This window comes from Actinoplanes campanulatus, from assembly GCF_014647795.1.
Taxonomy (GTDB): Bacteria; Actinomycetota; Actinomycetes; order Mycobacteriales; family Micromonosporaceae; genus Actinoplanes; species Actinoplanes campanulatus.
Genome location: NZ_BMPW01000013.1, coordinates 1 through 115343 on the forward strand (window position 1 = coordinate 1; position 115343 = coordinate 115343).

A 115343-nucleotide genomic window follows, 5' to 3' on the forward strand; every position below is an offset into this window, starting at 1 on the left:
CCGCCGGACTCAACGTGATAGAAAGGCCCACCCCATCCGGGGTGGGCCTTTCTTTTTTGTCCTGTGAATACCGCCGGCCCGCGTGGTCCAGCCCGGTTCGGCCGCGCCGCCCAGCCGGATCGTGTCACCTGCCGTGGTGCGACCGTCGCGTACCAGGCCGGCATCAGCGCCCTCTGGAGGACCAAGACCGTGGAGGGCATCGGGTTCAACAGCAGCTACGGCGAGGTGCTGGAGGCGTACCCTGACTTCGCGATGGTTTTTGGTGGAAATGCGGAGTTCGCGTATGGCGAAGTCGATGTGCCTGGAAACAGGGACGCCACCTACGACATCCGGGTGCAGCAGGGCCTGGTGGACCGCATCGACCTGGACATGAGAGGCGAAGCCTGCTACAAGGTGGCGGCGCTGTGGGCGTACCCCGAAAAAGGTCCTTCTTGACAGGAGCCTGCTTTTTTCGGCATAGAGGGGGTACGCAAGCCGACCATGAAGGAGGGGCGATGCGGATCAGTGACATTCTCCGGGTGAAGGGTGGACAGGTCGTCACGGTGAATCCGGATGCTACGACCGAACGGCTGTTGGGCGTTCTGGCGGAGCACCGGATCGGGGCGGCGGTGGTGTCGCGAGATGGTGTGGTGGTCGACGGCATCGTCAGTGAGCGGGACGTGGTGCGGGCCCTCGCGGCTCGTGGGGCGACCGTGCTGACGGAGCCGGTGAGTGCGATCGCGACCACACAGGTGCGGACGGTGACGCCGGACTCGCGGTTGGAGGACGTCGAGCGGTTGATGACCGAGCGGCGGTTCCGGCATGTTCCGGTGGTGGTGGACGGGGTGCTGCGCGGGGTGGTCAGCATCGGGGACGTGGTCAAGAACCGGATAGACGAGTTGGAGACCGAGCGGAGTGAGCTGGCCGGGTACATCACCGGCGAGCGGTAGACGCGAAGACGCCACCGCCCGAACGTGGGCGGTGGCGTCTTTTCGCTCAGCGGTGCAGCAGCGAGGCTAACCGGCCCCGGGCGCCGGCCGCCTTCGCGGCACGGCGCCGGTGCAGGAAGACGGCGGCCGCCGCCGCGCCGGCCAGCGCCAGAACGGTGGCCGTCGTCGACTTCGGATTCCGGCGGGCCACCTGGCCGGCGGCGGTCGCCTTGGTCCGGGCCGTGGTGACGGCCTGACGGGTGCGGGAGGGGGAGTCGGCTGAGCCGTTCCCGGAGATGGAGTCGACGCTCTCGGGCGCGTCACCGTACGTGATCTGGTTCGTGGTCATCGCTCACCTCTCTTTGGACATATGCCCGATGGAGATTCGCCTCGGCTCGGCTTCTGGATGGGTTTGCCCCGTCGAAACCGGAAACCAACATGGGTTCACGCTCCAGGACCGACGCTAATCGGACAGTACGTCCGGCGTTGTCCGAGAACCGACACAACCGGGGGTCAGCTGCGAGCGTCGGCAGGCTCCTCCGGTTCCGTGGTGGAGTCAGTGGAGTCGGCGTCGTCGGGAGAGCCGGCGTCGTCGGAGGAGTCGGCTGCCGTCGACGAGGCGTAGACGGTGGCGGTGTTGGCGGAGCCGTAGATCACCGGGACCGCGACGGTGGTGGTCCGGGCGAAGTACTCGGCCATCGCCTCGGCGTCCTCGTCGTCCTCCTCGACGGCCTCCACGTACGCATGCTGGGTCACCCCCGGCGGCGCCACGTCGTCGGCGTCCGAGACCAGCCGGTCGCGGGTCAGCGGCTCGTGGTGCGGCGCGATCCCGGTCGGCTGGGTACGCGCGTGCGGCACCAGGGCGCCGGCGCTCTTCGGCACGTTGACCAGCACCGGGCTGACGTTGTCGTGCACCACCTCGGCCAGTTCGTCCAGGGCCCGGCGGACCGACTCCCGGCTGGTCCGGGCGAAGTCGCCGACCAGCAGGATGTGGTCGCTGAGCGCGGCCAGGGCGATCGCGTCGGAGGCGCTGAGCACCGCCGTCGAGTCGAGGACGATCACGTCGGCGTGCTTCTGGACGGCGTGCAGCACCCGGGCCAGCTGCCCACTGTCGAGCAGGTCGACGTGATCGCCCTCCTCACGCCGGCCGGCCGGGATGACGTGCAGGCCGGGCACGGCCGTCTCCTCGAGGACCTCCTCGACTCCCGCCTCGCCGTCGAGCAGGGTGGTGAGGCCGTACTCTCCGGAGATCCCGAAGACGTGGTGCAGCTGCGGGTGGCGCAGGTCGGCGTCGACCAGGATCACCGAGCGCCCGGCCTGGGCCAGGGTGACGGCCAGGTTGGCGGCCGTGGTGGTCCGGCCCTGCCGGTCGCCGGGGCTGGTCACCAGGACGGTGGTGGCGACGGTCGGCAGCAGGGACGCCCGTAGTGACGGCTGCAGGCGGGTGCGCAGGTAGCGGTACGACTCGGCGGCCGGCGAGGTGGGGTCGCGCAGCACCACCGGGGCGCCGAGCGTGGTGCCGGCCGGGCGCTTGTAGCGGGGCACGGTGGCCAGCACCGGCACGCCGGTCAGCCGCTCGTAGTCCTCGCGGCCGCGGATCAGGCCACGGGTGCGGGCGCGCAGCAGCGCGGTGCCGGCGCCGAGCAGCAGACCGGCCGCGAGACCGGCGGCCAGGTCGGGGCCGAGCGGGCGGGTTACCGGGTCGTCCGGGAGGCTGGGCTCGCTGAGCACTGTCACGCGGGTCGGGCCGGTGGCGCGGTAACTCACGTACGCCTCGACGAGGGCCCGAGCGCGGATCCGGGCGCTGAAGCGGTTGTCCGCGGTGTAGACGAGGCGGAGGACGTTCGCGTCCGGGGTGACCTCGATGGTGAGGTCCTCCAGGAAGGACCTCTTGTCGGCGCCGACCCGGCCCGCGGCCGGGAGCACGACCGCGTCGGAGAGCGCGACCGCACGCTCCGTGCCGATATCCGGGATCACCGGCGTGAGGATGGGCGCGGTGGTCGGTGCGGCGCTCGGGCCCGCGGTCGCCGGGGCCGCGGCGGTGAGGCAGGCCTCGACCAGGACCGTCGCCTCGGACTCGTAGCCGGATGGCGCCGACTGGTTCAGACCGTAGGCGGCAGCGAGTGCTGCCGTCGTCACCACCAGTGTCCATGGACCGTATCGGCGCAATAGTCGCGCGGATCGTCCGTAGGTCGTCATCGCGGCAGTCCCTCCCCGTTTCTCGGATCTCAAGCCGGAGATTCTTCCACCGATCGATCACTTTCCGCCTCGATCATTCCGGCGATTTCCGTCTCGTTGTTACGGCCGGTGAGCGCTGTCCGGCTGGGGATATGGCGAGAATCTCGTCGTCATTCAATCGGGGAAGCGGCGGCCCGTTGCCCGGTATGAGCATTCCGTTTCGCCCGGTGTCGTATGGGATTAAGAGACTGCTCGCCCCCATTTGCCCGTCGTGTCATCCGCTGATCCGCACGCCCGCACCCGCCATTAACGCGGCGCCCGGATGGTACGCAGCCACGACCGCCGGATTCTCCAAGGTGGTCGCGTCCGGCACGGCGACCGCCCGGTACGAGGACGCGCACGCCATCCACGTGGTGGCCCGCGGCCTGAAACCGGGGACCGTCCACTACTACCGGTTCCGGGCGCGCGGGCACATCTCGCAGGTGGGCCGGACCCGGACCGCCCCCGCGAGCGGCACGTTCGGGCCGGACCTGCGGATCGCGGTGGCGTCCTGCGCCAACTACGAGTCGGGGTACTACACGGCGTACCGGCGGATGGCCGAGGACCGGCCCGACCTGGTGCTGTTCCTGGGCGACTACATCTACGAGGAGAGCCGGTCGCCGGGGCGGGTGCGGACGCACGCCGGCGGGGAGACGGTGACGCTGGCCGACTACCGGCGGCGGTACGCCCAGTACCGGACCGACCCGGATCTGCGGGCCGCCCACGCCGCCGCGCCGTGGATCGTGGTGCCGGACGACCACGAGGTGGAGAACAACTACGCGAAGCTGACGCGCGCCAACAACCGGCCGGTGCTCAGCGCGTCGCGGTGGCGGGCCCGGCAGGCGGCCGCGTACCGGGCGTTCTACGAGAACATGCCGCTGCGGTCGGCGACCTTCCAGCGGCGGGTGCACTGGGGGCGGCTGGCCACCTTCCATATGCTCGACACCCGGCGGTTCCGCGACGACCAGGCCTGCGGGGACTACTGGAAGGTGTGCGGCGCGGCGGAGCTGCCCGGCCGTACGATCACCGGCGCCGCCCAGGAGAAGTGGCTGCTCGACGGGCTCGCCCGGCATTACGGCACCTGGGACGTGCTCGGGCAGCAGGTGTTCTTCGCCCAGTTCGCCGACCGAGCTGATCTGTACGTCGATCAGCTCGAACGGGGACGGCACGCCGCTCACCGAGATCCCGTTCGCCCGCGTGAACCCGCATCTGCGGTACTTCTCCGAGCGGCGCGGCTACACGCTCGTGACGCTCGGCCGGGACCGGGCACGGGCGGACTTCCGTACCCTCCCGGTGGTGACCCGGCGGGGAGCGCGCGTCGCCACGCATGCCTCCTTCGTCACCGAGGCGGGGCGCCCGGGTCTGCACCGGCTGTGACGGGGGCGCGGGCGGCACGGGTGAGGAACCGCAGGAGGGGGCGCAGTTCCGCGGGGACCGTGGGCTCGGCCACGGTCGCGCGCCAGTGCCGCCCGCCGCATTCGACGGCCAGCTGGTAACGGGTCAGGTCGGCCCGGCAGGCCGCGCCGATCTCCGCGCCCACCCGGGTCAGGTCCAGGTCCTGGACGAGGCGGCGCAGCTCGCGGGCCTGGTCGAGGGGGAGGGTCGCGGAGTCGAGCACGACGCGCAGTGAGCGGTCCGTGAATCCGCCGGTCCGGCGCAGCTCGGCTCGTATATGGGAGGTCACGTCTGAAGAGCGTGGCATCGACCCGACACGACGGCTGTCAGATCAAGGGCACAGGGGTGTGTCGAATCTTCATCAGTCCTCCGGGCGGCCCAGCCGCCAGTAGCCCATGAACGCGACGGCGCGCCGGTCCACCCCGCACTCCGACACGAGGTGCCGGCGCAACGTCTTGATCACCGCGGCCTCGCCGGCCAGCCAGGCGTAGAAGCCGTCCGGCGTGGCCGTGGACTCCTCCGGCACCTCCCACAGCACGTCGTGGTCCACGTCCACGTCCTCCAGCTCGGCCGGGGCGGCCGGGGCCACGCAGTCGGCGAGCAGCCGGGCGGCGGCCGCGCGGACCGCCGGGATCAGCCTCACCCCGTGCGCCTCGCCGTCGCGGGGCAGCCAGGTCACCGTGAACCCGGCCGGCGCGTCGACCGCCAGGTGGTCGCCGGTCGACGGCACCTCCAGCAGCGCCTCACCGACCGTGTCGGACGGCAGGGTGGACAGGATCGAGCAGATCGCCGGGGTCGCGGTCTCGTCGCCGACCAGCAGGATCCGCCGGGTGGCGGCCGGCGGGTGGAAGTCGATGCCGCCGGCCTCGCCCGGGAAATCGGCGTTCGGGCCCATGATCACCATGGTCGAGCCGGGGACCGCGTCGACCGCCCAGCGGGAGGCCGGGCCGTTCACCCCGTGCAGCACCATGTCGACGTCGATCTCGCGCTCGGCGGCGCGGACGGCGCGGACCGTGTACGTCCGGATCGGGTTGCGCCGCTCCTCCGGCAGGTCGCGCCACCGCGTGTACCAGTCGAGCCCGGTCGGCAGGTGCTCGTGGCCACTTCCCGGCAGCGGCACGATCAGCTTGATCCGCTGATCCCGGCCGTTGTCGGCGAACCGGTCCAGGTCGTCGCCGGTGAACGTCACCCGCACGAAGTTCGGGCTCAGCCGGGTCAGCCGGGCGACCCGGGCCGCGAAGAACCGGAACGGGAGCGCCTCGGTGGGCACGACGGTCTGGGTCACGGAAGCCTCCCGCGTCTCTAAGGTAACCCTAACCTAACTGCTGGCTCCGGAGATCGCATCACCGGCCCACCCGCTCCCGTTCCGCAACGCCGGTTGTCCGTCGATCCGGCCGTCCGCCGCCGATCGGACTGGCACCCGCGAGAAGGAGGAGACATGCCACAGCCCACGACCACGGAACTCACGTTCAGCGACGCAGGCATGCCGTGGGCCGTCGAGGACTGGTCCGCCGCCCTCCATCCGCCCACCGTCCTCATCGCCGACGACGACGAGACCATCCGCGACCTGATCGCCGTCAAGCTGCGAGCCGCCGGGTACCACACCCTGGAGGCCGGCGACGGCCGCACCGCGATGGCCCTCGCCGTCAACGAACGACCACACCTGGTCCTGCTCGACATCTCCATGCCGGGGCTGGACGGGCTCGGCTTCTGCTACGAGCTGCACTCGTCGCCGCAGACCGCGGACATCCCGGTGATCATCGTCAGCAGCCGCGGCACGCCGGCCGACGTCGACCTCGGGCACATCGTCGGCGCGGAGGACTACGTGGTCAAACCCTTCTCCCCGGCCGAGCTCCTGCGCCGGGTCCAGCGCCTGCTTCCCCTCGACGGCTGAAAAACCCCTATTTCGTACGCCTACCCGTTCCGCCGTGGGCGACCCGCGAGGCGGGTGGGTGGTGCGGACCGTGCCGCGCCCGCCGGGCGTGAGTGGGTGGCCGGGCTCGCGAGGCGGGGTGGGTGGTCGCGGAGCGTGCCGCGGCCGCCGGGCGTGCTGACCGCGGCCCGGCTTCGCCGGAAGCGGTTGTCAGCGGGCGGCGTGTACGAGCGCGATGCTGCACCTGGCACGTTGCAGCAGGTGCCGGCCCACCGACGGGCGCAGCGCCAGCCGCAGGACCCGGCGGACCCGGGCCCCGGCCACCACCAGCTGTGCGCCGGCGGCCGCCCCGGCCAGCACCTCGCCCGGGGCGCCGACCAGGATCTCGGTGCTCACCGGCACGCCCGGGAAGCGGCGCCGCCAGCAGTCCACCACCGCCTGCAACCGGCGGCGCTCGGTGGCCACTGCGCACAGGTTGGCGTCGGAGAGCAGGTCACGGCCGGCCGGCACCGGCCAGCCGTGCACCGCGCGCACTCCGACGCCCCGGACCGCGGCCTGCTCGAAGGCGAACCCGAGGACCAGGCCGGCGGAGGGGGAGTCGTCCACCCCGGCCACCACCGGGTCGGTCTCCCGGGGCTCACCCCGGACCACCACGACCGGGCACCGGGCGTGCGTGCCGACCGAGGCGCTGGTGGAGCCGAGCAGCGCCCGGACGGCCGAGTGGCGGGGCCCGCCGACCACCACGAGGGCGGCCTCGGCGCTGCGCTGCGCCAGGGCCACCGCCGCGGTGCCGTGCTCGACCCGGGTGCGCAGCCGGACGCCGGGATGGGTGACGGCGGCGGCCTCGATCGCCCGGGCCAGCATCTCGCCGACCGCGTCGTCGGTGTCGGCGTCGGGGTAGACGGTGGCGGCCGGCATCATCGCGGCGGCGGGGACGTAGCTGGGCCACTCGTAGGCGTACAGCAGCTCCACCGTGGCATCGGTGCGCTCGGCCTCGTCCAGCGCCCAGCGGGCGGCCTTGCGCGCGTCGCACGACCCGTCATAGCCCACGACGATCCTCTGAGTGGCCACGGCGCCGCCTCCCTGTGCTTCCTCCCCTGATCGTGGTGGGTCCGGTTCAGTTCTTCAAGACCGTGAGCACGGCTTCGGCCACACCGGTCGACGAGGCCGGGTTCTGGCCGGTGACCAGGCGGCCGTCGGTGACGACGTGCGGCTGCCAGTCGGCGGCGCCGGAGTGGTTCGCGCCGAGCTCCTCGAGGCGGCTCTGCAGCGGGAACGGGACCACCTCGGTGAGGCCCACCGCGATCTCCTCGGCGTCGGTGAACGCCGCGATGTTCTTCCCGGCGACCAGCGGGGTACCGTCGGAGAGGGTGAGGCCGACCAGGGCGGCCGGGCCGTGGCAGACGGCGGCCACCACGCCGCCGCGCTCGTACAGGTCACGGGCGAAGGTGTTCAGATGCGGGTCCCCGGGAAAGTCCCACATGGCGCCGTGCCCGCCGGCGAACAGGACGGCGTCGTAGCCGGCCGGGTCGACGTCGGCGAACCTCGGGGTGTCCGTCAGGTCGACCCGCTCGGTGAAGTCGCGCTGCACCGGGTCGGACAGGTCGGCGCCGTCGACCGGCGGTTCGCCGCCGGCCACCGAGGCGAACTCGACGGTGTACCCGGCCTCGGTGAAGACCCGCCACGGGTGTGCGGCCTCGGGCAGGTAGTAGCCGGTGGAGCGGAGCCCGCCCAGGTCGCCGTGACTGGTCAGGCCGATCAGGATCTTGTTCGTTGCGGTCATGTCCCACACCATGCCTCGGTACAGCCATCGGAAACCAAGAGAATCAGTTTTGGCAGCCATAGGAATACTGATGGCATGCTGGATCTGCTGCACACGTTCCTGGCGGTCTACCGGGCGGGCACACTGACCCGGGCCGCCGAGAGTCTCGGGCTGTCCCAGCCGACCGTGACGGCGCAGCTGCGCGGCCTGGAGTCGCGGATCGGGCAGCCGCTGTTCGTGCGCGGGGCCCGCGGGGTCACCCCGACCGCCGCCGCCGACGACCTGGCCCGCCGGCTCGACGGGCCGATGGACGCGCTCGCCGGAGTGGTCGGCGGGCTGCTCGGCACGCCCGGTCCGGCCGGGCGGACCCTGCACCTGGGCGGGCCGGCCGAGCTGATGACGGCCCGGGTGCTGCCGTCGCTGGCCGGCACGGTCGAGGCCGGGGTGAGCATCCGGGTCCGGCTCGGGCTGGCCGACGATCTGCTGGCCGAGCTGTCCGACGGGCGGCTCGACCTGGTGGTCAGCGCGGTCCGCCCGCGCCGTGCCGGCATCCACGCCGAGCCCCTGTACGACGAGGAGTTCACGCTGGTCGCGGCGCCGCTGTTCCTGAGCGCCCGGGACCGCGCCGACGTGCACGAGCTGCCCCTGCTGGCCTACGCCGAGGAGCTGCCGATCGTGCGTCGCTGGTGGCGGCACGTCCTCGGTGGGCCACCGCCCCGGCGGGCGGTCCTGGTCGTTCCGGATCTGCGGGCGCTGCGCGCGGCCGCGGTCGCCGGGATCGGCGCCACCGTGCTGCCCCGCTACCTGGTGGCCGACGACCTCACCGACGGCACGCTGACCGAGATCCTGCCCACCGACGACCCGCCGATCAACACGCTCTATCTGGCCACCCGTGCGGCGACCCGGGACGAGCCGCACATCGCCCGGGCCCGGGTGGCGCTGCTCAGCCAGGCCCGTCTCTGGTGACCTTTCCGTCGCTGGTGAGGGTGGCCTTCCCGCCGCTGGTCACGATGCCGGTGATCCAGGGTTCGACGATCTCGCCGAGCAGGGCGGCCAGCGCGGCGGCGGCGCCGGGGGAGAGCGGTGCGAACGCCCCCGAGTTGACGGCCTGAACCGCGGTGGCGGCCCGGCCGGCCAGTTCGTGACCGGCCGGGGTGGGGCAGAGCCAGACCCGCCGCCGGTCGGTCTCGTCGCGTTCGCGCTCGATCAGCCCGGCCGACTCGAGACGGTCGGCGAGCGGGGTGATCGAGGACTGCTGCACGTGGAGCATGCGGGCCAGCGCCCGGCCGGTCATGCCCTCGTGCTGCCCGAGCACGTAGAGGGCGAGCAGATCCAGGGAGGGCATCTCGAACTCGTCGGCCACATCGTCCACGGCGCTCTGCACGAGGCGGCCGGCTTGGAGGACCAGATAGCCGAGTTCGCGCCTCACCACCGTTCAAAGTTACCGGGATCACGCTTCCGAGGTGCGGGAACGGAAACGTGGAGTTGATCTAAGGGGGTTAGAGTCCTGGCGCTGGGTCTGGGTTAGTGAGTGTTTATCAGCTTAAGCCAGGCTAGGCGGAGTACGCCCCGAGTACCCCGATTCGAGGAGAAAAAGAACCATGGCTGTCAAGGCCGAGTACCTGTGGGTCGACGGAACCCAGCCCACCGCCAAGCTGCGTTCCAAGACCAAGATCCTGGCCGACGGCGAGAAGCCCGGCATCTGGGGCTTCGACGGCTCGAGCACCAACCAGGCGCCCGGCGACAAGTCCGACTGTGTCCTCCAGCCGGTCTTCGTCTGCCCGGACCCGCTCCGTGGCGGCGACAACATCATCGTGCTGTGCGAGGTCGAGCTGATCAGCGGCGCCCCGCACCCCACCAACACCCGCGCCCCGCTGCGCGCGATCGCCGAGAAGTACGCCGACCAGGAGGCGATCTTCGGCATCGAGCAGGAGTACACCTTCTTCAAGGACGGCCGCCCGCTCGGCTTCCCGGTCGGCGGCGGCTACCCGGCCCCGCAGGGCGGCTACTACTGCGGCGTCGGCGCGGACGAGGTCTTCGGCCGTGAGATCGTCGAGGAGCACATGGACGCGGTGCTCGCCGCGGGCCTGCACCTGTCCGGCATCAACGCCGAGGTCATGCCGGGTCAGTGGGAGTTCCAGATCGGCCCGGTCGCCGCCCCGCTGGTCGCCGACGAGCTGTGGGTCGCCCGCTGGCTGCTCTACCGCATCGCCGAGAAGCACGGCGTCTCCGCCACCCTCGACCCGAAGCCGGTCAAGGGCGACTGGAACGGCGCCGGCGCGCACACCAACTTCTCCACCAAGGCCATGCGCGAGGGCTACGACGCGATCATCGCGGGCGCCGAGGCGCTGGGTAAGAAGCGCCAGGAGCACGTGGACGGCTACGGCGCCGGCATCGACCAGCGCCTCACCGGCCTGCACGAGACCGCCCCGTGGACCGAGTACAGCTACGGCGTCTCCGACCGCGGCGCGTCGGTGCGTATCCCGTGGCAGGTCGAGCGGGACGGCAAGGGCTACATCGAGGACCGTCGCCCGAACGCGAACGTGGACCCGTACGTGGTCACCCGTCTGCTGATCGACACGATCTGCTCCGAGCTGGCCTGATCGTCGCCGAAAGGCCACCGTGCGTATTCTTCGCGCGGTGGCCTTCGACGTTCTGCCCGGTGATTCCGCGTCGCCGGTGATCCTGCACGTGCCCCATTCCTCCCGGAATATCGTTGAATCCGGGTTGTATCCGGACATTGTCGCTGAGGAATTGGACCACCTCACCGACGCGTACACCGATCTGATCGCGCTCGGCGCCGCCGAAACCGCGGCCCGGCGGCCGTGGATCTTCATGAACCGGCTGTCCCGCCTGGTCGTCGACCCCGAGCGGTTCACCGACGACGAGATGGTCCGGGCCGGCATGGGGCCGGTCTACACCCACGGCCACGCCGGCCGGCGGTTGCGCGACGACGACCCCTCGCGCGACGCGAAACTTCTCCACGAGCACTTCCATCCGTACGCCGAAGCGATGACCGGCCTCGTCGACGGCCGCCTGGCCGCGACCGGGCGTGCGGTGATCCTCGACGTGCACTCCTATCCGACGGCGCCGCTGCCGTACGAGCTGCACGCCGACGGCCCGCGCCCACCGGTCTGCCTGGGCACCCACCCGCTGCACACCCCGGACCGGCTGCTGGCCGAGGCCCGGGCGGCGTTCGGCGACACCGGCCTGAACAGCCCGTTCGCCGGTTGCTACGTCCCGCTCAAGCACTACGACCGCGACCCGGCCGTCTCCGCGCTGATGGTGGAGATCCGCCGCGACCAGTACATGACCGAACCGGGCGGCCCGCCGACCGCCGGGATCGACCGTCTGGCCCGGGCGCTGGCGATCCTCGTCGATACGGTTCCGGCGCTCCGGTGACCCGCCCGGGTGGCAGCGTTCCGGCTGATGGAGTGACATGATGGCCCGGTGGTGAACTTCGAGGCGAGGACATCCGCCGGCGACGGCCGCGCCGTCGTGGCTCTCGCCGGGGAGTGCGACCTGGCGACCCGCGAGCAACTGACCGCCGTCCTGCTCGACGCGGTGAACCAGGCCCGGCTCGTGTTCGTCGACATGGCCGGGCTCACCTTCATCGACTCCAGCGGCGTGCACAGCCTGGTCACCGCGCATCACGCCGCGAAGCAGACCGGCGGGCGGGTCTACGTGCTCAACGCCACCGGCCCGGTCGCCGCAGTCCTCGAGCTCACCGGCCTCGACACCCTGCTGCGCGCTCCGGTCGAAGAGCGCCGTCATGTCTGAGACCGTCGATGGGATGTCGTACCACGTACCCGACGATCTGCGGGCCGTCCGCGCCTTCGTCACCGAGCGGGCGCTGGCGCTCGGCCTGCCTGAGGCCCGGCTCGACGTGCTCACCCTCGCGGTCAGCGAGCTGACCACCAACACGTTGCAGCACACCAGCGGCGGCGGGCACATCCGGGTCTGGGTGGAGGGCGGCCGCCTGGTGTGCGACGTCGTCGACCAGGGCTCCGGCCGGCCGTTCGGGCGGGCCATGCCGTCGGCCGAGGCGGTCCGGGGGCGCGGGCTGGCGATCGTCGAGCGGGTCTGCGACGCCGTCTACACGACCGCGGTTCCGGGCGGCACCCTCGTACGCATCTGCCTGGATCTCTAGTTTTTCTGTTATCGCCCGGTGGCGGAGGCATCTACGCCGGTGGACACCTGTCCATCCCCCGCATCCCCAGGCGAAAGGCAACCCCATGTCCTCACCCCGACCCCGGCGGCGACGCCGGGGGCTGATCGCGGCCGGCGTCCTCGCGGTCGCCGTCCCGGCGGGCCTCGTGACCGTCTCCATGATCCCCGCGGCCGCGGCGACGACCCCGGTCGCCGGCGGCGTCTACACGCTGGCCTCCGGATCCAGCGGCAAGTGCGTCGACGTGGCCGGCGCGTCCACCGCCAGCAGCGCGCTGCTCGTCCAGCTGGCCTGCAACGCGGCCGCCACCAACCAGCAGTGGACCGCCAGGCAGCAGAACAGCGGGCAGTTCCAGCTGGTCAACGGCAACAGCACCCGGTGCATCGACGTGCCCAGCTCGACGACCGTGTCCGGCACCCAGCTACAGCAGTACAGCTGCGGTGACGCCACCAAGAACAACCAGCTGTGGACGTTCACGGCGTCGACCGCGGCGTCCGGCAAGTTCCTGGTCAAGAGCGTCGCCAGCGGGCTGTGCATCAGCAACAAGGACGGCTCCACCGCCGGCAACAACCCGATCGTGCAGGAGACCTGCTCGGACGTGGCCCGCATGCAGTGGTCGTTCAACCACGTCTCCGGTCCGACCGCTTCGCCGACCACGCCCACCGAGTCCGGCCGGCAGATGGAGGACCTCGACCGGGGCCTGATCAGCGTCCGCTCCGGCACCGGCAACCTGGTGTCCTGGCGGCTGCTCGGTACCGAGCCGGCGACCACCGGGTTCAACGTCTACCGGTCCGGTACCAGGATCACCGCGACGCCGATCACCAACTCGACGAACTACCTGGACGCGGGCGCGGCGGCGAACGCCTCGTACACGGTCCGGGCCGTCGTCAACGGCGCCGAGCAGGGTGACTCGCCCGCGTCGCTGACCTTCGGCAGCGGCTACCTGGACGTGCGGCTCCAGGTCCCGGCCGGCGGGACCACCCCGGACGGCGTCGCCTACACCTACTCGGCCAACGACGCCTCGGTCGGTGACGCGGACGGCGACGGCGACTACGAGATCTTCGTGAAGTGGGATCCGTCCAACTCGAAGGACAACTCGCAGTCCGGGTACACCGGCAACGTGTACGTGGACGCCTACACCCTCCAGGGCACCCGGCTGTGGCGCATCGACCTGGGCCGCAACATCCGGGCCGGCGCGCACTACACCCAGTTCCAGGTGTACGACTACGACGGCGACGGCAAGGCCGAGATCGCCATGAAGACCGCCGACGGCACCGTCTCCGGCACCGGCGTCACCATCGGCTCGGCCGGCGCCGACTACCGCAACTCGTCCGGCTACATCCTGTCCGGGCCGGAGTACCTGACCATGTTCAGCGGGCAGACCGGCGCCGCGCTGTCCACCGTCAACTACACCCCGGCCCGCGGCACCGTCTCGTCATGGGGCGACTCGTACGGCAACCGGGTCGACCGGTTCCTGGCCGGCACCGCCTACCTCGACGGCGCCCGCCCGTCGCTGATCATGGCGCGTGGCTACTACACCCGGGCCGTCATCGCCGCCTGGGACTTCCGCAACGGCGCCCTCACCAGCCGCTGGACCTACGACTCCGGGACCAGCAACACCGGGGCGTACGGGCAGGGCAACCACCAGCTGTCCATCGCCGACACCGACGCCGACGGCAAGGACGAGATCATCTACGGCGCCGCGGCGATCAACGACAACGGCGCCCTGATGTGGCGCAGCGGCCTCGGCCACGGCGACGCCCTGCACGTCGGCGACCTGATCCCGTCCCGGGCCGGCATCGAGGTGTACCGGCCGTCCGAGTCCACCTCCCAGCCGACCGACGCCATGCTCGACGGGCGCACCGGCGCGGTCATCTGGTCGCACGCCTCCTGCGGCTGCGACAACGGCCGGGCCGTGGCCGGTGACGTCTACGCCGGCAGCGCGGGCGCCGAGGCCTGGTCGTCGTCGGTGTCCGGGCTGACCAGCGCCGCCGGCGCCAACATCGGCCGCAAGCCGTCGTCGACGAACTTCCTGGCCTGGTGGGACGCCGACCCGGTCCGCGAGCTGGTCGACGCCACCCGGGTCGACAAGTACGGCACGGGCGCCGACACCCGCCTGCTCACCGCCTCCGGCGTCGCCTCCAACAACAGCACCAAGCAGACCCCGGCGATCTCCGGCGACATCCTCGGCGACTGGCGCGAGGAGATCGTCTGGCGGCTCTCCGACTCGTCGGCGCTGCGCATCTACAGCACCCCGGTCGTCACCGACCGCCGGATCCACACGCTGGCCCACGACTCGCAGTACCGGGTCGCGCTGGCCTGGCAGAACACCGCCTACAACCAGCCGCCGCACCCGGGTTTCTTCCTCGGCGACGGCATGACCACCCCGGCCCAGCCGAACATCTACGTTCGCTGAGCCCTCGCCCCGGCGCCGCGACGCGGCGCCGGGGCACCCCGGTCCATCATGGGCGGGTGGACCTTCTGTTCGACGTCGCGCCGGCGCCGGGTCGCCCGCCGCTGCGGTTCGAGGTGGCCGGCACCCGGCTCCTGGTGATGCGGCAGGGCGACCGGCCGGTGGTTCTGGGCCGCGTCGACGACGGCCACTATGGCGTCGACTACGCGCGTACCGGGGCCTACCGTTCGCCGGTCCCGCCTCTGCGGGCCGCCCACGCGGCCGGCGTCGCCGCCGACAGGGACGAGACGTGGTGGGCACGCTGGGCGCATCACTTCCGGTCAGAGCTCTCCGGATCGGCGTACGGGCCACTGCACGGCGGTCGATGGCTGCTGAGTTCCCGCGTGCCCCGCCTGCGGACGCGGTGGCGGTGGGAGCTGTGCGCGGCGGACGAGGGCTACGTCGACTACGAGGGCGACTGGCCGGTGCTGCCGCTGCGCACGCCGGCCGGCCCCGGGGACGGCCGGGTCAAGGCCTACCGGAAGCAGGTCCGGGACGGCAGCCTGCCCCCGGTGCTGATCTGGTGGGTCAGCTGCCTGTGCGGCTACGTGGTGCTGGACGGGCACGACCGGCTGGCCGCCGCTCTCGCCGAGGACCGCGAACCGCCGTGGCTCGAGCTCACCCGCGTGGACCCGGTCGAGGCCGCCGCGCTCACCCGCATGGTCGTCGACCGCTACCTGGAGCGCGAGGCGATCATCCGGCGTCATCCGGGGACCGCGCCAGCGCTGACCCTTCTCGGACAACAGTTCGGGGCGGACCTTCGCGAAGCCGAGCACGGCGAAGCCCGTACCGTCGCATGGCCTTCGGCGGGAGGAACCGCGGCCTGGACGCGCGCGGCCGAGGAGTGCGCGCCCGGCTGGCTCGCGTCCCTCGGCTAGAGATCGAGGTCGGCGTTTCGCCGGACCACTGAGAAGCTTGTTAAAAATTCGGAAACATTGACGACATCCACTGTACGCATTTACCGTTCTAGGCCAGAGAGCGCTCTCACGGGCGGGCTGCCAAGGGTCGGATGCAGTGGAGGCGTGATGGGATCTGTCAGCGGCCGGGCCCTCGCACTGACCGCCGTCGCGGCCGTCGTGGCCGGATTCGGGGCGGTGGCGGTCAGCGGGACGGCGGACGCGGCCACGGTCGGCGCGGGCAGTTACACCGAGACCCTGCCGGCCGGCGCGAGTCTGCCCACCGGCTGCGGAGACCTGGCCACGAACCCCCGCCAGTTCATGACCGCCGGCGCACCGGCCGGCCCGGTCCCGACCAACGACTGGTGGTCGTCGCTGGTCTACAAGAAGTTCGACTGCGCCTACAGCGAGAACCTGCACGCGCATCCGACGAGCTACGACACCACCGCGGGCGGGCTGGGCTTCTCCTACAACACCACGCCGCAGATCAGTGGCTCGTCCACCGGCGTCGGCGAGTACCACTACATCTACCAGGAGGACTTCACCGCCGGGGTGGCCGGGCTGAACGCCCCGCGGACCCTGGTCGACTCCTGGACCGACTGGACCGTCACGCCGTACTGGAGTGACGGCACCCGGACCATGAAGGCGACCATCGGCCACGGCCTGCCGTTCGCCTACTTCCAGATCACCGGCGGCAACGCCCAGATCACCGCGAAGAGCACCCCGGCAGTCTGGTCCAACAGCGGTTCGCGGATCGGCTACTCGGTCGCCGGCAAGGACTACGTCGCGTACGCGCCGACCGGGGCCACCTGGTCGGTCAGCGGCACCGTCATCACCTCCACCCTGGCCGGCAGGGGCTACTTCTCCATCGCGGTGCTGCCGACCACGCCGGCCACCAGCACCACGGACAAGATCGCCCTGGCCGGCAGCTTCGGCACGTACGCGCACGACCACGTCACCGGCACACAGGTCTCGTACGCCTACCACCAGGCCACCAGCCGGGTCACCACCACGTACGCGTACACCACCACCGCGCGGGAGGGTTCCGGCGCCGGGACCGTCGTCGGCCTCTACCCGCACCAGTGGCGGGCGCTGACCGGCGCGACACCCGCCACGCAGACCTACGTCACCGCCCGCGGCGCCATGAAGCTGCTCGTCGGCGCCTCGTCGTACACCACCTCGGCGGTCTACCACGGAGTGCTGCCCGAGGTGCCCGCGGTCGCCGACAGCGGCGGGGCCGACCTGAGCACCCTCAACGCCTACCTCGACCAGGTCAAGGACAACCCGGTCAACGTGACGAGGAACGACACCTACTGGACCGGCAAGGCGCTCGGCATCGGCGCCCGGATCGCGGAGATCGCCGACCAGCTCGGCCGCACCGACGTACGGGACACCGCGCTGGCGGCGATCCGGAGCAGGCTGACCGACTGGTTCACCGCCACGGCGGGCAAGACGGAGAGGCTGTTCTACTACGACCGCAACTGGGGCACGCTGATCGGCTACCCCGCCTCGTACGGCTCCGACGCGGAACTCAACGACCACCACTTCCACTACGGCTACTACATCGCCGCCGCCGCGACGCTGGCCAAGTTCGACCCGTCCTGGGCGGCGGGCTCCGGCTACGGCGGCATGGTGGACCTGCTGATCCGCGACGCCAACAACTACGACCGTGGCGACAACCGGTTCCCGTACCTCCGGGACTTCGACATCTATGCCGGGCACGACTGGGCGGCCGGGCACGGCGCGTTCTTCGCCGGCAACAACCAGGAGTCGTCGTCGGAGGGGATGAACTTCGCCAACGCGCTGATCCAGTGGGGGCAGGCGACCGGCGACACCGCGATCCGCGACGCCGGCATCTTCATCTGGACGACGCAGTCGGCCGCGATCAACGAGTACTGGTTCGACACCCGCGACGAGAACTTCCCGTCGGCGTTCGGCCACGGCACGGTCGGCATGGTCTGGGGCGACGGCGGGGCGTACGCCACCTGGTTCGCCTCGGCGCCCGAGCAGATCCACGGCATCAACCTGCTGCCGGTCACCGGCGGGCACTTCTACCTGGGTGACGACCCGGCGTACGTCCGGCGCAACTACACCGAGATGGTCACCAATGCCGGGCACGAACCGGCGCTCTGGCAGGACATCGCCTGGCAGTACCTGGCACTCGGCGACGGCGACGCGGCGCTGGCCAAGTTCCGGGCCGGCAGCGGCTACACCCCCGAGGAGGGCGAGACCAGGGCGCACACGTTCCACTGGATCCGCAACCTCGCCGCCCTCGGCACGACCGATCTCACCGTCACCGCCGACCACCCGCTCTACCGGGTGTTCAGCAGAAACGGCGCCCGGACGTACGTCGCGTCCAACATCACCGGCGCGCCGCTCACGGTGACCTTCTCGGACGGCAAGGTGCTGGCGGTGCCGGCCGGGCAGACGGTCGCCGGCGGCGCGGTGAACTGGTCCGGCGGCAACGCGACCGGCGGCGGCATCAACCCGACTCCCACCCCTACGAACCCCTCCAGCCCGACGCCGACCCCGACCACTCCCAGCCCGGTCCGGTACCTCCAGGCCGGTGGCGTGCTGGCGGACGCCGCAGGCACAGCCGGCACCGCGACCGTGGCCAGGGCGTCGGGCGCGAACGACAACCAGCCGCACTCGCCGATCACGTTCACCGCGACCGGGCTGACCATGGCGTACCGTTCCGGCGCCAGCACCGCGTTCGGCATCTCGGTGGACGCGGGCGCCTCGGTCGGCAACGCCACCCAGGTCCGTGTCTCGTACGACCTGACCGGCAACGGCACCTTCGACCGGGTCGAGACGTTCCGCTACTTCGCCACCGACCCGGTCACCGGGTGGGAGCGGTACACCGGCGCCGTCGGACAGGTCACCACCACGGGGACCTTCGGCGACCTGGCGAACGGCACGGTCAAGGTGGAGATCTGGAGCGCCATCGGCTCCGCGGCGAGCACGGTCTCGCTGGGCGAACTCTCCACGGTGACCCTGCCGTACCAGTGAGCCGACGACCTGGCAGCCTCAGGCCGACATCGGGACGGACGGAGCTGCCAGGTCCCGCATGGATTCGTCGAAGACGGCGAACTGTCCCTTGCCACGGTTCTTGGCCGCGTACATGGCCAGGTCGGCCTGGCGCAGGATGTCCGTGGGGTCCCGGTCCGTGGCCGCGACAGCGATCCCCACGCTGCCGCGGGTGAAGACCTGGTGACCGCCGGCGTCGACCGGTTCGGCGAGCGCCCCGATGATCCGCCGCGCGAGACGGATCGCGGTGTCCACCCCACCGTCCTCGATCAGGATCGCGAATTCGTCCCCGCCGAGACGTGCCGGAGTGTCGCCGTCCCGCAGGGATCCGCGCAGCCGCCGGGCCACCTCCACGAGCAGCGCATCGCCTGCCGCGTGGCCGAGGCTGTCGTTGACCCGTTTGAAGTCGTCGAGATCGATGAACATGACCGCCGGATCCCCGCCCGACCGCAGGGCCAGGTCCACCCGATCGGCGAACAGCGAACGGTTGGGCAGGCCGGTGAGCGAGTCGTGCTCCGCCTGATGGCGGATCGCCTCGGCGTTCTGGTTGGCCAGCACCAACGCCGCGCGCTCCTGCCGCAGCAGTTCGGCGGTGGCGGCGTCGGCGGCGCGGTGCGCCCGCTCGAATCGGCGCAACAGGGCGCCGATCATCAAGGCGGTGAGCGCCATCGTGCAGATCAGAAGGTAGTCGGCCGTGGTGGACGCTCGCCGGCTGCTCGCGAGCGCGGCTTCCGACAACGCGGTGATCCGGGCGTTGAGCTGCTCGAACTTCGGGTCGGTCTCCCGCCATTCGAGCTGCGCGGCGGCGGCACTGTCGTCGATGACCAGCAGGGCCAGCTGCTTGTCGAGTAGGACGTGGTACTCGTCCACCAACCGGCTCAGTTCGAGACTGGTCGCGCCGGGCAGGGCGACCGCGAGTCGCGCCAGGATCGCCCGCTCGCTGCCCCGGATGCCGCCCACCTCCCGGGCCACCTGGACCGGGGCGTTGCCCGCGGCCAGCGTCTTCCACTGCAGGGAACTCTCCTCGTTGAGGAGGAGACCGAGGCTGTGCAGTTGCGCCGCGACCTGGCTCTCGGTCACGCCGCGCCGGTGGGAGACGATGTTGAGGTACGTGACCAGCGCGAGGGCGATCACGACCGCCACCAGCACCTTCCCCCACCGATGGTGCCGCCACCAGGCCCGGAGACCGCGCATCACGGGGCCCGCACGATGGCGGTACGGACGTTGTCGTCGGCCGACAGCAGCAACCGGCGAAGATCGTCCGCGGGCATCGGCTTCCCCGTCGCCATCACGAACTCCCACAGGCTGCTGATATCCCTGGTCAGGGCTGCCTCGATGTCGCCCCACGCCGCGACCGCGGGGTACTGCCTGCCGAAGGTCTGCGCCTGAGCGAAGGCCCGGTAGACGGGATCGGTGTCCAGCGCGGCGGCCCGTACCGTCTCCAGCCTGGCCGGCCAGATTCCCGCCGCCCGCACCGCGTACCGATCCTGGCTCTCCGCCCCGGTGAGGAACCGCACCCATTCCAGTGCCGCGGGGTGGTGCGCCGACCGGGCGAAGATCGCCAGGTCACTTCCGCCGAGGAAGGTGTACCTCCCCTGAGGGCCGGCCGGGAGCGGCGCGGTCGACCAGCCGGAGCGCAGGCCGGCCCGGTCCGTGCCGGTGCGGAACCGGGACACCGCATCCGGGCCCTGCATCAGGACCGCGGTCTCCCCGTCCGCGAACGAGGCCATGGCGGCGTCGGAGTCCTTCGCCAGCAGGTCCCGCTTGTTGTAGTTGGCCATCAGGCGCTGGTAGTAGTCGACCCCCGCGATCGCCTCCGGGGTGGAGAGCGTCGGTGCGGTGCCGTCGGCGGACAGCAGATCTCCACCGGCGCCCCAGATGAACGGGGTCACGTTGTGCACGACGTTCCAGTCGTTCTTGCCCGGCTGCCCGAGCGGTGCGACCTTGCCCTCACGCTTGATCGCGGCGAGAGTCCGCTCCAGCGAGTTCCAGTCGGCGAACGCCTTCGCCGGATCCAGCCCCAGCCGGCGCAGCACGTCGGTGCGGTAGAACAGCGCCCGGACGTCGACGAACCACGGCACGGCGGTCACCGCGTCGGTACCGGCCGGCTTCGTCGACGTCCAGCTCGCCGGCACGAAGGCCGCCTGCCCGCCCAAGGAGTCGATCTCGGCCTCGCTGTACGGTTGCAGCGCCCCGGACTTGGTCAGGTCACCCACCCAGGTCGTGCCCAGCTGTGCGACGTCGGGTGCGTCGCCTCCGCCCACGGCGGTGCTGATCATGGTCAACGCGGCGGCCCAGTCCAGCATCCGCAGCTGCACCGTGATGTTGGGGTGCAGCCGGTGGAAGGCCTCCGTCTCGGCCTTCATCGACTGCTCAGCGTTCAACCCGTTCGGCATGAACCAGAATTTGATCGTCACCGGCGGTTCCGAGGCGGCGTACGAGAGTGGCGCCGCGGCCGGCGTGCTCTCCTTCGTGCACGCTGTGGTCCCCACCAGCGACAGCGGCAACACCAGGAGGGCAGCCGACACCGATCGCAGGCGACGGGTCAAGCCTTTGGACGCGTTCAAACGACACCGCCGAAACCTTGGACGACTGAGCGCCCGCACCATCGGCGATCACGTACCCGGCTTTAGACCGGTTCTCCACCGTTCTCGGTCAGCTCAGCACGCGGACGGCGAGGGTGCAGGTGTCGTCGTCCGGGCTCGGGGCGTAGAGCAGCCGGTGGAGGCGGGGCAGCGGCGCCGAGCCCGGGTCGGCGGAGACGGCCGACAGATGGCCGCGGACCTCCGCGGAACGGCCGTCGACGCCCAGGTCACGGCGCTCCACCAGGCCGTCGGTGAAGAACACGACCAGGTCGCCCGGCTCCAGCTCGGCGCTCACCTCCGGGAAGCTCGTCTCCGGCTCGGCGCCCAGCAGCAGACCCGGCGGACGGTCCAGCTCATGGCTCGCGCCGGCCCGGCCGAGCAGGGGCGACAGGTGACCGGCCCGCGCCCACGGCAGCGAGCGGGTCCGCGGGTCGTAGATCGCCACCAGCGCGGTGCCGGTGATGCCGAGCTGAGCGCACAGCCGGTTCATGTGCCGGAGCAGCTCGCCGGGCGCGTGGATGCCGATCGACAACCACGCCACCAGGGCGAACCGCAGATGCGCCATCCCGCTGGCCGCCTCCAGACCGTGCCCGGCCACGTCGCCGATGGCCAGCGCCACCCGGCCGTCCTCCAGGTTCTGTGCGTGGTACCAGTCGCCGCCCACCTGGACTGCGCTCTCGGCCGGCAGATAGCTGACCATCGCCTCCAGCCCGGCCAGCGTGAACGGCGCCGCCGGCACCGGCTGGATCATGTTCTGCAACTGGCCGGCCAGACGGTGCTCGGCCAGCGCGGTCATCTCCCGGGTCCGCAGCTTGTCGCTGAGCCGCTCGATCTCGGTCCGCGAGTCGACCCGCGCCGTCACGTCCTGCACCACGGCGTAGATCTTCACCGGCGCCCCGGCCGCGTCCCGGGACACGTCGGACAGGATCCGCAGATGCTTGGCCTGCTCGCCGATCAGGAACCGGACGGTCACGTCGGAGGTGGCGCCGCTGTCCAGCGTCTGCCACGCGGTCTCGGCGATGCCGCGGTCCTCCGGCAGCATGGCCCGCGCCTGATCGGTACGCGACAGCGGCCCGTCCGCCGGGTCCCGGCCGAAGATCCGGTACATCCCCGGGGACCAGTCGCTGCGGCCGGTGACCAGGTCGTACTCCGCCCAGCCGAGACTGCCCAGCACCTCGGTGTGCTCCAGCCGGCGCTGGTACTCGTCGACCCGCTGCCACCAGATCAGCAGCCCGCCCAGCACCCGGTAGACGCTGATCTCGAAGCGGGACTCGGCCACCGCGCCGGTGCGCGTCTCCTCGTGCCGGAACTCGTCCATCCGCCCCGGGACGCCGGTCTCCAGCACCTCGGTGTACAAATTCCACAACGGACCGCCGACCAGTGCCGGGTACAGCTCGCCGAGCAGACTGTCGACCCGCTGGGTGCCCCGGCCGAAGATGTCCCGGGTCCGGTCGCTGGTCGCCGCGATCCGGAAATCCCGCAGCTCACCGGAGGACCCGCGAACGGGCACGACCCAGGTGCAGCCCACCGGAATCGCGGCGAGCAGCTCCCGCACCACGGACTCGTCCGCCATCCGAGCAGCCTATCGGATGACCTGACCCCTTCTCTTGTACGCCGTTCCCCGCCCCCGGCAACGGCGGCCGCTCCGCGGCACTCCGCGAGCACCTGCCACGCAAGCCTGTGCCGCGCCCGCCGGGCTCAGCTCGGTGGTCCAGCTGGCCTTGAGACAGCTCTGGGAGCCGGCCGGACCGGTGGACCGTGCGGCGCCGGCCGCCCGGTCAGGTCAGCCGGGGTGAGGGGGACGGTGCGCTCACGCCCGGCGGGCGCTGCACGGCCTGGACGGCGCAGTGGGCTCGCGCGGAGCGGGCGGGACTTTGCGTCACGCGTACGATGAATGGGTCTTGATCTTGTGTAGGTAGACCGCGTTGCTGGGCGTCGCGCGAAGCTGTTTGAGCAGCTGGGCCATGTTTTCGCGGCCGGACAGGGCGCGGCGCAGGTGGGCGGTGGCGGCGAGTTCGTCCGGGTGCAGGAACAGCTCGTCGTGGCGGGTGCCGGAGGCGGGGACGTCCACGGCCGGGAAGACGCGGGCCTCGGCGAGTGAGCGGTCCAGCTTGAGTTCGGCGTTGCCGGTACTCTTGAACTCCTCGAAGATCACGCCGTCCATGGCCGAGCCGTTCTCCACCAGGGCGGTCGCGATGATCGTGACCGAGCCGCCGCCCTCGAAGGCGCGCGCCGCACCCAGCAGGCGTTTCGGCGGATGCAGGGCGGAGGTGTCCAGGCCGCCGGTGAGAGTGCGGCCGCGGGCCGGCGCCAGCAGGTTGTGGGCGCGCGCCAGGCGGGTGATCGAGTCGAGGAGCAGGACGACGTCCTCACCCTGTTCGGCCAGGCGTTTGGCGCGTTCGGCGGCGAGTTCGGCGATGCGGGCGTGCTCGTGCGGCGGGCGGTCGAAGGTCGCGGCGATCACCTCGCCCTTCACCGTGCGGCGCATGTCGGTCACCTCCTCGGGGCGCTCGTCGATGAGCAGGACCATGAGGTGGCATTCGGGATGGTTGCGGGTGATCGCCTTGGCCGTCTCGTGCAGGATCGTGGTCTTGCCGGCCATCGGCGGAGCGACGATCAGGGCGCGTTGTCCCTTGCCGATCGGCATGAACAGGTCGATGACGCGGGTGGTCAGCAGATGCGGTTCGGTCTCCAGGCGCAGCCGCTCGTGCGGGTGCAGCGATACCCGTTGGTAGAAGTCGGGGCGGGGGCCGGGCGGGCGGCCGTTGACCGTGGTGAGCTGGAGTTTCGCGGGCCGGCCGAGGGCCTGGCCGGTGATGTGGTCGCCGCGGCGCAGGTGCAGGCGGCGCATCTCGGACGTGGCGATCGGCAGGTCGGTGGGGGACGGCGCGTAGCCGTCGGTACGGATCCAGGGGCGGTCGTCGACGAGGTCGACGAGACCGTCCACGGGGACGGGACTGGTCATGGTGGTGACTCGTTTCGAGAGAGCGCGCCGACGGCGCGGAAAGCCGGTGAACGGCTCGGGGAGATGGATCAGCGGGGGCGATGAGAACGCCTGCATCCGGGATCCGGTTGGGGCTACCGTAGCACCGCCGGGCCCGCCGGGCCATGATGGCAGCGGACGAGTCGGCGGAGGGGAGACGGGGCATGCCACTGTTGCGGCGGGTCATCGGGGCGGTGCTGCGGCGCATCCGGCTGGGTCAGGGCCGGACGTTGCGGGAGGTGGCCGGGGCGGCCGGGGTGTCGCTGCCGTACCTCTCCGAAGTGGAGCGCGGCACCAAGGAGGCGTCGTCGGAGGTGCTCGCGGCGATCTGCCGGGCGCTCGGCCTGCCGATGCCGGATCTGCTCGACGAGGTGCGCCGGGAGATGCTGCGTGAGGCGGCACCGGCTTCGCAGATGGTCACCCGGCTGGCGGTGAACCGGGGCGGCGGTGGGCCGCGGTGTTCGGTGGGACGGTGGATGCGCTGCGCCTCGGTGGCGCAGCCGGTCAGGCTGTGACCACGACCGGGGTGCCCGGGTCCAGCTGAGCGAGCAGTTTGCGCTGGACCGCGGCCGGCGTGCGGACGCAGCCGTTGGAGACGTCCTTGCCGAAGACCGAGCTGTTCGCCCACGCGTGGATGCCGGTGTGCGCCTTCTGCAGACTGGCCGCCATCTTCGCCGGCTCCTCCGGGACCGAGCCGAGCACCAGCGCGTCCAGCCCGGCGTAGACGCTGCCGGACGTGCCGGTGCGGCCCATCACGAAGGTGCGGCCGAGCGGTGTGGGGGTGGCGTCGGTGCCGATCGCCACGGTCCAGTGGGCCCGCTCGGCGCCCTCGCGCAGCCAGGTGAGGCGGCGGTCGCCGAGGTCGACGACGAGCTGGTCGCGCAGCGGCTCGGGCTGCCAGCCGGCCGCCGGCACCCAGCCGACGGTGCGGTTGGCGGCCGGGACCAGCACGGCGGCCCAGCCGTTCTGCCGGGCGACGATCGGGGCGACGACCGGCAGGCCGCTGATCCGGGGCGGCAGCCAGGCGCGGGGGCGGCCGCCGGGGGCGTCGTACAGCGCCATCCTGGTTTGCGGGCGCAGCGCCTCGGTGAGGGCGGTCACCGACTCCGGGTCGGGGTCGGTGGGCAGGCCGCGCGGGCCGTCCGCGTAGGCGATCACCGGCAGGCCGTCCGGCGGCTCGGGGGCGGCCGGCACGGTCGGCGTGGTGGCGCTCGGCACGGTGGCGGCCGATGGCGGGGCGCTGAACGTGGCACGGTCCGGCTCGTTTCCGCGGGCCAGCCCGACCGCCACGACCAGCGCGACGATCAGGGTGGCCGCCGTCAGCAGCAGGAGGTTGACGCGGGTCCGGCTGATCGGCATCCGCCCAGGGTAGCGGTGTCCCGTTAGAGGTAATTACCGCCCTATCCGCCCGCGACCGGCAGTGTGACCGTGACGACCAGGCCACCGCCGTCGCGCGGTCGGGCGGCGACCGTGCCGCCGTGCGCGTGCGCGACCGACCGGACGATCGACAGGCCCAGCCCGGAGCCCTTGGCCGAGGTGATGCGGTCCCCGTCGAGGCGGCGGAACGGCTCGAACAGGGTCGGCAGGTCGTACGGCGGCACGACCGGCCCACTGTTGCCGACCGTGATCGACGGGCCGGGGCCGCTCTCCACCCGCACCCATCCGCCGGGGCCGGTGTTGTGCCGGATGCCGTTCTCGACCAGGTTGCGGGTCATCTGTTCGAGCAGCAGTCCGTCCCCGACGGCCGGGGCCGGCCCGGCCACCACGGTGACCTTGACGTCGGCGGTGGCGGCCTCGGCGGCGGTCTGCTCGGCCACGTGCACGACCACGTCGGCCAGGTCGACCGGGGAGTGGTCGGCGAGCTCCTGTTCGGACCGGGCGAGCAGCAGCAGCCCCTCGATCAGCCGCTCGTGCCGGGAGTTGATCTTCAGTAGGTCCTCGCCGAGGCGCAGCACGTCGGGCGAGGCGGTCCGGCGGTGCATGGCCAGCTCGACCAGGGCCCGGTTCAGGGTGAGCGGGGTCCGCAGCTCGTGCGACGCGTTCGCCACGAACCGCCGCTGGGTGTCGAAGGTGTGCTCCAGCCGCTCCACCATGCTGTCGAAGGTGTCGGCCAGCTCCTTCACCTCGTCGTCCGGGCCGTGCAGGTCGATTCGCTGGTGCAGGCCGCGCTCGCTGGCCGGGGCGGCGGCGATCCGGCGGGCCGTCGCGGTGACCCGGTGCAGCGGGCTCAGCATCCGGCCGGTGAGCGCCCATGCCGACGCGAACGCGACCACCGCGACCACGACGAACGCCACCACCTCCATCTGGAGCAGCGAGCGGCTCACCTCGGCGGCCTGCGCCTCCATGAACCGGTCGGCGGCCTCACCGGTGAGGACGACGTCGTTGACGTGCAGGATCCTCTTCAGCTCCCGGTCGCCGCTCGGCGGCATCAGCGAGAGCGGCAGCTTCTGGCGGAACAGCACGTAGGTGATGCCGAGCAGCACCAACCCGGCGATCATGAAGAAGCCGAAGTAGACCAGGGTGAGCCTGAGCCGCAGGGTCGGTCTCATGGGATCCGGTACCCGACGCCGGGCAGGGTCTCGATCACTTGCGGGTCGCCCAGTTTGCGGCGCAGCTTGAGGATGGCGAGCCGGACCGCGCCGGTGAACGGGTCGGCGTTCTCGTCCCAGGCCTTTTCCAGCAGATGCTCGGCGGAGACCACCGCCCCGTCCGCGCGCAGCAGCTCGAACAGCACGGCGAACTCCTTCTTCGACAGCGAGACGTACCGGCCGTCCCGGGTGACCTCGCGGCGGGCCGGGTCCAGGGTGATGCCGGCCCGCCGCAGCACCGGTGGGCTGCCCGGCCGGGTGCGGCGGCCCAGCGCGAGCACCCGGGCGGCCAGCTCCGGCATGGCGAACGGCTTGGTCAGGTAGTCGTCGGCGCCCAGCGACAGCCCGCCCACCCGGTCGGTGACCTCGGCGGCCGCGGTCAGCATCAGGATCCGGGGCTCGGCGCCGGCCGACACCATCCGGCGGCACACCTCGTCGCCGTGCACCCGGGGCAGGTCGCGGTCCAGGATCACCACGTCGTAGTCGTTGACGTCGACGCGTTCCAGGGCGGCCGCGCCGTCGCCGGCCACGTCGACCGCGTGGGTCTCCTCCCGCAGCCACTCGGCGATCGCGTCCGCCAGCAACTGCTCGTCCTCCACCACCAGGATCCGCATGCGCCCGATGCTGCCACCCGCCGCGTTTCCGCGCTGTTGGCATTTCGGCAAACGCTCCGGAAACGGCCCGCCGCGTTGCATCGGGACCCGAGTTCCCGTTCGAAGGAGAAGAGATCATGCGGTTGGCAATCGTGGGTGTGGCGTTCGCCCTGGTGCTCGGTGGCTGCGCCGGCGGAGAGAAGCCGTCGACGGCGCCCTCTCTCGACCCGGACGCCCGCAATCTGAAGTTCGCCGAGTGTCTGCGGGAGCAGGGCCTGGACGTGCCCGACCCGGAGCCGGGCAAGGGCATGATGCTCAAGTTCGGGCCGGACAGCGACCAGCAGAAGGTGCAGGCCGCCATGGAGGCCTGCCGGGAATGGGCGCCGTCCGGGGTGACCGGCGGCGGTGCGGCCGACCCGAAGCGCGACGAGCTGATGCGCAAGCAGGCGCAGTGCATGCGCGACAACGGGGTCGAGGCGTTCCCCGACCCGGAGAACGGCCAGATCCGCATCGACGCCAGCGCCGGCGAGGACCCCGACTTCAAGGCCGCCGAGAAGGCGTGCGCGTCGATCATGCAGGGCAGCCGATGAGCGGGCGCATCCTCAAGGTCGTCGCCGGGGTGGTGGTGATCGCCTCGGCGGGGACGGCCGCGGTGCTGGTGGCCCGCCCCGAGGCGGGCGCCGGTTCCGGCACCGGGGACCGGCTTCCGCCGGCCGGCGCCACGGTCAGCCGGCAGACGTTGCGCGAGTCGGTGGAGGCCGACGGGGAGTTGGGGTACGGGCCGGCGCGCACCGCCGCGGCCCGGCGGAACGGGACCGTCACCTGGCTGCCGGACAGCGGCGCGACAGTGACCCGCGGGAAGCCGCTCTACCGCATCGACGACGATCCGGCCGTGCTGATGTACGGCACGACTCCCGCGTACCGGTCGTTGTCCCCCGGCGCGGAGGGCCGGGACGTCGCCCAGCTGGAACGCAACCTGGCCGCTCTCGGCTACGACGGCTTCACCGCCGATGACGAGTACACGGGCTCGACGGCCGGCGCGGTCGAACAGTGGCAGAAGGACAACGGCCTGCCGGAGACCGGGGTGGTCGCGCTCGGCCAGGTGGTCTTCGCCTCCGGCGCGGTCCGGGTGGATTCCCTGATCGCCGAGGTGGACCAGGCCGTCGGGCCGGGCCGGGACCTGCTCACCTGGACCCGCACCGGCAAGGTGATCACGGTACGCCTGGACGTGTCCGACGCCGGCGTGGCGAAGGTGGGCGCGGCCGCCGAGGTCACCCTGCCCGGTGGCAGGACCACGGCCGGGAGGGTCATCGAGACGGCCACCGTCATCGAGCCCGCCGAGAAGGCCGGCGACGACCCCACCACCGAGGCCGAGGTGCAGGTGACCCTCACCGACGCCGGGGTGGCCGAGGGGCTCGGGTCGGCGGCCGTGGACGTCACGTTCACCGCCGCCGAGCGCAGGGACGTGCTGACCGTGCCGGTGGCGGCGCTGCTCGCGGCGCCGGGCGGCGGCTTCCTGGTCGAGGTGGTCGACGGCGCCGCGGTACGCCGGGTGCCGGTGCGGACCGGTCTGTTCGCCGACGGCCGGGTCGAGGTCACCGGGGACGGGCTGGCCGAGGGCATGACCGTGGGGGTGCCCGGATGATCGAGCTGATCGAGGTGTCCAAGACCTACCCGGGCGGGGTGACCGCGCTGGACCGGGTGACCGCCCGCGTCGAGCCGGGTGAGCTGGTGGCCGTGGTCGGCCCGTCCGGCTCCGGCAAGTCCACCGTGCTCCACCTGATCGGCACCCTGGACCGGCCCACCTCCGGCACGGTCCGCATCGACGGCCACGACGTGGCGGGACTGTCCGACCGGCGGCTGTCGGCGCTGCGGGCCACCCGCATCGGCTTCGTCTTCCAGCAGTTCCACCTGGCGGCCGGGACCAGCGCGCTGGACAACGTCGCGGACGGTCTGCTCTACCAGGGGATCCGGCGCGCGGAACGGCGGCGCCGGGCGGCCGAGGCCCTGGACCGGGTCGGCCTCGGCCATCGGCTGCGCCACGATCCGCACGAACTGTCCGGCGGGGAGAGACAGCGGGTGGCGATCGCCCGCGCGGTCGTCGGCCGGCCGCCGCTGCTGCTGGCCGACGAGCCGACCGGGGCGCTCGACTCCCGCTCCGGGGAGGGCGTCATGGAGCTGCTCACCGAACTGAACGAGGCCGGCACCACGGTCGTGATCATCACGCACGACCGTGAGATCGCCGGATCGCTGCCCCGCCAGATCCGGATGCGTGACGGCCGGGTCCTCGCCGAGCGGGTGGCGGCGTGAGGCCGGCCCGGATGCCGTTCGCCGACGTGGTCCGGGTCGGCGGGGTGGGCCTGCGGACCCGGCCGATGCGGGCGTTCCTGTCCGCGCTGGGCATCGCCATCGGCATCGCCGCGATGGTCGCCGTGGTCGGGATCTCCTCGTCGTCCGGCGCCGAGCTCGACCGCACCCTGTCCGCGCTCGGCACCAACCTGCTGACCGTCCAGCCCGGCAACACCATCCTCGGCGAGGAGGCGGAACTGCCGCTGGAGGCGGAGCCGATGATCGAGCGGGTGGACGGGGTGGAGCGGTCGTCCGCCATCGGGCGGGTCGACGGCGCCAAGGTGTACCGGTCGGCGGAGATCCCGGAGGCGCAGACCAACGGCCTGGTGGCGTACGCGGCCCGGGAGAGCCTGCCCGGCACGGTCGGCGCGACTCTGCACGACGGGGTCTGGCTGAACGCGGCGACCGGCGGCTACCCGGCCGTCGTGCTCGGCGCGGACGCGGCCCGGCGGCTCGGCATCGGCGCGGCCGGCCCGGACACCCAGATCCTCGTCGGTGGCGTCCGGTGCACCGTGATCGGCATCCTGGATCCGGTGCCGCTCGCCGCCGAACTGGACAGCGCCGCCCTGCTCGGCTGGCCGGCCGCGATCCGGTGGCTGGACTTCGACGAGCACGCCACCACGGTGTACACCCAGTCGGTGGAGAGCCGCCTGGAAGCGGTGCGCGAACTGCTCCCGGCGACCGCGAACCCGGCCGCCCCCAACGAGGTGAGCGTGTCCCGGCCGTCCGACGCGCTGGCCGCCAAGCAGGCCACCAACCAGGCGTTCGCCGGGCTGCTGCTCGGCGTCGGGGCGGTGGCGCTGCTGGTCGGCGGGGTCGGGGTGGCCAACACGATGGTCATCTCGGTGCTGGAGCGGCGCCCGGAGATCGGCCTGCGGCGGGCGCTGGGCGCCACCCGGGGGCAGGTGCGGGTCCAGTTCCTGGCCGAGTCGCTGCTGCTGTCGGCGCTCGGCGGGGCGGGTGGCGTGCTGTTGGGGGTCACCGTGACTGTCGGTTACGCGGCGTACGAGCAGTGGCCCTGGGTGATTCCCGAGTGGGCGCTCGCCGGAGGACTGGCCGCCACGCTCGTCATCGGCGGGGTGGCAGGGCTCTACCCGGCGGTACGCGCCGCCCGGCTCTCCCCGACGGCGGCCCTCCAATCGCCTTAAACCTTACCGCCATCTGGAGATATAGAAGAACATGTCTGCTAAACGGAGCTAATCTTGGCGGTATCCGATGTGATCCTTGGCGCAGGCGGTGGCGCGCATGTCCGAGCGAAGATCTGTGGTGCGTCAGCGCCAGCTGGAGCCCACGCTCTGTCACTTGATTCGAGCGATGACGGTGTCGCACGCCCGGGTTCGTCGTCTCGCCGCGCTACGGATCGCCATCTCGGTCACGCTCGCCGCGCTCGGGCTCTGCACGGTCTTCGCCGGTTCGCTGAACTCGACGCCGTTCATCCGCTCGCTGAGCATCACGGTGACGGTGGCCGGGGCGTTCTGGGCGCTGATCTACTCGTTCGGGCTGTCGTCCTGGGCGCAGCAGGAACTGCGCCGCGCCGCACTGCTTCAGGAAGCCTTCGAGGTGCGGCTGTTCCATCTGCGGTGGAACAACGTGCTGGCCGGCGACGAGGTGCCGGCCGAGGACGTGCACAAGTTGAGCAGCCGGTTCCGTGGTTCGGAGACCTCGCTGCGGGCGTCGTACGCGATGCCGAACCTGCCGTCCCCGTTCGACGTGCTGACCCGCCAGCAGCTCAACCTCGCCTGGGGCGGCCGGGTCCGCCGCCGGTACGCCAAGGGCGTCCTGGTCGGGCTGCTCTTCTGGGCCGCGGTGGGTCTGCTCTCGGCGATGATCCGCGGCTCGACGATCACCGACTTCGTGGTTCAGTGGTGCGTCCCGTCGCTCGGCATGCTGATGCTCGGCTGGGACACGTTCCGCGAGCAGCGCGGCATCTACGAGGAGCGGCGCCGGGTGGCCCGCTGGTCCCGGTCCCGCTGCCTGCAGAGCGCGGCGGTCGCCCAGGACCCGGCGATGACCCAGGATCTGTGGCTGCTGGCCCGGCAGGTGCAGGACCAGCTCTTCCTGGCCCGGCGGCGGGCGCCCCGCGTGCCGTCGTGGTTCTTCCACCGCTACTTCGTCCAGGACAGCAGCGACTTCACGGCCGGTCTGGCCGAGACCCGCCGCGATCTGATGAACGCCGGCCTGCGCCGCTCGTGATCACCTGCCCCCGAGGCGGGCGGCGAGGCCGTCGACGAACATCAGCAGGGCGAACTCGAAGCTGTCCCGGTCGACCGCGTCGGCGTGCTCGCGCAGCCGGTGGGCGTCGCCGAGGGACGGGTAACGGTCCAGGTAGACCTGCACGTCGTCGACGAACCCGCGGGAGAAGGAGCCCATCGCCGCGCCGACGACCAGGTATTTCGTGGAGGCGCCGATCATGGTGGCCTCCCGGGGCGGCCAGCCGGCGGCGACCAGGCCGCCGTGGATGGCGTCGGCGCGGCGCAGTGAGGCGTCACGCTGGCCGGGGCCGCGGGCCAGGAACGGGACGATGTTGGGGTGCTCGGCGAGCGCCGCCCGGTAGGAGCGGGCCCAGGTGAGCAGGCCCTCCCGCCAGCCGTGGGTGAAGGCGCTGACGTCCACCTTCTCGATGATCTCGTTGGCCACGTCGTCGAGAAGCTGCTCCTTGGTGGGGTAGTGGAAGTACAGCGCGGGGGCGCTCACCCCGAGGGCGGCTGCCAGCTTGCGCATGCTCAGCCCGTCCAGCCCGTCTCGGTCGATGATCTCCAAAGCGGAGGCGCGGATGCCGGCCTGGCTCAGCAGCGGCGTCGTCGGCCGGGGCATGCGGTCCTCCCGAGGGGCTTGGTTCAACTAACGGTGTTAAGTTAGCATGGCCCGAGAAACCTGACAGTGTTCAGTAAATCCAGGGAGTCGCCGTGGATCTCAGCCTGACGGCGGAGCAGCAGCAGTTCCGTGACCTCGCCCGCGAGTGGGTCGACCGGGAGGTCGTGCCGCACGCGGCAGAGTGGGACCGCGCCGAGCAGGTCGACACGAAGATCGTCGGCAAACTCGCCGACCTGGGCTTTCTCGGCCTCGGGATCGACGAGGAGCTGGGCGGCTCGGGTGGGGACTTCCTCACCTACGCCCTCATGATGGAGGAGCTCGGGCGCGGCGACACCTCGGTGCGCGGCATCGTCTCGGTGTCGCTCGGGCTGGTCGCCAAGAGCATCCAGGCGTACGGCGTGGAAGCGCAGAAAACACGCTGGCTGCCGGCCCTGTGCTCGGGGGAGATGCTCGGCTGCTTCGGCCTCACCGAGCCGGGCACCGGCTCGGACGCCGGCTCGCTGATCACCAGGGCGGTCCGCGACGGCGACGACTGGGTGCTCTCCGGCGAGAAGATCTTCATCACCAACGGCACCTGGGCCGGAGTCGCGTTGATCTTCGCGCGCACCGGGGGGCCGGGCCCGAAGGGCATCACGGCCTTCCTGGTGCCGACGGATGAGGACGGATTCGTCCGGAGTGAGATCAAGGGCAAGCTCGGCCTGCGCGGCCAAGCGACCGCGTCGATCAGCCTCGACGGGGTCAGAGTGGGTGACGACGCCCGTCTCGGCGCCGAGGGCGACGGCTTCAAGATCGCGATGGCCGCCCTGGACAAGGGCCGGATCGCGGTGGCCTCGGGCTCGGTCGGCCTGGCCCGCGGCTGTCTCGAGGCTTCGATCGCGTACGCGAAGGACCGCACCCAGTTCGGCAAACCGATCGCCGGCTACCAGCTGGTCCAGGAGATGATCGCCGACATGGCGGTCGAGACCGACGCCGCCCGCCTGCTCGTCTGGCGCGCCGCCGACCTGGTCGACCGGGGGCTGCCGTTCCGGACCGAGGCGTCGATGGCGAAGCTGTTCGCCACCGAGAGCGCCGTCAAGGCCGCCAACCAGGCCATCCAGATCTTCGGAGGGTATGGCTACGTCGACGAGTTCCCGGTCGGCAAGGCCATGCGGGACGCCCGCGTCACCACCCTCTACGAGGGCACCAGCCAGATCCAGAAACTGCTCATCGGCCGTGCGCTGACCGGGATCAGCGCGTTCTGAGACAGGGGAATCGCCATATGAGTCGGGTAGCCATCGTCACCGGCGCCGCGCGCGGCATCGGCGCGGCCACCGCCATCCAGTTCGCCCGCGAGGGCTCCGCCGTCGCGGTGCTCGACCTCGACGAGCAGGCCTGCGCCGAGACCGTCGAGCGGATCCGCTCGTCCGGCGGCACCGCCGTCGCGTTCGGCTGCGACGTCTCCGACGAGGCCCAGGTGGACGCCGTGATCAACAAGGTCGCCGGCGAGCTGGGAGGGGTTGACGTGCTGGTCAACAATGCCGGAGTGCTCCGCGACAACCTGCTGCACAAGATGTCCGCGTCGGACTGGGACATCGTGATGAACGTGCACCTGCGCGGCGCGTTCCTGTGCAGCCGGGCGGCGCAGCGGCACATGGTCCCGAAGCGGTCCGGCAAGATCGTCAACACATCGAGCGTGTCCGCGCTCGGCAACCGGGGCCAGGCCAACTACTCGGCCGCGAAGGCCGGCATCCAGGGCCTCACCCGGACGCTGGCCATGGAGCTCGGCCCGTTCAACATCAACGTCAACGCGGTGGCGCCCGGTTTCATCGTCACCGAGATGACCGACGCCACGGCCGCTCGGGTAGGCGTCTCGGCTGCCGAAATGCGGGCGAAGGCCGCGGAGATCACGCCGCTGCGCCGGGTGGGGCGCCCGGAGGACGTGGCACGGGTGGTCGCGTTCCTGGCCAGTGACGCGGCATCCTTTGTCACCGGCCAGACGATTTACGTCGACGGCGGACGCCGTCTCTAGCAAGAAGGATCATCAATGCGTCGAACCGTCTTCAACGAGGACCACGAAGCGTTCCGGCAGACCCTGCGCGACTTCATCGAGACCGAGGTCGTGCCCCGTTACGACCAGTGGTTCGTCGACGGTCAGGTGCCGCGGGACTTCTACAAGCAGCTGGCCGAGCTCGGCCTGTTCGGCATCGAGGTGCCGGAGGAGTACGGCGGCGCCGGTATCGACAGCTTCAAGTTCGCCGCGGTCCAGACCGAGGAGACCATGCGGGCCGGGGTCTCGTTCGGTGCGGCCGGCGCACACGTCGCGCTGGGTCTGCCGTACCTGCTGGAGCTCGGCACCGAGGAGCAGAAGCGGCGCTGGCTGCCCGACTTCGTCTCCGGCGACACGATGTACGCGCTGGCCATGACCGAGCCGGGCACCGGCAGCGACCTGGCCGGCATGAGCACCACGGCTCGTCTCTCCGATGATGGATCTCACTATGTCCTCAACGGCGCGAAGACCTTCATCACCGGCGGTGTGCTCGCCGACCGGGTGATCGTCTGCGCCCGGACCTCCCCGCCCAAGCCGGACGACCGCCGCTACGGCATCACCCTGCTGAACGTCGACACCACACTGCCCGGCTACTCGGTCGGCCGCAAGCTCGACAAGCTGGGCCTGCGTACCTCCGACACCGGCGAGCTGGCGTTCGCCGACGTGAAGGTGCCGGTGGAGGACCGGCTCGGCGAGGAGGACAAGGGCTTCTACTACCTCGGCATGAACCTGCCGAAGGAGCGCCTCAGCATCGCCTACGGGGCGTACGCGCAGGCCGCGGCCGCGGTCCGGTTCGCCACCCAGTACGTGCGGGACCGCAAGGTGTTCGGGCAGGCGGTCGCCAGCTTCCAGAACACCAAGTTCGAGCTGGCCGCCTGCCAGGCCGAGGTGGACGCCGCGCAGGCCGTCGCCGACCGCGCCCTGGAGGCCCTCGACGCGGGCGAGCTGACCGCGGCCGAGGCGGCGTCGGCGAAGCTGTTCTGCACCGAGGTGGCGCACCGGGTCATCGACCGGTGTCTCCAGCTGCACGGCGGCTACGGCTTCATCAACGAATACCCGATCGCCCGCCTCTACGCCGACAACCGGGTCAACCGGATCTACGGTGGCACGTCCGAGGTGATGAAGATGATCATCGCCAAGGACATGGGCCTGTAGGAACCGGCCGTGGCGGTCACCGCTGTCTCAACGGCGAGACAGCGGTGACCGCTTAGGGTGGGCGGCATGCTCGTGCTCTCCGCCGCCGACGTGCACGCCCTGCTCACCCCCGCGGCCTGCCGGGAACTGATGCGCGAGGCACTCGTCGCGCTCGCCGGCGGTCAGGTGTTCCTGCCGTTGCGCACGGTGGTCCGCCCGCCCGCACTGGACGGGCTCATCGCCCTGATGACCACCCACCTGCACGGGCCGCGCCCGGCGTTCGGCATGAAGTCGGTCTGCGTCTTCCCCGGCAATCCGCGCGCCGGCAAGGACGCCCACCAGGGTGTGGTCACCCTCTTCGACCCGGACAGCGGCGAACCGCTCGCCGTCGTCAACGCCTCGGCCGTCACCGAGATCCGCACCGCCGCGGTGTCCGCCCTCGCCACCGACGTGCTGGCCGGACCGGACGCCCGGGTCCTCACCGTCTTCGGGACCGGCGTCCAGGCGCGCGCCCACCTGCACGCCCTCCGGCCGCTGCGTCCGTTCACCGAGATCCGCATCGTCGGCCGCACCCCGGCGGCCGCGGAACGCCTCGCCGCGGCGGAGCCCGGCGCCGTGCCGTTCACCGATCCCGCCGCCGCGGCCGCCGGCGCCGACGTCATCGTCACCGCCACCACGTCGGCCGATCCGGTGCTGTTCGCCGAGTGGGTGTCGCCGGGCGCGCACGTCAACGCGGTCGGCTCGTCGATCCCCACCGCCGCCGAGCTCGACCCGCACCTGCTCGCCGCCGCCACCCTCGTCGTCGACCGCCGGGAGTCGCTGCTCAACGAGTCGGGCGACTACCTGCGGGCGGCCGCGGCCGGGCTGATCGATCCCGGTCACGTGCACGGCGAACTCGGCGAGATCCTCACCGGCCGGGTCCCCGGCCGCACGCGCCCCGGTGAGATCACCGTCTTCAAGTCGCTGGGCCTGGCCATCGAGGACGTCATCGTGGCCCGCCACCTCTACGAACAGGCCCTCACCACCGGCCGCGGCCACCACGCCCCGTTCTGAACACCGGCGCTGCCGAGCGGCCTCGGCTTCGGATGCGCTCGCGGGGCATAGGCTGCCTGGCATGGCTCTTCTGCACAAGGCGACGATCGTTCCGTCCAAACTCGAACTCCTCGCCCGCTGGCTGCCCGGCCGGTCCTGGGGCGGTGACGGGGCGGTGACGCGGGTCGCGGCGGCCCGGTTCGACGACCCGGCCGGGCAGGTCGGCATCGAGACCATGATCATCCGGGCCGGGGAGGGTGGACTGCTGCACGTTCCGCTCACCTATCGGGGCGCGCCGCTGGCCGGAGCCGAGGCGTTCCTGATCGGCACCACCGAGCACTCGGTGCTCGGCACCCGCTGGGTCTACGACGCGGTCGGTGACCCGGTCTACGTGGCCCAGCTCGCCGAGACGATCCGGGCGGCCGGCCGGGAGGCGCCCGAGGAGGTGGAGAGCGACGGCGTGCGGGTCGCCCGCGAACCCGATCTGGCGCTGCGCGGCTCGGGCGCCGAACCGCCGGCCTTCGGCGACGTCGTCGAGGTGACCGGCGACGACCCGGTGGCCGTCCGGTCGTCGACGCACGAGCTCACCGTGGCCCGGCGGCTCGGCGCGAGCCTGCCCGGCGCCACCCTGACCGGCGCCTGGGACGGTGACGGCGCCCCCGCGGTGCTCGCCGCGCTGACCACCAGATGATCGACGATCAGATCCGGCTGCGTGGGCTCGGTGAGCGGTTCGCCGCCGGCTTTCCGGATCTTTCCGGGGTACGCGCGGTGCTGCTCACCGGCTCGGTGGCGCGCGGGCTGGCGGATCGCTGGTCGGACGTCGAGCTGATGGTGTTCTGGGACGGCGAACCCGCCGACGAGTCCCGGCGGGCGGCGGTCGCGGCCGCCGGGGGAGAGCTGACCGCCTTCCACGGCTACGACCCGGACAACGACGAGTGGTCCGAGGACGTGCTGTTCGACGGGGTGGAGGTCCAGGTCAGTCACCGTACGGTGGCCGGCGCCGAGGGCTGGGTCGCCGACGTGACCCAGCGGTTCGACCCGGACCTGACGAAACAGGACCTGATCGCCCTGATCCGGTACGGCGTGGCCCTGCACGACAGTGGTGTGGTCGCGGGCTGGCGGTCGCGTACCGAGGTGTACCCGGATGCGCTCGGGCTCGCCATGGTGCGTGCCCACCTGGAGTTCCGGTCCGCCTGGCAGCGCCGCAAGCTGCTGGCCCGCGGCGACGTGCTGCCGCTGGCCCAGGACCGGCTGGACACCGTCCGCAACGTGCTGCTGGTGCTGCTCGGGCTGAACCGGGTGTGGTTCCCGCACCTCGGCTTCAAGTGGGTGCGGGATCTCGCCGAGGGGCTGCCGCTGGCTCCGGCCGCCCTGCCGGCCCGGCTCGAGGCGGTGCTGACCGCCACCCCGGCCAGCGCGGTCCCGGCCGCCGACGCGCTGATCATGGAGACCCTGGAACTGGTCGCGAAGCACCTGCCCACGGCCGGCGCCGAGGAGGAGATCACCCACCAACTGACCCCTCGCCCGGGACCGGGCTAGCCACCCAAGGCCTGCTCAACCTTGCGGGCGGCGATCAGGATGGGATCCCAGACCGGGGCGAAAGGCGGGGCGTAGCCGAGGTCGAGGGAGGTCATCTCGGTGACGGTCATCCGATTCCAGACGGCGACCGCGAAGGCGTCGATGCGTTTGGCGGCCTCGGTCCGGCCGACGATCTGGGCGCCGAGGAGCATGCCGGTGCCGCGTTCGGCGAGCACCTTGACGGTCATCGGCACGGCGCCGGGGAAGTAGCCGGCCCGGTTGGTGGACTCGATGGTGGCGGTGACGTAGCTGTACCCGGCGGCGTCGGCCTCCCGCGACGACAGGCCGGTCCGCGCCACCTCGAGGTCGCAGATCTTGGTGATCGCGGTGCCGACGACGCCGGGGAACGTCGCGTAGCCGCCGCCGATGTTGATGCCGGCCACCCGGCCCTGCTTGTTGGCGTGCGTGCCGAGCGGCACGTGCGCGGGCCGGCCGCTGACCCGGTGCAGGACCTGGGTGCAGTCGCCGGCCGCCCAGATCCCGTCGGTGACCTGTTGCCGCAGGTCGGTGACGAGACCGCCGGTAGGGCCGAGGGGAAGGCCGGCGGCATCGGCGAGGGCGGTGTTCGGGCGCACGCCGAGGCCGAGGACGACCACGTCGGCGGGGATGGTCCCGGCGTCGGTGACCACGGCCCGGACCCGGTCGCCGTCGGTCTCCAGCGCGCTCACCGTCACCCCGGTACGCAGGTCGATGCCGAGCCCGCGCACCGCCTCGGCGACCAGCGCGCCCATGTCCGGGTCGACCGTGGACATCGGCTGCGGCGCCTTCTCCACCAGGGTCACGGTGAGCCCGCGGCGGACCAGGGCCTCGGCCATCTCGACGCCGATGTAGCCGCCGCCGACGACGACCGCTGTCGAAAGGCCGGGCGCCAGCCAGTCCCTCAGGGCGGCGCCGTCACCGAGCGTCTGCACGCCGAAGACGCCCCCGGCCGGGGTCTCGGCCCACGGTGGACGGACCGGGGTGGCGCCGGCAGCATAGACGAGCTGGTCGAACCCCTCCTCGAAGGTGCGGGAGCCGGCGCGCCCGGTGACGGTGCGTCTGTCCAGGTCGATGTCGGTGACCTCGTGCCCGGTGCGGACCTCGATCCGGTCCTGGCGGAACCTCTCGGGATCGCGGGCGATCAGCGCTTCCGGGCCGTCCACGAGGCCGCCGACCCAGTACGGGATCCCGCACGCCGAATACGATGTGTAGTCACCGCGCTCGAAGGCGAGGATCTCCAGGTCGTCCGGCCCGCGGCGGCGCCGGGCCTGGGACGCGGCGGACATGCCGGCCGCGTCGCCGCCGATGACGATGAGTCGCACGACACCCATTCTGCCTCGTGTCACCGGCCGATTTCCGCTGAAGCCGCGGGCGGCGGTTGCCCGCCACATCAGCCGGGATCTATGGTGACCTCACCGTACCCCGGAAACACCGTCGCATTCATCCGACCGCCCGTCGAAGCGCTTCGACCGATTCCTGAGAAATCGGATATCGCCGTGGACGGGTTATCAGCCGTGCCTTTTAAAAGGAGACCGCCATGCGTTTCCGACGCGGCCTTACCGCGCTCGCCGCCGCTCTGCTGGTCGTGCCACTGGCGCCGGGAGCGGCGCACGCCGACCCCGCCTATCCGTTCCGTGACCCCACTCTGCCGCTCGCCACCCGCGTCGACGACCTGGTCGGCCGGCTCACCCTGGACGAGAAGATCTCCCTGCTCCACCAGTACCAACCGGCCATCCCACGTCTCGGCATCGGACTGTTCAAGACCGGCACCGAGGCCCTGCACGGGGTCGCCTGGTCCAACGACCACCGCAACAACTCCGCCAAGATCGACGCTACGGCCACCGTGTTCCCGCAGGCCGTGGGCCTGGCCAGCACGTGGGACCCGGCGCTGATCACCCGCGTCGGCGCAGCGGTCGGCGACGAGCTGCGCGGCTTCCACGCGCAGGACCCGGTGGTCTGGGGCCTGAACGCCTGGGCGCCGGTGGTCAACCTGCTGCGCGACCCCCGCTGGGGCCGCAACGAGGAGGGCTACTCCGAGGACCCGCTGCTGTCCGGCGTGATCGCCACCGCGTACGGCGAGGGCCTCCAGGGCGACGACCCGGACCACCTCAAGGTCGCGCCCACGCTGAAGCACTACGCCGCCTACAACAACGAGACGCTGCGCGACCGCACCTCGTCGAACGTGCCGCAGCGGGTGCTCAACGAGTACGACCGGAAACCCTTCGAGATCGCGCTGCGCAACGGGGCCGCGACCGGGGCGATGGCCTCCTACAACCTGATCAACGGCCGGCCGGCGACCGTCGACCCGGACCTCGGCACACTGCTGCGTGACTGGAGTGACCAGCGGCTGTTCAACGTCAGCGACGCGTGGGCGCCGACCAACCTGACCGGTTCGCAGGCCTACTTCGTGACCCAGGCCGAGGCGAACGCGGCCACCGTGAAGGCCGGGCTGGACAGCTTCACGGTCAACGACGCGAACGGGTCGCCCACGGTCACCGCGATCAAGGAGGCGCTCGCCCAGGGCCTGCTCGCCGAGTCCGACATCGACGCCTCGGCCGGCAACGCGCTGAGCATCCGCTTCCGGCTCGGCGAGTTCGACCCGGACGGCGGGCCCTACGCCGGCATCACGCCGTCCGTGATCGACAGCCCGGCGCATCGCGCGCTCGCCCGGGAGACCGCCGGCGAGGCGTCGGTGCTGCTCAAGAACAGCGGCATCCTGCCGCTCAAGGCGGGCGGCTCGGTCGCGGTGGTCGGTCCGACGGCCGACAAACTTTACAGCGACTGGTACGGGGGACAGCTCCCGTACCGGGTCAGCGTCCTGGACGGCGTCACCGAACGCGCCTCGTCGGTGGCCACCAGCACCGGCAGCGACCGGATCGCCCTCAAGGACACCGCCACCGGCCGGTACGTCGCCGCGCTGGACGGCGCAGTGATCGGCACGTCGGCCGAGGCCGGCCCGGCCGCCCAGTTCGACAGCGTGGACTGGGGCGACGGGGTGTCCACCCTGCGCAACGTTGCCAACGGCAAGCTGGTCACCTACGCGTGGGGCCCGTTCGTGGCGAACTCCGACGAGCCCAACGGCTGGTTCGTGCAGCAACAGTTCAAGATCGAAGACCAGGGTGACGGTATGGTCGTGCTGCGCTACGCGGGCTACGAGACCCAGGAGCCGTGGTTCCCGGAGACCGACTACGTGACCGTGGGCGCGGACGGCAACCTGACCCTGGGCGCCGCCTCCGCCGCCACCAGGTTCACCAGGGAGCTGCTGGTCGACGGGGTGGCCGAGGCCGCCGCGCAGGCGAAGAAGGCGCAGACCGCGGTGGTCGTGGTCGGCACCGACCCGTTCGTGGCCGGCCGTGAGGCGCACGACCGGGTCTCCACCGACCTGGGCGCCCGCCAGGAGGCCCTGATCAAGGCGGTCCGGGCGGCCAACCCGCGGACCGTCGTGGTGCTCCAGAGCAGCTACCCGCAGACGGTCACCTGGGCGCAGCAGCACGTGCCCGGGATCCTGTGGACCACGCACGCCGGGGCGGAGACCGGGCACGCGGTCGCCGACGTGCTCTACGGCGACGTCAACCCGTCCGGCAAGCTCACCCAGACCTGGTACTCGTCGACCTCGCAGTTGCCGGACGACCTGCTCCAGTACGACATCATCGCCACCGAGCAGACCTACCTGTACAGCGACACGAAGCCGCTCTACGCGTTCGGCCATGGGTTGTCCTACACGACTTTCCGGTACGGGGTGCCGGTGGTGAAGAACGGCAAGGTCAGCCTGACCGTCACCAACGCCGGCAAGCGGGCCGGTGACGAGGTGGTCCAGCTCTACACCCACCAGCGCACCTCGCGGGACGAGACCGCGAACAAGCAGCTCCGCGGCTTCCGCAAGGTCTCGCTCGCGGCGGGGCAGTCGACGACCGTCACGTTCGACCTGAAGCCGTCCGACCTGGCCCGCTGGGACCAGACCCGGCAGCGCTGGGTGGTCGAGACCTCGGTGCACGACGTGCTGCTCGGCTCCTCGTCGAGCGACATCCGGCAGCGCGCCACGCTCGCCGTCAAGGGCGAGACCGTTCCGGCCCGCGATCTCTCCGTTCCGACCAGGGCGGAGACCTTCGACGCGTACGCCGGGATCAGGCTCCTCGACGAGAGCAAGGCGAGCGGAACGGTGGTCGGGGCCTCGGCGGCTGGCGGCTGGATCGCGTTCGAGGACGCCGCGCTGCGCGGTGGAACCACCTTCACCGCCCGCGCCTCCGGGGCCGGGACGATCGAGGTACGCCTCGGCTCGCCCACCGGCCGCCTGCTCGGCGCCGCGACGCTGGCCGACTCCGGCGGCGTCTACACGTACGCGACCGTGACGGCCACGCTGACCCGTTTCTCCGGCCGGCAGGACGTCTATCTGGTGCCCGGTCCCGGACTGCGGCTGGCGACGTTCAGCATCGACTGACGGCAGGCGGGGGTGTACCCGTCCGGGTGCGCCCCCGCTGGTCTCCTAGGATCGACGGAAGGGGAAGGCCGTGGCGACTTGGGGAGGCGCAATGCCGACGATCAACGACGTCGCCAAGGCGGCCGGGGTCTCGCCCAGCACGGTGTCGTACGTGCTGAGTGGCCGCCGCCCGATCTCGGCCGAGACCCGCGCCCGCGTGCAGGCCGCGATCGCCGAGCTCGGCTTCCACCCGCACGCCGGGGCCCGCGCTCTGGCCAGCAGCAAGACCAACGTGATCGCCCTGGTGGCGCCCCTGCGTGTGGACGTGAACGTGCCGGTCATCATGCAGTTCGCCACCGCCGTGGTGACGGCCGCCCGCTCGTACAATCACGACGTTCTGCTGCTGACCAAGGACGAGGGCACGGCCGGGGTGGAACGCGTCGCGCACAGCACCATGGTCGACGCGTTGATACTGATGGACCTGGAACGGGACGACCTGCGTATCCCGGCGCTACGTAGGCTCAAGCAGCCGTCGGTGCTGATCGGTCTGCCCGCCGACCACACCGGCATCGCCTGCGTCGACCTCGACTTCGGCGCCGCGGCCCGGGCGGCCCTGGACCATCTGGCCGGGCACGGCCACCGCAGGATCGGCCTGGTCGGCCCGTCCCCGGCGGTGTACAAGCGGCAGACGACGTACGCCGACCGCTTCCTGACCGGCTTCCTGGAGGCCTCGGTCGACCTGGGCCTGCAGACCGTGACCCACCCGTGCGAGCCGGGCGCCGAGGGCGTCCGCTCCTGCATGGCCGACCTGGACGCCGAACTGGCCGGGCTGACCGCGCTGGTGGTGCACAACGAGGAGGCGCTGCGGCCGCTGCTCGACCTGCTGCACGCCACCGGCCGCCGGGTCCCGGAGGACGTCTCCATCGTGGCGATCTGCCCGCGGGACGTGGCGACGGCGATGCCGGTCAACCTGACATCGATCGACATCCCGGCCCACGACGTCGGCACGCTCGCCGTGGAGACCGTGATGCGGCTGCTGGACGGTCGTCGCGTGGAGTACACCCGCCTGCTCGAACCGAGCCTGGTCGAGCGGGACAGCTGCCGCGAAATCTCCGCGTCACACCGTTGACATGAATGGCGCTCGTTCCCTAGCGTCTGCTCAGAGCCCATCGTCGAAGCGCTTCGACGAAATTTCGCTTCCCTGATCAGTCCCCCTGGGAGGACGGCTATGTTCCGATCACGATCCGGTCTTGCGGCCGGTGCATTGTTGCTGGCAGCGTCCCTCGGCCTCGCCGCGTGCGGTGGCGACGACGGCGGTTCGGAGGAGGGCGCCGACGCGAAGGTCCTCACCCTCTGGCACTACGAGGCGCCGGACAGCGCCATGGGCGTCGCCTGGAACAAGGCGATCGAGCTGTTCAAATCGAGCCATCCGGGCGTCGAGGTGAAGTTCGAGGAGAAGGGCTTCGAGCAGATCCAGCAGAACGCCCAGATGATCCTCAACTCCGACAGCGCGCCCGACGTCATGGAGTACAACAAGGGCAACGCGACCGCCGGCCTGCTCTCCAAGCAGGGCCTGCTCACCGACATCTCGGACGAGTTCACCAAGCGCGGCTGGGACTCCAAGCTGAGTGCCAGCCTCCAGACCACGGCGAAGTACGACGAAGACGGCATCATGGGCAGCGGCAAGGTCTTCGGTGTGCCCAACTACGGCGAGTTCGTCACCGTCTACTACAACAAGAAGATGTTCGACCAGTACAAACTGGCCGTTCCCACCACCCTGGACGAGTTCACCAAGGTCATGGACACGTTCCTGGCGAACAAGGTGACCCCGCTGGCCGTCGGTGGCGCCGAGTACCCGGCCCAGCAGATCTTCTACGAGCTCGCGCTGGCGAAGTCCGACCGGGCCTTCGTGGACGACTACCAGCTCTACAAGAACAAGGTCGACTTCAAGGGCCCGCAGCTCACCTACGGCGCGCAGACCTTCACCGACTGGGTGTCCAAGGGCTACATCGGCAAGGACTCGGCCGGCATCAAGGCCGAGGACATGAGCGTCTCCTTCACGCAGGGAAAGTTCCCGATCCTGATCTCCGGCTCCTGGTGGTACGGCCGGTTCGCCAGCAACATCAAGGACTTCGAGTGGGGCACCTTCCTCTTCCCGGGTAACACCCTGCACCCGGGCTCCAGCGGCAACCTGTGGGTGGTGCCGGAGAAGAGCAAGGCCAAGGCGCTCGCGTACGACTTCATCGACATCACCATGTCGCCCGAGGTCCAGGCGCTGCTCGGCAACAGCGGCGGTGTCCCGGTCGCGGCCGACCCGGCGCAGATCACCGACCCGAAGAACAAGGAGCTCGTCGAGACCTTCAACAAGATCTCGACCAGCGACGGGCTCGCCTTCTACCCGGACTGGCCGGCCCCCGGCTACTACGACGTGCTGGTCGCCGGTGTGCAGGGCCTGATCAACGGCTCGAAGACCCCGGACGCCTTCCTCGACGAGATCGCCAAGCCGTACCACGAGAACCTCGCCGACCTCGGCAAGTGACCTTGCGTCAAGGCGCGGCGTGGGCGGCCGACACCGCCCGCGCCGCGGAAAGGGGGCCCGGCATGGCCGGTAGCGTTACCAAGAGCCGCGGATACGCGGTCTACCTGATTCCCGGTGTGCTGGCCTCGCTGGGCGTGATCGTCGTGCCGCTGGTGATGACGGTCTACTACAGCTTCACGAAATGGACCGGCGTCGGCGACCCCCGGTGGGTCGGCCTCGAGAACTACAGCCGGCTCGTCGAGGACACCCTGTTCTGGCAGTCGTTCGGCAACATCGCCCTGCTCGTGATCGCGATGGCGGTGGTGCCGACGCTGCTCGGGCTGGTGCTGGCCGCGGTGCTGTTCGACTACGTCGCCAAGCACTTCGGCGACCGGTGGGCCGGTCTGTTCCGGTCCGGCTACTACCTGCCGCAGGTGCTGCCGGTCGCGGTCACCGGCATCGTCTGGACCTGGATCCTGCATCCCGGCTACGGCGCGCTCAACCAGATCCTCGACGCGGTGGGCCTGGAGGGCCTGGCGAAGAACTGGCTCGGCGACGAGGACTACGCGCTCTACAGCGTGATGGCGGTGATGATCTGGTTCCAGCTCGGCTACCCGATCGTCATGTTCATGTCCGGGCTCTCCCGGATCGACCCGTCGCTCTACGAGGCAGCGGACCTGGACGGCGCGACCTGGTGGCAGCGGTTCCGCAAGATCACGGTGCACATGATCCGGCCCGAGTTGTACGTCGTGCTGGTGACCACCACGATCGCGGCTCTCAAGATCTTCGCGCAGGTGTTCGTGCTCACCAAGGGCGGTCCGGCCAACAGCACCATGGTGCCGTCGTACTTCGCCTACGAGAACTACTTCGAGAAGGCCCGGGTCGGCTACGGCTCGGCGATCTCCACGGTCCTGACCGTGCTGATCGTGATCCTCGCCTTCCTGTTCCTGCGACTCCAGCACCGGTCGGAGGAGCTGCGATGACCCTTGCCACGGCGAAAGCTCCCACCCGTACCCCCGAGGTCGGAAGCTCTGAAGCTCTTGAACACCGCAACCCGGTTCGATTCTTCGTCCTGGCCGCGCTGCTGGTGCTGCTCCTTCTGATGGTCGGGCCGATGCTCGCGGTCGCGGTCAACGCGTTCAAGAGCCCGGCCGACTACGCCGCCAACGGTCCGCTGTCCATCCCGGCGGACGTCTACTGGGACGGCATCGTCGACTTCTGGAACCGGGTGGACTTCGGCCGGAAGCTCTGGAACAGCTTCGTCACGGCGCTGGCCGTGTCGGTGTTCGGCGTCGTCCTGTCGATCCTCAACGCGTACGCGCTGGGCATCGGCCGGGTGCGGGGCCGGGTCTGGTTCCTGGTGTTCTTCCTGGTCGCCAACCTGCTGCCGCAGGAGGTGCTCGTCTACCCGCTGTACCACATCGCCAAGGAGGCCGACCTCTACGACAGCCTGATCGCGATCGTCATCATCTTCACGGTCATCCAGAGCGCCTTCGGCACCTACCTGCTCACCTCGGTCTACGCCGAGTTCCCCCGGGAACTGCTGGACGCCGCCGCCGTCGACGGCGCCGGGAAGTGGCGGACCCTGTGGCGGGTGGTGGTCCCGGTCAGCGGGCCGACCCTCGCGGTCCTGTTCACCTTCTTCTTCATCTGGACCTGGAACGAGTTCTTCCTGCCGCTGATCTTCCTGGTGTCCAACGACAACCAGACCGTTCCGGTGGCCCTCGGCGTCCTCCAGGGTGACCGCATGATGGACGCCACCACGACGAGCGCCTCGGCCCTGATCGGCATCCTCCCGGCGATCCTCTTCTTCCTGATCTTCCAGCGGACCCTCACGCGCGGCATCGCCGCCGGCGCCATCAAGTAAAGGATCTTCATGAAGTTCACCGATGGCTATTGGCGCAAGCGTGGCGGGCTGACCGTCCTGCACCCGGCCCATCTCCAGGACACGGCGACCGCGCCGGACTCGCTGACCGTCTGGGCGGCGACCCGGCCGATCCATCACCGCGGTGACACGCTGAACTCCGCCCTCATCACCGTCAACTGCACCGCGCCCGCCCCCGACGTCATCCGGGTGACGGTGTCGCACTTCGCGGGAGAGCGTTCCCGAACCCCAAATTTCACTATTGATGAGGTGGCGGGGGATGTGTCGGTGGATCGGCTGTCGCTCACCTCGGGCGCGCTGACCGCACGGTTCTCCGACGGCGACAACTGGGGACTCGACTTCCTGGCCGACGGGCGGCGGCTCACCGGCAGCGGCTGGAAGGGCATGGGCGTCGTCTCCGGCCCCGACGGCGACTACATCCACGAGCAGCTGGACCTCGGTGTGGGGCACGTCGTCTACGGCCTCGGCGAGCGGTTCGGGCCGTTGATCAAGAACGGCCAGACCGTCGACATCTGGCAGGAGGACGGCGGCACCAGCAGCGAGCAGGCGTACAAGAACGTCCCGTTCTACCTCACCAACGGCGGGTACGGCGTCCTCGTCGACCACCCCGGCAAGGTGTCCTTCGAGGTCGCCTCCGAGATGGTCACCCGCACCCAGTTCAGCGTCGCCGGGCAGAGCCTGTCCTACCTGGTCATCTACGGCCCCACCCCGGCCGACATCATCCGCAAGTACACGGCGCTGACCGGCCGGCCCGCGCTGCCGCCGGCCTGGTCCTTCGGCCTCTGGCTGACCACCTCGTTCACCACCGACTACGACGAGGAGACGGTCAACAAGTTCGTCGGCGGGATGGCCGACCGGGACCTGCCGCTGTCGGTCTTCCACTTCGACTGCTTCTGGATGCGCGAGTTCAACTGGTGCGACTTCGAGTGGGACCCGCGGGTCTTCCCCGACCCGCCGGGCATGCTCAAGCGCCTCGCCGACCGGGGCCTCAAGACCTGCCTGTGGATCAACCCGTACATCGCCCAGCGGTCGCCGCTGTTCGCCGAGGGCGCCTCTCGCGGATACCTGGTGCGCCGGCCGAACGGTGACGTCTTCCAGTGCGACCTGTGGCAGGCCGGGATGGGCCTGGTCGACTTCACCAAACCCGAGGCCCGCGAGTGGTACGCCGGGAAGCTGCGCGGCCTCGTCGAGATGGGCGTGGACGCCTTCAAGTCGGACTTCGGCGAGCGGGTGCCCACCGACGTGGTGTGGCACGACGGGTCCGACCCGGAGCGGATGCACAACTACTACACGCAGCTCTACAACGAGGTCGTCTTCGAGGTGCTGCGCTCGGCTCGCGGAGAGGGCGAGGCGGTGCTGTTCGCCCGCTCGGCCACCGTCGGCGGGCAGCAGTTCCCGGTCCACTGGGGTGGCGACAACTCCAGCACGTACGAGTCGATGGCGGAGAGCCTGCGCGGCGGCCTGTCGCTCATGTCGTCCGGCTTCGGGTTCTGGAGCCACGACATCGGCGGCTTCGAGGGCATGCCGGACCCGGCCGTGTTCAAGCGGTGGGTCGCGTTCGGTCTGCTGTCGTCGCACAGCCGGCTCCACGGCAGCTCCTCCTACCGGGTGCCGTGGCTCTTCGACGAGGAATCGGTGGACGTGCTGCGGCACTTCACCCACCTCAAGTACCGGCTCATGCCGTACATCTACGGCGCCGCCCGGGAAGCGCACCTGACCGGCCTGCCGGTGATGCGCCCGATGCCTGTCGCGTTCCCCGCCGACCCGGCCGCCACCTACCTGGACCGGCAGTACATGCTGGGCGCGGACCTGCTGGTCGCGCCGGTCTTCTCGGCCGGGGGAGAGGTGTCCTACTACGTCCCCGAGGGCAGGTGGACCCGCTACGTCCCGTCGACCGGCAACGCCGACGTGGTCGAGGGCCCCCGCTGGGTGCGCGAGATCCACGGTTTCGACAGCGCGCCGCTGCTGGTCCGCCCGGGCGCGGTCATCCCGGTTGGCGCCCGCAGGGACCGCCCCGACTACGACTACCGCGACGGCGTGACGCTGCGGCTCTTCGAGCCGGCCGAGGGCCGCACCGCGGTGGTGGTCCCCGGCCCGGCCGGCGCCGACACGGTCTTCACGGTCTCCCGGTCCGGCCCGGAGATCGTCGTGGGGCGGATGGGCGACGCCCTCCCCTGGCAGGTCCAGCTCGGCGACCAGGTCACCTCCCTGGCCGCCGACGAGGACAGCTGCACCCTCACCCTGGGCTGACAGCGCGTCCCCATGACCGGCGCCGCCCACCGGCGGCGCCGGTCATCAGCCCTTCGGCGCCAACGGCGCGAGCCGTTCTACGAGATCAGGACGCTGCCTGGCGACCTTGCGGGTGAGGCTTCCGAACTCCTCGCGGGAACCGGGCATCGCATCGGGTGGGATCGGGAACCCGAGTTCGTGGAGGCGGACCAGCAGGTCGGCGAGTAAAGCGGCATCAAGCCCGGTCACATCGAACGCGAAGGCCCTGGGCATCAACCGAACCAGCCGATCGTCGGTCTCGGGGCCCCGGCCGAGGAACCTCAGCACACAGCGCAGGAATCTCTGAATGATCTCGGTATTCCAGAAGACCGGACTCGACTGCTCCAGATCGGACTGCCCCAAGCCTGAGCTCAGCTGTTCCAGGATCGTGGTGGCCTCGGCCGGACGGATCGCGAGGTCCGTGGTCAAGCGGTCCAGGATCGCTTCCGTGCAGTGGAGTTGGATCGTCTCCGCCCACTCGGGTGCGGCGCACGTCGCGATCTGGACGCACCGCTGGTAAGCCGTGGGTGAGGGCGCGAACCACAACTCCAGAATCGCGTGCACCGGCGCCTCGAAATCAGACCCGGGTAGCCCGACGAATCTGTTGAGGTGCCAGTCGGAGGAACCAGGTCTGAGCGCATCGAGGAGGTGTTCGGTCATGTCGCCCGCCGGCAGGCAGACGAAATTGGTGGTGCGACGGCGTTCCTCCTCCTCGGCGAAGAAGCCGGTGCGCAGCCAGGCCGGGCGGTCGGTGTCGGACGCGAGCGGCCCGAGGCTCCACGACAGGTTGACGGACGACGGTGACCACACGCCGATGTAGAGGCCGATGCGGATGTCCCGTCCGCCGGCGGTGGTGATCCGCTCCACGGCGAGACGCTCGATGAAGCCGCGGAAACTTCCGCCGGCCAGCTGCGACTGCCACAGCAGGGCCTGGCTGCTCCAGTCACCGACGATGTCCGGGCGGCCCGGGAACAGGTCGCTCGCGTGGACCCGGTCGCTCACGCACACCAGGAGAAGCAGCAGGTTGGCGCTGTAGGTGGCATACCGCGACGGCTCGCCGTGGCCGGACGGCTGATATCCGGCGTAGCGCTGACCCGCCGGGCTGTGTGGCAGGGCCTCGAACAGCCGGAGCAGGAGTGCCTTCAGCGATTCCCGGACAGCGTGCGTCTCCACCCACGCTGTCTCGATCAGGAAGTCGATGACGGTCGACCGGCGGCTCAGCGGCTGATGGGAGAGCAGGGCCCGCAGCAGATCGTCGTGGACCGGCGCCGGCCCGAACGGCGAGGTCGACGCCGACGCCTGCGCCGCGACGTCGAGCAGCACCTGCCAGGTCAGCCGGGCCACGAAGAACTCGGTGAAGGTGGCGTGCAGGAACTCATACGTCTCGACGGCGTCGAGAGTGGCCCCGGCGCGTGCCCGATGGACGAAGAAGAACCGCCCGAGCGTCAGCTCGGCCGGGCGCAGCGCGGCTCGCAGACCGCCCGGCGCCTGCTGGACCGGGCCGAGTAGACCGGCCAGATCCGCCTCCAGATCGGCCTCGCTCACCCACAGCGCCGACCGGTTGAACATCGCGAAGGCCACCACAGCGAGCCGCCGCAACTCCTCCTCGACGGCGGCCGCGAGATCCCGGGCGGGCAGACCGGGCCGCTGTTTCACCACCTCGCGGGTGGCGAAACTGCGCAACAGCCGCTCGTAGAGCTGATCCTGCCGGAGGCTCGCGCCGACCCGCTGCAACGCGTTGCCGTCGGCGTCGTAGAGGGCCAGCATGAGCAGAAGCAACGGCTGCTCGGCGAGATGCCGGTGGGTCAGCACGCTGTCGGTGGCCAGTGGCGCGAGCCGGCGGGCGGCGAAACCGGCGGCGTTCGCCCGGTTCCAGACGGCCAGCCAGGTGGCGATCTGCTGCTCGTCGAACGGTTCCAAGCGGATCGTCAGGGTCCCGGCCGGGGTCCGTGCCCGGTTCGCCACCGCGATCCGGCTGGTCACCACGACCGCGACCGGGCGGCCCTGGGCGGCCTCACGGCGCTGGAAGGCGGCGACCCGCTCCAGGTAGTCGGTCTGGCTCACACCGGTGGCCTGCAACAACTCGTCGAAACCGTCGAGCAGGACGACGGGCAGCGCGTCGCCGGCCGACCGGACCAGGTCCGGCCAGTCGAGCCGTTCGCCGGTGGCGGCGCGAATCGCGTACTCCACCTGGTCTTGAATCTGATCGAGCGACGGGGTTTCCCGCAGCACGACCCGGACCGGCAGGAACTCGGTGGCGGGCAGGCCGGCCGACAGCACCCGGGTGAAGACCGACTTGCCCGAACCGGGTTGACCCAGCACCAGCAGCGGGGCCCGGACGGCTCGCGGCGAGGTCAGGTGCCCGATCAGGAAGTCGCGCAGATCGTCCCGCACCGGTAACCGTGACCACCAGTCGTCGTCGCTGACCGGAGCGGGCCCGGCCTCGCCGGGCACCCGGAACCGTGGTGGCAGATAGGCCTCGCCGAGGGTGGGTACGGTGATGCCGTCCGGCAGGTCGCCGGTGTCGACCACCGGCCGGTCCAGGTCGTCGCGGTAGGCGGCGGCCAGCCCGGCCCGGCGCTGGTCCGGCGCTTGCCCGGTGTGGATGGCCAGCAGGACCGGGGAGATCTCGGCCAGCGCGGCCCGGACGGCGCGCTGCTCCTGCCGGTCCGCCCAGTAGGCCACCTCGGGGAAGTCGGTGCTGAGCCGTAGCAGCGCTTCGTCGTAACGCGCGATCGACGAGTGGGCGACCGAGGTGAGCGCGTCGGCGATCCGGGCGCGGTCGGGTGCGGTCAGGTCCTCCACGACCGCGAGACCGTCGAGGAAACGGGCCAAGCCGTCCGCCAGATCGTGGTAGAAGCCCCGCAGGGACCGGCGGAAGTCGCTCAGGGAACGCTCCGGGCCCGGCAGCAGACGGCCGGCGGTCATGATCTGGGTGACGAAATCGGCGTGCACCGGGCCGCCGGCACCCAGCGCGATCTGCTCGCCGCGGGTCAGTTCGGCGGGCAGCCGCACCTCGCGTAACCCCTCGAAGAAGGCGGCGACCACGATGACGGTGTGGGCGGCCTCGATCCGCTCGGTGCGGCCGTAGCGGGACAGCCCGGAACGGTGTTCGGACAGGTCGCGGACCAGCCGATGGCTGAGGCGGACCAGATCCGCTTTCGCGTCGAACCAGCCGAGCACCTCGCTGACCAGCGGCGCTGTGCCCAGCATGAGCCAGCTCGCCGTCTTCTCCAGGAGAGCGACGACCTTGCTCTCCTGATCGCCGAGAAGCCGGGCGGCGTCGGCGTAACTGAGCGACCTGGCCATCGATCCATCATGGACGCTCGGCGGTCCGGAGGCGTCCTCCCATGGGCGGAGACAGGGATGGACGCTGGTGCGGTCTCAGGAGGCGAAGCGGCGGGCGATGTCGCGGTGGGCGGCGGCCGCGGTGGCGGCGTCCCGGTCGCTGAACGGTGAGCCGGGGCCGGCACCCATGGTCTCGACCTGGTCGGCGAACCGGCGGTGCCGCTCGCCCGCGTGCTCCCGGCAGGGCAGGCAGGTGACGCTCTCCGGCAGGGTGGACGTCATCGCGTACGGCACCCGGCGGCCGCACGCCGTCGGGACCTCGGCCGGCAGCTCGGCGGCGAGGCCGAACGTGGCGGCCAGCATGTTCCGCTCCGCGGCGCGGGACCGCAGCGCGCCCGCCTCGACGTGGATGTGCGGATCGTCCGACGGATTCGCCATGGCCCCACTGTGCCACGCACCGGCGGAATCGTCCGGCACGGGTGATGCCGGCGGGTCCGCGGCCGGGAAGCCTGGAGATGTGAGCCTGTCCCACCAGGCCGCCGCTGCGGACCGCCGGATCCTGGCAGAAGTTTCCCCAAGGGCCCGTGGCGCCGGCCATCTGCCGCTTAACGTGAGCTTCATGTTCCGGCCACGGCATACCGGTGGTCGGCGGGGGTAACGTCCCGATCGGGAGGGTCTTAAGGCCCGTGTCCGTTATCCGGGCCGCCGATACGTTGATCGTGACCAGTCAGGAACTCGAAAAACTCTGTCGAGAGGAATGATCGTGACCGCCGTTTCGGATCACCGGGCCGCCACGTTCGACCAGCAGGAGCTCGTGCAAAAGCTCGCGGCTCCGAACGACGCCGAGATCGCCAGCCTGGACGCCTGGTGGCGGGCGAACAACTACCTGACAGTCGGGCAGATCTATCTCCAGGGCAACCCGCTGCTGCGGGAGAAGCTCACGTCGGAACACATCAAGCCCCGCCTGCTCGGGCACTGGGGGACCAGCCCCGGCCTGTCGCTCATCTACGCCCACGTCTCCCGGCTCATCAAGCAGACCAGGCAGCAGGCCATCTACCTGGCCGGGCCCGGCCACGGCGGCCCGGCCCTGGTGGCCGCCGGCTACCTGGAGGGCACCTACTCCGAGGTCTACCCGAAGGTCGGCCTCGACGAGGGCGGCATGCTGCAGCTGTTCCGCCAGTTCTCCTCCCCGGGCGGCATCCCGAGCCACGTCTCGGTGACCACGCCGGGCTCCATCCACGAGGGCGGCGAGCTGGGCTATGTCCTGGTCCACGCGTTCGGCGCGGTGATGGACAACCCGGACCTGCTGGCCATCGCGGTGGTCGGCGACGGTGAGGCGGAGACCGGCCCGCTCGAGGGCTCCTGGAAGGGCGTCTCCTTCCTGAACCCGGCCCACGACGGCGCGGTCCTGCCGATCCTGCACCTCAACGGCGCGAAGATCGCCGGACCGACGGTGCTGGCCCGCAAGGACCCGGCCGAGGTGCGCAAGCTGTTCGAGGGCCACGGCTACGACGTCCTCGAGGTGGAGGGCGACGACCTGCCCGGCATGCACCACCGGTTCGCGGCGGTCCTGGCCGAGGCGTGGGGCAAGATCAGGAGCATCCAGACCGCGGCGCGCGGCGGTCAGTGGGACGGCACGCGGCCGCACTGGCCTCTCATCGTCATGCGTACGCCGAAGGGCTGGACCGGTCCGGAGAAGATCGACGGCATCAAGGTGACCGGCACGTGGCGCTCGCACCAGGTTCCGCTCTCCGGCGTCAAGGGCAACGACGAGCACCTGGCCGAGCTGGAGAAGTGGCTGCGGTCGTACAAGCCGGAGGAGCTCTTCGACGCCACCGGCGCGCCGGTCGCCCAGATCATGGACCTGAACCCGCCCGGTGAGCTGCGGATGAGCGCCACCCCGCACGCCAACGGCGGCCTGCTCACCAGAGATCTCGACATACCGGACTTCCGGGACTACGGGATCGACGTGAAGCGGCCGGCCCAGGGCCGCGCCGAGTCGACCCGCAAGCTGGGTGAGCTGATGCGTGACATCTACACCCGCAACCCGGACCGGTTCCGGCTGTTCTGCCCGGACGAGACGAACAGCAACCGGCTGGGCGCGGTGTTCGAGGTGTCCGACCGCGGCTTCATGGAGTCGGTCAACGACGAGGACGTCAAGATCAGCAACACCGGCCGGGTGATGGAGGTGCTGTCCGAGCACAACTGCCACGGCTGGCTGGAGGGCTACAACCTCACCGGGCGGCACGGCATGTTCGCCACCTACGAGGCGTTCGCCATGGTCAGCGCGTCGCAGACGGTCCAGCACGGCAAGTGGCTCCAGGAGGCGGCGCACCTGCCGTGGCGGGCCAAGGTGCCGAGCCTGAACATCCTGCTCACCTCGACGGCGTGGCGCAACGACCACAACGGCTTCTCGCACCAGGGGCCCGGCCTGATCCAGGTGGTGCTCCAGCAGCGCGGCGACGTGGCCCGGGTGTACCTCCCGCCGGACGCGAACACCCTGCTCTCGGTGGCCGACCACTGCTTCCGCTCCCGGTCGTACGTGAACCTGATCGTCATCGACAAGCAGCCGCAGCTCCAGTGGCTGACCATGGACCAGGCGATCGAGCACTGCACCAGGGGCGCCGGCATCTGGGAGTGGGCCGGCAACGACGACGGCGAGCGTGACCCGGACATCGTCCTGGCCTGCGCCGGCGACGTGGTGACCATGGAGACCGTGGCGGCGGCGCAGATCCTCAACGAGAAGCTGCCGCAGATGAAGGTCCGGGTCGTCAACGTGGTCAACCTGATGACGCTGCCGCGGCCCAAGGACCACCCGCACGGCATGCCCGAGACCATGTTCCGTGAGCTGTTCACCGACCACGTGGACGTGGTGTTCGCCTTCCACGGTTACCCGGGCGCCATCCACCAGCTGGTGCACGGCCGGCCGGACGCCGACCGGTTCCGGGTGCGCGGCTTCATCGAGGAGGGCACCACCACCACGCCGTTCGACATGACGGTCCGTAACCGGGCGTCGCGCTACCACCTGGTGATGGACGCGATCAACAACGCGAAGCGGCTCCCGGGCGGCGCCAGCGAGCTGAAGGCCTGGTGCCAGTCGCAGCTGGCCAAGCACGAGCAGTACGTGGTGGAGCACCTGGAGGACATGCCCGAGGTCCGGGACTGGTCGCTGGGCGACTGGGCGGAGCACTGATCTTGATCGTGCGATATCCCACTGGGTATTGCACGTAGATGAGCGGTACGGCGCGCGAATCTCCACATTCGCGCGCCGTTCGCGTATCGGAGTTCGCGAATCGGTCAGCAGGCCGAAAAGATTTCTTCCGAAACTACGGCGGAGACTTGTCTCACCCTTTCAATCATCGGCGTGGAGAGCGAAAGTGAGGGAAGCACACACCCGTCGCTCGACGATGAGGAAGGGGACCCCCGTATGACCGCAACCCTGAACCCCTGGCCGACGACCCGGCAGGGATCCACTGACCACCCGGTGCAGACGCTGCAATACCTGCTGCTCGCCCATGGTCACACGGTCACCGTCGATGGCGTTTTCGGCTCCGAGACCGGCGACGCGGTGCGCGCCGTCCAGCGCGCCAAGAACCTGCCCGACGACGGCGTGGTCGACGCGGCCACCTGGCGGGCACTGCTCGTCGCCGTGCGTCCCGGGATGCGGGGCAGCGCGGTCCGCGGCCTCCAGGAGGAGTTCGCCCTCGACGGCGCCGACGGCATCTACGGCCCCAAGACCGAGGCGGCGATCCGCGACCTCCAGGCCGGCATCCGCGACGGGGGCGTAGCGGTCGAGGTGGACGGGGTGGTCGGCCCGCAGACCTGGCAGGCGCTGGTCAGCGGCCTGCGCGAGGCGGCTCCGCTGAGCAAGGCGGCCTAAGAGTCAGCGCCGGATCGTCGCGGGGTCGAAACCGAACGGGAGCTCCAGCCGGTGCGCGGCCATCAGGTCGCGGTCGGCGAGCAGCTCCCCGGTGGGCGCGTCCGCGACGATCCGGCCGCCGTCCAGGATCACCGCGCGCGGGCAGAGCTCCAGCGCGTAGGGCAGGTCGTGGGTGACCATCAGGATCGTCACCGGCAGCGTGTTCAGGATCTCGGCCAGTTCCCGGCGGCTGGCCGGATCGAGGTTCGACGACGGCTCGTCGAGCACCAGGATCTCCGGCCGCATCGCCAGCACGGTCGCCACCGCGACCCGGCGGCGCTGCCCGAACGACAGGTGATGCGGGATCTGGTCGCGGTGCTCCAGCATCCCGACCGCCTCCAGCGCCTCGGTGACACGCTGGTCGAGCTCGTCTCCCCGTACCCCCAGATTTGCCGGTCCGAAAGCCACGTCCTCCGCGACCGTCGGCATGAAGAGCTGGTCGTCGGGGTCCTGGAAGACGACGCCGACCCGGCGGCGGATCTCGGTGATCGCCTTGCGATCGCCCGGCGTGACCGGCAACCCGGAGACCTCCACCCGGCCCGCGCCGCCGTGCAGGATGCCGTTGAGATGCAGCACCAGCGTGGTCTTGCCGGCGCCGTTCGGCCCGAGCAGCGCCACCCGCTCGCCCGGGGCCAGGGTCAGGTCGATCCCGCGCAGCGCCTCCCGCCCGTCGGGGTAGGCGAAGGTGAGGCCGGTGATCTGGAGCGCCGCGGTCATGACGTCATGCTAAGAGGGCCGTCACGGCGATCCCGGCGGAGGCCACCGGCAGTGCGGCGGACAGCACCCACTCAGCCGCCGGCGCCGGCGCGCCCACCGTGACCGGCATCCGGCCGGCGTAACCACGCGACAGCATGGCCAGGTAGACCCGCTCGCCGCGCTCGTAGGAGCGCAGGAACAGCGCCCCGATGCCGACCGCGAACGCCTTCACCTGCCAGAGGAACCGCGGATCGTAGCCACGGGCCAGCCGGGCGATCCGCATCCGGCGGGCGTCGTCGGCCAGGACGTCCAGGTAGCGCACCATGAACGTCATGATCTGGGTGATCACGTCCGGGCAGCGCAGCCGGTCCAGCCCGATGATCAGGTCACGGGTGGTGGTGGTCGCGGCGAGCAGCAGCGACGCCAGCACACCGAGGGTGCCCTTGGCGACGATGTTCCACGCCCCGTAGAGGCCCTCGACCGACAGCGACATGCCCAGCCACTCCACCCGCTCGCCGTGCCCGGCGAACGGCAGAACCACGGCGAGCAGCACGAACGGCAGCTCGATGGTGGCCCGCTTGAGCAGCCAGCCGGCCGGCACCCGGGCGAGCGCGGCGACGATCGCGATCAGGACGGCGTACCCGGCGAAGGCGGCGAACTCCTCGCGCGGCGTGACCACCACGATCACGGTGAAGAGCAGCACCGCCACGATCTTCACCTCGGGGGAGAGCCGGTGGATCGGGCTCTCCCGGTCGAGGTGCAGCGAGTTGTTCAAGAAGACGCCCTGTCCCGTCGCCGCAGCAGCCAGAACAGGCCGCCGCCGATCGCGAAGGTGATCAGCACCCCGGCCACCCCGGACAGGCCGGTGGCCAGGAACTCGTTGTCGATGCCGGCGATCGCGTAGTCGGCCAGCGGGCTGTCGCCGAGCTGGTGCTCGCCCTCCCGCTGGGCCATGCAGGCGCCGCCGGTGATCTCGTCGTCGGCGTTGAACGTGCAGCCCTCCCGGGCCGCGTAGTCCAGGCCGTCCGGGCTGCCGGAGGCGAAGTTGGACACCACTCCGGCCAGCAGCAGGGCCACCAGCAGACCGGCGATCAGGAACGCCTTCTTCCTCATGCGATCACCGCCTTCGCCAGGACCGGCCGGCGGAAGTGGCGCAGCGCGTAGACCAGGTCGGGGCGGACCCGGGCCACCGTGACGACGGTGACCGCGGCGATCAGGCCCTCACCGATGCCGATCAGGGTGTGCACCCCGGCCATGGTGGCGGCGATCGCGCCGATCGACAGCTCGGTGGTGCCACCCAGCGCGTACTCCACCACGAAGCCCATCGACGCCAGCACCACACCGGCGACCGAAGCGATGAGGGCGGTGGCGCCGAGCCCCGCCGGGTTCCTCGGGAGCACCCGCAACAGGGCGGCGACCAGCACGTACGCCACCGCCGCCCCGATCAGGGCCATGTTCGTGATGTTCAGCCCGAGCGCGGTCAGACCGCCGTCGGCGAACAGCAGGCACTGCACGATCAGCACGGTGGCGACGCAGAGCGCCCCCACGTACGGCCCGACGAGCATCACCGCGAGGGTGCCGCCCAGCAGGTGGCCGGAGACCCCGGGCAGGACCTGGAAGTTGAGCATCTGGACGGCGAAGATGAACGCGGCCACCAGGCCGGCCATCGGCGCGAGACGGTCGTCGAGGTCGAGCTTGGCGCGCCACACGCAGAACGCGAGGCCCACCGCCGCCACTATCAGAAAGATCGCGGAGACGGGACCGTCGACGATCCCGTTCGCGATGTGCATCGCCTGCGTGTCCATGGCGCCAGCATATGAGGACAACATGGTTGTTGCATATCCTTGGCAACTGGCGCAGTGATGATCTTCACCCGGTCAGGACGTCGGCGACCTCCCGGCGCGGTGTCGGGTGGCCCTGATGGCCGTACCCGATCCGGAGCGCGATCTGCGGGAACCCGGTGCGGCCCAGTGAACGCCGCAGTTGGTCACGGGCCGCCGGCACCTCGATCGGCTGGGAGATCAGCGAGCTCGCCAGCCCGGCGTCGGTCACCGTCAGCAGGATGTGCTGGAGCGCCTGGCCCGCCATCAGCTGGTCCAGCTTGCGGTCGCCGCCGGTGCCCAGAATGCCGACCAGCGGCTCCGGCTCGTAGTCGCGGCCCGGCGCCCGGCGCCGTCCGCCGAAGTTGCGCTGCGGCAGCAGGTCCTGCGCCTCACCCACGGTCGCCGCCGCGCCCACCGGGATGCCGTCGTACGCCGACTCGGTGTCCACCCAGGTGATCATCTCGGCCTGGTAGTGGGAGTCGCGCCGGAGCACCCGGTCGGCGCTGTGCGCGATCTCCGAGAACCCGGTCAGCGCCGTCATCCCGACCAGCAGGTCCAGCCAGGCGCCCTCGACCCGGGCCGCCTCGATCAGCCGGATCCGCACGTCGGCCGGCACCGGATCGGGCCAGAACGGGTCACGGTTGCTGTGCCGGCGGTCGATCGCGGCGTACAGATCCCGCTCGAGGTAGGTGGGCGGCCGGCTCCGGCCGGGCGCGAGGCGGGCGATCACCTCCGGCCGCGCGCTGTCCGGAAGCAGCATCACGTCGGCCGGGGTGCCACCCCAGGCCAGCGCGAGGCGGGCGTTGAAGGTGGCCGCGCCCAGGGCGAGCCGCATGGCCCAGCCGCCGCCGTCGGCCACGGACAACTGCCGTCCGGGGTCGGCGAGCACCTCGATCGCGCCGTCATGCAGGCGGAACGCCCACGGCTGGCTGTTGTACATGGACGGAGCCTGAATGCCGGCCGCGGCGGCGCGCCGCAGGTCGGACTCGTCGTAGCGGGTCACAGCGTTCTCCTTCACTGTCCCCTCCCACGTTGCCGTTCGGGAGCACCGCCGGTTAAGGGCCGAAGGTCCCGGTCACCCGCCGATCGGGACCCGCCAGGTCACCAGAGTTCCCGACCCGTCCGGGCGGGGGCCGATCTCGAACGAGCCACCGAGGTCACTGGCCCGCTCACCCATGTTCAGCACACCGCCCCGGGCCATGGCCGGCTCGATGCCGGCCCCGTCGTCCTCCACCATCAGTGTCAGCTCCCGATCGGCGGCGCGCACCGAAACCCGGACACTGCTCGCCTGCGCGTGCCGGGCCACGTTCGACAGGGCCTCCCGGAGCACGGCCATCAGCTCCGGCACGATGTCGTCCGGCACCGCGCTCTCCACCGGCCCGGACGTCTCCAGCGTGGGCCGGAACCCGAGCGTGTCCAGGGCCGCGTCGACGGTGTCCCGCAGCTCGGTCCGCAGGGTCGCCCCGACCGGCGCCCGCAGCTCGAAGATCGACCGCCGGATGTCGCGGATCGTGGCGTCCAGGTCGTCGACGGCCGCGTTGATCCGCTTCACCACCTCCGGCTTCACCCCGGCCGGGGCGACCGCGCCCTGCAACTGCATGCCGGTCGCGAACAGCCGCTGGATCACCACGTCGTGCAGGTCCCGGGCGATCCGCTCCCGGTCCTCCAGCACCGCCAGCAACTCCCGCTCCTCCTGGGCGCGGGCCCGCTCCAGCGCCAGCGCCGCCTGCCCGGCGAACGACGACAGCAGGGCCGCGTCGTCGGTGCTGGCCGGGTGGCTGACGATCAGCACACCCTGCGGCGAGTCGGTGCCCGCCAGCGGGGCGAGCAGCGCCGGCCCCTCCGGCACCGGGCCGGGCCACTCGGCGGCCGCCCGCAGATCCTCCACCAGCCGGTACGTCTCCTCCGGGCCGAACGCCGGCAGCACCTTGCCGACCATCTGCGCGCACGACGGGTCGGTGCCCTCCACCACCTCGATGCGGTAGCGGTCGCTGTCGCCCTCGTACAGCAGCACCAGCACCAGCTCGGCGTCGGCCACCTCACGGGCCCGGCGGGCGATCAGCCGCAGCGCCTCGGTCCGCCGGACCGTGCCGAGCAGCACGCTGGTGATCTCGGCGGCCGCGGCCAGCCACCGCTGACGGCGCTGGGCCAGCTCGTACAGCCGGGCGTTGTCGATCGCCACCCCGGCCGCGGCGGCCAGCGCCACCACGATCTCCTCGTCGTCGTCGGTGAACTGGTCGCTGCCCCGCTTCTCGGCCAGGTACAGGTTGCCGAAGATCTGATCGCGGGTGCGGACCGGGACGCCCAGGAAGCTGTGCATCGGCGGGTGGTGGGGCGGGAATCCGTACGAATTAGGGTGTCTGGTGATGTCCGGCAGCCGCACCGGCTGCGGATCGGTGATCAGCAGACCGAGGACGCCACGGCCGTGCGGCAGGTCGCCGATCTTCGCGTGCGCCGCCGGGTCGATGCCGAACGTGACGAAGTCGGAGAGACTGCGCCGGTCCGGGCCGACCACACCGAGAGCGCCGTACCTCGCGTCGGCCAGCGCGCACGCCGCCTCCACGATCCGTTGCAACGTGCTGTTCAGATCCAGGTCGGTGCCGATGCCGACGACCGCGTCGAGCAGCGCGCGCAGCCGCTCCCGGCTGGCCACGATCTCACCGACCCGGTCCAGCGTCTCCTGCAACAATTCGTCCAGCCGGACCCGGGAGAGCGGGCTCAGCCCCAGCGACGGAGTAGATCCTTCAGCCACGCTCAAAGGCTATCCGCCACGGCAAAAGCACGGCGCGGGACCTAAGGCCCTTGGTGCCGGGCCGGGCGGGCGGTAGGAAGGAGACATGATCCGAGTCTTTCTCCTCGACGACCACGAGGTCGTCCGCCGTGGCCTCGTCGACCTGCTCCAGGCGGGCGGGGACATCGAGGTGGTCGGCGAGTCCGGGTCCGCCCAGGAGGCGGCCCGGCGCATCCCCGCCCTGCGTCCCGACGTCGCGGTGCTCGACGCCCGTCTGCCCGACGGCAACGGCATCGACGTCTGCCGTGACGTGCGCGCCGTCGACTCGTCGATCAAAGGCCTGATCCTCACCTCCTACGAGGACGACGAGGCCCTCTTCGCCGCGATCATGGCGGGCGCCTCCGGCTACGTGCTCAAGCAGATCCGCGGCACCGACCTGGTCGACGCGGTCCGCCGGGTCGCCGCCGGCCAGTCGCTGCTCGACCCGGCGGTCACCCAGCGGGTGCTGGAGCGCATCCGCAACGGCGTCGAGCAGCCACGCGAGCTGGCCTCGCTCACCGACCAGGAGCGGCGCATCCTCGAGTTCGTCGCCGAGGGCCTGACCAACCGGGAGATCGCCGGCCGGATGTTCCTGGCCGAGAAGACGGTCAAGAACTACGTCTCCAGCCTGCTCGCGAAGCTGGGTCTGGAGCGGCGCACACAGGCCGCGGTCCTGGCCACCAAGCTGCTCGGCGAGCATCCCTCGCACCACTGACCTCAGCACCCCGCACATCCACGGCCCGGGCGTTTCCGTCCGGGCCGTTTCTTTTGCTTTTGTACGACAGAGCACGCGGCCGTCTGCCGGGTCCGGCCCGCGACGCACCGCCGGGCGTTGCTGCCGGGCTGAGCCTGACCGGGCGGCTGGCGCCGCACGGACCACCGATCTTCGCCCGGCGGGCGCGGCAAAGGCTTGAGTCGCAGGGGCTCGCGTGGAGCTGGCGGAACTGCCCTGAAAGGACGGGGCGTGCGCTTCCGTACGATAAAGGCGGTTTGGGGTTAATAGACCGTCAGGCCGTGGGCGCGGAACCGGGCGCGGACCCGGTCGACCAGCGCGGGGGTGGGCGCGTCGGTGCCGGCCAGCGGAAACGGCTGGTTGAGGGCGGCGTACTTGGCGGCGCCGAGGCGGTGGAACGGCAGGACCTCGACGCGTTCCACGGTGCTGATCGAGGCGGCGATGGCGGCTACCGCGTCGATGTTCTCGACCGTGTCGGTGAGCCCCGGGACCAGGACGAAACGGACCCAGATCGGGATGCCGCGGTCGGCCAGGCGGTGCGCGAAGCTCACCGTCGGTTCGAGGGATCCGGTACGTGTGACGCGGTGGTACGTCTCCTCGTCGCCGGCCTTGATGTCGAGCAGCACCAGGTCGGTGACCTCGAGCAACTCGTCGGACGCCTTGGCGCCCAGGTAGCCGCTGGTGTCGAGGGCGGTGTGCAGTCCCCGCTCCCGGCACCGGGTGAAGATCTCGCGGACGAAGTCGGGTTGTTGCAGGGCCTCACCACCACTGAGGGTGACGCCGCCGTGCGCGACCTTGATGAAGCGCTCGTAGCGCTGGATCTCGGTCATCAGCTCGTCGGCGTCCATGATCTGCCCGCTGCGCCGGAACCACGTGTCGGGGCTGTGGCAGTACTGACAGCGCAGCGGGCAGCCGGCCAGGAACGCGACGAATCGCGTTCCCGGCCCGTCGACGCCCGTGGAGACGTCGAACGAGTGCACACTCCCGGTGACGGTCACAGCGCGCCGTGGAAGGTGCGCGAGATGACGTCGCGCTGCTGCTCCTTGGTGAGCCGGACGAAGTTCACCGCGTAGCCGGAGACCCGGATGGTGAGCTGCGGGTACTTCTCCGGGTGCGCCATCGCGTCCTCCAGGGTGGCCCGGTCGAGAACGTTGACGTTCATGTGGAAGCCGTGACCGTCGGTGTAGCCGTCGAGCACGCCGACCAGGTTGCCGATCTGCTCGTCGCGGGTGCGGCCGAGACCGTCCGGCGTCGAGGTGATGGTCAGCGAGATGCCGTCGCGGGCGCTGCGGTACGGCAGCTTCGACACCGACAGGGCCGCCGCGACCAGGCCGTGCTTGTCCCGGCCGTTCATCGGGTTGGCGCCGGGCGCGAACGGCTCGCCGAGCCGCCGGCCGTCCGGGGTGTTGCCGGTGTGCTTGCCGTAGACGACGTTCGAGGTGATGGTCAGCACCGACATGGTGGGCTCGGCGCCGCGGTACATCGGCTGCCGCCGGATCTTCTCCATGAACCGGTTGACCAGGTCCACCGCGATCTCGTCGACCCGGTCGTCGTTGTTGCCGAAGGTCGGGTAGTCGCCGTCCACCGCGTAGTCGACCACCAGTCCGGTCTCGTCGAGGACCGGCTTGACCTGGGCGTACTTGATCGCGGAGAGGCTGTCGACGGCGACCGAGAGGCCGGCGATGCCGGTGGCCAGGAAACGGTGCACCGGGTAGTCGTGCAGGGCCATCTCGATGCGCTCATATGCATACTTGTCATGCATGTAGTGGATGACATTGAGTGCATCAACATAGACCTCGGCAACCCAGTCGAGCGTCCTGTCGTACGCCTCGAACACCTCGTCGTAGTCGAGCACCTCCTCGTTCAACGGCTTGGACGCGGGCGCCACCTGCACGCCGCTGATCTCGTCGCGGCCACCGTTGATCGCGTAGAGCAGGGCCTTCGCCACGTTCGCCCGGGCGCCGAAGAACTGCATGTCCTTGCCGACCCGCATCCCGGACACGCAGCAGGCGATCGCCGCGTCGTCGCTCAGGTACGGCCGCAGCAGGTCGTCGTTCTCGTACTGGATGCTGCTGGTGTCGATGCTGACCTGGGAGCAGAACCGCTTGAAGCCCTCGGGCAGCCGCGGCGACCACAGCACGGTCATGTTCGGCTCGGGCGCCGGGCCCAGGTTGTAGAGCGTCTGCAGGTAGCGGAAGCTGGTCCGGGTCACCAGCGGCCGGTCGTCGGAGCCGATGCCACCGATCGACTCGGTCACCCAGGTGGGGTCGCCGGAGAACAGCTCGTCGTACTCGGGGGTGCGCAGGAACCGGACGATGCGCAGCTTGATGACGAAGTCGTCGACCAGCTCCTGGGCCTGCTCCTCGGTGAGGACGCCCTCGGCGATGTCGCGTTCCAGGTAGACGTCCAGGAACGAGGAGGTCCGGCCGAGCGACATGGCCGCGCCGTTCTGCTCCTTGGTGGCCGCCAGGTAGGCGAAGTACAGCCACTGGACCGCCTCACGGCCGGTGGTGGCCGGGCCGGACAGGTCGTAGCCGTAGCCCGCGGCCATCGTCTTGAGCTCCTGGAGCGCGCGGATCTGCTCGGACAGCTCCTCCCGGTCGCGGATCACGTCGGCCACCGACAGGCGGGCGTTCAGCGCCGTCTTGACCTGCTTGCGCTCCTCGATGAGGAAATCCACGCCGTAGAGGGCCACGCGGCGGTAGTCGCCGATGATCCGGCCGCGGCCGTACGCGTCGGGCAGGCCGGTGATGATGTGCGAGCGGCGGGCGGCGAGCACGTCGGCCGGGTAGGCGTCGAACACACCGGCGTTGTGGGTCTTGCGATAGTCGGTGAAGATCTTGCGCACACCGGGGTCGAGCTCCCGCCCGTACGCCTTCAGGCCGCCCTCGACCATCCGCAGGCCGCCGGCCGGCATGATGGCGCGGCGCAGCGGGGCGTCGGTCTGGAGGCCGACGATCAGCTCGCTCTCCCGGTCGATGTAGCCGGGCCCGTGCGCGGTGATCGACGACGGGGTGGACGTGTCGGCGTCGTAGATGCCGTTGGCCCGCTCCTCGACGAACATCGCGGACAGCCGGTCCCAGACACGGGTGGTCCGCGCGGTCGGCCCGGCGAGAAACGCGGCGTCGCCCTCGTAGGGCCGCACGTTGTCGTGGATGAAGCCGGCGACGTCGATCCCGGTGCGCCACGACGTCCCGGCGAAGCCGCGCCACGCGTCCATGTTTCCTGCCTGCATGACCCCTCCTAGTGGTTCCCTCCCAGCGTCTCGTCGGGCCGTCCCGGGCGGGCAGGGCCAATGGTCCCGGGACGGCGGGGCAGGCGGACCGTGGCGACCGTTCCGCCGCCCTCGTGCTCGTCGAGCGTGATGCTGCCGCCGTGCAGTTCGACGATGGCCCGGCTCAGCGCCAGCCCCAGGCCTGCGCCCGGGATGTCGCTGTGCCGGGCGTTGGAGGCGCGGTAGAGGCGGGCGAAGAGGCGGTCGCGCTCACCGGCCGGGATGCCGATGCCGCTGTCGGTCACGGTCAGCACGGCGGCGTCCTCGTCGGTGGTGAGGGAGACCTGGATCATGCCGCCCTCGGGGCTGTGCTTGACCGCGTTGCCGATCAGGTTCTCGGCCACCTGGCGCAGCCGGTCGCGGTCGCCGGGGACGGTCAGCCGCTCCGGCAGGTCGGTCCGCACCGAGAAGCCCGCGGCCGCGGCCGCCACCACCGATGCCAGGTCCACCTCGGCGGTGAGAAGCTCGGCCTGCCCGGTCTCCAGGGCGGACAGGTCGAGCAGCCGTTCGACGAGCGAGCGCAGCCGGGCGTTGTTGCGCTCGATCACCGTCAGCAGCTCGCGGATCTCGCCGACGGTCGTCTGGTCGGGCTCCTCGGCGATCAGGTCGGTGTAGGTGCCGATCGAGGTGAGCGGGGTGCGCAGCTCGTGGCCGACCAGGGCGATGTACTCGCCGACGCTGGCCGCGAGCTGGTGGGACAGCTCCTCGGAGCGGCGGCGCTCCAGGTAGGCGCCGACGTGCCCGGCGATGCCGGTGAGCAGGAGCGTCAGGGCCGGGTCGGGATCCTGGTGCTCGTGGATGAAGCAGCTGAACACGCCGACCACCTTCTCGGCGCTGCGCACCGGCACGGCCAGCGCCGCCCGGTAGTGCCCGGCCTCGGCGGGTCGGATCAGCACCGGAATGTCGGGCGCCCGCAGGTCAGGCACCCAGATCGGCTCGCCGCGCTCCCAGCAGGAGCCGGCCAGGCCCTCCCCGCGGTCCAGCGCGGGTGGCAGTTCGATCGGTGGTGAGCCGGGCGCGAGGTGGGTGGCGGCCGGGCGCAGCCGGTCGGTGACCGGGTCGACCAGCCACAGCCGCAGGTACGGCCAGCCCAGCCCGTCCGCCATGGCGCGCAGCACCTGGGCGCCGGCGCTGGCCGTGTCGGTGGCGTGCACCAGGACCTTGAGGACCTCGCTCTTGCAGCGCTCGTACTGGTGCTGGTGGTGTTCGGCGGTGACGTCGTGGACGGCGGCGACCGCTCCGAGGACCTGACCGGCGGCGTCGCGGACCGGGCGGGCGTTGACGGCGAACCAGCGGGGCCGGTCCTGCCGGTCGTGGGCGAGGATCACGTCGTGCTGGACCTCCTCGCCGCGCAGCGCCCGGTACAGCGCCACGTCGTCGGGGTCCAGCGGGCTGCCGTCGTCGCGGCGCAACTTGAACCGCTCGGCCCAGTCCCGGGCCGGCACACCCAGGCTGTCGTCGCCGAAGAAGTCGCGGACCGGCTGGTTGATCACCACGAGCCGGCCCTCCAGGTCGCACGCCACCACCCCGGCGTCGAGGCTGCGCAGCAGAGCCTCGGTGAAGTCCGGGCCCCGGGCCTCGGCAGGCGCCTCCAGGCAGCCGCGCAACGTCTCGGTGAGCTCCTCGGCGCTGAACGATGCCGGCACCACGGTGACGGCCTCCGCCTCGGCCAGTTCGGTGTCGCCGGGCGGCTGGTGGGCGGTGATCAGTACGACCGGCACGTCCGCGGTGGTGGGATGCTCGCGCAGCCCCCGGCGCATCCGGGCGCTGTCCACGTGCGGCGTGTCGACGTCGGCGATGATCAGGTCGGGCCGGTGGGCGACCGCGGCGGTCAGGGCGGCCCGGCCGTCCCCGGCGAGGACCACCCGGTGGCCGAGCCGGCCGACCACCTCGGCGATGACCGCCTGGCGTTCCTGGTCGTCCTCGACGATGAGCACCGCTGCCATAGCTGAAGCTTAAATCATGTTAAATACGGCAATAAGGACAACGACGTTTCGTGGCGATGGACTGCGGGGTACTGTGCGGCCGCACGCGAGCCATCCCTGGGGTCAATCATGTCCGAGCTGACCGCCCATCTCGACCTGCCGCTCGGCCGCGGCGCACCGGCCTCCGCCCGCCGCGCCGTGACCGCGGTGCTGGCCGGCTGGGGTTTCCACGACGGCGACTGGCTGGACGCCTGCGCCGTGGTGGTGAGCGAGCTCGTCAGCAACGCGGTCCGGCACGGCGGTGGCTGCGTCGAGCTGAGCATCGAGGCGCACGGCGGCCGGGTGACCGTCGCGGTGGCCGACGGATCCTCGGTGGTGCCCCGCCGCCGCGACCCGGACGGCGTCGGTGGGCGGGGCATCGTGCTGATCGAGGCGCTGTCGGCCGGCTGGACGGTGGAGAACCACCACGGCGGCAAGCGGGTCCGGGTCGAGCTGGAGCACTACCCCGGACTGCCCTAGATCGATTCCTCGTACCCTTCGGTGACCGCCCGGACCGCCAGCAGCGTGCCACCGGCCTCGGCGCGCAGACGTTCCACGGTGCGGCCGGGATCGGCGACGATCCCGGCCCGGGCCCGGTCCTCGACCGCGGCGCAGAGGGCCGCGAGCCGGATCGCCCCGATGTTGGCGGCCGACCCCTTCAAACTGTGGGCGTGATCGCTGACCGGCTCCGGATCCCCGGCTTCCAGGAGGCGGGCCAGCAGGTCCACCGCGTCCGGGGTCTTCGCGGTGAACGAGCGGAGCAGCCGGAGCACGAGAGCCCGCTCGGCCGGTGACGGATCCCCCTCGGCGAACTCGGAGAGGCGGGCCCGGACCTCGGTCATCCGGGCCTCGTGCTCCGGCTGCCCAGCGGTCTCCATCCGCTCATGGTGCGCCCGGGCGGACGGGGTCCGGGGCCGATTCGCGGAGGATCACGCTCCCCAGCCCGCCTGCGTGCCACCGACCCGCTCGGCGGCCACGCTCTCGGCGTACCCCGTCGCTTGAAAGGTCTTGACCGGATCGCGCGGCAGGCCCCGCGCCTCCCGCCGGTCCGCGAGAGCGGACCGCACGTCGGTCTCGTAGGCGTCCATCAGCACCTGATGCGCGCCCAGCACGTCACCCGCCCGCTGTTCGGCGGCCAGCGCCTCCTGGTCCACCAGCAGTGCCTTGGCCAGCGCCGACTCGACGTTGAGCACCGAGCGGATCTGGCCCGGGATCTTCTCCTCGATGTTGTGGCACTGGTCGAGCATGAAGTTGACGCCCGACCCGGGCCGGTGCGCGCCCGCGGCCACGATCTCCGACATGATCCGGAACAGCTGGAACGGGTCGGCCGAGCCGACGATCAGGTCGTCGTCGGCGTAGTAGCGCGAGTTGAAGTCGAACGCGCCCAGCCGGTTCTGCCGGATCAGCTGCATCACGATGAACTCGATGTTCGTTCCCGGCGCGTGGTGGCCGGTGTCCAGCACCACGGTCGCCTTCTCACCCAGCGCCAGGCAGTGCAGCAGCGAGGTGCCCCAGTCCGGGATGTCCATGGTGTAGAAGTGCGGCTCGAAGAACTTGTACTCGAGCAGCATCCGGTGGCCGTCGTCCATCGCGTCGTAGATCGTCCGCAGCGACTCGGCCAGCCGGTCCTGGCGGCCGCGCAGCGAGTCCTGCCCGGCGTAGTTGAGACCGTCCGGCAGCCAGATCTTCAGATCCGTCGAGCCGGTCTGCCGCATCACGTCCAGGCACCGCAGGTGATGGTCGACCGCCTTGCGCCGGACCGCGGCGTCCGGGTGGCACAGCGAGCCGAGCCGGTAGTCGTCGTCCTGGAACAGGTTCGAGTTGATCGCGCCGATCTGCACACCCAGCTTGTCGGCGTGCGCCCGCAGATCCGGCCAGTCGTCGACCAGGTCCCACGGGATGTGCAGGGAGACCCGGTTGGCCAGCCCGGTCACCCGGTTCACCTGCGCGGCGTCCGAGATCTTCTCGTACGGGTTCCGCGGCCCACCGGGACGGGTGAACACCTTGAACCGGGTGCCCGAGTTCCCGTACGCCCAGCTCGGGACCTCGATCGTGAAGCCGTCGAGTCCGTCGAGGTTCATGATGCGCTTCCTCCGTACCTACGATTGGTGAGCCCGTTCAACAGCGCGGCGAACACCAGCACCGCGCCCAGGGCGAGAAGCTGGTACTGCGAGCCCTCGTTACCGACGAAGGCGAGCAGGATGCCGGCGTTGAGCCAGACGATGAGCAGCGTGGCCAGCACCACCCCGGCGACCCGGCCGATGCCACCGGTGATCGCCACCCCGCCGAGCACGGCGATGGTGATGGCCGGCAGGGCCATGCCGTTGCCGGAGACCCCGGCGTCCGGGCGCGCCGAGGCGAACTGGCCCACGGTCACCACGGCCACCAGACCCGAGATCAAACCCGCATAGACGTACGCCTTGAAGCGCGTGTCCTTGACCGGAAGCCCTGCCCAGCGAGCGGCGACGTCGTTGGTGCCGATCGCGTAGAGCCGCCGCCCGTAGGCCGTCCGGGCCAGCAGCACCCAGACCGCGACGACGGTCGGCAGCAGAAACGTGAAGATGCCCAGCGGGACGTCCGGGACGTACTCGCCGAACAGCGGCAGCTCCACCGACCTGCTGATGGAGAACAGCTCCTGGATCGGCTCGGTGCTGATCGGCTGCTGGTCGTTGATCACGATGGCCAGCGACTTGTACGCGTAGAACGTCGCCAGCGTCGCGATCAGTGCCGGGAACCCGATGTACGACACCAGGAAGCCGTTCACCGCGCCGAGCAGCGCGCCGAACCCGGCCGTCGCCAGGATCGCCAGCCACAGCGGCCAGCCCCACTCGCCGTACGCGAAGCCGAACACCATGCCGGCCAGCGACACGATCGCCCCGACGCTCAGGTCGATGCCGCCTCGGCCGGACAGGATCACCAGCATCTCCGCCAGGCCCAGCATGGCCAGCGGCACCGCGGTGATCAGCGCCGCCGACATGTAGTCGAAGTCGTACGGCGCCGTCAGGTAGCCGCCCGCGTCGTTGACGAAGAACGTCACCACGACGGCCACGATCAGAACCGCGAGCAGCGCGATCCGCTGCGTGAGAAGAATCCGGACCGCCCTGCTCACCGGTTCCTCCTCGCCCGGGCACGCAGCAGGTCGGCCCCGACTGCCACGATGATGAAGATGCCGACGAACAGGTCGGAGAGCTGCGAACGCCAGCCCAGCTGGGTCACCCCGGAGGCGACCGACTGCACCAGCAGCGCGCCCAGCAGGGTGCCGAGCACCGAACCGCGGCCGCCCATGATGCTCGTTCCGCCGATGACCACCGCGGCGATCACCGCCAGCTCCTTGCCGGCGCCGACCGACTGATCAAGCGTCGAGGTGCCCTGCGCGATCACGAAACACGAGGCCAGGCCGACCAGCAGGCCGGTCAGCACATAGGCCGACAGGACCCGGCGCTGCACGCGGACACCGGCCAGCCGGGCCGCCTGCGCGTCGCCGCCGATCGCGAAGAAGTGCCGGCCACCCGCCGTGTGCCGCAGCCACCACCAGGCGGCCGCCGTGAGCAGCACGGTGATCAGGAAGGCGTGCGGGACCCCGAGGGTGCGCCCGTCCGGTCCGCGGCCGAAGAACGCCAGCGTGCCGGGGATGCCGTTCACCGTCCCGGAGCCGAAGATCCGCAGGCCCAGGAACATGAACAGGTTCGCCGTACCGAAGGTGATGATGATGGCGTGCACCCGGCCGTAGGCGATCAGCACGCCGTTGACCAGGCCGAGCAGACCGCCCGCCGCGACCGACAGCAGCACCGCCACGGCGAGGCCCACCTCGGCCTCGACCAGCGCCTTCGCGGTCAGCACGGAACAGACCATGATCGCGCCGCCGACCGAGACGTCGATGCCGCCGGTGATGATCACGATGGTCATGCCGACGCCGATCAGCGCCACCGGGGCGGTCGCCACCAGCAGCGGCTGGATCGAGCCGGCGGTCAGGAACGCCGGGGTGCTCACCGCGAGCGCGGCCCACAGCACGACGATCACACCGACCAGCACCACCTCCTGGCCGGTGACCGGTGACGGCAGCACCCGCTTCCTGATCTTCGCTTCCGCAACCGCGGTCATTCGCTGCCTCCCGCGGCGGTCGGTCTTGTTCCGCTTCCGCTTGCTTTGCCGCGCGCGGTCATTCGCTGCCTCCCGCGGCGGTCGTCGGCCTTGTTCCGCTTGCTTTGCCGCGCGCGGTCATTCGCTGCCTCCCGCGGCTGCGGCCAGCAGGTCCACCTGGCTGGCGTCCGGGCCGAACTCGTCGGTCGTCGTGCCGCCCCGCACCACCTGGATGCGGTCGGCGATGCGCAGCGCCTCCGGCAGGTCCGAGGTCACCACCAGGACGGCGGTGCCCTCCTCGGCCAGCTCGGTGATCAACCGGTGGATCTCCTCCTTGGCGCCGACGTCGACACCCTGCGTCGGCTCGGCCAGCACCAGCACCCTCGGCCGTTCCACCAGCTGCCGGGCGAGGATCACCTTCTGCGCGTTGCCGCCGGACATCGCGCTGATCGGCTGCCGTTCGTGCGGCGTCTTCACCGCGAGCCGCTCGATCAACTTGAGCGCCACCGCCTTCTCCCGCGCCCGGTCCACCCAGACGCCCAGCTTGGACAGCAGCTTGAGATGACCCGCGGAGATGTTGAAGGCGATCGACTGGAAGCCGAACATCCCCTCGACCTTGCGGTTCGCCGGCAACAGGGCGATGCCCAGTCGCTGTGCATGCTCGGGGTTCTTGATGTTGACTTGAGTTGAGTCGACTAGAAGCTGTCCATGTGTAGCGCGATCAATGCCGTACACACATGCGGCGATCTCGGATACACCCGAGCCGACCAGTCCGTACAGGGCGACGATCTCGCCGGCCCGCACGGTCACGTCGACGTCGCGGAACTTCCCGGTGCGGCCCAGGCCGCACAGCTCCAGCGCCGCCGGTCCCTCCGAGACCTCACGATGCGGCCGGGCGTCCGACAACTCCTCGCCGACCATCAGGTGCGCGATCTGGCGCACGCTCAGATCCTTGATCGGGTACGTGCCGATCGTCCTGCCGTCACGCATGACCGTCACCTCGTCAGCGATCCGGAACAGCTCGTCCAGACGGTGCGAGATGTAGATGACCGCGACACCGGCGGCGGTGAGCCGCCGAACCACGTCGAAGAGCACCTCGATCTCGGCGTCGGTCAGGATCGCCGACGGCTCGTCGAGGATCAGCACCTTCGCGTCGGCGGCCAGCGCCTTGGCGATCGAGACCTGCTGCTGCTCGGCCACCGAGAGGGTGCCCACCTCGGCGGTCGCGTACCGCTCCGGGAGGCCGAGCAGCTCCAGCAGCTCGACCACCTTCGCGTTCTGCGCCGACCAGTCGACCTTCTTGAACGTTGAGCGGATCTCCCGGCCCAGGAAGATGTTCTCCGCCACGGTCAGCTCGGGGAACAGCTGCGGCTCCTGGTAGACGGTGGCGATGCCGAGCGCGATGGCGTCGGTGGTGCTCCTGATCTCGGCCGTCACGCCCTCGAACTCGATCCGGCCCGAGTCGGCGGTCTCCGCCCCCGCCACGATCTTGATCATCGTGGACTTTCCCGCGCCGTTCTCCCCGACCAGGGCGTGCACCCTGCCTGCCCGTACCGTGAAATCGGCGTGCTGAATGGCCCGGACCGCGCCGAACCGCTTCGAGATAGCGGTCAGGCGCAGTCGGGGCGTCGTCTCGTCGGTCATCGATCAGTAGTTGAACTTGTCGACGTTCTGGTCGGTGATCGCCAGGGCCGGGCCGAGCAGCAGCATCTTGTCGGCCTCGGTGTAGGCGACCGCGGACAGCTCGCTGGACACGTTGTTCGTCGCCGCGAACGGCTTGCCCTGCGCGATCTGCGCGCCGGCCCACGCGGTCAGGTAGCCGAGGTTCTCGACGTCCCAGAGGATCGCCGCGCTCGACGACTTGTCCTGCAGGTACGGCTTCATCGCCTGCGGCGTGCCCAGGCCGACCGTGAAGACCTTGCCGATCTTGCCGGCGTCCTTGACCGCCTGCGCCACACCCGGCGCGGACGAGGTGCACTCGCCGACCAGGCCGGTCAGGTCCGGGTGCGCGTTCATCAGGTCGGTCGCCATCTGGGTGGCCTTCGCCTGATCCTCACCGGCGTAGACCACGTCGACGATCGTCGCCTCCGGGTACTTGGTCTTGGTGTACTCCTGCTGCACCTTGATCCAGGCGTTCAGGTTCTCCGCGGTCTGGCCACAGGAGACGATCGCATACTTGCCCTTGCCGCCCATCTCCTTGAGCAGCGCGTCGGTCAGCCCCTCGCCGATGCCCTGCGCGGTGGCCTGGTTGACGAACACCTCCCGGACACTGCTCGGCGCGTCGGTGTCGGCGGTCGCCACGTGGATGCCGGCGTCCTTGGCCTGCTGGAGCAGCGGGGCCATCGAGTCCGGGTCGTTCGGGGCGACGATCAGGGTGTCGACCTTCTGCTGGATGTACGACCGGACGATGTCGGCCTGGGCGGCCGCGTCGGCCTGCGTCGGACCCTGGTAGAGCCATTCGACGTTGCCGAGCGCGGCGGCCGCCTCCTTGCCACCCGCGTTCATCGCCTCGAAGTAGGGGACACCCTGCAACTTCGGGACGAAGGCCACCTTGTACGTTTTATCGCCGGACCCGCTGGAAGCGGCCGTGTCGGTGTCGTTCTTCTTGGTACAGCCGGACAGAGCTATGGCGGCCGTCGTGGTGAGCACGACGGCGGCGGTGAACCGAGGGCGCATGAAGCCTCCCGAAGAGGAGTTCTTGAAACGTTCTAGCTGAGGTGTGACTCACGTTACGAGGCAGTTAGGGCAGGGTCAAGAGTTGATTCTCCGGGTGCCCTTGATTTCCACTTCGAGCAGGCCAATTGTCCCGTGGTGTCTTGTGAGACGTTTCAAGGCTCGCCCTCGGCTGGCCGCCTACGTGCCTTCCTGTCGCCGGCGCGCCGTCCGCCGTCTTTCCCGCATCGGCCCACCCGGCGGTGCGGCGCCTTCCTCGGCGGGTCCGTGTCCGGGTGCGGGCGTCCGGCCGCTCTGCTCGTGTCCGGGGCGTCCGGGTGCGGGCGTCCGGCCGCTCCGCCAGTGTCCTTCCGGCCGCGTGGCGTACCGCTGTTCCGCCCGCGGCCCTGCCCAGTTGCCGTGCTCGGCGTCAGCGTGTTCGGTGCGGCGTCCTTGTGGTCGCCGCCGATGGCCGGGGCGGCGTAGTCGACACTTTCGCCCGCGTCCCTATCGGATCGCTGTGTTCGTAGCTGTTTCAGCCCATTCTTCGTGGAAGCTCGGCCGTCCACTCATGGCAGTGACCTCGCCGAGTCGGCTGATCTGCTACTCATGCCGGTTCGCATGATGGGAACAGTCGGCTCGCATTCGGCTGGCAACATTCCGCACGCTGGGCGATCGAGCACCTACGGTCCTTGCCGTGTTGCGACGAGTCCCGCCGGGGTGCGGTGGCCTGCCCGGGTGCGGCGGGCTTGCCGGGGTGTGGTGGGCAGCCCGCTGCGGTGGCCTGCCCGGCTGCGGTGGCCTTGCCGGGGAGCGGGTGGGCTTGTCGGGGTGTGGTGGGCTTGCCGAGCTGCGGTGGGCTGCCCGGCTGCGGTGGCCTTGCCCGCTGCGGTGGGCTCGCCGGGGTGCCGTGGGCTTGCCGTGATATTACGGGCCACGTCGTGAGGGGACGGGGTCCCGCCGTGGTACGGCGGGGCCCGTCAGCGAACGATCAGCGGAGTCTTCGGCGGATGACCGCCACGGCGATTGCGGCGACCACCAGACCTACGCCGATCCAGACGTAGCGCTTCCGCTTGTCGGGCATCCGGTCCGGCATCGCGCCGATCGCCGACGAAGCGCGTTCGCGCATTGTGCCGATCGCCTCGGAAGCACGCCCGGGCAAAGTGCCGATCGCGGTGGTGGCGCGCTCCGCCGCATCAGCGGCGCTCTCGGCGAGGTGGGTGCGGGTCTCCGCCGTGGCCTGCCGCATTCCGCCGTGCTCGGCTGGATCAGCCGCCCGATGGCCGTGATGCTGCCCGGTTTTGCCGGTCAGGGAACCCATCACGTCGCCCGCTGCCTCCTTGAGCCGGGCCGGTTCGGCTTTCGAAGCCAGGTTGCCCGCCGACTCCGCCAGTCGGCTGCTCTTGTCCGCGACCGTCGCGGCGATCTGTCCGCTCTTTTCGGCCACGGTGTCGGAGACCTTCCCGCTCTTCTCCGCCACGGTGTCAGCGATCTGTCCGCTCTTTTCGGCCGCGGCCTGCTTGATCCTCCCAGGCACGTCCATCTTCGCGGCCAGGGCCGCCGCAGTCTCGCCCAGTTCGGCCCTGGTCTGCTCGATCTCGGCGCGCAGTGCGTCGGCCCGCTCCGAGGCGTCCCCACCCTCACCGTTGCGGACTCGCTCCGCCGCGGCGTGCACTTCCTCGCTCCGCTTGTTGTTCGGCGTTGCGTCTGCGGTGGTCGGGGTCTTGTCGGGTGTGTTGTTCGGCGTTGCCTCTGCGGTGGTGGAGGTCTTGTCGGATGTGTTGTTCCGCGCTGTGTCCGCGGTGGTCGGGGTCTTGTCCTGCTCGTCCTTCCGTTCCGCGTGGGCGCTGGCCGGAGGCGCGCCGTGCTGTTGCGTGCTCGCCGTACTCGATGTCGCGATGGGCTCAGCCGTCTCCACATCATGCGCAGGCCGGGTGGCCGCCGTCTGCGTTCCAGGTGCGCTGGTGCTCATGTCTGCGACGTGGGCTCCGGCGGGGCTTTTCGTCCCCGGTACAGCGTTGGAAGCGGCTCCAGCGCCGGACATGGCGCCGTTTCCAACTGCGCCCGCCGCTGCCGTCGAGCCCGGCGTGGGCACGGTCGCCCGGCCCGTCGCCCGCTCCTTGGCAGCCTCGGGCGAGCTGGTGCCCGGCCTCGAGTGACCACTCGCCGCGACGCTCGACGGCGGCGGCTTGGCCATCGCACCGGTACCCGATGCCGTTGCCGATTCGCCCGCGCCCATCGGTGGGGTGGACTTGGGCGCATTCGTGTCCGACGGGCGACCGGCCCTGGATGGCGGTGTTGGTTTGGTCGACGTGTTGGTGCCTGTTGTCGGCGGGCTGCCGGTCCTGGAGCTTGCCGGTGGTGTGGGTTTGGCTGCCGCGCTCGTGCCCGTTGGCGATGGGCTACCGGACTCCGAGCGTGGCGGTGTGGGCTCGGGCCCTCGGGTGCCGCTCGCTGTAGTGCCCTCTTTGCTTATTTTTGTAGTGTGATGACCTGTTCTAGGCGTGGTTGAGGCGCCCGAGTGAGCCAGCGTGGGTGAGGCCGGCTTTTGCGTTCCCGGCCTGCCGGAGTGCTCTCCGCCGGTGGTCGGCGGAGGGGTGTCGGGTGTCTCCGTGCCGCCGTACTGTCCTGAATCGCTGCCCGGTTGCCCGGCACCCACTGGTGGAGTCGGCTTAGCCACCGCACCGGTGGGCGACGATCGATGCCCCGAGGTGGCTGCGGGCGGCGGCGCCGGTTTGGGTGTGCCGGCCTTGCGTGGAGGTTCCGTGTGGCTGGGCGGGATGCTAGCCGGCGACGATGTGGGTTTGGGCGTCCCCGAACTACCGGAACGCGCGGTACCTTCACCCGCCGATGAGGCGCCCCCCGCGGGCGGCGCGTTTCCTGTGGCCTCTCCCGCAGTCCCGGCGGCGCTGGTGGTCACCGTGCTGCGTGAGGCCGGTCCCGGAGTCACGGTGCTGTGTGAACTCTGCTCCGTTGCCTTGGTGTTGTGCGAACCCGATGCCGGGGATGCGGCGCCGTGCGCACCCGTTGTGGGTGTCGAGCTGCTGTGTGTCCCAGGTCCGGGTGTCGGTTTGCTGTGTGTCCCAGGTCCGGGTGTCGGTTTGCTGTGTGTCCCAGGTCCGGGTGTCGGTTTGCTGTGTGCGCCTGATCCGGGTTCGGGTTTGGTGTGTGCGGCCGGGACGTTCTGGGCGCCAGCCTGATCACTCCGCATACCGCTGGTCGGCTTGTCTGTCGCCGACCTGCTCATCGAGCTCGCCCCCGAAGGTCCGGTCACATCGCCCGTGCTCGGCTTACGACTGCCGGCCGGTGTGGTCGTGGGCGCCTTACCCGTATCGCCCGTCGGGGCGGCGTTGTCGGGTGCCCGGCTTGATGCTGGTGGGCCCGGCTTGGGCCGGTTGTGGCTGGCGGAGGACCGGCGTGCCTCTGCGCGGTTGCCGTTGGAGGCGTTCATGCGTGCGTCCCACGCCGGGCAGCCGCCATGAACTCGTTCACGTCCTTGCGGCCGCTGGCGATCGCCGCGTCAGGAGTCGGCGGCACCGCCTCTCGGATCTCCCGTCTGCCGGCGATCGCCGTGATCCCGGCGGCGCAGAGCAGAATCACCGTCACGGTCAGGGCGGCCGCCCACATCGGCATGACCAGCGACAGGGCCGCAACAGCGGTGAACAGCAGGGCGCCCATCCCGTACAGCGCGATCACCCCGGCTCCGCCGAGCAGACCCGCGCCCTTTCCGGCCTTCTTGCCTTTCTCGACCATCTCGATCCGGGCGAGTGCCAGTTCGTCCCGAGCCAGGGTGGTCACCTGCTCACTGAGCTGACTGACCAACTCCGCGGTCGATTGGTCGATTCGTGGGTCTGTGTGGGTCATCGTCCCCCTCCGTCCTGCACGGTTCTCCGCGACAGACGTACCCCGGCTAATGCTGACTAATCGCCCTTCCGCTCTCCCGAAATGCCAGAAAAGTGATGAACCATCGGATTGGCGCGCCTTCCGGTCTTTGGACCGGAGCTGTGCCGAACCCCGTGGCGAAGGGCCGACTCACCTGGCTGGGATCACCAGGCCGGTTTCGTAGGCGACGATGACGAGCTGGGCTCGGTCGCGCGCCTGTAGCTTGGCGAGCAGCCGCCCGATGTGGGTTTTTACCGTGGCGAGGCTGAGCTGCAGGTGTGACGCGATCTCCAGGTTGGAGAGGCCGCTGCCGACCAGAAACAGCACTTCACATTCGCGATCGGTGACGTTCTCCAGGTCGGTGGAGGGTCGTCCGGCAGGCTCGGGCAGACCGGCGAAGTGCGCGATCAGCCTCCGGGTGATCGCCGGCGCGAGTAGCGCGTCGCCGTCGGCGACCACCCGGACAGCAGTGATCAGGTCGGCTGGCACCACATCCTTGAGAAGGAAGCCACTGGCACCGGCCCGCAATGCGGCGAAGACATACTCGTCGTAGTCGAACGTGGTGAGGATGAGGACCCTGGTCCCCGGGTTGGCGGCCGAACCGCAGATCCGGCGGGTGGCCTCGATCCCGTCCATGTCCGGCATGCGGATATCCATCAGGATGACATCCGGCTTCTCCTGCCGTGCCAGCGTGACCGCCTCCTCTCCGGTGCCGGCCTCGCCGACCACCACCAGGTCGGGCGTGGTGTCGAGGAGCAGCCGAAAGCTGGCTCTCAACAGCGCCTGATCATCGACGATCAGCACCCGGATCGGCGTCCCCGGGGCGGTCACGACGGTGATCCGTACGGCAGGGTTGCGACGACGGCGTAACCGCCCCCGGGACGCGGGCCGGCGCTGAACGTGCCGCCATGGGCCGCGACGCGTTCCCGCATCCCGGCGAGGCCTGTCCCGCCGACCGCCGGAGCGGGATGCCGTCTGCCGTCGTCGGTGACCTCGATCCGCAGGTGGTCGACGGCACCCAGGACGTCGACCCGGCACGTCGCCGGGGCGGCATGCCGGACCACGTTGGTCAGCGACTCCTGGACGATGCGGTAGGCGGCCAGCGCGACCGGCTCGGGAAGGTCCCGGCTCCCGTGGACGTCCAGGTCCACCGCCACCCCGGCGGCCTGGGCACGGTCGGCGAGCCCGGTGAGGTCCCGCAGAGTCGGGGCCACGTCGTACACCGGCTCGGTCCGCAACGCGCCGACCGTCCGCCGTAACTCGGCAAGCGCGCTCCGGCTCGCCGACTCGATCACCTCGAGGGCGGCGAGCGCCTCCTCCGGCCGCTGCCGGGCGACGTGGTTGGCGACGCCCGCCTTCACCGCGATCAGGCTCAGGCTGTGCCCGACCGCGTCGTGCATCTCCCGGGCGATCCGCAGTCTTTCCTCGGCGACCGCCCGGGCGGTCGCCTGCGCGGCTGTCAGCTCGGAGTGGCGTCGCCGCTCCCGCAGCGTCCATCCGACAGCCCAGCTGGCGCCACACACCAGCGTGGTGAACGCCATCCCGGCGAGCCCGGGATTCTCCGGTGTCCGGGTCCCATACCAACTTCCGAACACCACACCGCAGAGCAACAGCGCCGACGCACCCAGGGCCGTCCACTGCCCTCGCGAGCCGGCCACGTGACGGCCGACGTTGTAGAGCGCGGCGCCGACGACGAGCAGCGGAGCGGGCGAGGCGTAATCCGGGATGATCCCGGTGCCCAGGAGCGCGGTCGTGGCCACCGCGACGGCGACGGCCACCGAGACCGGCCACCGGCGCCGGACGGCGAGCGGCGCGCTGATCACGGTCGCCGCGACCACGGCCAGCCAGCCTGGTTCCGCCAGCCGGTCCGCTCGGGTCTCCGCCGCCGCATACCAGCACAGCACACCGGCACCGGCGGCGAGTGAGAGATCCGCGGCCAAACGCGCCACCGGACCGGGGCGCAGTGTCAGGAACGACGAAGCGGGCACGGAGCGAGCGTAGCCATCGACGTCGCCGGAGCGCGTCGGTCCACAGTCGGTCAGACCCTGGTATGACCTGGCGCTTCACGCCCACCCGTGGTCGGACGCCGCAAATCGGCCCACGGCCCGACGACTTCCGCGCACCGAGCCGCGAACCTCGATTCCAGCACCGCGACCCGAGGAGAGGGCATGACAGTCCGGTTGGATGACGTGGGCAAGACGTATGACGGTGGCGCCGGCCCGGTGACCGCGCTCGACGGGGTGACCGCCACTTTCGACGAGGGCACCTTCACCGCGGTGATGGGGCCCTCGGGCTCCGGCAAGTCGACCCTTCTGCACTGCGCGGCCGGGCTGGAGCCGCCGACATCGGGAGCAGTGACGATCGCCGGGACGCGCCTGGGAGAGCTGGACGAGACCGCGCTGACCAGGCTGCGACGGGACCGGGTCGGCTTCGTCTTCCAGGATTTCAATCTGGTGTCCTCGCTGACCGCCGCACAGAACGTCGCTTTGCCACTACGGCTCGCCGGACGGCGGGCCGACAGCGAACGGGTGCGGGCGGCCCTCGCCGAGGTCGGGCTAGCGGACCGGATCGGGCACCGCCCGCGCGAGCTCTCCGGAGGCCAGCAGCAGCGGGTTGCGATCGCCCGGGCCCTGTTCACCAGGCCGGCGGTGCTGTTCGCCGACGAGCCGACCGGCGCTCTCGACAACCGCACCTCCCATCAGGTCCTGACGCTGCTGCGTGAGCTGGTCGACCGGCACGGGCGCACGGTGGTCATGGTGACCCACGATCCGGTGTCGGCCGCTGTCGCCGATAGAGTGGTGCTCATGGTGGACGGGCGGATCACCGACGAGTTGACGGGTGTGGACGCGGCCGGTGTGGCGGACCGGATGACCGCGCTGGAGCGGTCGTGCTGACCCGGGGCCGGGCCGGCACATTCGTCGCGGTCCTGATCGGCACGTTCATCGTCACCACGTTCCTGCTGCTGCTGACGTCGGGCCGGCCACGAGTTCCGGATCGCTTCGCCGGCTCCGCCGCCGTGGTGCAGAGCCCGGCGCCGGACAACCGGCCCGACGAGTTCGCCGAGCCGGTGCCCTGGCCGGCCGAAACCGTGGCGTCGCTGGTGGAGCGCCTTCGTGCGGTGCCCGGAGTCACCGGTGTGACCGTCGACCGCGACTTCTACGCGCAGCCGGTGCTCGACGGCCGCGCGGTCGCCGACAGCATTCACGGGCACGCCTGGCACGGGACGGACCAGGCCGGGGCCGTCGTCGACCGAGAGCTGGGTGTCGCGGTCGGCGAATCGATGACCCTGCTGACCGGGGCCGGTCCGGAGCAGTGGCTGGTCACCGGGCACACCGACTGGCCGGGCGTCCATCTGCCGGAGGCGGCGGCGGGTCGCTTGGCACCGGGGGTCCGGGCGATCAGCGTCGAGGGAGCCGCGGATCCGGTGGCGCTCCAGGCCGCGGTCGGTGCCTACGGGACCGTGCTGACCGGCGACGAGCGAGGGCTCGCCGAGCCGCGATCCGACGCCCGGACTCGCTGGATCGGCATGCAGATCCTCACCGCGACCGCCGCGGTCGCGGGGTTCGCGTGTGTGTTCCTGGTGGCGTCGACGTCCGCCTACGAGGTGAACCAGCGCCGGTGCGAGATCGGCTTGCTTCGAGCGGTGGGCGCCACTCCGCGGCAGGTCCGCGCCATGCTCTACCGGTCGGCACTGCTGCTCGGTGCCGTGGCGTCAGCGGTGGGTTTGCTTCTGGGGTCGCTTGCCGCCGTGCCACTGGCCGCTGTCCTGGTGGCGGCCGGTCTGGAGCCGGCCGGATACACGGTGCGCTGGGACCCGGGAGTGCTCGCCGCAGCACTCGCCGTCGGCCCGCTGCTGTCGCTGGCCGGCACCATGACCGCGGCGCGCCGCGTGTCACGGGTCGGTCCTCTGGAGGCGCTGCGGGTCGCCGAACTGGAGCAACGCGCGATGAGCCGCGTGCGCTGGGCGTTCGGGTCGGTCGCCGGCGCCGCCGCGGTCACTGCCGGCGCCGCGGCGGCGGCCTCCGGTGACATGCGGGAGTTCGGGACGTACGCCCTGCTCGGCGCGATGGCGTTGATCGCGGCGTTCGCGCTGCTCGCACCGGCCGTGGTGCCCGCGTTGATCCGGATGCTGCTCGCACCGCTCTCGGGGGTCATCACCACCCTGGCGCGGGAGAGTGCCCGGACCGCCGTGCGGCGCACCGCATCGACCGCCGCACCCGTGCTGTTCACCGTGGCATTCGCGGTGTTCGTCACCGGCACGGTCCAGACCTCGAACGCCGCCTTCGACTCGGAGCGCGCGGCCACCGTCCCGGCGGGACAGATCCTGGTGCCGGACGGCACTCCCGGCCTGCACGACGGTGTCGCGCCCGAAGCCCCACTCGACACCACCGCCTACCTCGGCCAGCGTGCCGTGACCGTCATCGGCGACGAGCGGGTCGCCCAGGGGACGGCCCTGGTCGCGGGGACGGAGACGGAGCGGGGCGCCTCGGTTCCCGGCCAGGTCATCGTGACGTTCGACGACGGATCGACCGAGACACTGCGGGTGACCGGGACAGCACCACCAGGCCCGTTCACGTCCGGATTGATCGTGGCTCGCGACACGGTCCGGAAGCACGATCCGTCAGCGCTCGCTCCCGCGGCCTATCCGGCGCCGGACAGCGCGCCCGGTCCCGGAGCCCGGAAGGCGGCGCCGGCCGACCTGGCCCGCCAGATCGAGGCTGAGGACGACCGGCTGATCGGCGTCTTCACCCTTCTGCTGCTTGCCGTCTCGGCCGGTGCCGGGGCGATCACCGTGGCCAACACGCTGCTCATGACGGCCCGACACCGGCGTTCCGACTATCGGGCGCTTCGGTTGGCCGGCGCGACCCGCGGCCAGGTTCTCCGGGCGGTGGCCCTGGAGACCACCTTGGCCGTGGCGATCGGCTCCCTGCTGGGCGGCACCGCGGGGTTGATCGCGATCGCCGGATCGGCGCGTTCCCTCAGCGCCCAGACCGGCCAGGACGTGCCGGTCCTGGTGTCGTGGCCGGTTCTCGCCGCCACCGTGCTGACGTGCCTGCTTCTCGCTGTCGGCGCCGCCACCATCCCGGCCGCCCGCCTGGTCCGCCGCCAATCGTCGGCCGGCCTGGCGACCTGACGAGTGACGTGTGATGCCAGTGGTCAGCCGGCGCAGTGAAATGGCGTACCCCGAAGTGATCCTGGTAGCGGGCCGGCGTCAAGAGGGGCGGCGCAGCGGGAAGGCTGTGCTGTGGCGAAGAGAGAAGGACGGGGTGGGACGACGGTGGTGCGGGGCTCGTGCAGCGCCCGTCCGGACTGAGGGCGGAGGCATGTCCGATGTGCCGTGTGGGACGGATGGGGGGCTCGCATTACGGGTGCGCCTGGCGGGTATAACGGTGCGCATGCCTGATGCGCCTGTGCTCCTCGCCGGACGGTACCGGCTGGGCGAGAGCCTCGGCCGCGGAGGAATGGGGCAGGTTCGGCTCGCCCGGGACGAGACCCTGCAGCGGGACGTCGCGATCAAGGAGATCGACCAGCCGCTCGGTGGGGACGGCGCGAGTTCCGCTCGGCGCACGCTCCGGGAGGCGCGCGCGGCGGCCCGGATCAGTCACCCCAACGTCGTCCAGGTGTACGACGTGCTGCAACTCGCCGACCGCACCTGGATCGTCATGGAGTACGTGCCGTCACGGTCGCTGCGGGAGGAGATCGCCGAGCAGGGGCGGCTGGATCCGTACCGGGTGGCGAGGATCGGCCTGGACCTCCTCGCCGCCCTGCGTACCGCACACCGGCTCGGTGTGGAGCACCGCGACGTGAAACCGGCGAACGTGCTGCTCGCCGACAACGGACGGGTGCTGCTCACCGACTTCGGCATCGCGGCCGTCGACGACGACGGAGTGATCAGCCGTTCCGACATCCTGGTCGGTTCGCCGCAGTTCATGGCCCCGGAGCGGGCGCAGAGCGGAGCCAGCGGCCGGGAGGCCGATCTGTGGTCGCTCGGCGCGACGCTGTACGCGGCCATCGAGGGCCACGCGCCCTACCAGCGAGGTTCCACCATGGCAACCCTCGCCGCCCTGGCCACCGAGGAGCCTGACCCGCCGAAGCACGCTGGTCCGCTTCGGCCGCTGCTCGACGGTCTGCTCAGGAAGAATCCGGCCATCCGCCTCACCGCGGAGGACGCCGAAAGCCGTCTCCGCGCCATCCTCGCCAACCTGTCGCCGGACAGCAGCCGTGGCATGGCCGGACCGATCCGGCGGGCTACCGGCAGAGTTCCCCACCCACGGGCCGCGAGCGATCCACTGCCGGCCGCAGGCGCGGCCGGCGCGACCGGAGAGGGCGAGCCCGGCGGCGGTCGGGCGTCCGTGGCCGCCACCGGACCGCATCGCGAGGCGGTAGCGGCGGCCGGGCAACCTCCCGCGGCCATGGGTGAAGGCGGCACAGCGGGGTCGAACGATGTCCAGGCTCCGGTGGTCGTGGATGACGGTGGTGCGGCGGCGTCAGATGTCGCCCACACTTCGGCGGCCGAGGAAGGAGCTACCGCCGGTGGCGCTCAGGCATCCGAGGACGAGGCACTGTCCGACAGGGGCGCCAACGTCGTGGGCCTGGGCGCAGCAGTTGCGGGCGGCACCAAGGAGGCCGGCCGGTCGGAGGACGCCGCGGGGCCGGGGCTCGAGGCGGCGCTCGGTGCGGGTGGCGGGCCGGGGGACGCTGCGGGGCCGGGGCTCGAGGCGGCGCTCGATGCGGGTGGCGGGCCGGGGGACGCTGCGGGGCCGGGGCTTGACGCGCCGCTCGATGTGGATGGCGGGCCGGGGGACGCTGCGGCGTCAGGGCTTGACGCGGCGCTCGATGTGGGCGGCCGATCGATGGACGCTGCGGGAAAGGGCGCCCGAGAGCCAGACACGGTGGTAGACGGAGCCCCGCCCGGCGGAGCCGCGCTTGACGGCGGCGCGTCCGGCGGCGGCGCGGACGATGGGTCCGGCGCTGCGGAGGCTCCTACCAGGGTCGATGGCGAGCCGGTGAGTGGGGCGAACCGTGTGGGCGGCGGCGTGTCCCGAGGAGTGGCGACAATCCAGGGCGCGGCCGGTCGTGGCGAGCTGTCGACGGTTCGGACGGCGCCCGGCCGGCCTCGTCGCCTGATTCTGGTGGCCGCGGCGATCGTCGTGGTCCTTCTGGCCGGGGGGATCTGGCTCATCACCGGCCGGGGCGGCGGAACCCCGGCGGCGGACGAGAAGGAGGCGGGCGCTACCGCTACGGCGGGCACCCCCGAAGCGGCTCCGTCGCGGGCCCCGGAGAGCGCGCCGGCCACCCAGAACGCTCAGGCGCCGTCACCATCGCCGTCTCCGGAGGAGGGGGACGGGCGACCGGTGCTGCCGGCCGGCTGGGAGCTGTACACGGACAGGACGGGTTTCTCGCTGTACGTGCCGAAGGGCTGGAGGCGGACGAAGGAGGGCACGATCGTCTACTTCCGTGGGGACGGCAAGGTTCTCGGCATCGATCAGACGAACAAGCCTCGGTCGAACCCGGTGGCCGATTGGCGTGGGCAGGCCCGGAACCGGGTGTCGGGAGGCGACTTCCCGGGTTACCGGGAGGTGAAGATCGCGGCGGTGGACTACTTCCGGAAGGCCGCCGACTGGGAGTTCACCTTCGACCGCGGCGGTGCCCGCCAGCATGTCAACAACCGCGGCACGGTGGTACGTGACGACAAGGCCTACGGCTTCTACTGGCAGACCCGCGACGACGTCTGGGACGAGTCCCGCAGGGATCTCCAGTTGGTGTTCGACAGTTTCCGGCCGGCGCAGTGACCGGCGGGGCGCGGGGACGGGAACGGGATGGCGAAGGTCAACGGGGGATCGGCCGGGCCGCCGCCTGAGCGGCCCTGGCCAAATGGTCCGCCACCGCCGCGTGGTCTTCGGTGACCAGCCCGACGGTCACCCGGAGGTGCGGCGTCATGCCCGGCCCGACCGCGAAGGCGATGCCTGCGGCGGCCCCGATTCCGGCGCTGGCCAGGCTCAGCAACGCGGCCTGCTCGTCGGCGACCGGCAGCCAGATGTTGAGGCCCTCGCCGGGCGGCAGTTCGATGCCCGACGCCGCGAGGCCGGTGGTGATCAGGCGCCGCCGTCGGGCGTACTCGTCCCGGGCGGCGCGCACGGCCGCGATCGACGCCGGGTCGGTGAGCAGGCTGAGCAGGAGGTGTTGCAGGAGCCGGCTGGTCCACCCCTGGCCGAGCAGTCGCCGCTCCAGGATCGGGTCGAGGACGGTGGCCGGCCCGCTCACCGCCGCGAGCCGCAGGTCGGGCCCGTGCGACTTGGAGAAGCTGCGCACGTGCACGGTCTGCCGGGGCAGCCTGGACCCCATCGACAGGAGCGGCCCGGATGCCAGGTCACCGGCGGAATCGTCCTCCACCACGTACACCTCGGGATGTTGAGCGAGAACCTCGGCGAGCGCGCCGGCCCGCGACGGTGACCACGACGCGCCGGTGGGGTTGAGGGCCCGGGGTTGCAGGAAGACGGCGGCGGGCCGCCGGGCCAGGCCCGCGGCGAGCTGGTCCGGCAGCATGCCGGAGGCGTCGGTGCCGACGCCGGCCACTGTCACGCCGAGCGTTTCGAGCAGGTCGAGCAGCGGGGGGAAGCAGGGGTTCTCGACGAGGGCCAGGTCGCCGAGGCGCAGCAGCGTGGAGGCCACGTGGTCGATGGCGTCCATCGCCCCGTCGAAGATCGCGAGACGTTCGGCGGGGTACGGCCACCGCTCCCGCAGCAGCGCGCCCAGCTCGGGCAGAACCGGCTCGTCGAGGTAGCTGGTCGGCGCCGGGGACAGTCCGTGCAGCGCGGGGATCGGGGGCAGGAGCCGTGGATCCGGCACGCCGGTCGACAGGTCGAGCCCGAATCCGGTGGTCTGCCGCAGGGCGGCCCGGTAGCGCCCGGGCCCACCGGCGCCGGGGGTGGCGACGACCGTGCCGCGTCGTCCGTCGGTGCGGATGGTGCCGGCCCGTCGCAGCAGTTGCCACGCCGCGTTGACCGTGCTGGGGGAGAGGTGCAGTTCGGCCGCGACCGAGCGCACGGGCGGCAGTTTCGTGCCTCCGGTGAGGGCGCCCTCGCCGACGGCGCGGCTTACCGCCTCGGCGAGACCGCGTGCGCCGGGTTCGGCCAACCGCTCGATGACGGCCTGGTAGAACATTTTGTGACAGTACAACCGGAGCATTGTTCGGTCTAGTGCCGTCACATAACCTCGGCGGCATGACTCACATTGCGCACTGGATCGGCGGCGCGGAGCGTGCCGGCGAGTCCGGCCGGGTCGGCCCGGTCTTCAACCCCGCCACCGGCGAGCAGATCGCTCAGGTCGACCTGGCTTCGGCCGCCGAGGTCGCGGTCGCCGTCGCCAGCGCCAGGGAGGCCGCGAAGGCGTGGCGGGAGGCGAGCCTCTCCAGGCGCTCGGCGGTGCTGTTCAGGTTCCGCGAGCTGCTGGCCGCCCGCACCGGCGAGCTGGCCGCGATCATCACCCGCGAGCACGGCAAGGTGCTCGCCGACGCGGCCGGCGAGGTGGCCCGTGGCCTGGAGAACGTCGAGTTCGCCACCGGCGTCCCGCACCTCATGAAGGGCGGCTTCTCCGAGCAGGCCGCCACCGGGGTGGACGTCTACTCGATCCGCCAGCCGCTCGGCGTGGTCGCCGGCATCACCCCGTTCAACTTCCCGGCCATGGTCCCGTTGTGGATGTGCGCCACCGCGATCGCCTCGGGCAACGCCTTCGTGCTCAAGCCCAGCGAGAAGGACCCGTCGGCGGCGAACTGGCTGGCCGCGCTCTGGGCCGAGGCCGGTCTGCCGGCGGGTGTCTTCACCGTCGTGCACGGTGACAAGGAGGCGGTCGACGCGCTTCTCACGCACCCGGACGTCGCCGCGGTGAGCTTCGTCGGCTCGACGCCGATCGCGAAGTACATCTACGAGACTGGTACAGCGCACGGCAAGCGGGTGCAGGCCCTGGGCGGCGCGAAGAACCACATGATCGTCCTGCCGGACGCCGAGCTGGACGCGGCCGCCGACGCGGCGATCAGTGCCGGCTACGGCGCGGCCGGCGAGCGCTGCATGGCGATCTCGGTGGTGGTGGCGGTCGGCGAGATCGCGGATCCGCTGGTCGAGGCCATCGCGGCGCGACTTCCGAAGATCAAGATCGGCGATGGTACGGACCCGAACAGCGAAATGGGCCCGCTGATCAACGCCCAGCATCGTGACCGGGTCGCCGGCTACATCGCCGCCGGAGCCGACGCCGGCGCCAAGGTGATCGCCGACGGACGGGACATCTCGGACCGGCCCGGGTTCTTCCTCGGTGCGACGTTGCTCGACAACGTCACCCCCGAGATGACGGTCTACACCGACGAGATCTTCGGCCCGGTCCTGAGCATCGTCCGCGTGGACACCTACGCCGAGGCCGTCCAGCTGGTCAACGACAACGAGTACGGCAACGGCACCGCCATCTTCACCCGGGACGGCGGCGCGGCCCGGCAGTTCCAGTTCGAGGTGAACGCCGGCATGGTCGGCGTGAACGTGCCGATCCCGGTGCCGGTCGCCTACTACTCGTTCGGCGGCTGGAAGGCGTCGCTGTTCGGCGACACCCACATGTACGGCCCGGACGGCATCCACTTCTTCACCCGCAGCAAGGTCGTGACCGCCCGCTGGCCCGACCCGGGCACCTCGTCCATCGACCTCGGCTTCCCGCAGACCCGATGAGGATGATCTTGTGGCAACCGAAGTGGCGACCGAAGTGGCAACCGAAGTGACGAACGAAGTGGCAAACGAAGTGACGAACGAATTCCAGGTGCGCGCCGATGACCGCGCCCACGTCTTCCATTCCTGGTCCGCGCAGGGCCTGATCGACCCGCTGCCGGTGGAGAAAGCATTGGGCAGCCACTTCTGGGATTACTCCGGCCGTAAATATCTGGACTTTTCGTCTCAGCTCGTCAATATCAACATTGGGCACCAGCACCCGCGTCTTATCGAGGCGATCCAGGAGCAGGCCGCCAAACTCGCCACCATTGCGCCCGCCTTCGCCAACGACAAACGCGGTGAGGCGGCCCGGATGATCGCCGAGATCGCCCCCGCCGACCTGAACAAGGTGTTCTTCACCAACGGCGGCGCCGAGGCCAACGAGAACGCCATCCGGATGGCCCGGCTGCACACCGGCCGGCACAAGGTGCTGTCCACCTATCGCAGCTACCACGGCTCCACCGCCACCGCGATCACCGCCACCGGCGACCCGCGGCGCTGGCCGAACGAGCCGGTCGCGATCGGGGTCGTACATTTCTGGGGTCCTTACCCCTACCGGTCGCCGTTCCACTCGGAGAGCCCGGAGCAGGAGACTCAGCGCGCGTTGCAGCACCTGCGCGACACCATCGTCTTCGAGGGCCCGGCCACGATCGCCGCGATCCTGCTGGAGACCGTGGTCGGCACCAACGGCATTCTGGTGCCGCCGCCCGGCTACCTGGCCGGCGTCCGGGAGATCTGCGACGAGTTCGGCATCGTGTTCATCGCCGACGAGGTGATGGCGGGCTTCGGCCGGTGCGGCGAGTGGTTCGCGGTCGACCGGTGGGGCGTCGCCCCCGACCTGATCACCTTCGCCAAGGGGGTCAACTCCGGCTATCTGCCGCTGGGCGGTGTGGTGATCTCCGACGAGATCGCCGAGACGTTCCGGGAGCGGCCGTTCCCGGGTGGACTCACCTACTCCGGGCACCCGCTGGCGTGCGCGTCCGCGGTGGCCAGCATGCAGATCTTCAAGGAGGAGGGGATCGTCGAGCACGCCCGCGCGCTCGGCGACGACATCATCGGCCCTTCGTTGCACCGGATCGCGGAGAAGCACCCGAGTGTGGGCGAGGTGCGCGGGCTGGGGGTCTTCTGGGCCATCGAGTTGGTGCGTGACAGGACCACCAGGGAGCCGCTGGTAGCCTTCAACGCCGCCGGCCCGGCCGCCGCGCCGATGAACGCGGTCGCCGCCGCCTGTAAGGAGCGGGGGCTCTGGCCCTTCGTCCACTTCAACCGGCTCCACGTCGTGCCGCCGTGCACGATCTCCGCGGAGGAGCTGCGCGAGGGGCTGGCGATCCTCGACGAGGCCCTCACCGTGGCCGACGAATACACCGCCTAAAACACCGGATTGCGTCGTTGGAACGGGATCGGAGATTCTGATTCCGTTTCAACTCTGGAAATTACTTCGGATTCCCTTGCTAGCTCACTCGCCGGTGTGACAAGGTCCCTCCAGTCCGGGTGAGATCGCCCCTTGACCGGAAGGCCTGAATCCCTGTGAGCACCCCTTCTCCCGTGCTGCGCAACTTCGTCGCCGGGGCCTACACCGACACCGAGGACGGCGTCACGGCCCCGGTGATCGACCCCAGCACGGGGGAAATCTACGCGCAGGCCCCGGTCTCCTCGCCGCGGGATGTCGAGAAGGCGGTGGCGGCCGCCGAGTCGGGCTTCGAGACGTGGCGGGACAGCACCCCGGCCGAGCGTCAGCGGGCGCTCCTGAGGATCGCCGACGCGATCGAGGCGCGGTCCGAGGAGATCATCGCGGCCGAGGTCCGCAACACCGGCAAGCCGGTGGCGGCGACCCGCGCCGAGGAGATGGGCCCGCTCCTGGACGAGCTGCGTTTCTTCGCCGGCGCGGCGCGCGTCCTGGAAGGGAAGTCCGCGGGGGAGTACCTGCGGGACCACACCTCCTTCGTTCGCCGTGAGCCGATCGGCGTCTGCGCACAGATCACCCCGTGGAACTATCCGATGGTGATGGCCGTGTGGAAGTTCGCCCCCGCGCTCGCGGCCGGCAACTCCGTGGTGCTCAAGCCGTCGGACACCACCCCGGTGAGCACGCTGCTGCTGGCCGAGATCGCCGGTGAGTTCCTGCCGCCGGGCGTGCTCAACGTGGTCTGCGGCGACCGCGACACCGGCCGGGCCCTGGTCACCCACCCGGCCCCCCAGTTCGTATCGATCACCGGCTCCACCCGGGCCGGCATGGAGGTGGCCGCCGCGGCCGCACCCGACCTGAAGCGGGTCCACCTGGAACTCGGCGGCAAGGCGCCGGTCGTGGTCTTCGACGACGTCGACATCGCCGCCACCGCGGAGGCGATCGCCGGCGCCGGCTTCTTCAACGCGGGCCAGGACTGCACGGCCGCCACCCGGGTGCTGGTGCACGAGCGGATCGTCGGCGACTTCACCGCCGCCCTGGCCCAGGCCGCCAAGAACACGAGGGCCGGCGCCCCGTCCGACCCCGGCGCGTTCTTCGGCCCGGTCAACAACGCGAACCAGCTGGAGCGGGTCACCGGCTTCCTGGACCGGGCGCCGGCGCACGCCGAGGTGGCCGCCGGCGGGCACCGTATCGGTGATCGCGGCTACTTCTTCGAGCCGACGGTGGTCACCGGTCTGCGCCAGCGGGACGAGATGATCCAGGACGAGATCTTCGGCCCGGTCATCACCGTCCAGACGTTCACCGACGAGGCCGAGGCCGTGCGCTGCGCCAACGACGTCCGGTACGGGCTGAGCGCCAGCGTGTGGACGCAGAACCACGGCCGCGCCATGCGGGTCTCCCGGCGCCTGAACTTCGGCGCCGTGTGGATCAATACCCACCTACCCTTCGTCTCCGAGATGCCGCACGGCGGATACGGTCACTCCGGTTACGGCAAGGACCTTTCGATGTACGGGTTCGAGGAGTACACCCGGATCAAGCACGTGATGAGTTTCAACGGTTGATCCACCCCACCCCAGATGCCTAATCCGCCCTGCTCGAGGTGATAGATGACCACTTCTCCCCCCAAGTCGGCCGCTCATCCGGCGATCGAGTTCGTCGGCGTGCGCAAGGACTACCTGTCGCACGGTGAGGCGGTGCCCGCCGTCAGGAGCCTGGATCTGGCGATCGGGCAGGGGGAGTTCTTCTCGCTGCTCGGCCCGTCCGGCTGCGGCAAGACGACCACGATGCGGATGGTCGCCGGCTTCGAGGAGCCGACCGCCGGCCGGGTCATGCTCGACGGCAGGGACGTGACCGGGGTCGCGCCGAACAAGCGTGACGTCAACATGGTCTTCCAGTCGTACGCCCTCTTCCCGCATCTCACCGTGCGGCAGAACGTCGCCTTCGGCCTGGAGCGCAAGAAGGTCGCCAAGGCCGAGATCACCAGGCGGGTCGGCGAGATGCTCGAGATCGTCTCGCTGACCGGCATGGAGAAGCGGCAGCCCAGGGAGATGTCGGGCGGTCAGCAGCAGCGGGTCGCGCTGGCCCGGGCGCTGGTCAACCACCCGCGGGCGCTGCTTCTCGACGAGCCGCTCGGCGCGCTCGATCTCAAACTGCGCCAACAGATGCAGATCGAGCTGAAGCGGATTCAGCGCGAGGTGGGCATCACCTTCGTCTACGTCACCCACGACCAGGGTGAGGCACTCACCATGTCGGACCGCATCGCGGTCATGAACAGCGGCCTGATCGAGCAGCTCGGCTCGCCACGGGACATCTACGAGCGCCCGTCGACCCGGTTCGTGGCCGGCTTCATCGGCACCTCCAATCTCATCGACGGCCGCGTGAGCTGGGCGGACCAGGGTTACGCGGTCATCGACAAGGGCTCCGGCGAGCGGGTCGTGGTGCCTGTGCCGGGCACCGTGCCGGTCGGCCGTGACCTGGAGGTCTCGGTGCGCCCGGAGAAGATCGACCTACATCGGACGTTGCCCTCCGGCGTCACCGGGAGCCTGCTCTCCGGCACGGTCACCGAGGTGGTCTATCACGGCACCTCGACCAACTACACAGTGGCGACCTCCGATGGAACCGACCTCGTGGTGTTCGATCAGAATGCTCACGATGCAGAGGACGTCGCGTCTCGTGGTGAGCGCGTCTTCCTCACCTGGGCCCCGCAGCACTCGTACCCGATCGGAGTCTGATGTTCCAGTCCAATAAGCCGGATCCCTCCCTCCTGCGAGGCATGACGCGCTCCCGGCTCGGCCGCCGTGACGCGCTGCGCCTCGGCGGGTTGTCGGCGATGGGCGCATTCCTCGCCGCGTGCGGGGTGGAGGGCAAGGGCAAGCCGCAGGCCAGTATGGCGCCCGACGCCGTCGCCAAGTTCTGGGCTGACAAGACGCAGAACGGCAAGCTCAACTTCGCCGGCTGGCCGCTCTACATGGACCCGAAGAAGCCCGAGCTCAAGAAGTTCACGCAGAAGACCGGCATCCAGGTCACCTACGACGAGGTCATCCAGGAGATGGCGCCCTGGTTCGCCAAGGTGCAGCCGCAGCTGTCCGCCGGGCAGTCGATCGGCTACGACGTCATGGTCATCACCAACTCGAGCCAGTTCGGCCAGTTCCGGGACTCCGGCTTCCTGGCGCCGCTGGACCACGCGAAGCTGCCCAACTACGCGGCCAACGCCGCCAAGTCGTACGCGAGCTCGTCGTACGACCCGGGCAACGTGTTCAGCATCCCGTACGCGTCCGGCATCACCGGCATCGCCTACGACCCGGCCAAGATCAAGGAACCGATCACCAAGCTGTCCGACCTGTGGAACCCGAAGTACAAGGGCAAGGTCGGCATGTTCCGCGACCTCCAGGAGCTCGGCAACTTCGGTCTGCTCGCGGCCGGCATCGACCCGGCCAAGTCGACCGAGGCGGACTGGCAGAAGGCGGCGGCGGAGCTCAAGAAGCAGAAGGACGCCGGCATCGTCCGCAACTACTACGACCAGAGCTACGTCGACGCGCTCGGCAAGGGCGAGGTCTGGATCACGATGGCCTGGTCCGGTGACGTCTTCCAGAAGAACGTCTCCGACGGCACGAACTTCAAGTTCGTGATCCCCGAGGACGGCGCCACGATCTGGACCGACAACATGGCCATCCCGGTCACCGCGGAGAACCCGGTCGACGCCATCATGCTGATGGACTTCCTCTACGAGCTGGAGAACGCCACCACGCTCGCCGAGTACATCAACTACGTGTGCCCGGTCCCGGCCGCGCAGGCGCAGATGAAGAAGCACGCCGCCGCGCTGACCGGCGAGGACAAGGCCTACCTGCTCTCGGTCGCGGAGAGCCCGCTGGTCTTCCCGGGCGAGGCCGAGTACGACCGCCTGCACTACTACGTCGACTTCAACACCGCGGAGGAGAAGAAGGACTTCGAGCGGGTGTTCCAACCGATCGTGCTGGGGTAACCGATGGACCGGGTAAAACGTACACTCACCCCCTACCTGCTGGTCCTTCCCGGCGGGCTGTGGCTCCTGCTGTTCTTCGCGGTACCGATGGCCACCATGCTGTCGCTGTCGCTGCAGGAGGGCGACATCGTCAACGGGTTCGTCTTCACCGGCCACTGGCAGAACTATGTGGATTCGATCTCCGCCTACCAGACCCAGTTGATCCGTTCGCTGGTGTACGGCGCCATCACGTCGGTCGTCCTGATCGTGCTGGCGTTCCCGGTCGCATACTGGATCGCCTTCTACGGAGGCCGTAAGAAGGCGACCTACCTGTTCCTGATCCTGCTGCCGTTCTTCGTGTCGTTCGTCCTGCGCACCATCTCGTGGCGGATGCTCCTCACGGACGACGGCGTGCTGCTGCACCCCTTGAAGGAGGCCGGGTTGCTCCCGGCCGACTTCCAGGTCCTCGGCACGGCGACCGCGGTCATCGCCGGCCTGGTGTACAGCTTCCTCCCGTTCATGGTGCTGCCGATCTACGTGGCGCTGGAGCGGATCGACCCGCGGGTGGTCGAGGCGGCCCGGGACCTGTACGCGTCCCCCCTCACCTCGTTCCGGAAGGTCATCTTCCCGCTGGCGCTGCCCGGCGTGTTCGCCGGCGTGCTGATGACCTTCGTACCGGCCACCTCCGACTACGTGAACTCGGAGCTGCTCGGCAGTTCCGAGACCACGATGATCGGCCAGGTCATCCAGTCGCAGTTCCTCTCGAACTCCGACTACCCGTCGGCCTCGGCACTGTCCTTCACCCTGATGACGGTGCTGCTGATCGGTGTCTTCTCCTACGCCCGGGCGCTGGGCACGGAGGACGTCATGAAGGTGGCGGCCCGATGAGACTCCGTATCGGCGGCGACCGCCTGCTCCACGTCTACACCTGGATCCTGATCGCCTGGCTCGTCCTGCCCATCGCCGTGATGATCCTGTTCGGCTTCAACGATCCCCAGGGCCGGTACAACCAGACCTGGCAGGGTTTCACGCTCAAGTGGTACGGCGAGGTCTTCGCCCTGGAAGCGCTCACCGACGCACTGGTGGTGTCGCTGCTGGTCGCGGTGGCGACCGCCCTGATCGCCGGCGCCCTGGGCACCGGCATCGGGTACGCGCTGGGCCGCTGGCAGTTCCGCGGAGCCGGCGCGCTGAACCTGCTGATGTTCGCGGCCATCGCCTCGCCCGAGCTGGTGATGGGCTCGTCGCTGCTGAGCCTGTTCGTCTCGCTGGGCGCACCGCTGGGCCCGGTGAGCATCACCATCGCGCACGTCATGTTCTCGGTGTCGTTCGTGGCGGTGGTGGTCCGGGCCCGGGTGGTGACCCTGGACCGGTCCCTCGAGGAGGCCGCGGCCGACCTCGGGGCGAGCGGGTGGACCACGTTCTGGAAGGTGATCTTCCCGATCATCCTGCCGGCCATCCTCTCCGGCGTGATGCTCGCGTTCGCGCTCTCCATCGACGACTTCGTGATCACCAACTTCACGGCCGGCACCACGCAGACGTTCCCGCTGTGGATCTGGGGCTCCACCCGGGTCGGCCTGCCGCCGCAGGTCAACGTCATGGGCACGATGATTTTCGCGGGTGGCGTGCTGCTCGCCGTCCTGTCCAACGTCCGCTCGCGGCCCCGTAGGAAGACCGCGTAGACCCAGGCGAGCAACGGCCCGGCGTCCCGGTGGGGTGCCGGGCCGCTGTCGTTCCATCACAGAAACGGCGCGGAAATAGTCGTGCCTAGACTTGTGCGCAACGGATTCCGTGGGCAGGATCATGTCTACCTCTGGAACTAGTGGGAGAGATATCCGTGACCGATCGACCTGCTGATGTGGACGCGCTCTCCGCGACCGCCCGTGACCACCTGTGGATGCACTTCACCCGGCTCTCCACGTACCAGGACAACCCGGTCCCGGTGATCACCCGTGGCGACGGCTGCTACGTGTGGGACTCGACCGGCCGGCGCTACCTCGACGGCCTCTCCGCGCTCTTCGTCGTCCAGACCGGCCACGGCCGCCAGGAACTGGCCGAGGCGGCCGCCAAGCAGGCCGGTGAGCTGGCCTACTTCCCCATCTGGTCGTACGCGCACCCCAAGGCCATCGAACTCGCCGGACGCCTCGCCGACCTGGCCCCCGGCGACCTGAACCGGGTCTTCTTCACCACCGGCGGCTCCGAGGCCGTCGAGTCCGCGTGGAAGCTGGCCCGCTCCTACTTCAAGCGGGTCGGCAAGCCGCTGAAGACCAAGGTCATCTCCCGGGCCGTCGCCTACCACGGCAGCTCGATGGGCGCCCTGTCGATCACCGGCATCCCGCCCTTCAAACAGGACTTCGAGCCGCTGGTCCCGTCGACGATGCGGGTGCCGAACACCAACTACTACCGGCGTCCCGACGAGAACATGACGCCCGAGCAGTTCGGGATCTGGGCCGCCGACCGCATCGCCGAGATGATCGAGTTCGAGGGCCCGGCCACGGTCGCCGCCGTCTACCTCGAGCCGGTGCAGAACGCCGGCGGCTGCTTCCCGCCGCCGCCCGGCTACTTCCAGCGGGTCCGCGAGATCTGCGACCGCTACGACGTGCTGCTCGTCTCCGACGAGGTGATCTGCGCCTTCGGCCGCCTCGGCGAGTACTTCGGCGCCGACCGCTACGGCTACCAGCCCGACATCATCACCGTCGCCAAGGGCCTGACCAGCGGCTACGTCCCGCTCGGCGCGATGATCGCCTCCGAGCGCCTGGCCGAGCCGTTCCTCACCGGCGCCAACTGGTTCGCCCACGGCATCACCTACGGCGGCCACCCGGTCGGTTCCGCGGTCGCGCTGGCCAACCTCGACATCATGGAGCGGGAGGGCCTCAACAAGCACGTCCGCGACAACAGCCCGCTCTTCCGCTCGTACCTGGAGAAGCTCCTCGACCTGCCGATCGTCGGCGACGTCCGCGGCGACGGCTACTTCTTCGGCATCGAGATGGTCAAGGACAAGGCCACCAAGGAGACCTTCGACGCCGAGGAGTCCGAGCGCCTGCTCCGCGGCTTCCTGTCGACGGCCCTGTTCGACGCCGGCCTCTACTGCCGCGCCGACGACCGCGGCGACCCGGTCATCCAGCTCGCCCCGCCACTGACCGCGACCGAGACCCAGTTCGCCGAGATGGAGCAGATCCTCCGCGCCGTGCTGACCGAGGCCCACAACCGCCTCTGACCACCCTCATCCCGACCGCCCGGGCGTTCCGCTCCCGGATTCCGCGAGCCCGCCCGGTGGTCCGGCCAGGCGTCTCTCTCGCTCTTCCTTTTCCGGTACGGGACTCGCGAACCCGCCGTACCAGACCCGCGAGGCGCTGCCCGGTCCGGACCGTGCCGCGCCCGCCGGGCGTGAGTGGGTGGTCCAGCCTGACCGGGCAGCCGGCCGGGGTTCGTCACGGGCGCTGCACGTACACCCAGGCCTTGTCGCCGGACGCCAGCGGCGCCTCGACCCGGTGGTAGTCGTCCACCTCGTAGTCGTCGGCCTGCAACAGCTCCGCGCCGGTCACCTCCAGGGCCGAACCGTCGACCACATCGGCCGGATCTCCGGTCGGCACCAGGATCGGGTGGAAGGCCTCGCCGCTGACGGCGAGCACCTCCGGGTCGGTGATCTCGACCCGGTCCAGCCGGAACCCGACGATCCGGTCATCCCGCCCGTCGAGGCGACGCCCGAAGGTGCTCGTCTGCACGGCGGGGTCACGCAACGTCCCGTAGGAGAACAGCAGAGGCATGATCGAATCCTAGCCACCTCCGAGGGGCCCCGGGTGACGCGGCCAGCCTTCGGGATCGCTAAAAGTTCCGGAATTCTATCGCAAGTTCAGACGCCCGCCGAACGCTCATTCGCGCTCGTAGAACCGGTCGAGGCGGGCCGATTCCCGGTAGTCCGCAGCGATAATTCCTCGTAACTTCCGGAAGTTTCGGAGGCCGGGTCACGTGTCGCGTCTTCCCTGCTCCGCCGCGCGCACCCGGTCACCGAATTGCTCGCCGCGCGCATTCCGTCCGCGCGCAACGGCGTCCATTCCGACGCTTCCCGCGCTATTTATTGAATGCATTAGAGCGTGCCGGTCGACATAATGAAAGATGCGTTTCCAGGGTTGCTCGGGAGCGCTCGACCGGCCGGTCACCAGCGAGCATGCCGGGGTTGACGTGCCCGTACGCAGCATGGCGGCGCCCAAGAAGCGCGGCCGCCAGCGGGCTGAGATCTTCTTTTCCGTATTGACGCCGTCAATTAGACGGGCTTAGCGTACGGGTGGTTTGACGCTCTCTTCCGCGTGCGGCGACGTCCCTGTCGCGCGCCGCATCCCCGTTTCCGATTCCCGTCAGGAGTGACCCTTGACGAAGAAATCCCGCGTCGCGGCGGCCGTCCTCGCCGCATCGACGCTTCTCACCATCGGCGTCCAGCCGGCCCGGGCGGAGAACACCAGTGGCACCCCGGCGGCCGGGCACGGCGGCCACGCCGGTGTGCCGCTGCGCCGCGTCACCCCACGCGACCTGAAGATCGGCACGGCCGTCGCGGGCGGCGGCCACCACCTGGAGCAGGACTACCCGGACCCGTTCACCTACGACAAGCCGTACCGCCGGGTGCTGGCAGGTGAGTTCAACTCCGCCTCGCCGGAGAACCAGATGAAGTGGGAGTTCATCCACCCCGAGCGCAACCGGTACAACTTCGGCCCGGCCGACGCGATCGTGCGGTTCGCCCGCCGGCACGGCCAGGTCGTCCGCGGGCACACCCTGCTCTGGCACAGCCAGAACCCGGCGTGGCTGGCCGAGGGGCAGTTCAGCAAGGCCGAGCTGCGGGCGATCCTCAAGCAGCACATCTTCACGGTGGTGGGCCGCTACCGGGGCCAGATCCACCAGTGGGACGTCGCCAACGAGATCTTCGACGGCAACGGCGCGTACCGGCAGGAGAACATCTGGATCCGGGAGCTCGGCCCCGGCATCGTCGCCGACGCCTTCCGCTGGGCGCACCAGGCCGACCCCCGGGCGCAGCTGTTCCTCAACGACTACGGCGTGGAGTGGCCGGGGGCCAAGGTCGACGCCTACGAGGCGCTGGCCGAACAGCTGCTGGCCGACCGGGTGCCGCTGCACGGGTTCGCCTCGCAGGCCCACCTGAGCATGCGGTACGGCGCCCCCGACCAGCTGCGCGCCGTCCTCCAGCGCTTCGACGACCTGGGCCTGTACACCGCGATCACCGAGCTGGACGTCCGCATGGACCTCCCGGAGAGCGGTGTCCCCACGGCCGAACAGCTGACCACTCAGGCTCAGTACTACAAGACCGTCCTGGACGCCTGCCTGGCCGTCGACGACTGCAACTCCTTCACCCTGTGGGGCTTCACCGACAAGTACTCCTGGGTCCCCGTCTTCTTCCCCACCGAGGGCGCCGCCACCGTGATGTGGGACGACTTCACCCGGAAGCCCGCCTACGAAACCCTCCAGCAGACCCTGGCCGAAGCCCGAGGCTGAGCCGGTCACGCGGAGCGGGCGGTCCCGGTCTTGCCGGCCAGGCACCGGGGTCGCCCGCTCCCAGGCCGTTGCGCCGGTCACGGCAGCCGTCACCCACGGCCCACCGGGACCGGCGCCCGCACCAGCTCGGCCTCCCCGGCGGCCAGGCGCACACGCCCGGGCGGCCGGCGTCACGACGGAGGGCGGGCGCGGCCGTCCGCGTCGTCGTCGACGGACACCGACTCGCCCGGCGACAGAACCCGCCGGGCGCCGGATCCGTCAGCCGGCGAGCCGCTTCAGCAGGGCGGTGGCCTTCGCGGTGTCGCCGGACTCCTCGGCCAGCTGGGCGTCGGCGAATGTCTGCTGCCAGCCGGACGGCGCCCGGCCGGCGGCCGCCTTTTTCTGCGCGGCGTCGCGGGCGTCGGCGGCCGCCATGGTGCGCAGGCCCCAGCCGTAGGGGAACAGCGGCTCGTACGCCCGGTCGCCGACGTTGACCGGAACCTGCTTCACCGAGCTCGGCCAGCTCAACGGCAGGCGTCCGGTGAACGGCCGCTTACCGAAGAGGACGTCGGCGACGCCGCCGCCCTCGCTGCCGGGCAGCCAGGAGGCCACCAGGGCGTCGATCTCGCCGAGCTGGTCGGTGATCACCTGCGGGCGGCCGGAGACGATCAGGACGACGCACTTGGCCACCGCGCCGCAGACCTTGCCGACCACGGCCCGGTCGGCCGGTTGCAGGGTGAGCGACTTGGGTTCCTTCTGCTCGTCGGTGCCGCGCGTCCAGGTCGTGCTGCCGACGTCACCGAAACCCTCGGCGTACGGTGTCTCGCCGATCACGACCACACCGACGTCGGAGCCGCCGATCGGCGCGGAGGCGTCGGCGCTGTACGTGACTGTCGCACCCGGGGCGACCTCGCGGATGCCCTCGAGGATCGTGGTGCCGGGGATGATGTCGCCGTTGCGGCCCTGCCAGTCGACGGTCCAGCCGCCGGCCTGGTTGCCGATGTCGTCGGCGTTGCGGCCGGCCACGTAGACCTTCGCGTCGGCGGCGAGCGGCAGCAGGTCCCCGCTGTTCTTGAGCAGCACCTGCGACCGGGCGGCGGCCTCGCGGGCCAGCGCCCGGTGTTCGGCGCCGCCGACCTCACCGAGGGTGACGTACGGGTTCTCGAAGAGCCCGAGCCGGAACTTGACGGTGAGGATCCGCTCGACCGCGTCGTCGATCCGGTCCGTGCCGATCCGCCCGGCGTCCACCTCGTCCTTGAGCACCTCCTGGAACCGCGGCGCGGTGTGCGGCTCCATGAACATGTCGATGCCGGCGCCGACTCCGGCGCGGACCTGGCTGGGGGTGGGTTCGGCGGTGCCGTCCGGGTCGGTGGACGGCAGCTGGTGGATGCCCTCCCAGTCGGTGATCACGAAGCCGTCGAAGCCCAGGTCGCCCTTCAGCTTGCCGGTGATCAGCTCCTGGTCGGCGTGCATCTTGACCGGGTTGCCGGTGCCGTCCTCGGTCCAGTCGACGCTGGAGTAGGACGGCATGACGCTCTGCACGCCGTGTTCGGTGACGGCGGAGACGTACGGCGCCAGGTCGACGCGGTCGAAGTCGGCGCGGCTGGTGACGGTGACGCCCTGGTCGATGGCGTAGTCGCTGTCGCCGGTGCCGTACTCGGTGTCGCCGTCGCCCGCGTAGTGCTTGACGGTGGCGACCACACCGTCTTTCTGGAGGCCGTCGACGGCCGCGCCGCCGAGCCGGCCGACCAGGGCGGGATCCTCGCCGAAGCTCTCGAAGGTGCGCCCCCAGCGTTCGTCGCGGGAGACGCAGACGCACGGCGCGAAGTCCCACCGGATGCCGGTGGCCCGCATCTCCCGGGCGGTGGCCTGGTAGACCCGTTCGACGAGCCGCGGGTCGCGGCCGGCGCCGAGGCCCACGTTGTGCGGGAAGACGGTGGACCCGTGCACGTTGCCGTTGCCGTGCACCGCGTCGATGCCGTAGAGCAGCGGGATCCTCAGCGGGGTGGCGAGCGCCGCCCGCTGGAGCGAGTTGATCATGTCGACCCAGGCCTGCGGTGTATTCGGGTCGGGCACCGAGCCGCCGCCGGAGAGGACCGAGCCGAGACGCCACTCGGTGACCAGGTGCGGGTCGCCGGCCACCTTGACCCGCTCGGCCTGGGTCATCTGGCCGATCTTGTCGGCCAGGGTCATCCGCCCGAGCAGGTCGGCGACCCGGCTCTCGACGGGTTGCCCGGCGTCCAGGTAGAGCGCACCGGTGTCCTCGGAGGTGGAGCCGTTCCGCACCAGCACGGTGGCCACGCCCGCCACGACGGCCGCCGCCAGCACGATGCCCCCGAGCACCGCCGCCCGGTTCCGTGATCGCATTCGTCTCCTTGATGGTTCGGGTGGGGCGGATCCGAGTCTGCCGGAGCGCTCCCACGGCCCGTCGCGCGGGTCGTTCGGGCAGGGATGTCCGCGTTCGTAATTGTCCGGAAACGCCCCGGGTCGCGGCTGGTCGGCGCATGCTGGGACGAAGCACTTCCGACGGAGCTGACATGGTCGCATTGCTGATCGCTGAGGACGACGAGGACATCTCCCTGGTCCTGGCCCGGGTGTTCAAGCGAACCGGAATGACCGTCCTGCGCGCATCGGACGGATGGGCGGCGTTCGAGACGATAGTCGAACAGCGGCCGGACGTCGTGCTGACCGATCTCGGCATGCCGCGGATGGACGGCTGGGAACTGATCGACGCCATCCGGGCGCACGAGGACGGGGGGATCCGGCGTGTCCCGGTGGCGGTCCTGAGCGGGCATCTGCGTCCCGGGGACCCGCGGGCCGCCTCTTCCAAGGTCTGCGCCATCCTGCTCAAGCCCTGCCCCAACGACCAGCTGCTGGCGACCATGGACGAGCTGGTCACGATCGGGCCGCACGACCATGACAGGGCCGACTCCCGCTGTCCCGCCGACCTGCCTGTTTCAGTATGAAAAAGTGTGAGATATAGGTGCTTGGGTAAACCCATCAGCCTGGGTCGGGAGAATCGGGCGGGTCATGGCGGTGGTGCTGGACGAGGCTGTGCTGACGGATCCGGTACGTCTGCGTGCGGTCGACCGCGCCCTCCTCTCGCTGCCCGGCCGGTCCACCCCGCTCGACGACACCGCCCGGCTGGTGGCGAGGCTGCTGCACACCCCGATGGCCTGCGTCACCCTGATCTCCGAGGACGAGGAACTGTTCGTCGGCGAGCACGCCATCCCGCACGAGCTGAGCCTGCCCCGCCGCGCCCCGCTGTCCTACTCGGTCTGCAAGTACGTGGTCTCCGCCGACCGGGCCATCCTCAGCCGGGACATGACCGGGGAGACCGACGAGGTGCTCAGCAGGCACCTGCTCGTGGTCGAGTTCGGGATCCGGGCGTTCCTCGGTGTGCCGGTCCGTGACCGGGACGGCCGCCCGATCGGCTCGCTGACCGTCTTCGACCACCGCCCCCGCGACTGGACCGGTGAGGAGACCGACATCCTCACCGCGGTCGCCGACACGATCCGGGTGCAGGACGACAGCGCCTTCCACACCACGCTGCTGGAGAGCATGGAGGCCGGCGTGGTGGCCTGCGACCGATCCGGCCGGATCGTCTACGCCAACCGCTCGGTGCGGGAGGTCCTCGGGTTCGGCCCGGACGGACCGCTGCCGCCCGAGTTCGAGACGGAGGCCTACCGGCTGCTCACCACCCCCGACCACCGGCCGATGTCACCGGCCGAGAGCCCGCTGCTGCGCGCCCTCAACGGCGAGTGCGTCGTCTCCGAGGACGTGCTGATCCGCCGGCCCGGCCACCGGACCCAGATCTTCGACACCAGCGCGCAGCCCATCCTCGGCCTGACCGGTGACGCGCTCGGCGCGGTGGCGGTCGCCCACGAGGTCACCGCGCTGCGCCGGGTCGAACGGTTCCGCAACTGCCACATCGCCGTGCAGCACGTGTTGCAGGGCGCCCGCACGGTGAGCGAGGCGACCCCCGAGCTGCTGCGGGCGGTCACCGCCACCCTGGGCTGGCCGGCGGCCGAGCTGTACCTGATCGACGAGGCGACCGGGCTGCTCCAGTCGGCCGGGCACTGGGACTCCTCCGGGCTGGATCCGGACGGCTTCTTCGGGCACACCCCGGTCCACGGGCAGGGCATCACCGGGCGGGCGTGGGAGTCCGGGCGGCCGGTCTGGATGCCCGACCTGAGCCTGAGCACCGATCTGCGGACCGCCCACGAGCGCGAACGGGTGGAGATCTGCCTGCGGCGCGGCGTCCGGACCGCGCTGGCCGTGCCGGTCCGCGACGGCGGGACCCTGCTCGGCGTGCTGACCTGCTATGCCGGCACCCAGGAGTACGAGCCCGACCTGCTCACCGTGCTGCTCGACGGGGTGGCCGCGCAGGTCGGCGTCTTCGTGGCCCAGCGCCGTGCCGAGGAGCTGTCCCGCCAGCTGGCCCGGGCACAGGCGGACTTCGTCGACCTGGTGGGGCACGAGCTGCGCACCCCGCTCACGTCGATCACCGCGAACGCCGCCCTGCTGGCCGAGGAGACGTCCGGTCTGGACGCCGATTCCCGGCACATGGTGGAGAGCGTCGCCCGCAACGCGGGCACCCTCCAGCGGATCGCGGACACCCTGCTCGACCTGGCCGGGCTCGACGCCGGCCACCTCGAACTGGACGTCGACGAGGTGGACCTGGCGGCCCTGCTGTCCGACGCGGTGACCGAGGCCCGGCGCACCGCCGACCGGCTCACCCTGGTCACCGAGCTGCCCGCCGAGCTGCGCCTGCCCGGCGACGCGGAACGGCTCCGGCAGGTCGTCGACGACCTGCTGCTCAACGCGGTCCGGTACAGCCCGCCGGGCGAGCCGGTGCACGTCACGCTGCGCGCCGACGACGCGATGGCCGATCTGTGCATCGCCGACCACGGCATCGGCACCCCGCCCGGCGAGCACGACCGGGTGTTCGACCGGTTCTTCCGCGGCAGCAACGTGCGCCACCAGGGCACCCCGGGCAGCGGGCTGGGACTCAGCCTGGCCCGGGCCATCGTGCTGCTGCACGGCGGCACGATCCGGCTCTGCGACAACCGGCCGTCCGGGACGATCGTGTGCGTGCGCCTGCCCCTCGCCGGGCCGCCCGGCGTTTGATCAGGCCGCCCGGCGGCGGTCCAGGGCGTCGAGCAGGGCGGTGGCGCGCAGGCCCGCGTTGATGCCGAGCCAGCGGGCCGGTTCCGGCTCCCAGCGGCGCGAGCGATGGTTAACCCACGGCAGGGCGGTCAGGTCACTGTCGCGGCCGAGGATCAGATCAGCGAGGGTACGCCCGGCGAGGTTCGCGGCCGCGACGCCGTCGCCCACGTAGCCCCCGGCCCAGCCGATCCCGTCCCGCAGGCCGACCGACGGCATCCAGTCGCGCGGGATGCCGAGCGGCCCACCCCACCGGTACGCGATCGGCGGGTCGATCCCGAACAGGTCGGTGAGCGTCGCCCGCAGCGCCTCGAAAACCCCGGGCACCAGGTCGTACTTCGGCCGGACCCGGGACCCGAAGTGGTACGGCGCCCCGCGCCCACCGAAGGCCAGCCGGTCGTCGGCGGTCCGCTGACCGTAGATGACCAGCCGTCGCTCGTCCGTGAACGTCTCCCGGCGGGCCAGGCCGGCCCGCTGCCAGAACTCGGCGGGCAGCGGCTCGGTGACGATCATCAGCGAGTAGACCGGGGCCAGGTCACGGCGGTGACCGGCGAGCCCGGCGGTGTAGCCCTCCAGTGCTCGCACCACGTGCGCGGCGCGCAGCGTACCCCGCCCGGTCTTGATCTGCCCGGTCTTGATCTGCTCGACGCGGGTGCCCTCGTGGATGGTGACGCCGAGCCGCTCGACCGTCTCGGCGAGGCCGCGGACCAGCTTGGCCGGGTGCAGGGCGGCGCAGTGCTCGCTGTAGACGCCGCCGAGCACACCCTCGGCGGCGCACCTGGCGCGGGCCTCGCCGGCGTCGACGAAGCCCGGGTCCCGCCGGGCCCGCCGCAGCTGGACCGGGTTGCGGGCCAGCGAGATGACGCCGCCCTTGGCGTAGTCGCAGTCGATGCCCTCGGCCGCGGTGACCCGCCCGACCTCGTCGACGGTGTCCTCGAGCGCCCGGGTCATCGCGGCGGCCGCGCCCGGCCCGAAGCGGCGGGACAGCCTCGCCTCGGAGACCGGGAACAGGCCGGACGCCCAGCCGCCGTTGCGGCCGGACGCGCCGAAGCCGCAGTACTCCGCGTCGACGACGACGATCCGCGTCTGCGGGGCGGCCTTGGCCAGGTAGTACGCGGTCCAGAGGCCCGTGTACCCGCCGCCGGCGATGGCCACGTCGGCCTCCCGGTCGCCGTCCAGCGGCGGGCGTCTCTCGATCGGGCCCAGGGAGTCGAGCCAGAAGGAGGGGCTGCTCATCCGGTTACCGTGTCCCCCAGGCGTAGGTCTGTTTCGCGAGGCGCAGGTACATGAAGGTGTCGGTCTCGCTGACGCCCTCGATGGCCCGGACCTTCTCGTTGAGGATGTCGAGCAGGTGCTCGTCATCGGTGCAGACCAGCTCGACCAGCAGGTCGTAGCGGCCGGCACAGATCACCACGTAGTCCACCTCGGGGATCTCGGCGATCCGGTCCGCGATGGCGCGCAGGTCACCGTTGACCCGCAGGCCGACCATGGCCTGCCGGGCGAAACCCAGCGTGAGCGGGTCGGTGACCGCGACGATCTGCATGAGCCCGTTGTCCAGCAGCCGCTGTACGCGCTGGCGTACCGCCGCCTCGGAGAGCCCGATCGTCTTGGCCAGCGTCGCGTACGACATCCGCCCGTCGCGCTGCAGGTGCTCGATGATCAGTTTGTTGGTGTCGTCCAGGGTCACGTCCGTCACGGCGCGATTCTTCCCTGGAACGCTTGACGTAGGCAAAGGGGTCGCCCGTCAGGTTCGCAGCGCGGCGCGGAGGATGTCGAGGCCGCGCCCGAGGTCGGAGTCGGAGATGACCAGCGGCGGCAGGAAACGCAGCACGTTGCCGTAGGTCCCGCAGGTGAGTGTGAGCAGGCCGGCGTCGTGGCAGGCCTTCGACACGCTCGCGGTCCGGGTGGCGTCCGGCTCGATCCCGCCGGGCAGCACCAGCTCGATCGCGATCATCGCGCCCCGGCCGCGGACCTCGGCGATCCCTTCTCCGAGATCGGTGAGCGCTTCCTCCATCGTGGCGCCGATCTTCCGCGCGGCCGAACAGAGGTCCAGCTCGCGCATCGTCTCGATGGCGGCGAGCGCGGCCGCGCAGGCGATCGGGTTGCCGCCGTACGTCCCGCCGAGCCCGCCCGCGTGTACCGCGTCCATCAGCTCGGCCCGGCCCACCACACCGGCGATCGGCAGTCCGCCGCCCATGCCCTTGGCCGTGGTGATCAGATCCGGCTCCAGGGCCTCGTGCTCGGAGGCGAACCACTGACCGGTACGCGCGAAGCCGGTCTGGATCTCGTCGGCGATGAACACCGCCCCGTTCGCCTTCGCCCACGCCGCGATCGCCGGCAGGAAGCCCGGCGCCGGCACCACGAACCCGCCCTCGCCCTGGATCGGCTCGATCAGCACGGCCGCCACGTTCGGCCCGCCGACCTGCTTCTCGATCACGTCGATGGCACGGCGGGCCGCCTCGGCGCCGGACAGGCCGCCGTCGCGCAGCGGGTACGACATCGGCGCCCTGTACACCTCCGGGGCGAACGGGCCGAACCGGTGCTTGTACGGCATGTTCTTCGCGGTCAGCGCCATCGTCAGGTTGGTCCGGCCGTGGTACGCGTGGTCGAACACCACGACGGCCGGCCGCCCGGTCGCGTGCCGGGCGATCTTCACGGCGTTCTCCACCGCCTCGGCGCCGGAGTTGAACAGCGCGGCCCGCTTCTCGAACGAGCCCGGCGTCAAGGTGATCAGCTGCTCGCAGACCGCCACGTACGACTCGTAGGGGGCGACCATGAAGCAGGTGTGGGTGAACCGCTCCACCTGCGCGCGGACCGCCTCGACCACCCTCGGCGCGGCGTTGCCCACGTTGGTCACCGCGATGCCGGAGGCGAAGTCGATCCACTCCCGGCCGTCGACGTCGGTGATCGTGCCGTTGTGCGCGTGGTCGACGTAGGCGTTCACCACCGAGCCGACGCCCTTGGCGACGGCCGCGAGCCGCCGCTTGTGCAGGTCTTCGGAGGACGTCACGGTCAGCCTCCCACGTGGTGCATGACGTGCTTGATGCGGGTGTAGTCCTCGAACCCGTACATCGACAGGTCCTTGCCGTGGCCGGAGTGCTTGAAACCGCCGTGCGGCATCTCGGCGACCAGCGGGATGTGGCAGTTGACCCAGACGCAGCCGAAGTCCAGCCGCTGGGTCATCCGCATCGCGGTGCCGTGGTCCCTCGTCCACACGCTGGAGGCCAGCGCGTACTCCACGCCGTTGGCGTGGCGGACCGCCTCGTCCTCGTCGGTGAACCGTTGCACCGTGATGACCGGGCCGAACACCTCGTTCTGGATGATCTCGTCGTCCTGCCGCAGGCCGGAGACGACGGTGGGGGAGTAGAAGAAGCCGCGGTCACCGACCCGGGCGCCGCCGGCCTGGAGCACCGCGTGCTCCGGGAGCCGCTCGATGAAGCCGGCGACCCGGGCCAGCTGGTTCGCGTTGTTGACCGGGCCGTAGAGCACGTCCTCCTCGTCCGGGGCGCCGGTCCTGATCTCGCGGGCCTGCGCGGCGAGCGCCGCCACGAAGTCGTCGTGGACGCCGGCGCCGACCAGCACCCGGGTGGCGGCCGTGCAGTCCTGCCCGGCGTTGAAGTAGCCCGCCTCGGCGATCGACGCGGCGGCCGACTCGACGTCGGCGTCGTCGAAGACCACGACCGGGGCCTTGCCGCCCAGCTCGAGGTGGGTGCGCTTGAGGTCGGCGGCGGCGCTGCCGGCCACCTCCATGCCGGCCCGCACCGAACCGGTGATCGACACCATCCGTGGCGTCCGGTGGGTGACCAGGGCGCGGCCGGTGTCGCGGTCGCCGAGGACCACGTTGAACAGGCCGGCCGGCAGGAACTCGGCGGCGATCTCGGCCAGCATGACGCTGGTGACCGGCGTGGTGTCGGACGGCTTGAGCACCACGGCGTTGCCCGCGGCCAGCGCCGGAGCGATCTTCCACATCGCCATGAGCAGCGGATAGTTCCACGGGGTGACCTGCGCGCAGACGCCGATCGGCTCGCGCCGCACGTAGCTCTCGAAGCCGGACATGTACTGCCCCGCGGAGCGGCCCTCCAGCACCCGGGCGGCGCCCGCGAAGAACCGCAGATGGTCGATGGCCGGCGGCAGCTCCTCGCTGGCGGTCAGGCCGAGCGGCTTGCCGGTGTTCTTCGACTCGGCGGCGACCAGCTCGTCGGCGCGGGCCTCGATGGCGTCGGCGAACTTGAGCAGGGCGCGCTGACGCTCGCCGGGGGTGGTGGCACGCCATGTCTCGAAGGCGGTGGCGGCGGCCCGCATGGCCCGGTCGACGTCGGCGCCGCCGGAGACCGGTGCCGAGGCGAAGACCTCTCCGGTGGACGGGTCGATGAGATCCTCGTACCGCCCCTCGGCGGGCGCGACGGCCTCGCCCCCGATGAGGTTGTGCAGCACTGTCTTCGACGTCATTCCGCCTCCAGGGCCGTGGTATCAGCGCATTCGGCCCCATCTTTTCCGCTGAATCCGTTGCGAACAAGAGGTCTGAGGAATATTTCCGCACCGACCGAGGGCTGGGCACCAGCCTGCCATGGAACGGTGACTCACCGGCCGTCAATCGCGGCGGCGAACGGCCAGAACCGCCACGTCATCGGTCGGGGGATCGGCGATCGTGTCCGCCATGACGGTAGCGCAGACCTCCTCCGCCGCGTCGGCCCGGACGATGCTCAGCAGGCGGTCCAGCCCCTCGTCGATCACCTGGGCGCGCCGCTCCACGAGGCCGTCGGTGTAGCAGAGCAGCAGCGCGCCGGGTGGCATCGGCACCGCGGTGCTGCGCCGCGGCCCGACCGGGTGGGCCACCCCGAGCGGCGGGTCGACCGGCACGGCGGCCAGGACCGGCGGGCGGCCGGGCACGGCCAGGATCGGGCGCAGATGCCCGGCCGTGGAGATCACCGCGCGGTCCCGGCCGGGACTGACCATCGCGTAGACGGCGGTGGTGAGGCTGCCCGCCTCGAAATGCATGACCTTGCGGTCCAGCAGGGTGAGCGCCTCCGCCGGGTCGTCGCAGATCAGCGCGTACGCCCGGAGCGCGCTGCGGATCCGGCCCATCACCACGGCCGACGCCAGCCCGTGCCCGGAGACGTCGCCGATCACCACGCCCAGCCAGCCGGACGGCAGGGGGAAGACGTCGTACCAGTCGCCGCCGATGCCGGTGGCGTGGCCCGGGATGTACCGCGCGGCGAGCTCGACGCCGGGCACCCGCGGCAGCCGCGTCGGCAGGAGGCTGCGCTGGAGGGCCAGGGCGGCCGCACGGTCCAGTTTGGCCGAGCGGATCCGCCCGGCCACGGCCGCCCGGTCGGCGACCAGCTCCAGCAGCTTGACGTCGTCGTCGCCGAACTCGCGCCGGGTCAGCGAGCCGATGTGCAGCACACCCAGGAGGTCCCGTCCGGCCAGGACCGGCACGCCGAGCAGCGACCGCACGCCCTTCTCCAGCAGGAACGGGTTGACCACCTCGTCCGGGGTGACGTCGGTGATCCGGACCGGGCGGCGGGTCTCGGCCACCCGGCCGGCGAAACCGCGGCCCACGGCCACCCGGAAGCCGGCCCGCACCTCCTCCTCCAGGCCCTTGGCCGCGGTCGCGACGAGCTGCTGGGCGTGCGGGTCCATCAGCAGGATGGCCGCGGTGTCCACGTCCAGCAGATCGCACACCCGCTCCAGCAGCTCGTCGAGCAGGTCGGAGGTCTCCAGGCGGGACAGCGTCGCATCGGTGACCGCTTCGAGACGGCGGAGCCGCTCGTCGTCGTTGATGCGTGGGGGCACGACAGAAGCCTAATGTGCCGCGGTCCCGCCGGAGAGCGACCGGGTGTCACGAATCGGCGAGCCGCACCTCCACGCCGGTCACCAGGCGGCGGTCCGCCCCGGCCGGGCGGACCGGGCCGGTCAGCTCGACCGAGCCCTCGCACGGCAGGTCGCCGGCCGAGGTGCCGACGAGGATCCGCAGTTCGCCGGGCTCCACGAGGCGCCGCATGTCGCGGCCGGTGAAGGCCGTACGGTCGGTGTGGACCGTGAACGTGACGTCGGCGGCGCCGCCCGCGGCCAGGTCCACTCGCTGGAAGCCGGCCAGCTGACGGACCGGGCGGGTGACCTGGGCGATCGGGTCGGCGAGGTAGAGCTGCACCACCTCGGCGCCGTCGCGGTCGCCGGTGTTGCGGACCCGGACGGTCACCGCGAACTCGGCGTCGGTCGGCACCCGGGCCTCGGAGATCCGCAGGTCGCCCACGGTGAACGAGGTGTAGGACCGGCCGTGCCCGAACGGGAACATCGGGGTGGGATCCAGGTTGCTCACGCCGGTGTGCTCGGCCCCGAGACGCGGTTGCAGGTAGGTGCCCGGCTGGCCGCCCGGCGTGCGCGGGATCTGCACCGGCAGCCGGCCGCTGGGCTGGACCCGGCCGGACAGCACCCCGGCGATCGCGGGGCCGCCCTCCTCGCCGGGCATGAACGCCTGCACCAGGGCGGCGGCGCGGCCGTCCAGGTCGCCCAGCGCGTACGGCCGGCCGGAGACCACCACGACCACCACCGGGGTGCCGGTCGCCAGCACCGCGTCCAGCAGCTCGCCCTGCACACCGGGCAGCCGCAGGTCGGCGGCGTCGCAGCCCTCGCCGGAGGTGCCCCGGCCGAACAGCCCGGCCAGGTCGCCGACGAACGCCAGGCACACCTCGGCGGACGCGGCCGCGGCCACCGCCTCGGCGAAACCGGAGCGGTCGTCGCCGTCCACGGCGCAGCCCTTCGCGTACGCGATCTCGGCGTCCGGGAACTCGGCCCGGACCGACTCGGCCGCGCTGGGCATCGCAATGCCGGCCGTGACCCCGGGATAGCGGGGGAGCACGTGGTTGGGGAAGGCGTAGCAGCCGAGGAAGGTGCTCGCGTCGTCGGCGCACGGGCCGATCACCGCGATCCGGCCGGGCCCGGTGCGGCCCGGGCCGGTCAGCGGCAGCGCGGTGCCCGGGTCGAGCAGCACGATCGAGCGTTCCGCCAGCTCGCGGGCGAGCCGCCGGTTCTCCTCGGAGTCCAGCGTCACGGCGCCGGCGGCGGCCACCGAGGCCTCCGGCGTCCAGTCGGCGTCGAGCAGGCCGAGCTCCGCCTTCTGGGTCAGCAGGCGGCGGGCCGCGCGGTCCACCAGCTCCTCGGGCACCTCGCCCCGGCGCACCCGGGCGACCAGCTCGTCGCCGTAGCCGATGGTGTCCGGCAGCTCCACGTCGATGCCGGCGGCCAGGGCCAGGGCGCCGGCCTCGCCCGGGCCGGCGGCGACCTTGTGCATGCCGGCCAGGAACGGGATCGACCAGTAGTCGGAGACGACCGTGCCGGTGAAGCCCCACTCGTCGCGCAGCAGCTCGGTGAGCAGCCACGGGTCGGCGCCGGCCGGGACGCCGTCGATGTCGGCGTACGAGTTCATCACCGAACCGGCGCCGCCGGCGCGGATGGCCGTCTCGAACGGCGGCAGGATGACGTCCAGCAGCTCCCGGCGGCCCATCGGCACCGGGCCGTGGTTGCGGGCGCCGCGGGAGGCGGAGTAGCCGGCGAAGTGTTTCAGCGTGGCGATCACCCCGGCGCTCTGGAGACCCCGCACATACGCCGAGCCGACCATGGCCACCAGGTACGGGTCCTCGCCGATGGACTCCTCGACCCGGCCCCAGCGGTAGTCGCGGACCACGTCGAGGACCGGGGACAGCCCCTGGTGCACGCCGAGCGCCGCCATGTCCCGCCCGATCGCGGTGGCCATCCGTTCGACCAGTTCCGGATCGAAGGTGGCTCCCCAGTTGATGGCCGCGGGGTACACACTGGCACCGTGCATGGTGAAACCGGTGAGGCACTCCTCATGAACGATCGCGGGGATCCCCAAACGCGACGACTCCATCACGATCCGCTGCTGGCGGACGAGCTCGGCGGTGCCCTCGGCGACCGACACCGGGTAGCTGCCGTAGACCCGGGTGAGGTGACCGAGCCCGTGCCGGCTGGCATCCTCCAGGGCGTCGCCCGCGCCGAACTCGCTCTCCATCGGCGCGACGTCGTGCCCGTCCTCCGGCTCGGGGCCGGCAGCGCCGGTCGCTCCCTTGTCCTTGCCCAGCCAGCGGCTGCCGAGCTGCGCGACCTTCTCCTCGAGCGTCATCTCGGCGAGTAGCGCGCCGACCCGCTCGGACACCGGAAGCCTCGGGTCGCGCCACGCGGGCGGCGGCGCTTGGTCTGTGCTCAACGGTACCTCCGATGGTTTCCGAAACTTCCGAGCCGCGCCAGGCCTCGGCGGCGCCCGTGGAAAGGGCGCGTGAGCGGCTGCGGGATGCCGCCTACTCTCGCGCTCAGGGCACTGTTACGGCAAGGGACTTGACACTCGTCACAGCGAAACTCTACGTTTACGAAACCTCACCTTAATTTACAGCAGTCGCGCGAAACTTTCGGAAGCTTAACCGGTTTTGAAAAGTTTGCGGCAGGACTCGCGCGGTATCGTCAGCCGCCCCGCGGCTTCTTCGAGTACGGAGATCAGCGTGAAGCGCAGGAATTTCTTGACCCTCTCTGCCGGAGCCGCCGCGGGTGCCGCGCTGGCCGCCTGTGGCAACGAAGGCCCGGGCGGCAGTGAATCCGGTGGTGGCGGCTCGGCCAGCTACTGGTCGCTGAGCGGTGAGCCGGGCGAGCCCTACCGCCAGGCGGCCATCGACCGGTTCAACAAGGCGAACCCGGACTCCAAGATCACCCCGACGTTCTTCCAGAACGACGCCTACAAGCAGAAGATCAAGACGGCGCTGGGCGCGAACCAGGCCCCGACGCTGATCTGGGGCTGGGGCGGCGGCGGTCTGAAGAGCTACGTCGAGGCGGGCCAGGTCGAGGACCTGACCGACTTCTTCGCCAAGGACGCCGCCCTCAAGGGCAAGCTGCTGCCCGGTTCGTTCGGCGCGGCCACGGTCGACGGCAAGATCTACGCGATGCCGGTCGAGACGGTCCAGCCGATCGTCCTCTACTACAACAAGAAGATCTTCGACCAGGTCGGCGTCAGCGCCCCGCAGACCTACGGCGACATCCTCGACCTGATCCCGAAGTTCAACGCCAAGGGCATCGCTCCGTTCTCGCTCGCCGGCCAGTCCCGCTGGACCAACATGATGTGGCTCGAGTTCATGCTCGACCGCAACGCCGGCTCCGAGGTGTTCGACAACGTCTTCGCCGGCAAGCCGGGCTCCTGGTCGGACCCGGCGGTGCTGGACATGCTGACCAAGGTCCAGGACCTGGTGAAGGCCAACGCCTTCCAGAAGGGCTTCGCCTCGACCGCCGCGGACACCAACGCCGACCAGGCCCTGCTCTACACCGGCAAGGCCGCGATGATGGTGCACGGCTCCTGGTCGTACGGTATCCAGAAGGCCAACGGCGGCAAGTTCGTCCCGGACGGCGGCCTCGGCTGGATGAACTTCCCGCCGATCGACGGCGGCAAGGGCGACCCGTCCAACACCGTCGGCAACCCCGGCCAGTACCTGTCGATCTCCTCGAAGGCGACCGCCGCCGACAAGGAGACCGCGAAGAAGTTCTTCTCCAGCACGCTCGTCGACGACGAGGAGAAGGCCGGCTGGGTCAAGTCCGGCGGTGTGCCGGTCATCGCGAACAGCGAGAGCCTGTTCACCGGCGACGACGCGCAGTTCCAGAAGGACATGTCGGCGATCGCGGCCGGCGCCAAGACCTTCGCGCAGTCGTGGGACCAGGCGCTCAGCCCGACCGCGGCCGAGGTGCTGCTCGACAACATCGCCAAGCTGTTCCAGCTCCAGGTCAGCCCGCAGCAGTGGGTCGACAACATGAACGGGGTCATCGGTAAATGACGACGCTCGCTCCGCCCGTCGTACGCGGTCAGGAGCCCACCAGATCACGCGGCGGGCGGAGCGGCTCCGTCCTGGTATGGATGGTTCTGCCCGCGTTCATCATGTTCGTCTTCTTCGGAATCGTCCCGCTGCTCGGCGTGATCGTGCTCAGCTTCGCGACGTGGAACGGCATCACGCCGGAGATCGAGCTGACCGGCCTGACCAGCTGGAAGGCCGCCCTGACCAATCCGGGTCTG

95 protein-coding genes and 1 pseudogene (1 of these 96 running past the window's edge) are annotated in these 115343 nt (G+C 70.8%); 50 read left to right on the forward strand and 46 right to left on the reverse strand.

The window, feature by feature from the left end; genetic code table 11:
* Nucleotides 1-63 precede the first annotated feature (63 nt).
* Both IEZ13_RS24405 and IEZ13_RS24410 read left to right on the forward strand, forming a co-directional pair.
* Nucleotides 64-435, forward strand: coding sequence for a hypothetical protein (locus IEZ13_RS24405; RefSeq protein ID WP_183222029.1), 372 nt, complete (start codon nucleotides 64-66; stop codon nucleotides 433-435).
* Nucleotides 436-494: 59 nt separating this feature from the next.
* Nucleotides 495-929 (forward strand): CBS domain-containing protein, encoded by a 435-nt coding sequence (locus tag IEZ13_RS24410; protein ID WP_183222030.1) that lies wholly within the window; start codon nucleotides 495-497, stop codon nucleotides 927-929.
* A gap of 46 nt (nucleotides 930-975) precedes the next feature.
* On the opposite strand, the gene IEZ13_RS24415 is transcribed toward IEZ13_RS24410, so the two are convergent.
* Complete coding sequence (locus IEZ13_RS24415) at nucleotides 976-1257, reverse strand: hypothetical protein (protein WP_183222031.1); 282 nt, start codon at nucleotides 1255-1257, stop codon at nucleotides 976-978.
* A gap of 164 nt (nucleotides 1258-1421) precedes the next feature.
* Nucleotides 1422-3047, reverse strand: a complete 1626-nt coding sequence (locus IEZ13_RS24420; protein ID WP_183222032.1) for a polysaccharide biosynthesis tyrosine autokinase — start codon at nucleotides 3045-3047, stop codon at nucleotides 1422-1424.
* A 245-nt stretch (nucleotides 3048-3292) separates the two neighbouring features.
* On the opposite strand from IEZ13_RS24420, the gene IEZ13_RS24425 reads away from it, so the two are divergent.
* Nucleotides 3293-4621, forward strand: a complete 1329-nt coding sequence (locus tag IEZ13_RS24425; protein ID WP_260179250.1) for an alkaline phosphatase D family protein — start codon at nucleotides 3293-3295, stop codon at nucleotides 4619-4621.
* Here IEZ13_RS24425 and IEZ13_RS47965 read toward each other — a convergent pair.
* A pseudogene (locus tag IEZ13_RS47965) lies at nucleotides 4585-4827 on the reverse strand (protealysin inhibitor emfourin); the annotation flags it as partial. The gene IEZ13_RS24425 and the pseudogene IEZ13_RS47965 overlap by 37 nt on opposite strands.
* Before the next feature lie 54 nt (nucleotides 4828-4881).
* Nucleotides 4882-5805, reverse strand: a complete 924-nt coding sequence (locus tag IEZ13_RS24435) for a siderophore-interacting protein (RefSeq protein ID WP_183222034.1) — start codon at nucleotides 5803-5805, stop codon at nucleotides 4882-4884.
* A 153-nt stretch (nucleotides 5806-5958) separates the two neighbouring features.
* Between IEZ13_RS24435 and IEZ13_RS24440 the strand changes: the two genes are divergently transcribed.
* Nucleotides 5959-6414 (forward strand): response regulator, encoded by a 456-nt coding sequence (locus IEZ13_RS24440; RefSeq protein WP_183222035.1) that lies wholly within the window; start codon nucleotides 5959-5961, stop codon nucleotides 6412-6414.
* 189 nt (nucleotides 6415-6603) lie between these two features.
* Here IEZ13_RS24440 and IEZ13_RS24445 read toward each other — a convergent pair whose 3' ends face one another.
* Together IEZ13_RS24445 and IEZ13_RS24450 are read right to left on the reverse strand one after the other, a co-directional pair.
* A complete protein-coding gene (locus IEZ13_RS24445; RefSeq protein WP_183222036.1) occupies nucleotides 6604-7464 on the reverse strand; it encodes a universal stress protein in 861 nt (286 codons plus the stop codon).
* Between the two features lie 46 nt (nucleotides 7465-7510).
* Nucleotides 7511-8176 carry a type 1 glutamine amidotransferase domain-containing protein gene (locus tag IEZ13_RS24450; RefSeq protein ID WP_183222037.1) on the reverse strand — a complete coding sequence of 222 codons (666 nt, stop codon included), beginning with the start codon at nucleotides 8174-8176 and terminating at the stop codon, nucleotides 7511-7513.
* 75 nt (nucleotides 8177-8251) lie between these two features.
* Between IEZ13_RS24450 and IEZ13_RS24455 the strand changes: the two genes are divergently transcribed.
* Nucleotides 8252-9121, forward strand: a complete 870-nt coding sequence (locus IEZ13_RS24455; protein ID WP_183222038.1) for a LysR family transcriptional regulator — start codon at nucleotides 8252-8254, stop codon at nucleotides 9119-9121.
* Here the strand turns inward: IEZ13_RS24455 and IEZ13_RS24460 are convergent.
* On the reverse strand, nucleotides 9099-9587 hold the full coding sequence (locus tag IEZ13_RS24460) for a MarR family winged helix-turn-helix transcriptional regulator (protein WP_183222039.1): 489 nt from the start codon (nucleotides 9585-9587) through the stop codon (nucleotides 9099-9101). The two genes, IEZ13_RS24455 and IEZ13_RS24460, sit on opposite strands and share 23 nt — an antisense overlap.
* 169 nt (nucleotides 9588-9756) lie before the next feature.
* Here IEZ13_RS24460 and glnII point away from each other — a divergent pair, with 169 nt between their 5' ends.
* From glnII to IEZ13_RS24495, 7 genes are all read left to right on the forward strand, one after another.
* On the forward strand, nucleotides 9757-10758 hold the full coding sequence (gene glnII / locus IEZ13_RS24465) for a glutamine synthetase (RefSeq protein WP_183222040.1): 1002 nt from the start codon (nucleotides 9757-9759) through the stop codon (nucleotides 10756-10758).
* Nucleotides 10759-10795: 37 nt separating this feature from the next.
* The gene (locus IEZ13_RS24470) at nucleotides 10796-11557 is read left to right on the forward strand and encodes an N-formylglutamate amidohydrolase (RefSeq protein WP_183222041.1); all 762 of its coding nucleotides are present in this window, start codon (nucleotides 10796-10798) and stop codon (nucleotides 11555-11557) included.
* A 48-nt stretch (nucleotides 11558-11605) separates the two neighbouring features.
* Nucleotides 11606-11935: an STAS domain-containing protein gene (locus tag IEZ13_RS24475; RefSeq protein WP_183222042.1), complete on the forward strand. Its 330-nt coding sequence runs from the start codon at nucleotides 11606-11608 to the stop codon at nucleotides 11933-11935.
* A complete protein-coding gene (locus tag IEZ13_RS24480; RefSeq protein WP_183222043.1) occupies nucleotides 11928-12305 on the forward strand; it encodes an ATP-binding protein in 378 nt (125 codons plus the stop codon). The genes IEZ13_RS24475 and IEZ13_RS24480 overlap by 8 nt, the downstream gene beginning before the upstream one ends.
* An 85-nt stretch (nucleotides 12306-12390) precedes the next feature.
* Entirely contained in the window at nucleotides 12391-14739 is a 2349-nt protein-coding gene (locus tag IEZ13_RS24485) for a rhamnogalacturonan lyase family protein (protein ID WP_183222044.1), read from the forward strand.
* Nucleotides 14740-14795: 56 nt separating this feature from the next.
* Nucleotides 14796-15653, forward strand: coding sequence for a hypothetical protein (locus IEZ13_RS24490; RefSeq protein ID WP_183222045.1), 858 nt, complete (start codon nucleotides 14796-14798; stop codon nucleotides 15651-15653).
* Nucleotides 15654-15800: 147 nt separating this feature from the next.
* Entirely contained in the window at nucleotides 15801-18680 is a 2880-nt protein-coding gene (locus tag IEZ13_RS24495; RefSeq protein ID WP_183222046.1) for a glycosyl hydrolase, read from the forward strand.
* A gap of 18 nt (nucleotides 18681-18698) precedes the next feature.
* On the opposite strand, the gene IEZ13_RS24500 is transcribed toward IEZ13_RS24495, so the two are convergent.
* The 4 genes from IEZ13_RS24500 to rho form a co-directional block, all read right to left on the reverse strand.
* A complete protein-coding gene (locus IEZ13_RS24500; protein WP_229795014.1) occupies nucleotides 18699-19892 on the reverse strand; it encodes a GGDEF domain-containing protein in 1194 nt (397 codons plus the stop codon).
* Nucleotides 19892-21226, reverse strand: a complete 1335-nt coding sequence (locus IEZ13_RS24505) for an extracellular solute-binding protein (RefSeq protein ID WP_183222048.1) — start codon at nucleotides 21224-21226, stop codon at nucleotides 19892-19894. The genes IEZ13_RS24500 and IEZ13_RS24505 overlap by 1 nt, the downstream gene beginning before the upstream one ends.
* A 127-nt stretch (nucleotides 21227-21353) precedes the next feature.
* Nucleotides 21354-22856 carry a PP2C family protein-serine/threonine phosphatase gene (locus IEZ13_RS24510; RefSeq protein ID WP_183222049.1) on the reverse strand — a complete coding sequence of 501 codons (1503 nt, stop codon included), beginning with the start codon at nucleotides 22854-22856 and terminating at the stop codon, nucleotides 21354-21356.
* A gap of 306 nt (nucleotides 22857-23162) precedes the next feature.
* Nucleotides 23163-24248, reverse strand: coding sequence for a transcription termination factor Rho (rho, locus tag IEZ13_RS24515; RefSeq protein ID WP_229794970.1), 1086 nt, complete (start codon nucleotides 24246-24248; stop codon nucleotides 23163-23165).
* A 182-nt stretch (nucleotides 24249-24430) separates the two neighbouring features.
* On the opposite strand from rho, the gene IEZ13_RS46750 reads away from it, so the two are divergent.
* Entirely contained in the window at nucleotides 24431-24781 is a 351-nt protein-coding gene (locus IEZ13_RS46750) for a helix-turn-helix domain-containing protein (RefSeq protein WP_183222051.1), read from the forward strand.
* Here the strand turns inward: IEZ13_RS46750 and IEZ13_RS24525 are convergent.
* From IEZ13_RS24525 to IEZ13_RS24535, 3 genes are read right to left on the reverse strand one after another with little or no spacing between them, the layout of a single operon-like run.
* Nucleotides 24771-25625, reverse strand: coding sequence for a L,D-transpeptidase (locus IEZ13_RS24525; RefSeq protein WP_221245609.1), 855 nt, complete (start codon nucleotides 25623-25625; stop codon nucleotides 24771-24773). The two genes, IEZ13_RS46750 and IEZ13_RS24525, sit on opposite strands and share 11 nt — an antisense overlap.
* Nucleotides 25626-25666: 41 nt before the next feature.
* On the reverse strand, nucleotides 25667-26815 hold the full coding sequence (locus IEZ13_RS24530) for a sensor histidine kinase (RefSeq protein ID WP_183222052.1): 1149 nt from the start codon (nucleotides 26813-26815) through the stop codon (nucleotides 25667-25669).
* Nucleotides 26812-27468 carry a response regulator transcription factor gene (locus tag IEZ13_RS24535; protein WP_183222053.1) on the reverse strand — a complete coding sequence of 219 codons (657 nt, stop codon included), beginning with the start codon at nucleotides 27466-27468 and terminating at the stop codon, nucleotides 26812-26814. The genes IEZ13_RS24530 and IEZ13_RS24535 overlap by 4 nt, the downstream gene beginning before the upstream one ends.
* A gap of 116 nt (nucleotides 27469-27584) precedes the next feature.
* Here IEZ13_RS24535 and IEZ13_RS24540 point away from each other — a divergent pair, with 116 nt between their 5' ends.
* The 5 genes from IEZ13_RS24540 (at nucleotide 27585) to IEZ13_RS24560 (ending at nucleotide 31989) form a co-directional block, all read left to right on the forward strand.
* Nucleotides 27585-28037: a hypothetical protein gene (locus tag IEZ13_RS24540; protein ID WP_183222054.1), complete on the forward strand. Its 453-nt coding sequence runs from the start codon at nucleotides 27585-27587 to the stop codon at nucleotides 28035-28037.
* The gene (locus tag IEZ13_RS24545; protein ID WP_183222055.1) at nucleotides 28034-29092 is read left to right on the forward strand and encodes a peptidoglycan-binding protein; all 1059 of its coding nucleotides are present in this window, start codon (nucleotides 28034-28036) and stop codon (nucleotides 29090-29092) included. The genes IEZ13_RS24540 and IEZ13_RS24545 overlap by 4 nt, the downstream gene beginning before the upstream one ends.
* Nucleotides 29089-29757 (forward strand): ABC transporter ATP-binding protein, encoded by a 669-nt coding sequence (locus IEZ13_RS24550; RefSeq protein WP_183222056.1) that lies wholly within the window; start codon nucleotides 29089-29091, stop codon nucleotides 29755-29757. The genes IEZ13_RS24545 and IEZ13_RS24550 overlap by 4 nt, the downstream gene beginning before the upstream one ends.
* Before the next feature lie 11 nt (nucleotides 29758-29768).
* A complete protein-coding gene (locus tag IEZ13_RS24555) occupies nucleotides 29769-30944 on the forward strand; it encodes an ABC transporter permease (RefSeq protein WP_183222345.1) in 1176 nt (391 codons plus the stop codon).
* A 97-nt stretch (nucleotides 30945-31041) separates the two neighbouring features.
* On the forward strand, nucleotides 31042-31989 hold the full coding sequence (locus tag IEZ13_RS24560; protein ID WP_260179251.1) for an S-4TM family putative pore-forming effector: 948 nt from the start codon (nucleotides 31042-31044) through the stop codon (nucleotides 31987-31989).
* On the opposite strand, the gene IEZ13_RS24565 is transcribed toward IEZ13_RS24560, so the two are convergent.
* Nucleotides 31990-32610: a TetR/AcrR family transcriptional regulator gene (locus IEZ13_RS24565; RefSeq protein ID WP_183222058.1), complete on the reverse strand. Its 621-nt coding sequence runs from the start codon at nucleotides 32608-32610 to the stop codon at nucleotides 31990-31992.
* A 92-nt stretch (nucleotides 32611-32702) separates the two neighbouring features.
* Here IEZ13_RS24565 and IEZ13_RS24570 point away from each other — a divergent pair, with 92 nt between their 5' ends.
* The 6 genes from IEZ13_RS24570 to IEZ13_RS24595 all read left to right on the forward strand — a co-directional run bounded on the left by IEZ13_RS24570 (nucleotide 32703) and on the right by IEZ13_RS24595 (nucleotide 38341).
* The gene (locus tag IEZ13_RS24570) at nucleotides 32703-33851 is read left to right on the forward strand and encodes an acyl-CoA dehydrogenase family protein (RefSeq protein WP_183222059.1); all 1149 of its coding nucleotides are present in this window, start codon (nucleotides 32703-32705) and stop codon (nucleotides 33849-33851) included.
* A gap of 17 nt (nucleotides 33852-33868) precedes the next feature.
* Nucleotides 33869-34618, forward strand: coding sequence for a 3-oxoacyl-ACP reductase FabG (gene fabG / locus IEZ13_RS24575; RefSeq protein WP_183222060.1), 750 nt, complete (start codon nucleotides 33869-33871; stop codon nucleotides 34616-34618).
* Between the two features lie 15 nt (nucleotides 34619-34633).
* Nucleotides 34634-35791, forward strand: a complete 1158-nt coding sequence (locus IEZ13_RS24580) for an acyl-CoA dehydrogenase family protein (RefSeq protein WP_183222061.1) — start codon at nucleotides 34634-34636, stop codon at nucleotides 35789-35791.
* 66 nt (nucleotides 35792-35857) lie between these two features.
* Entirely contained in the window at nucleotides 35858-36823 is a 966-nt protein-coding gene (locus IEZ13_RS24585; RefSeq protein ID WP_183222062.1) for an ornithine cyclodeaminase family protein, read from the forward strand.
* Nucleotides 36824-36884: 61 nt separating this feature from the next.
* Nucleotides 36885-37493 carry a CG0192-related protein gene (locus tag IEZ13_RS24590; protein ID WP_183222063.1) on the forward strand — a complete coding sequence of 203 codons (609 nt, stop codon included), beginning with the start codon at nucleotides 36885-36887 and terminating at the stop codon, nucleotides 37491-37493.
* Nucleotides 37490-38341: a DUF4037 domain-containing protein gene (locus tag IEZ13_RS24595; RefSeq protein ID WP_183222064.1), complete on the forward strand. Its 852-nt coding sequence runs from the start codon at nucleotides 37490-37492 to the stop codon at nucleotides 38339-38341. Before IEZ13_RS24590 ends, IEZ13_RS24595 begins: the two co-directional genes overlap by 4 nt.
* Here the strand turns inward: IEZ13_RS24595 and IEZ13_RS24600 are convergent.
* Nucleotides 38338-39681: an FAD-dependent oxidoreductase gene (locus tag IEZ13_RS24600; RefSeq protein ID WP_479722565.1), complete on the reverse strand. Its 1344-nt coding sequence runs from the start codon at nucleotides 39679-39681 to the stop codon at nucleotides 38338-38340. The two genes, IEZ13_RS24595 and IEZ13_RS24600, sit on opposite strands and share 4 nt — an antisense overlap.
* Before the next feature lie 215 nt (nucleotides 39682-39896).
* Between IEZ13_RS24600 and IEZ13_RS24605 the strand changes: the two genes are divergently transcribed.
* From IEZ13_RS24605 to yicI, 6 genes are all read left to right on the forward strand, one after another.
* A complete protein-coding gene (locus tag IEZ13_RS24605; protein WP_183222066.1) occupies nucleotides 39897-42797 on the forward strand; it encodes a glycoside hydrolase family 3 protein in 2901 nt (966 codons plus the stop codon).
* A 91-nt stretch (nucleotides 42798-42888) separates the two neighbouring features.
* Nucleotides 42889-43905, forward strand: coding sequence for a LacI family DNA-binding transcriptional regulator (locus tag IEZ13_RS24610; protein ID WP_183222067.1), 1017 nt, complete (start codon nucleotides 42889-42891; stop codon nucleotides 43903-43905).
* 99 nt (nucleotides 43906-44004) lie between these two features.
* Complete coding sequence (locus tag IEZ13_RS24615) at nucleotides 44005-45315, forward strand: extracellular solute-binding protein (RefSeq protein ID WP_183222068.1); 1311 nt, start codon at nucleotides 44005-44007, stop codon at nucleotides 45313-45315.
* 62 nt (nucleotides 45316-45377) lie between these two features.
* Nucleotides 45378-46277, forward strand: coding sequence for a carbohydrate ABC transporter permease (locus tag IEZ13_RS24620; RefSeq protein WP_183222069.1), 900 nt, complete (start codon nucleotides 45378-45380; stop codon nucleotides 46275-46277).
* A complete protein-coding gene (locus IEZ13_RS24625; protein ID WP_183222070.1) occupies nucleotides 46274-47161 on the forward strand; it encodes a carbohydrate ABC transporter permease in 888 nt (295 codons plus the stop codon). Before IEZ13_RS24620 ends, IEZ13_RS24625 begins: the two co-directional genes overlap by 4 nt.
* Before the next feature lie 9 nt (nucleotides 47162-47170).
* A complete protein-coding gene (yicI, locus tag IEZ13_RS24630; RefSeq protein ID WP_183222071.1) occupies nucleotides 47171-49429 on the forward strand; it encodes an alpha-xylosidase in 2259 nt (752 codons plus the stop codon).
* Between the two features lie 45 nt (nucleotides 49430-49474).
* Here yicI and IEZ13_RS24635 read toward each other — a convergent pair whose 3' ends face one another.
* Both IEZ13_RS24635 and IEZ13_RS24640 read right to left on the reverse strand, forming a co-directional pair.
* A complete protein-coding gene (locus IEZ13_RS24635) occupies nucleotides 49475-52756 on the reverse strand; it encodes an NACHT domain-containing protein (protein ID WP_183222072.1) in 3282 nt (1093 codons plus the stop codon).
* 75 nt (nucleotides 52757-52831) lie between these two features.
* On the reverse strand, nucleotides 52832-53173 hold the full coding sequence (locus IEZ13_RS24640; protein WP_183222073.1) for a hypothetical protein: 342 nt from the start codon (nucleotides 53171-53173) through the stop codon (nucleotides 52832-52834).
* 319 nt (nucleotides 53174-53492) lie between these two features.
* Between IEZ13_RS24640 and IEZ13_RS24645 the strand changes: the two genes are divergently transcribed.
* A complete protein-coding gene (locus tag IEZ13_RS24645; RefSeq protein WP_183222074.1) occupies nucleotides 53493-55928 on the forward strand; it encodes a phosphoketolase family protein in 2436 nt (811 codons plus the stop codon).
* A gap of 234 nt (nucleotides 55929-56162) precedes the next feature.
* Complete coding sequence (locus IEZ13_RS24650) at nucleotides 56163-56615, forward strand: peptidoglycan-binding domain-containing protein (protein ID WP_183222075.1); 453 nt, start codon at nucleotides 56163-56165, stop codon at nucleotides 56613-56615.
* A 3-nt stretch (nucleotides 56616-56618) separates the two neighbouring features.
* Here IEZ13_RS24650 and IEZ13_RS24655 read toward each other — a convergent pair whose 3' ends face one another.
* The 6 genes from IEZ13_RS24655 to IEZ13_RS24680 all read right to left on the reverse strand — a co-directional run bounded on the left by IEZ13_RS24655 (nucleotide 56619) and on the right by IEZ13_RS24680 (nucleotide 61925).
* Complete coding sequence (locus tag IEZ13_RS24655) at nucleotides 56619-57371, reverse strand: energy-coupling factor ABC transporter ATP-binding protein (protein WP_183222076.1); 753 nt, start codon at nucleotides 57369-57371, stop codon at nucleotides 56619-56621.
* 4 nt (nucleotides 57372-57375) lie between these two features.
* Complete coding sequence (gene cbiQ, locus IEZ13_RS24660) at nucleotides 57376-58125, reverse strand: cobalt ECF transporter T component CbiQ (RefSeq protein ID WP_183222077.1); 750 nt, start codon at nucleotides 58123-58125, stop codon at nucleotides 57376-57378.
* Nucleotides 58122-58463, reverse strand: coding sequence for a PDGLE domain-containing protein (locus tag IEZ13_RS24665; RefSeq protein ID WP_183222078.1), 342 nt, complete (start codon nucleotides 58461-58463; stop codon nucleotides 58122-58124). Before IEZ13_RS24665 ends, cbiQ begins: the two co-directional genes overlap by 4 nt.
* Complete coding sequence (locus IEZ13_RS24670) at nucleotides 58460-59155, reverse strand: energy-coupling factor ABC transporter permease (protein ID WP_183222079.1); 696 nt, start codon at nucleotides 59153-59155, stop codon at nucleotides 58460-58462. The genes IEZ13_RS24665 and IEZ13_RS24670 overlap by 4 nt, the downstream gene beginning before the upstream one ends.
* 64 nt (nucleotides 59156-59219) lie before the next feature.
* Complete coding sequence (locus tag IEZ13_RS24675; RefSeq protein WP_372441866.1) at nucleotides 59220-60191, reverse strand: Acg family FMN-binding oxidoreductase; 972 nt, start codon at nucleotides 60189-60191, stop codon at nucleotides 59220-59222.
* Nucleotides 60192-60248: 57 nt separating this feature from the next.
* Nucleotides 60249-61925 carry a GAF domain-containing sensor histidine kinase gene (locus IEZ13_RS24680; protein WP_183222081.1) on the reverse strand — a complete coding sequence of 559 codons (1677 nt, stop codon included), beginning with the start codon at nucleotides 61923-61925 and terminating at the stop codon, nucleotides 60249-60251.
* 85 nt (nucleotides 61926-62010) lie between these two features.
* On the opposite strand from IEZ13_RS24680, the gene IEZ13_RS24685 reads away from it, so the two are divergent.
* Nucleotides 62011-62658: a response regulator gene (locus IEZ13_RS24685; RefSeq protein WP_183222082.1), complete on the forward strand. Its 648-nt coding sequence runs from the start codon at nucleotides 62011-62013 to the stop codon at nucleotides 62656-62658.
* A 281-nt stretch (nucleotides 62659-62939) separates the two neighbouring features.
* Here IEZ13_RS24685 and pflA read toward each other — a convergent pair whose 3' ends face one another.
* Genes pflA through IEZ13_RS24700 form a run of 3 tightly spaced genes read right to left on the reverse strand, consistent with a single transcriptional unit; the run spans nucleotide 62940 to nucleotide 67896 of the window.
* Nucleotides 62940-63674 carry a pyruvate formate-lyase-activating protein gene (gene pflA / locus IEZ13_RS24690; RefSeq protein ID WP_183222083.1) on the reverse strand — a complete coding sequence of 245 codons (735 nt, stop codon included), beginning with the start codon at nucleotides 63672-63674 and terminating at the stop codon, nucleotides 62940-62942.
* Complete coding sequence (gene pflB / locus IEZ13_RS24695; protein WP_183222084.1) at nucleotides 63671-65911, reverse strand: formate C-acetyltransferase; 2241 nt, start codon at nucleotides 65909-65911, stop codon at nucleotides 63671-63673. The genes pflA and pflB overlap by 4 nt, the downstream gene beginning before the upstream one ends.
* A gap of 8 nt (nucleotides 65912-65919) precedes the next feature.
* Nucleotides 65920-67896 (reverse strand): hybrid sensor histidine kinase/response regulator, encoded by a 1977-nt coding sequence (locus tag IEZ13_RS24700; RefSeq protein ID WP_183222085.1) that lies wholly within the window; start codon nucleotides 67894-67896, stop codon nucleotides 65920-65922.
* Nucleotides 67897-68004: 108 nt separating this feature from the next.
* On the opposite strand from IEZ13_RS24700, the gene IEZ13_RS24705 reads away from it, so the two are divergent.
* The gene (locus IEZ13_RS24705) at nucleotides 68005-68394 is read left to right on the forward strand and encodes an ATP-binding protein (RefSeq protein ID WP_183222086.1); all 390 of its coding nucleotides are present in this window, start codon (nucleotides 68005-68007) and stop codon (nucleotides 68392-68394) included.
* Here the strand turns inward: IEZ13_RS24705 and IEZ13_RS24710 are convergent.
* From IEZ13_RS24710 to IEZ13_RS24755, 10 genes are all read right to left on the reverse strand, one after another.
* A complete protein-coding gene (locus tag IEZ13_RS24710; RefSeq protein WP_183222087.1) occupies nucleotides 68391-68792 on the reverse strand; it encodes an Hpt domain-containing protein in 402 nt (133 codons plus the stop codon). The two genes, IEZ13_RS24705 and IEZ13_RS24710, sit on opposite strands and share 4 nt — an antisense overlap.
* Nucleotides 68793-68843: 51 nt before the next feature.
* The gene (rhaI, locus tag IEZ13_RS24715; protein ID WP_183222088.1) at nucleotides 68844-69995 is read right to left on the reverse strand and encodes an L-rhamnose isomerase; all 1152 of its coding nucleotides are present in this window, start codon (nucleotides 69993-69995) and stop codon (nucleotides 68844-68846) included.
* Nucleotides 69992-71023, reverse strand: coding sequence for an ABC transporter permease (locus tag IEZ13_RS24720; protein WP_183222089.1), 1032 nt, complete (start codon nucleotides 71021-71023; stop codon nucleotides 69992-69994). Before IEZ13_RS24720 ends, rhaI begins: the two co-directional genes overlap by 4 nt.
* On the reverse strand, nucleotides 71020-72015 hold the full coding sequence (locus IEZ13_RS24725) for an ABC transporter permease (protein ID WP_183222090.1): 996 nt from the start codon (nucleotides 72013-72015) through the stop codon (nucleotides 71020-71022). Before IEZ13_RS24725 ends, IEZ13_RS24720 begins: the two co-directional genes overlap by 4 nt.
* A gap of 117 nt (nucleotides 72016-72132) precedes the next feature.
* A complete protein-coding gene (locus IEZ13_RS24730; protein WP_183222091.1) occupies nucleotides 72133-73638 on the reverse strand; it encodes a sugar ABC transporter ATP-binding protein in 1506 nt (501 codons plus the stop codon).
* Between the two features lie 3 nt (nucleotides 73639-73641).
* Entirely contained in the window at nucleotides 73642-74670 is a 1029-nt protein-coding gene (locus IEZ13_RS24735; protein WP_183222092.1) for an autoinducer 2 ABC transporter substrate-binding protein, read from the reverse strand.
* A gap of 967 nt (nucleotides 74671-75637) precedes the next feature.
* On the reverse strand, nucleotides 75638-76618 hold the full coding sequence (locus IEZ13_RS24740) for a DUF3618 domain-containing protein (RefSeq protein ID WP_183222093.1): 981 nt from the start codon (nucleotides 76616-76618) through the stop codon (nucleotides 75638-75640).
* Nucleotides 76619-78093: 1475 nt separating this feature from the next.
* Nucleotides 78094-78510 (reverse strand): phage holin family protein, encoded by a 417-nt coding sequence (locus tag IEZ13_RS24745; protein ID WP_183222094.1) that lies wholly within the window; start codon nucleotides 78508-78510, stop codon nucleotides 78094-78096.
* 168 nt (nucleotides 78511-78678) lie between these two features.
* Entirely contained in the window at nucleotides 78679-79359 is a 681-nt protein-coding gene (locus tag IEZ13_RS24750; RefSeq protein ID WP_183222095.1) for a response regulator, read from the reverse strand.
* Nucleotides 79356-80516 (reverse strand): sensor histidine kinase, encoded by a 1161-nt coding sequence (locus tag IEZ13_RS24755; protein ID WP_203833821.1) that lies wholly within the window; start codon nucleotides 80514-80516, stop codon nucleotides 79356-79358. Before IEZ13_RS24755 ends, IEZ13_RS24750 begins: the two co-directional genes overlap by 4 nt.
* A gap of 180 nt (nucleotides 80517-80696) precedes the next feature.
* On the opposite strand from IEZ13_RS24755, the gene IEZ13_RS24760 reads away from it, so the two are divergent.
* The 3 genes from IEZ13_RS24760 (at nucleotide 80697) to IEZ13_RS46755 (ending at nucleotide 86321) form a co-directional block, all read left to right on the forward strand.
* Nucleotides 80697-81422, forward strand: coding sequence for an ABC transporter ATP-binding protein (locus tag IEZ13_RS24760; RefSeq protein WP_183222096.1), 726 nt, complete (start codon nucleotides 80697-80699; stop codon nucleotides 81420-81422).
* Entirely contained in the window at nucleotides 81416-83662 is a 2247-nt protein-coding gene (locus tag IEZ13_RS24765; RefSeq protein WP_183222097.1) for an ABC transporter permease, read from the forward strand. The genes IEZ13_RS24760 and IEZ13_RS24765 overlap by 7 nt, the downstream gene beginning before the upstream one ends.
* A 190-nt stretch (nucleotides 83663-83852) precedes the next feature.
* On the forward strand, nucleotides 83853-86321 hold the full coding sequence (locus tag IEZ13_RS46755; protein WP_306421540.1) for a serine/threonine-protein kinase: 2469 nt from the start codon (nucleotides 83853-83855) through the stop codon (nucleotides 86319-86321).
* Between the two features lie 37 nt (nucleotides 86322-86358).
* Here the strand turns inward: IEZ13_RS46755 and IEZ13_RS24775 are convergent, their stop codons facing one another.
* Nucleotides 86359-87693: an aminotransferase class I/II-fold pyridoxal phosphate-dependent enzyme gene (locus tag IEZ13_RS24775; RefSeq protein WP_229794974.1), complete on the reverse strand. Its 1335-nt coding sequence runs from the start codon at nucleotides 87691-87693 to the stop codon at nucleotides 86359-86361.
* Between the two features lie 59 nt (nucleotides 87694-87752).
* On the opposite strand from IEZ13_RS24775, the gene IEZ13_RS24780 reads away from it, so the two are divergent.
* From IEZ13_RS24780 to IEZ13_RS24815, 8 genes are all read left to right on the forward strand, one after another.
* Nucleotides 87753-89237: a CoA-acylating methylmalonate-semialdehyde dehydrogenase gene (locus IEZ13_RS24780; protein ID WP_183222099.1), complete on the forward strand. Its 1485-nt coding sequence runs from the start codon at nucleotides 87753-87755 to the stop codon at nucleotides 89235-89237.
* Between the two features lie 70 nt (nucleotides 89238-89307).
* A complete protein-coding gene (locus tag IEZ13_RS24785) occupies nucleotides 89308-90645 on the forward strand; it encodes an aspartate aminotransferase family protein (RefSeq protein WP_183222100.1) in 1338 nt (445 codons plus the stop codon).
* Between the two features lie 155 nt (nucleotides 90646-90800).
* Nucleotides 90801-92237 (forward strand): gamma-aminobutyraldehyde dehydrogenase, encoded by a 1437-nt coding sequence (locus tag IEZ13_RS24790; protein WP_183222101.1) that lies wholly within the window; start codon nucleotides 90801-90803, stop codon nucleotides 92235-92237.
* 45 nt (nucleotides 92238-92282) lie between these two features.
* A complete protein-coding gene (locus IEZ13_RS24795; RefSeq protein WP_183222102.1) occupies nucleotides 92283-93407 on the forward strand; it encodes an ABC transporter ATP-binding protein in 1125 nt (374 codons plus the stop codon).
* A gap of 41 nt (nucleotides 93408-93448) precedes the next feature.
* Nucleotides 93449-94657 carry a polyamine ABC transporter substrate-binding protein gene (locus IEZ13_RS24800; protein WP_183222103.1) on the forward strand — a complete coding sequence of 403 codons (1209 nt, stop codon included), beginning with the start codon at nucleotides 93449-93451 and terminating at the stop codon, nucleotides 94655-94657.
* Between the two features lie 3 nt (nucleotides 94658-94660).
* A complete protein-coding gene (locus IEZ13_RS24805; RefSeq protein WP_183222104.1) occupies nucleotides 94661-95524 on the forward strand; it encodes an ABC transporter permease in 864 nt (287 codons plus the stop codon).
* Nucleotides 95521-96315, forward strand: coding sequence for an ABC transporter permease (locus tag IEZ13_RS24810; RefSeq protein ID WP_183222105.1), 795 nt, complete (start codon nucleotides 95521-95523; stop codon nucleotides 96313-96315). The genes IEZ13_RS24805 and IEZ13_RS24810 overlap by 4 nt, the downstream gene beginning before the upstream one ends.
* 155 nt (nucleotides 96316-96470) lie before the next feature.
* A complete protein-coding gene (locus IEZ13_RS24815; protein WP_183222106.1) occupies nucleotides 96471-97850 on the forward strand; it encodes an aspartate aminotransferase family protein in 1380 nt (459 codons plus the stop codon).
* Nucleotides 97851-98064: 214 nt separating this feature from the next.
* Here IEZ13_RS24815 and IEZ13_RS24820 read toward each other — a convergent pair whose 3' ends face one another.
* On the reverse strand, nucleotides 98065-98400 hold the full coding sequence (locus IEZ13_RS24820; protein ID WP_183222107.1) for a gamma-glutamylcyclotransferase family protein: 336 nt from the start codon (nucleotides 98398-98400) through the stop codon (nucleotides 98065-98067).
* 601 nt (nucleotides 98401-99001) lie between these two features.
* On the opposite strand from IEZ13_RS24820, the gene IEZ13_RS24825 reads away from it, so the two are divergent.
* Nucleotides 99002-100132 carry an endo-1,4-beta-xylanase gene (locus IEZ13_RS24825; protein WP_229794977.1) on the forward strand — a complete coding sequence of 377 codons (1131 nt, stop codon included), beginning with the start codon at nucleotides 99002-99004 and terminating at the stop codon, nucleotides 100130-100132.
* Between the two features lie 258 nt (nucleotides 100133-100390).
* On the opposite strand, the gene IEZ13_RS24830 is transcribed toward IEZ13_RS24825, so the two are convergent.
* The gene (locus IEZ13_RS24830) at nucleotides 100391-102478 is read right to left on the reverse strand and encodes a glycoside hydrolase family 3 protein (protein ID WP_229794979.1); all 2088 of its coding nucleotides are present in this window, start codon (nucleotides 102476-102478) and stop codon (nucleotides 100391-100393) included.
* A 170-nt stretch (nucleotides 102479-102648) separates the two neighbouring features.
* Here IEZ13_RS24830 and IEZ13_RS24835 point away from each other — a divergent pair, with 170 nt between their 5' ends.
* Entirely contained in the window at nucleotides 102649-103077 is a 429-nt protein-coding gene (locus IEZ13_RS24835) for a response regulator (RefSeq protein ID WP_183222109.1), read from the forward strand.
* Nucleotides 103078-103141: 64 nt separating this feature from the next.
* A complete protein-coding gene (locus IEZ13_RS24840) occupies nucleotides 103142-105241 on the forward strand; it encodes a sensor histidine kinase (protein ID WP_183222110.1) in 2100 nt (699 codons plus the stop codon).
* Here IEZ13_RS24840 and IEZ13_RS24845 read toward each other — a convergent pair whose 3' ends face one another.
* The 6 genes from IEZ13_RS24845 to IEZ13_RS24870 all read right to left on the reverse strand — a co-directional run bounded on the left by IEZ13_RS24845 (nucleotide 105242) and on the right by IEZ13_RS24870 (nucleotide 113504).
* On the reverse strand, nucleotides 105242-106513 hold the full coding sequence (locus tag IEZ13_RS24845; RefSeq protein ID WP_183222111.1) for an NAD(P)/FAD-dependent oxidoreductase: 1272 nt from the start codon (nucleotides 106511-106513) through the stop codon (nucleotides 105242-105244).
* A gap of 4 nt (nucleotides 106514-106517) precedes the next feature.
* Nucleotides 106518-106973 (reverse strand): Lrp/AsnC family transcriptional regulator, encoded by a 456-nt coding sequence (locus IEZ13_RS24850; protein WP_183222112.1) that lies wholly within the window; start codon nucleotides 106971-106973, stop codon nucleotides 106518-106520.
* A 48-nt stretch (nucleotides 106974-107021) separates the two neighbouring features.
* Nucleotides 107022-108287: a 4-aminobutyrate--2-oxoglutarate transaminase gene (gene gabT / locus IEZ13_RS24855; RefSeq protein WP_183222113.1), complete on the reverse strand. Its 1266-nt coding sequence runs from the start codon at nucleotides 108285-108287 to the stop codon at nucleotides 107022-107024.
* Between the two features lie 2 nt (nucleotides 108288-108289).
* Complete coding sequence (locus IEZ13_RS24860; RefSeq protein ID WP_183222114.1) at nucleotides 108290-109726, reverse strand: gamma-aminobutyraldehyde dehydrogenase; 1437 nt, start codon at nucleotides 109724-109726, stop codon at nucleotides 108290-108292.
* Nucleotides 109727-109867: 141 nt separating this feature from the next.
* Nucleotides 109868-111073, reverse strand: coding sequence for a PP2C family protein-serine/threonine phosphatase (locus IEZ13_RS24865; protein ID WP_183222115.1), 1206 nt, complete (start codon nucleotides 111071-111073; stop codon nucleotides 109868-109870).
* Nucleotides 111074-111119: 46 nt separating this feature from the next.
* Nucleotides 111120-113504 (reverse strand): beta-xylosidase/alpha-l-arabinosidase, encoded by a 2385-nt coding sequence (locus tag IEZ13_RS24870; RefSeq protein ID WP_229794981.1) that lies wholly within the window; start codon nucleotides 113502-113504, stop codon nucleotides 111120-111122.
* A 289-nt stretch (nucleotides 113505-113793) separates the two neighbouring features.
* Between IEZ13_RS24870 and IEZ13_RS24875 the strand changes: the two genes are divergently transcribed.
* A complete protein-coding gene (locus tag IEZ13_RS24875) occupies nucleotides 113794-115107 on the forward strand; it encodes an extracellular solute-binding protein (RefSeq protein ID WP_203833823.1) in 1314 nt (437 codons plus the stop codon).
* A gap of 80 nt (nucleotides 115108-115187) precedes the next feature.
* Nucleotides 115188-115343 carry the beginning of a carbohydrate ABC transporter permease gene (locus IEZ13_RS24880; RefSeq protein ID WP_229794983.1) on the forward strand. The gene runs 690 nt beyond the window's last position, so only the first 156 of its 846 coding nucleotides appear in the window; it begins with the start codon at nucleotides 115188-115190; its stop codon lies beyond the right edge, outside the window.

What these genes read in the sequence shown, in the direction of transcription:
- IEZ13_RS24410 (WP_183222030.1), top strand. Translation starts at nt 495, where the DNA reads ATGCGGATCAGTGACATTCTCCGGGTGAAGGGTGGACAGGTCGTCACG.
- IEZ13_RS24415 (WP_183222031.1), bottom strand. Translation starts at nt 1,257, where the DNA reads ATGACCACGAACCAGATCACGTACGGTGACGCGCCCGAGAGCGTCGAC.
- IEZ13_RS24425 (WP_260179250.1), top strand. Translation starts at nt 3,293, where the DNA reads ATGAGCATTCCGTTTCGCCCGGTGTCGTATGGGATTAAGAGACTGCTC.
- IEZ13_RS24440 (WP_183222035.1), top strand. Translation starts at nt 5,959, where the DNA reads ATGCCACAGCCCACGACCACGGAACTCACGTTCAGCGACGCAGGCATG.
- IEZ13_RS24450 (WP_183222037.1), bottom strand. Translation starts at nt 8,176, where the DNA reads ATGACCGCAACGAACAAGATCCTGATCGGCCTGACCAGTCACGGCGAC.
- IEZ13_RS24455 (WP_183222038.1), top strand. Translation starts at nt 8,252, where the DNA reads ATGCTGGATCTGCTGCACACGTTCCTGGCGGTCTACCGGGCGGGCACA.
- glnII (WP_183222040.1), top strand. Translation starts at nt 9,757, where the DNA reads ATGGCTGTCAAGGCCGAGTACCTGTGGGTCGACGGAACCCAGCCCACC.
- IEZ13_RS24480 (WP_183222043.1), top strand. Translation starts at nt 11,928, where the DNA reads ATGTCTGAGACCGTCGATGGGATGTCGTACCACGTACCCGACGATCTG.
- IEZ13_RS24485 (WP_183222044.1), top strand. Translation starts at nt 12,391, where the DNA reads ATGTCCTCACCCCGACCCCGGCGGCGACGCCGGGGGCTGATCGCGGCC.
- IEZ13_RS24495 (WP_183222046.1), top strand. Translation starts at nt 15,801, where the DNA reads ATGGGATCTGTCAGCGGCCGGGCCCTCGCACTGACCGCCGTCGCGGCC.
- IEZ13_RS24500 (WP_229795014.1), bottom strand. Translation starts at nt 19,892, where the DNA reads ATGCGCGGTCTCCGGGCCTGGTGGCGGCACCATCGGTGGGGGAAGGTG.
- IEZ13_RS24510 (WP_183222049.1), bottom strand. Translation starts at nt 22,856, where the DNA reads ATGGCGGACGAGTCCGTGGTGCGGGAGCTGCTCGCCGCGATTCCGGTG.
- rho (WP_229794970.1), bottom strand. Translation starts at nt 24,248, where the DNA reads ATGACCAGTCCCGTCCCCGTGGACGGTCTCGTCGACCTCGTCGACGAC.
- IEZ13_RS46750 (WP_183222051.1), top strand. Translation starts at nt 24,431, where the DNA reads ATGCCACTGTTGCGGCGGGTCATCGGGGCGGTGCTGCGGCGCATCCGG.
- IEZ13_RS24525 (WP_221245609.1), bottom strand. Translation starts at nt 25,625, where the DNA reads ATGCCGATCAGCCGGACCCGCGTCAACCTCCTGCTGCTGACGGCGGCC.
- IEZ13_RS24530 (WP_183222052.1), bottom strand. Translation starts at nt 26,815, where the DNA reads ATGAGACCGACCCTGCGGCTCAGGCTCACCCTGGTCTACTTCGGCTTC.
- IEZ13_RS24535 (WP_183222053.1), bottom strand. Translation starts at nt 27,468, where the DNA reads ATGCGGATCCTGGTGGTGGAGGACGAGCAGTTGCTGGCGGACGCGATC.
- IEZ13_RS24540 (WP_183222054.1), top strand. Translation starts at nt 27,585, where the DNA reads ATGCGGTTGGCAATCGTGGGTGTGGCGTTCGCCCTGGTGCTCGGTGGC.
- IEZ13_RS24545 (WP_183222055.1), top strand. Translation starts at nt 28,034, where the DNA reads ATGAGCGGGCGCATCCTCAAGGTCGTCGCCGGGGTGGTGGTGATCGCC.
- IEZ13_RS24550 (WP_183222056.1), top strand. Translation starts at nt 29,089, where the DNA reads ATGATCGAGCTGATCGAGGTGTCCAAGACCTACCCGGGCGGGGTGACC.
- IEZ13_RS24555 (WP_183222345.1), top strand. Translation starts at nt 29,769, where the DNA reads ATGCCGTTCGCCGACGTGGTCCGGGTCGGCGGGGTGGGCCTGCGGACC.
- IEZ13_RS24560 (WP_260179251.1), top strand. Translation starts at nt 31,042, where the DNA reads ATGTCCGAGCGAAGATCTGTGGTGCGTCAGCGCCAGCTGGAGCCCACG.
- IEZ13_RS24565 (WP_183222058.1), bottom strand. Translation starts at nt 32,610, where the DNA reads ATGCCCCGGCCGACGACGCCGCTGCTGAGCCAGGCCGGCATCCGCGCC.
- fabG (WP_183222060.1), top strand. Translation starts at nt 33,869, where the DNA reads ATGAGTCGGGTAGCCATCGTCACCGGCGCCGCGCGCGGCATCGGCGCG.
- IEZ13_RS24580 (WP_183222061.1), top strand. Translation starts at nt 34,634, where the DNA reads ATGCGTCGAACCGTCTTCAACGAGGACCACGAAGCGTTCCGGCAGACC.
- IEZ13_RS24585 (WP_183222062.1), top strand. Translation starts at nt 35,858, where the DNA reads ATGCTCGTGCTCTCCGCCGCCGACGTGCACGCCCTGCTCACCCCCGCG.
- IEZ13_RS24590 (WP_183222063.1), top strand. Translation starts at nt 36,885, where the DNA reads ATGGCTCTTCTGCACAAGGCGACGATCGTTCCGTCCAAACTCGAACTC.
- IEZ13_RS24595 (WP_183222064.1), top strand. Translation starts at nt 37,490, where the DNA reads ATGATCGACGATCAGATCCGGCTGCGTGGGCTCGGTGAGCGGTTCGCC.
- IEZ13_RS24605 (WP_183222066.1), top strand. Translation starts at nt 39,897, where the DNA reads ATGCGTTTCCGACGCGGCCTTACCGCGCTCGCCGCCGCTCTGCTGGTC.
- IEZ13_RS24610 (WP_183222067.1), top strand. Translation starts at nt 42,889, where the DNA reads ATGCCGACGATCAACGACGTCGCCAAGGCGGCCGGGGTCTCGCCCAGC.
- IEZ13_RS24615 (WP_183222068.1), top strand. Translation starts at nt 44,005, where the DNA reads ATGTTCCGATCACGATCCGGTCTTGCGGCCGGTGCATTGTTGCTGGCA.
- IEZ13_RS24620 (WP_183222069.1), top strand. Translation starts at nt 45,378, where the DNA reads ATGGCCGGTAGCGTTACCAAGAGCCGCGGATACGCGGTCTACCTGATT.
- IEZ13_RS24625 (WP_183222070.1), top strand. Translation starts at nt 46,274, where the DNA reads ATGACCCTTGCCACGGCGAAAGCTCCCACCCGTACCCCCGAGGTCGGA.
- yicI (WP_183222071.1), top strand. Translation starts at nt 47,171, where the DNA reads ATGAAGTTCACCGATGGCTATTGGCGCAAGCGTGGCGGGCTGACCGTC.
- IEZ13_RS24635 (WP_183222072.1), bottom strand. Translation starts at nt 52,756, where the DNA reads ATGGCCAGGTCGCTCAGTTACGCCGACGCCGCCCGGCTTCTCGGCGAT.
- IEZ13_RS24640 (WP_183222073.1), bottom strand. Translation starts at nt 53,173, where the DNA reads ATGGCGAATCCGTCGGACGATCCGCACATCCACGTCGAGGCGGGCGCG.
- IEZ13_RS24645 (WP_183222074.1), top strand. Translation starts at nt 53,493, where the DNA reads ATGATCGTGACCGCCGTTTCGGATCACCGGGCCGCCACGTTCGACCAG.
- IEZ13_RS24650 (WP_183222075.1), top strand. Translation starts at nt 56,163, where the DNA reads ATGACCGCAACCCTGAACCCCTGGCCGACGACCCGGCAGGGATCCACT.
- IEZ13_RS24655 (WP_183222076.1), bottom strand. Translation starts at nt 57,371, where the DNA reads ATGACCGCGGCGCTCCAGATCACCGGCCTCACCTTCGCCTACCCCGAC.
- IEZ13_RS24665 (WP_183222078.1), bottom strand. Translation starts at nt 58,463, where the DNA reads ATGAGGAAGAAGGCGTTCCTGATCGCCGGTCTGCTGGTGGCCCTGCTG.
- IEZ13_RS24670 (WP_183222079.1), bottom strand. Translation starts at nt 59,155, where the DNA reads ATGGACACGCAGGCGATGCACATCGCGAACGGGATCGTCGACGGTCCC.
- IEZ13_RS24685 (WP_183222082.1), top strand. Translation starts at nt 62,011, where the DNA reads ATGATCCGAGTCTTTCTCCTCGACGACCACGAGGTCGTCCGCCGTGGC.
- pflB (WP_183222084.1), bottom strand. Translation starts at nt 65,911, where the DNA reads ATGCAGGCAGGAAACATGGACGCGTGGCGCGGCTTCGCCGGGACGTCG.
- IEZ13_RS24700 (WP_183222085.1), bottom strand. Translation starts at nt 67,896, where the DNA reads ATGGCAGCGGTGCTCATCGTCGAGGACGACCAGGAACGCCAGGCGGTC.
- IEZ13_RS24705 (WP_183222086.1), top strand. Translation starts at nt 68,005, where the DNA reads ATGTCCGAGCTGACCGCCCATCTCGACCTGCCGCTCGGCCGCGGCGCA.
- IEZ13_RS24710 (WP_183222087.1), bottom strand. Translation starts at nt 68,792, where the DNA reads ATGGAGACCGCTGGGCAGCCGGAGCACGAGGCCCGGATGACCGAGGTC.
- rhaI (WP_183222088.1), bottom strand. Translation starts at nt 69,995, where the DNA reads ATGAACCTCGACGGACTCGACGGCTTCACGATCGAGGTCCCGAGCTGG.
- IEZ13_RS24725 (WP_183222090.1), bottom strand. Translation starts at nt 72,015, where the DNA reads ATGACCGCGGTTGCGGAAGCGAAGATCAGGAAGCGGGTGCTGCCGTCA.
- IEZ13_RS24730 (WP_183222091.1), bottom strand. Translation starts at nt 73,638, where the DNA reads ATGACCGACGAGACGACGCCCCGACTGCGCCTGACCGCTATCTCGAAG.
- IEZ13_RS24735 (WP_183222092.1), bottom strand. Translation starts at nt 74,670, where the DNA reads ATGCGCCCTCGGTTCACCGCCGCCGTCGTGCTCACCACGACGGCCGCC.
- IEZ13_RS24740 (WP_183222093.1), bottom strand. Translation starts at nt 76,618, where the DNA reads ATGAGCACCAGCGCACCTGGAACGCAGACGGCGGCCACCCGGCCTGCG.
- IEZ13_RS24745 (WP_183222094.1), bottom strand. Translation starts at nt 78,510, where the DNA reads ATGACCCACACAGACCCACGAATCGACCAATCGACCGCGGAGTTGGTC.
- IEZ13_RS24760 (WP_183222096.1), top strand. Translation starts at nt 80,697, where the DNA reads ATGACAGTCCGGTTGGATGACGTGGGCAAGACGTATGACGGTGGCGCC.
- IEZ13_RS46755 (WP_306421540.1), top strand. Translation starts at nt 83,853, where the DNA reads ATGTCCGATGTGCCGTGTGGGACGGATGGGGGGCTCGCATTACGGGTG.
- IEZ13_RS24775 (WP_229794974.1), bottom strand. Translation starts at nt 87,693, where the DNA reads ATGTTCTACCAGGCCGTCATCGAGCGGTTGGCCGAACCCGGCGCACGC.
- IEZ13_RS24780 (WP_183222099.1), top strand. Translation starts at nt 87,753, where the DNA reads ATGACTCACATTGCGCACTGGATCGGCGGCGCGGAGCGTGCCGGCGAG.
- IEZ13_RS24795 (WP_183222102.1), top strand. Translation starts at nt 92,283, where the DNA reads ATGACCACTTCTCCCCCCAAGTCGGCCGCTCATCCGGCGATCGAGTTC.
- IEZ13_RS24800 (WP_183222103.1), top strand. Translation starts at nt 93,449, where the DNA reads ATGACGCGCTCCCGGCTCGGCCGCCGTGACGCGCTGCGCCTCGGCGGG.
- IEZ13_RS24805 (WP_183222104.1), top strand. Translation starts at nt 94,661, where the DNA reads ATGGACCGGGTAAAACGTACACTCACCCCCTACCTGCTGGTCCTTCCC.
- IEZ13_RS24810 (WP_183222105.1), top strand. Translation starts at nt 95,521, where the DNA reads ATGAGACTCCGTATCGGCGGCGACCGCCTGCTCCACGTCTACACCTGG.
- IEZ13_RS24820 (WP_183222107.1), bottom strand. Translation starts at nt 98,400, where the DNA reads ATGCCTCTGCTGTTCTCCTACGGGACGTTGCGTGACCCCGCCGTGCAG.
- IEZ13_RS24830 (WP_229794979.1), bottom strand. Translation starts at nt 102,478, where the DNA reads ATGCGATCACGGAACCGGGCGGCGGTGCTCGGGGGCATCGTGCTGGCG.
- IEZ13_RS24835 (WP_183222109.1), top strand. Translation starts at nt 102,649, where the DNA reads ATGGTCGCATTGCTGATCGCTGAGGACGACGAGGACATCTCCCTGGTC.
- IEZ13_RS24840 (WP_183222110.1), top strand. Translation starts at nt 103,142, where the DNA reads ATGGCGGTGGTGCTGGACGAGGCTGTGCTGACGGATCCGGTACGTCTG.
- IEZ13_RS24845 (WP_183222111.1), bottom strand. Translation starts at nt 106,513, where the DNA reads ATGAGCAGCCCCTCCTTCTGGCTCGACTCCCTGGGCCCGATCGAGAGA.
- IEZ13_RS24860 (WP_183222114.1), bottom strand. Translation starts at nt 109,726, where the DNA reads ATGACGTCGAAGACAGTGCTGCACAACCTCATCGGGGGCGAGGCCGTC.